A 115343-nucleotide genomic window follows, 5' to 3' on the forward strand; every position below is an offset into this window, starting at 1 on the left:
GACGCCACCGTGGTAGAGTCCTGCGTGGCCCTGCCCAAATCGGTGGTCTGCGAGTATGGGTAAGCGTTCGACGTGGTGTATCCGTCGACAATCCACTTCACGCGGCCATTGACGACAGCGGGGTACACACGACCATCGAGCGTGAGATACGGAGCCACCTTGGCCACGCGCTCCCTCGGACTGCGGTCGTAGAGGATCTGCGAATCCGACGTGACACGGTCGGAGAAGAAGATCTGGTCACTACCGAAACGCAACGCGTACAGCAGGCGTGTGAATGCGTTGCCGATCTTCGGCCCGCCATTGCCGTCGAACGTATTGGAGGCCCCTGTGGACCCCTTGGGATAGTCGAACTCCCAAGACTTCGTTCCCTTGGGCGAACCCACGATCGAATAGTCTGGCGAATTGGGCGAGAAGTAGATACGCGGCTCATAATGCTGGCTCTGCGTCAGCTTGCCTTGGGTCGGGATGCCGGATTCGAAGAACTGCGGGTAGCCGTCCGAGGTCACCTTGTTGCCATAGGCGGCAACCACACCGTATCCATGGGTGAACACCGTGTGGTCATTGACCCAATTGCGGTTGTCATTGCCGTTGAGGTCGAGCTCACGGGCAGCAATCACCGTGTCCTGGCTCTTGCCGTCAATATCGTACTTATCGACCGCAAGGGTGTCGGCAAATGTGTAATACTGCTTGGACTGCTGCATCTGCTTGAACGTGGGAGAGACGACCTGTGGGTCAAGCAGACGGATCTGGGCCGTGGTCTCGGGATCCGAGGCGAGGGCCCCGGACTCCCCATGCGTCTTGGCGTTGTATTCCTCGGTCTTCACGTTCTTCAGCCCGTACGCCTCACGGGTGGCCTCGATATTGCGGGAGATATAGGCAGACTCCATCTCCTGCTCGTTGGGGCTTACTTTGAACCGCTGAAGCAACATGGGCCACAGTGTGCCAAGCACCAGCGAAATAACCAGGACGGAGGCGATGGCGACCAGTGGCACCCGCCACGCCTTCAACGCCGCCTCGGCACGCACACCCATCGATGCCGGCCCGTCGAGCGAATGCGAACGCATGAGCCATACGCCCAGTAGGATGCCCAGTGCGGCAGTGAGGGCGGCCATGATGAACGTCACGGGAATCGAGGCATGGACGGTGGTGTAGTCCGCACCAGTGAATCTGGAGCCGTCAGCAGTGAGGTTGGAGAAAACGCCCACCACCTGACGCACAGACCACAGCAGCATGTTGAGCACCACCCAGACGGCAAGTTGGCGCCGAGCACGCTTGGTCAAAGAGACGATGCCATGCCCGTTCACCGGCATCGTGATGCGGATGCCACCCATGGCAAAGTGTGCAACAACCGAGAAGATAAGACCGAACAGCAACATGACAGTGAGCCCGGAAAGCACAAGTTGCAGACCAGGCAGAATGAACACATAGAAGCCGTTGTCAATGCCGAACTGTGGGTCCTTGATGCCGAATTTCTGCGCATGGAACATGAGCAGGATCTCCGACCAATTCGAATTGAATTGGGCACCGAAAATGATGCCAACGACCAGAGAGACAACGACGGCCACCTTGCGAGCCGACTTCGAACTGAATGATTTGCCGACTTCAACCACATCACCGTGAATACGAATGGTCGAGCCATCTGGGCTGTCTGGACGAGCGCGGATGGCAAGCCAAGCCGATAAGTAGCTCACTGCCACCAGGAGTATGGCATACGCCACCCAAAGCCCAACCTTGGTCCAAAGCTGGGTCCATACCACGCTTTGGAATCCAAGCTGGCCAAACCACATGAGGTCCGTGACAAAATGATCGAGACCAAACAGCAGCGCCAGCACAATAAGAATGACCACGATGACGCCGAGGACAACCTTCGAAGTGGCAGATGAGCCTGATGAACCACGCTCGCGACGTCTCGTGATTCGGGGATCTCGCGATCCGAGGAATTCGCGGGAACCGAAACGGCCGGAATTGCCCCCGTGGGCGTTCGACTCGTCCCCATCGACCTGAACATTGAGTATCGTAGGGTCGTCGTCTTCACCACGTTCGCCCTTTGGCCCCGATGGCTCATAGGGGAAATTTCCACCGAACATGTCACCGAATAAGTCACCGAATACGTCGCCAAATCCGTCGAAAAAAGCCATATATAAATTGTATCCAAAGGTATCGCCGATATGTGGATTTCAGCTCCACAAATAAGTCCGCAGGCACTGTGGTAGACACTCTATAGAGCACTGTCTTTTATCAATCTATATCAAATCCAAGTACAAATGACGCAAAGCTGCTCACCGCGGTGATACAGTTGCGTCACCCGATGGTGCAAGACCAAAGGCAAATCAGAAAGAGGCAAAGGGGTGGAACTTCATGGAAGCCACGACAGAGCAACGGACTCGAGCTGACATATCGGAACAAACCGAAGAAGTCGATAACCGCAAATCAATCAGCAAACTTAACGGGAAAAACAGAATTGTCATTGCGTTCACGTTTTTCTCCATGTTTTTCGGAGCAGGCAATCTCATATTCTCCCCTCTCATGGGCGCTCAGGCACAACGCGCCGTTGTCCCCGCCACTGTTGGTTTCATTATCTCTGCCGTAGGCCTGCCAATCATCGGCGTATTGGCCGTGGCCTCCGCAGGGGGATTCGAACATCTGGCCTCACGTGTCTCGCCGAAATTCGCGGCAGTTCTCGCTTTCGCCATCATCATGACCATCGGCCCATGTTTCGCCATCCCCCGCACAGCCACCACTTCCTTTGAAATGGCGATTACACCGTTTGTCGGTTCAAACAACCATCTTGCGCAGCTGCTCTATACGTTGGTCTTTTTCGCCCTCGCGTTCGTTCTTTCTCAGCATCCTGAACGCCTCTCAAAATCCTTGGTCCGTATCATAGGACCAACTCTTCTGGTACTCATCGCCGTCATGTTCGTGGCTTGTCTGTTCACTGCCCATCCGAGATTCGGCAAACCGTTCGGAGAATACGCCAACAATCCTCTTATGTACGGACTGGTCAATGGCTACCAGACGATGGATCTGCTGGCCGGGCTGTACTTTGGCATTGTCATCTCTGCGAACGTGCGTCAAATGGGTGTGGATGACGAACGCCAGAACCGCTTGGAAACCGGTCTTGCCGGAGCGTGGACAGGTTTGCTTCTCATTCTCATCTACGCAGCCCTTTCGTTCGTCGGCGCTGTCAGCGGATCAATGAAATCCGCCAACCGACCCACCGACACCGGCGCGGTGGTGATGACCAATCTCACCACCGCAGCCTTCGGCTCCCTAGGGACGGCATTCGTGGGACTAATCTTCATACTCGCCTGCTTCAACGTATGCACCGGACTCATCTCGACCTGTTCGACGTACTTCATCGAGCACTTCCCCACTGTATTGGGACATACGTTGAGTTACCGCGTCTGGAGTGGCATTTTTGCCGTGTTCAGTTTTGTCGTGGCCAACGCAGGGCTAAGTGCCATCATCACCGTTTCATTGCCCGTTCTAAGCGCCCTGTATCCAATCTCGATCGTGCTCGTCGTGCTGAGCCTGTTGGACAAACCGTTCTCAAGCCATTTTCCATACGTATATATCTGGACCGTGACGTTGACGAGCATTTACAGCATCTTCGACTGCATTGTGGCCCTGCTCGCCGTTTTCGGCATCCAACTGAAATCCATAACTGCGATGCTTTCATCGCTTCCACTTTACTCGCTGCAACTCACTTGGATCATTCCTGCAGCCATTGGACTGGCCATCGGCATCATTCACAGTCTACTGAGTTCCAGTGTCAACAACAAAGCAAAGTGAGAGCAACATATTCACAGCGGTGGTGTGGGGTTAATCGAAGGATCAATCCCACACCGTTTTCTCCATTTAAACGGCATCGTCATCAACCGCACCGATGCGTTATGACGCATGCAATTGCCTACGAGACGCTCAATCTCCTACGCCTTGGTGACGTGCCCACCAAACTGGGCGCGCATCATGGTGACCACCCTCATGGCATCATCATCGCCTCCACGCGAAGCCTGGCGAGCAAACAACGCAGAACTGGTGACGGGTGTGGGCACGCCCAACTCCGACGCCGCTTCCACCATCCACTTGGCCTCACCTGACTCATCAGCCACAGGCGGGACCTGTTGTAGGTCGGGATCGTTCTGCATGCCCTTAACGAGCAAATCCAGAAGCCACGAAGCCACCACGCTCCCCGAACGCCACGAAGCCATGACCTTGGCAGTGTCGGTGATGTACTCGCTGTGCTCCATCGTTGCAAAGCCCTCACCGAACGCCTGCATCATGCCGTATTCGATGCCATTGTGCACCATCTTGGCGAAGTGACCGCCACCCACGGGGCCGGCATGGACCAGACCGTCCTCACCTTCTGGCTTCAAGGCCTCAAGCACAGGCAATATGCGTTCGTAATCCTCGTCGGAGCCACCTGCCATCAATGCATAGCCACGCTCGGCACCCCATACGCCTCCCGAAACACCGCAGTCCATGAAATGGATGCCATTGCCCTTGAGCTGCTCCTCATGCCTGGTGTCATCTGTGAACCTTGAATTGCCGCCGTCGACAATCATGTCACCGGAATCCATAAGGCCTGCAAGTTGAGTTATTGTCTCATCCGTGGCCTTGCCCGCAGGCACCATGACCCACACCACGCGCGGAGATTGAAGCCGGCCGACCAATTCCGCAAGATTTGAGACGTCACGCCCAGAATTCGGATCGAGGTCATAGCCAACCATCTGATGCCCCGCAGCACGAATACGTTTGGCCATATTGCCACCCATTCGTCCAAGTCCAACCATTCCTAACTGCATATCTCCTCCTTGAAGATCGACAGTACTGACTTTTCGATATAATCATACCATATTTTTTAATAAGATAATGATTTATTTTAATAAGAGTCTCTATAAAAATAAAACATGCTTTTCTGCCCAAAATTGAGGCTGTATTAGAATTTCCTGATACCCTAGGGCTTATGAACACGTCACCGTCAACAGACTCCGGCAAATCATCAAGCATCGTCTCCATGCAACAGCCCGTTGCGGAGAAACTCGCCATCGACATCATCGAAGACCGCTGGAAGCCGGGAACAAGCACCACGCTCAATATGATCCAACACCGATTCTCCATCTCGCGGACCGTAGCCCGCGAGGTTTCGCACACATTGGAGTCAGCGCATGCGGTCATCGTAAAGAAACGGGTCGGCCTCGTGGCACAACCCCTCAACACGTGGCAGGCGCTTGACAATAAGGTGATCGGCTGGAAGCTGCATTCCAACGCACGCAAGGAACAGCTGGCGTCCTTGACCGAGCTCAGGCTCGCCATCGAGCCCACATCCGCAGCGGACACGGCTCGCAACGCAACGATGGAGACCCGTGCGTTGATGCCCGTTTTGGCAATGGAAATGAGGAAAAACGGTGAATCAGGTAACCTTGAGGAATTCCACAAACTCGACAGTCGTTTCCACACCTTGGTGCTCACCGAAAGTGGCAACGATCTGTTTGCAGCCCTCGCCCCCCAGATCAGCACGGTTCTGGCAGGACGAGTGGAGATGGGCCTGTATCCGGCAAAACCGCGTCCAGAGGCGCTGGACGCACACGAGGAGGTGGCACAGGCCATTTGGAAATCCGATCCAGACAAAGCCAAGGATGCAATGACCAGAATCGTTGACGAAGTACGGACAGCAACCGATCTTTGGTGACAGCTCATGAAACGGTGTACGACACAATACACGAATACGGGTGGATGCAGAACCTCTGCGGCCACCCGTATTGAATTTCATCAATCAAAATCAGGCGAAACGTCAGACGAACAACGAGACACCCAGCACCGAAAGCAGACCCACAACCGATATGACCGAAGTGGCAACGGTCCAGGATTCCAATGTCTCCTTGATCGACAACCCGAAGTATTCCTTGATCATCCAGAAACCGGCATCGTTCAAATGATCGGCGAAGACGGAGCCCGCACCTACGGCCAGCACCATCAGCGCCGGGTTCACACCGGGCATGCTCAGCATGGGTACGACCAACCCTGCGCCTGCCAGCGCGGAGACCGTTGACGAGCCTACGCACACACGTAGAATAGCGGTGATGAGCCAGGCCGCGATGAGCGGTGACATATGCATGCCCGTGAACAGCGCAGAAACGTATTTGGAAACACCGCCGTCTACAAGCACCTGTTTGAAGGCGCCGCCACCACCGAGGATCAGCATCATCATACCGACCTGCTTGATGGCGTTCTCCATGGACGTGCCGACGTCACTCATCTTCCTGGACTGTTTCAGGTCCATGGACCAAATGGCGAAGAGCACGGAAAGCAGCATGGCGATGTCGGCATTGCCGACGAACTGAATTACCACATTGACCGGATTGGTCTTCGACATGAAGAAGTTGCAGATGGTGGCGATGCCGATGAGGATGACCGGCATGAGGGCAGTGACGATGGAGATGCCGAAACCAGGAGTCTCCTCAAGCTTGAACTCCTTGTACTCACCCAGAACCGACGAATCGACATCCTGATGGTACAGATTTGGACGTACCTTGTGCAACAGACGGTTGAACAGAGGTCCGGAAATAATCACCGTCGGAATGGCTGCGATGATTCCGTAAAGCATGACCTGCCCCATATTGGCATTAAACATAGCCGTAATGGCGGTAGGCGCCGGGTGCGGGGGCAGAAAAGCATGCGCTACGTTGAGGGTGACGGCAGCTGAAATACCCAATTCCATCAACGGCATATCCAGTTCCTTGGCAATGGCATAGATAATGGGTAGGAGCACCACAAGGCCAACCTCGAAGAACAATGCGATACCGATGATGAAGGATGCCAGAACCACGGCAATCTGAATGTGCTTGCGGCCGAACTTATTGATCAACGTCATCGCAATACGATAGCCACCGCCGGAGTCCGAGACGAGTTTTCCAAGCATCGAACCGAAACCGAAGATAATGGCTACATCACCCAGCTGGCTACCAATGCCGTTTTGAATCGTCATGGGAATCTTGCCGATAGGAATCTTCAATGCCAAGGCAGCAAGGACCGAGACCACGACCAAGGAAACGAACGTATTGAGTTTACACTTGGCTATAAGGAAAATGAGCACTGCAACAGCGCAGGCCACGACAATTAATGGCATTATTACCTCTATTCTACATTAAATAGTTTTATTTCTTCTTGTGGCCCCGACGATGGCGACCACGGCACATCCACGCCCCTGTGTAAGGCCACGGAACCGCAAACTACCTCAACAGGTACCCTCCATCGACTGGGAGCATGACACCGGTCACATAGTCCGAAGCCGAAGAGCAGAGGAAGACCATGGCCCCCATCAGTTGGTTTGGTTCTCCCCAGCTTCCCGAAGGAATATGATCTCGTATCTCAACGCTACGAACCGGATCTTCCTGGAGGGCCTTGGTCATTGGCGTATTGATGTAGCCTGGTGCCAAGCCATTCACCTGAATGTTGTAAGGAGCCAAAGCATCCGCATACGCCTTGGTCAGACCAACGACAGCATGCTTGCTAGCCGCGTAAGGGTAGATACGCTTGCCTGCACGATAGGACTGCATGGAACCAATGTTGACGATCTTGCCACTCTTTTGCTCCATCATGACCTTGGCCACTTCATGGGAAAGATAATACAGGGCATTGAGGTTGAGCTCGATGACCGTCTTCCAGTCTTCGTCCGGAAAGTCGGCTAAGTCGTGCCTACGCTGGATACCGGCATTGTTGATTAGCACGTCGATGCGTCCGAACTCGGCCATGGCCCGTTGGACGATCGACTTCGCGGCGCCCTCCTCAGTGATGTCCTGCTTGATGAACATCACCTTGCACCCGTTTGATTCGGCAATCTGACGCGTCTCGTCCCACCCGTTCTCTGTGGCGCTGACGACGCATACATCGGCACCGACCTTACTGACAGCCTGAGTGTAGTATTTACCCAGCCCACTTGCACCGCCGGTGATGAGGACAACCTTCCCTGTCAGTTCAAAGCTATGAATCGAAAATTCAGACATCAGGCCACCGCTCCAGTTCTCTTGCAATACTCATTGATGGCCTTGATCACGGATGCCTCTACTTCCTCCGGAGTGCCATCGACAGAGATCTCCACGCCGTTCTCATCGCTTTGCAGTGCCTCAAGATCGGCGAATTGACTGGGCAACAACGAGGGCGGCATATAGTGTCCTTTGCGCTTGCTCAGCCTTGAGCCAATAAGCTCCTGGGAGCCAACGAGATGAACAAACAACACATCGACACCCTTGCACAGCACATCTCGATACACGCGTTTCAGCGCTGAACAAGACACGACCGTGGACTTACCTTCAGCCGCATGATCAACCATCCAAGTGTTGATCGCAGCAAGCCACGGCCAACGATCCTCATCGGTGAGAGGGATGCCATGACTCATTTTCTCAACATTGGCCTTTGAATGGAAGTCGTCGCCTTCAGCCATCTCGAAGCCAAGCTTATCTCGTACAGCTTGGGACACTGTGGTTTTCCCGCAGCCGGCGACGCCCATCACCACTACATGCACACTCATATGAACTCCTTGCAACATTGCATTGCTATATCGACAAGAAAACTATATATAGATAATCACTTATTGTCAAAAAGAACGACGATTCAGACTAATATAATTACTTTGTACAATAAAAGATACTACCTATAATCTTCAACCACATTCCGAATTAGCATCTTTGAATTCATCATATACGACTTTCGCCCTGCACCTACCAAAGCTACGAATATTAATGCAAAAAGCAGCTGACAAGGGGCAAGCCACATCTTCAGATGAGAAAGCAACGCTCCCGCTGAACGACATTTGCCATACAGCGGGAGCGCGAACCGATCGAACCGGAATCAATCAGCGGTTGACGATTCGGAGCCAGAGTCCTGTCCGGCCGTCTCTTCCTCCTTCGGCAATGCACAGGTGGCGCGGCCGATGGCCTTAAGGCCGTGATAGACCACGAGCACCACGACGGTGCCGATGGCGATGCCGTTGAACTTGACCCCGCCGATGGCGAAGCCGAAGTCGGCGATGCCGATGATCATGGTGACGGCGGCGGTCATGTTGTTGAGCGGGTTGCCGAAGTCGACGTGGTTGTCGACCCAGATGCGCACGCCCACCATGCCGATCATGCCGTAGAGCAGCGTGGTGACGCCGCCGAGCACTCCCGCAGGAATGGTGTTGATGACAGCACCGAACTTCGGGCAGAGGCTCAGAATCAGCGCGAAGCCAGCGGCGCACCAATAGGCCGCCGTGGAATAGACTCGGGTGGCGCTCATCACACCGATATTCTCACCGTAGGTAGTAGTGCCCGAGCCGCCGCCAAAACCGGCTATGGTGGTGCCGAGGCCATCGGCAAAGAGAGCGGTTCCGATGTGGTCGTCATAGTTGCGGCCGGTCATCTGGGCCACGGACTTCACATGCCCGACGTTCTCGGCGATGAGCACCATGACCACGGGGATGAACATGGGCAGCACGGACCAGTCGGCCACCGGGGTGTGGAAGTGCGGAACGCCGACCCAAGCCGCCTTGCCCACGGCGGCGAAGTCCACCTGGCCGCGAATGCATGCATAGGCGTAACCGATGAGCACGCCGATCAGGATGTTCAGCCTGCCAAGCAGACCCTTGAACAGCACCGCCACCAGCAGCACCGCCACCAAGGTCACAGCAGCGGTATCTGGCGCCTTCTGGAAGTTGTTCCACACCGAAGGTGCCAGATTGAAGCCGATGATGGCCACGATGGCACCGTTGACCACCGGTGGCATGATGATGTCGATCCACTTGGCTCCGGCGAAATGAACCAGAATGCCGACCAAAGCCAACAGCATGCCTGTGCACATGATGCCGAAGCTGGCTGCCGCCAGCCCCTTGCCGGCGCTGGCCACGGCCATGATCGGGGCTATAAAACCAAATGAGCTACCCAAGTAACTGGGTAGCTCATTTTTATTGATCAACAGGAACAACGCTGTCGACATCGCCGTGAAGAACAACGTGGTCGAAGGGTCGAAATGCGTCAGTATCGGAACCAGGAACGTGGCGCCGAACATGGCGATGACGTGCTGGGCACCGATGCCTGCTGTTCGCCCCCAACTCATGCGCTCGTCGGGGTCCACAACCTCCCCCGGGTTCAACGTCTTGCCGTCGCCGTGCAGTTTCCAGGTGAACATGTTGCTCATCGTCGCTCCTCGTTCCTCACCGTTATATCGTCGTATTACCTTCGTGAACCGGCCTGTGCATACAACCAAGTTCGATTCACGCCGTCCGATAGTCTAATGGAACAGGCGACAATCGGCGTGTCGCGTTTCACAATACGAAAAGAACGGAGCGCCTTCCAAGCATATTCGATGCGCAACAGGCCCTTATGTGCAACTGGGAACAATCTCCTTGACGCTCCGGCACGAAGAGTTGACCTTTACACGCAACCGTAGGGCTCAAGCGCGCCAATCGTTATATCAGGTTCTGCACAAACAGGACCACCGCAAGAACAATGGCAAAAAGACCGACGACCCACTTGATGACTTCCGCCGGAATGACCCTGACGACAATCGGACCGCAATACCCACCGACAAGCAGACCAATGCACATTGGTATCAACACCTTCCAGGCGATGGAAAGCGTGAAGATGAATATGACCGCGGAAACAACGTTGTTGACAAGTGAAGCGAAGTTCCGTATGGCATTGTAGACCGGATAGCCATCATCGACCACTCTGGAGAGCACCGCTATCATGAGCAGACCACTGCCTGCACCGAAATAACCGCAATAGCACCCAACCGCAAGAAGCGCCAGGACGAAACCCGTCAGAACGGCCTTGCTCCGTGTGGCGCTGTCCACGCCAGACCTCCTTGGCATCACCATAAGAACACCGGCGAGGAGAATGGTGAATGGCACGATCGCTTTGAAACTAGCCACTGAACTTCGAATGAGTAATATGTCACCGACAATGCCTCCAGCCACAACGAAAGCAGTAATCGGCAGCGTCTGACGCCAATGCCCCTTGAGCTCGCGCCTAGAGGAGATTACGGCGGAGGTTCCGCTGAAAAGGATGCCGATGGTGGTGGTGGCGTTGGCAATGATTGGACTGACACCTATGGAAAGCAGCACTGGGTACAACGCGAGCGTGGCCATGCCCACGATGCCGTTAAGCGTCCCCGCCACGACGCTCATCAGCAATAGATATGCAAAAACACCTACACTCATCCTCGATGTCTGCTCTTCCCTAGGAGATCCACACCTTTGCAGAGACCAACGAGAAAATCTTTTTGCTTTTCTGCCCTGCTCAACATCGCTGCCTTCATTGTTGTTCGATTCCCTCGCCCATCATCGAATAACCTGTTATCAAATAATTCATCTGCTGAATTTAGAATACAGCAGATGTTTCTAGATTGCAAGTAGAATTATAGTGATAAGGGAGGCGCAGTGAAGACAACGTCAATCGATCTTGTGGGCAAGACCATTCACGATATTCAAGGTTACATCGAGCTCAACGGCCTCAAGGAAGGTGCCAAACTGCCCACCGAGCAGCAATGGCTCAATCTCTTGCACGTGGGCCGATCAACATTGCGCGAAGCCATGAAAGTCCTGACCTATTCAGGAGAAATCAGGGTGCGCCAAGGTTCCGGCAGCTACGTTGCCACAGGTCTCTCCGCCAATCACGATAATGAGAAGCAGCTGTTCGCCCTTGAAAAAATGCTGGAGAGCGAAGCTATTGTGGAAATCGGGAACCGAAGCGTGGCAGACGAGGAATGGGGAGCGCTTGGTACGCTCCTTGCCAAGCGAAACAGGCTGCTTGAGGCGGGGAAAATGTTGGAGTATGTGAACGCCGACATCGCCTTTCATACCCAAATCGTCCGTATGTCGGGCAACGACCATTTGATGCAATGGTTTCAGGAGATCGGCGGAGCTTGGCAGCAGCATCTCAATGTGCTTATTTCCAGCCAAAAGCGATACCGCGGCAATACCGAAAACCACAACAAACTATACGAAACCCTGATGAATGGCGAAACCGCAATGGCACTGGAACTCATCAGGAAAGTCGGGCGTTAAATCCGGACGAGATTGGACTACGAATGGGCCGGATGCCCATCAATGGCAGCCGGCCCATTATAATCGCATTCATCGCAGTTGCCTAGACACTGAAACGACCCATCAGGCAACCGATATGGTGCGTATATGCATCAGCCTTCGATGGCGATGTGATGACCACTCTCGACCTTGGGCTTCGGCTCCTTCTTCGCAATCTCGAGGTTCAAGGTGCCATCCTTGTAGCTGGCATGGATGTCCTCATCCCTCACTTCGTCGCCAACATAGAAGTCACGGGAGGCCGAGCCAACATAACGCTCACGGCGCAGCCACTTGCCGTCCTTACCCTTCTTGTCGTTCTTCTCGTCCTTGTGGGCAGAGACGGTGAGATAGCCGTCGTGAAGGTCCACCTTAATGTCGTCCTTGTTGAACCCGGGCATATCGATCGCCACATCGTAGCTCTTGTCATTCTCACGGACATCGGTCCTCATGAGACTCGGAGATGCCACGCGATCGACCGCACGCGACGGTGAATCACTCCAGCTGGTGAAGAACGGATCGTCGAACATATCATGAAATGCATCGTTCATCAAAGCAGGAAACATAGCCATAATCAATCACTCCCTCAAACCATGAGGCAGCGGCTGCGAATCTTAACTCTGCAACCGTTTCGGAACTCCTTTGGAGCTCCTGTTCTTGTTGTGTCACTATGACCAACCGACATTCCGCATGTGGATTCCAGAATTTTACCTTGGGTGAAAAACTTGAGTCTATGCGACTCAAGTTTTAGAAAAACTCAATGCATCAGTATGTTTTTCAAGCCATAATTTAACGCCCATTGCTCAACCGACACATCGCTTCACCGGTGTTCAGACACACAATCTCGGCTATGCCGACCAAAAAATTATAAGTAGGGAGATTCCCGCAGTACAAAGCAAAATAGCGAAATCCAAATACGTTGGGAATCCGCCATTCTCTTTTTTGTGCAACACACTATATCAACGAAATCTCCCTACCGAAATGGAATCGTCCTATTTTTAGGCAATGTCAGTGCGAAACCCCACCATACGGATATTTACGGTCGTGTTCGGCACGGAATTCACGCACACGATTGATCTTGTTCTGCCTGTCGAACTCAATAATCGAGACGCCGTCGAACTCATAGGGTGTGCTACCCTGCATAGCTCCCTGGGCTTGCCCAAGCTCTTTGTCTACCACACCGCCATCTTCACCTGAGGCTTGATCTGATAGCCGAGAAACATCATGCGCACAGAACGTCCACGTAACCGTAATCTCCGGCTGGCCTTGGTTGCCGCGCCCATGTAGGAAATCATGAATGCGCCAGCTGGTGACCACTTGCCTTATCATCGAGTCATCGATCCACCGATGAATCTGCACACGCCCTTGATAAATAGCACCCGTACATTCCTCGTACCGGCACTCCGGCGCCATGACCGTATCGAGCTTGTCAAAATCACGAGCCGTCCACATCTTGAAATAATCGGAGATGGCACGTTCACGCCTTCGTGCTCTCTGCCTTGAAAATGAAATCGCCACCATAGCTATAGTATAGCGGACGTTGAGCAACGTTTGTTACAAAGTGTGGTGAATTTGGTATCAGCAGTCTCACTTCCCCAACCTCGCAGGCCTACAGACCACTGCACTCCATTGACATCAACGATTGAGATAGTCTTGCAAGACAACGGCGTTGTTATGGATTTCGTCTTTTGCGGCATAAACCAATGTCACTGTGGTATGTGTCCGGCAGATCTCGCGCAATTGAGCGATACCTTCAGCGTCGTCGCCAAGCTCATCCTCATAACGCTGTTGGAACTCTGCAAACCGATCAGGATCATGCCCGAACCAGCGACGCAGTTGAGTGCTTGGAGCAATGTCCTTAAGCCATACATCGATGTGGGCCTTATCCTTGGAAACGCCCCGTGGCCAAAGCCTATCGATTAAAACACGGCAGCCATCCGATTCTTCAGGAGCGCCATAGGCTCGTTTCAGTTTGATAGTCGCACCAGTCATCTTTGCAGTAGTCATATCACCATTGTGAACCATTCCAACACTGAACGCAAGAATCGCCGGCAACTAAAAACGGCCTTAGAAAGAGCCGACTCGTGCCCACAACCAGTGGCAACACAACCTGCAGGTCAATCAGGAGATTGACAATCAATTGTCTAACAGAAAATCAAGCACATTCATGCCGGCATCAGTTTCAGCTCGATACAACTCCGTGTAACCGCAGTTGGTGCAGCTGATGGTGATGAACCGCTTGTTCTGCACATCGAAAATCTTGGCGAAGTTGCCACCAGTGGCTTGGAACTGATCGGATACATATGTGCTGCATCCGCATTTATCGCAACGGTACTGCCTTTGCCCCATAAAAATTACCTCTCGATTTCAGCGCCAATTATTTCCGCTTCGTTGTCGTCGGAACTTTAAACCTACCTCAACTTCAAGAGAAGAAGCGAATCCAACCGTCGCATCGTATCTCAATACGATGGCCGATAATACCGGAAGCGATTTGGGCACGCCAAGAAACAGGCCTGCTAGATTATGCGCTGCTCATCTCCCTGAACCTCAAGCGCCTGTCCGTCACGCAGAAGAAACAGCGGATATTGCTCTCCATAGCGTTCGACCGTCTGCGAAATAATCTGAATCGGATATGGCGGCAACGTACCCTGGGAATGAGGAACGATGACCTTATCGACGAGCCCTAAAGCGGTGTAATCATGAAGGGCGGAAGCAAGGTCTGGGGAATCCATCACGCTTGTTGGCTCAATGCTCGGACCGGCAATAATGGAACCGGCGGAAGAGCCCGCATATGGCAGGCCCTTACGCACAACGTCTGCAAGCACCTTGTCTGCACCAGTGGATTTCAAGGCATACAGGAGCGCAAACGTCTCACCACTGGCCACATATACGCCATCGGCGCCTTCCAAAGCCGCGCGGACGTCATCAATCGGTGTCTGCCCAACCATGATATTGACCAAGTCACACCCGTATTGCGCGACCTGATCCTTCTCCCACTGATCGAACCGCATGCCTTGCTCGTCGTCCAAAAGCGGCCCTTTGGCATCGTCGATGTAGACAATGTTGCCAGAGAGGAATCCTTTGAGTTTGGGATGGAGCATCGAAGTCAACATCAAGTGCATCATAGCGGGCCTTTCCATAAGCTTTTCTTTGCGATGATTGTAGCACCTATTGAAGTTGCCATAGCATTGGGCGAGAAATCTTATCTTGATAGCCCTACTTGTTTGCCGGGCATGGACACTCATACGCATCCAAAACGACGACAGGACCTGGAACTGAAAACTCCGGCAATACCATCAACGTGCGATGACAGTTGCCGGAGTTCAACAGCAGATTCGTTACAACGTGGCAAACTTACGAAGTGTGCGAATCATCTGGCAGGTGAAGCTGTATTCATTGTCATACCAAGCCACGGTCTTGACCAACTGCCTATCTCCCATCCCGGTCACTTCGGTTTGCGTCGGATCGAAAATCGAACCTGATTGTGACCCGATGATGTCAGTGGAAACGATCTGACGGTCATCATACGTAAAGCTCTCGTTGTTCACCGTATGGGAACGCATCGCCTCGTTGATCCGATCGGCGGTAACGTCAGCGGTCTTGAGCAGGCTGACAAGCTCAGTGAGGGAACCGTCGACTATGGGGACTCGCTGGGCATGGCCGCTCACCTTTCCATCCAATTCGGGGATCACCAGGCCGATGGCGTTGGCCGCACCAGTTTTGTGTGGAATGATGTTGGTGGCGGCAGTGCGGGAAGCTCTCAAGTCACCCTTACGCGTTGGACCATCGAGGATTATCTGTGAAGAGGTATAGGCATGGATGGCGGTCATAGTGCCAGCTTCAATGCCGAAGTCCTTATTGAGGTAATAGGCCATGGGAGCCAAGCAGTTAGTGGTGCAGGAGCCCACAGAGATGATCTTGTCTTCAGGAGTCAACGTGTTGTCGTTGATGCCGTAGACGATTGTCTTAATCCGGCCAGCCGGCACCGAGATAAGCACCTTCTTGGCCTCAGCGTCGATGTGCGCCTGGGACTTGGCTTCAGAAGTGTAGAAGCCAGTGCATTCCAGAACGCACTCCACCCCGTTCTCCTTGGCCCATGGAATGTCCTGCGCCTTGGGCTCGGCATAGACTCGATATTCCTTACCATTGACCACAATGCTGTCATCAGTGGCGCTGACATCACCGGAGAATGTGCCATGTGTGGAATCGAATTTGAGAAGCTGCGCCAACAAGGCCGGACTTGTAAGGTCATTGATGGCCACCACTTCAATGTCGTTCTGCTCTCCAAGCTCCAGGATTCTACGAAATGATAGACGGCCTATGCGGCCAAATCCATTGATACCGATTTTTACTGTCATAATTGTTCCTTTCACGGAACACTGTATGAAAGTGAAATCGTCTTGGGAATTACCAAACCATGATATAGTTATCTGAATATCAGATAACACATCGTTACAGTCGGATAGAGAGCATCCATGGATACACATAACTTCGAAGTATTCGAATCCATCTATGAATCAAAATCTATAAACAAGGCTGCACGCAAACTACAACTGGCACAATCGAATGTAACGGCACGCCTCAAGCACATCGAATCGGACTATGGCGTGCAACTTTTCGAACGCTCAACCAGCGGCGTCACTCCAACAGATGCCGGCCAGCGTTTCCACGAATACGCAACACAAATCATGACTCTGGATCAGGAGCTGCGAAGAAATCTACCACACAGAAAACACTCTGCAGAAATGAGCGAAGTGCTTTTCGATTTCCTTGTCGTCCACAACAAGGCACCAGACCTAGAACAATACAGCTTCGACATTGCCCCTTCGACGTCCATCGATCGAATCGCCTATATGAACCACGACCTCGTTGCCGCATACCACACCCCAAATAACATTCCAAGCGGGCAGGTGAGCATCGGAACCATCCCCTCACACATCTACAGCACCGCGGATTCCACGAGTAACGCCGTCTATGTCAACGGTGACCCCAACTGTGCATTTCGCGCCATGACGCTCGACTCCATTACAGACAACGTGGAAACGCATAACATCAATTCCTTGAGCGGCATCGTCTCACTCATCAAAACACGTGGAGGCATGGCGCTGCTGCCGGACTATCTTGCCGAAGAATCAGGACTCGTACGGACAAACGACCATGAGTACAACATCCAGTATCAAATATGGCAGCGCAACAGAAATTTATGAGTTTTGCAACTCACGAGACTCGGTAGATGGATATCACGTCTCATCGCTAAGCCATTTAATCTGATTTGGCATTTGACACTTGGAACTCGGCATTCGGCATAGCACAAACATTCGCAACATCGCAAAAAGCCGTTTGGGAAAATGTCTCACGACTTGCGTTTCATGCCGCAAATCCGAGCAGCTCAGTCACTGCAGAGCTTCGGTAATTGGGGTTTGTCCATCGTAGAAGCAGACGGTTTGACGCTTAGAGACTCCATTGGAAATCACATAAGCAGCCACAGCGGCGACGTTCCCGCGCGAAGTGACTCGTTGCTGGGGCGTAACGGTTTTAGGTGTCAATTTTTGCCCGGAGCCGACAAGCACAATGCGGTCGGTCTCCGGTTCCAGCGTCAGCGAACCCGGGCCAAGGATGGTGTAGTTGAGATTGGACGCACGCAAATGCGCATCGGCATCGTGTTTTGCCTTTGCATAGGGAACAAACGACTCAGGCCAACCAGCGGTTTTGGGATCGTCGCTAGCGGTGTCATAGGAGACCATAACGAACCGTTTCACCACAGCCTTCCCAGCGGCATCCATCGCAGTGACCGCTGCGACATAATCCACAGCATGCGTACGAGCTGGGTCGCCCCCACCGGCGCCTGCAGAAAAGACAATCGCAACAGCCTCTTTGAAGAGTCGCTCGAAATCGGACTCGCCGGCCTGCTCCATGTCGAAGAGCACCGGGTTGGCGCCTACTGCCTTCACATCGTAGGATTCGTCGGCCTTGCGAATGACAGAATCAACGGTGAACCCTGCGGCAATGAGCTTAGGTGCCAACAACAACGCCACCTTGCCATGGCCGCCGAGAATCACCACGCGTCCACGGGGCACCGGGCTCTCAGCCAATTGACACGCACGAGCATCTTCATTGTTTACCGCTTTGGCCATCATGGCCTCCTTTGCATCCTAGTCACATTTCCTTGAATCCAGCCTAAAGGTATTCTCGCGACGGTGCAGAGGATTACGCAAGGAGGAATAAAATGCAGGGCGCGCCGATGCAAAAACTCCGACACATAATGCCATAAAACGGCACTCAATGTCGGAGTTTAGCCCATCGAAATCAAACGTCCGACACAAAGTGCCATAAAACGGCATTATGTGTCGGACTTTGAGATGACGAGTCATGTGTACTCACACGTTGAACTTGAAGTCCACGATGTCGCCGTCCTGCATGACGTAGTCGCGGCCCTCCTGGCGGAGCTTGCCCTCCTCCTTGATGTCGACCATGGAGCCTTTGGCGGCAACGAAGTCGTCATAGGAGACGATATCGGCCTTGATGAAGCCACGCTCGAAATCGGAATGAATCACACCTGCAGCCTGCGGGGCGGTCCAACCCTTGTGGATCTGCCAGGCGCGCACTTCCTTGACACCTGCGGTGAGGAAAGTCTGCAGACCGAGCACGTCGAAGCCGACGCGGGCCAGCTGGTCCAGCCCGGACTCCTTCAGGCCGGCATCCTCAAGCATCTCTCGGGCATCGGCCTCGTCAAGCTCGGTCAGATCGGATTCGAACTGCGCGTTGAGGAAGATAGATTGGGCCGGAGCGACTGACGCGGCCAGCTGCTTTTTCATGTCCTCGTTGGCCAGTTCCTTGTCGTCCACATTAAATACATAGATGAACGGCTTGGCGGTCATCAAATGCAGGTCGTAGATATCTTCCTTCTTGATCTTGCCGGCTGAGGCGGCGTGGTCGATGGTTTCGCCTTCGCCAAGAATCTTCTGCGCGAGCTTGACGGCATCCACATATTCCTGGCTCACCTTCTTGCCGCGTAGGTCCTTTTCGAGGCGCGGCAGTGCGTTCTCGATGGTCTGCAGATCGGCGAGCATGAGCTCGGTGTTGATGGTGTCGATGTCGTCGGCAGGGTCCACCTTGCCGTTGACGTGCACGATGTCGTCGTCCTCGAAGGCGCGCACCACCTCGCAGATGGCGTCGGCCTCGCGGATGTTGGCCAGGAACTTGTTGCCCAGGCCCTCGCCCTCGGAGGCGCCCTTGACGATGCCTGCGATGTCGACGAACGTCACCGTTGCCGGCACGATCTTCTCGGTGTGCACAAGGTCCGCAAGCACGGGCAGCCGCTTGTCCGGCAACGGGACGATGCCCTCATTGGGCTCAATGGTGGCGAAGGGATAGTTCTCCGCAAGCACGTTGTTGCGGGTCAAAGCATTGAACATGGTGGACTTGCCCACGTTGGGCAGCCCGACGATTCCGATAGTTAAAGACATACTCCAAGTCTAGTTGCACCTCAAAACCACGGCACGACCGGATGGGAACCGATGACACGCAGCCACAGTGCCGAAGAGATACATATATCTATGAAAAACATCGATAAGTGCAGTGGCAGACTCCCCCACACAGACAGGACTGAGACAATCTGCGAGTGTGGGTGAAGTGCAGCATGATGACGATTCAGATATTCGGTGATCGCCTTGTAAATCAGCGCAGAGACATTCGCGTGCTCTTCCTTAGTTGGCCGCTATGCCCCACATATAATGGTGCACGTCATCAGTGGCGCACTCGTTGCGGCAATTGCTCGTCAGCACGAAGTCGGCCCACATCGGTCTGAAGAGGGTCGACTGACTTAACGAGGGAATCAGCCATGTGAAGCACTCGTGCAATCGAGAGCAACGAATCGGTACGCACCGCCTTGCCGTGCTCCATGTTGGAGACCGTGATCTGACTCACCCGCGCGCACAACGCCACATCCTTGACAGTCAGACCCATCAACTTACGCTGCCGTGTGAGGTACTGCCCCACCAGCCGCAAATCGCGTTTGACCGGAACCGATACGTATTTCATAGTGCCCACGCTTCCTATTCACAGCTCACAAATACATAAGCACTAGTATATCATAGATTAAATGAGATAAGATATATTTAACTTGGTTTAAATTAATAGCTGATTCGGATCAAACAAGCGGAGAACATACATTGGTTAAATCAGATAGCAGGCCGGAATTCTCGTCGATCACCAGCTTTGAGGAATTCCAGCGCTGGTACTGGTACTGGGCCGAGCTCGTAGAAATCTGCAGAACGCTCGGCCTGCCCCATACCGGCAACAAAGTCGAACTCGACGCTGAATTGCAACGATATTTCTCCCAAGAAAACGGCACTTCCCCATCGGCATCTGTTCGTCACGTGTCTTTGCCCAAGCCGAAACGGCATTCTCAGAAAAACAATCGTCCACGAGAGCTTATATACGGAAAATCGGAGAGCGCCAAGCCACCGTTGCAGACTCCTCTGCTGGAATGCGGATTCGCCTTCAACAAACGGTGGCGTACCTTCTTCGCAAATCTCACCAGCACAACACCCGAGCAGTTCCATTTCACCGCCGACATGGCAGCCACCTGGAAGGCAGTCAAGCGCAACCACGATATCACTGTGACACTTGCGGATATGCTCGCTATCCACGAAGGCACACTTACTTACGTCCGCTACGACGCATCGGCCTGCCAATGGAACCAATTCCTCAAGGATTTCTGCGCCGACCCGAGCACAGCACGCTTCGGCAACAAATTCCAGACAGCGGCAATGCTATGGCGAATCGTACGGAATTCCGACAGCCTAAAAAGCTACACATCCGATTTGCTGAAAGCACATGCAGATATACTATCCACAATGTAAATTGGAATTAATATTTGATAGCAAAAAGTGAGGCAAATATGGATGCTACAGCGTTGATGGACAACCTGGTTCCCGTGAGCACATTCAGCCACGGCGGTGCCAGCAAGGCCTTTGCCAAAGTGGGCACCGGCAAACCGGTCATCGTACTGAAGAACAACAAGCCCAGTGCCGTCATCATCACACCAGACGACTACAGCCTACTCACGGAGGCTATGGAGGATTGGGAACTATACCAGGAAGCCATGCAAAGAATCAAGGACGACGATGGCACGCTGTACACATTGGACGAAGCTCTTGAAAAGGACTATAAGCCAGTGGAAGATGGGTATGAACCGGAGTTTGAGTAATGCCGAATGAACACTGGAACATCATGCTGACAACAGCTGCCCAGAAAGACATGGACAAACTTCGCGAACCATGCAAAACCCATGTTGTAAGAGCCTTAAAAAAAGTGAGCATAAATCCCCTTCCTGCGTCTGAAGGCGGATATGGGAAATCCTTAGGCAACAAAGACGGATATGACCTTGCCGAACTACTGAAAATTAAACTCCGAGGAGATGACGTGCGCATTGTATACCGTTTGAAACGCGAAGGACACATCATGAAAATCATCGTTATCGGCATTCGCAACGACAACGCCGTGCACCGGGAGGCGTTCAGAAGACTGCACAAGTAAGTTGCACCCCGTAAATTCTATTCATCATGATTTTGAACCAAAGTACAATAGTGTTCACACGCTTCTATCGCTCGTCTATTTTGTTCAATGTCAACTAATGTCAATAATTGCTTTTTCTTGCCAAATATTGCTTTTTCTTGTAAAATCAAGATAGCTGAATAAAGGAGCAATGATGGCAACCACTACGACATCACGCGTGCAGATACGTATGGATAGCAATCTCAAGGACAAGGCTGAGGCATTGTTCAACAGCATGGGTCTCGACCTCTCTTCAGCCATGAACATGTTCGCGGCTCAGGCCGTGCGCGAACAGCGCATTCCATTCCAGCCCTCCGCTCTCACCCCGTTCGAACGCTCGGTTCTCAGCGCCAGCGAGGAACCCACCAGTGAAAGCATGACGCTCGAGCAGATGGAACAGCACATTGACAATCTATAAGCTGAAAGCCAGCCGTCACTTTGACAGGGATGTCAAAGCACTCAAACGTAAACATCGGGATATGGACAAGCTGAAGTCAGTCCTCGCCCTGCTTGCCCATGGAAAGACCGAGCTTCTAGCGCAGCAGTATCGAGACCACAAACTGACCGGAGCATTGCGCGACTTTCGTGAGCTTCACATCGAAGCCGATTGGTTGCTGGTACACAGCAAAGACTGTGATACTATCACCATCACACTGACGCGAACCGGTAGCCACGACGATCTGTTGTGAACAACGAAGTTTCCTTCTTTTCCGGTTTGTTCCATCCCATGAACTACCACTGACTGATATCGAATTTATCCATCCCGGCCTTGTACCAGAGCACAGCGATGTTCACGCGTTCGCGCGCGCCGAGCTTGGCCAGCACACGGCTGACCGTCTTCTTGACCGAGCCTGGCTGAATGACCAATCGTTCGGCTATCTCGGCATTGTTGAGGCCAACACTGACCAATGAGGCGACCTCAAGCTCCCGCTTGCCAAGCGTGGTGAACTTTTGCCTCAGTTCAGCAGCCTCACCGTCGGTCGCAACCGACGCACCGCCCGGCAAACCCCGACGTATCACCTCGGCTGTGATGCGAGGGGTCAGAATCGCATCCCCGTCGTACACGGCATGGATGGCGCGGTGCAGGTCCGCCGTGTGTACGTCCTTGAGCAGGAAACCCGACGCGCCCGCTCCCAAAGCGCCAAACGCATAATCGTCCTCATCATAGGTGGTGAGAATGAGCACACGCACGTCGGGATATTGTCGTTTGATAGCGTTGGTGGCATCGATGCCATCCATGACCGGCATGCGCACATCCATGAGCACCACATCGGGCAACGCCTCACCCTTGGGGGCAAAACCCGCCAAAGCATCGAGCGCTTCCTGCCCATTGCCGGCCTGGGCGATCACCTGTAACCCCTTGTCTTTGGCGACCATGAGCGCGAAACCCATTCTGGCAGGTCGTTGGTCATCCACTATCATGACACGAATCATGCGGCGCTCCCCTCTCGACCTACAGAACCAACTCCGACTGTGTCTATCAGCGAGGGTATATCGGCACGCACCTGCCACCCGCTCTCGTATGGACCGGCGCTGAATCCGCCACCATAGGATCGGACTTTTGCCTTCAACCTGTTCAAGCCCGTCCCATCATTATGAACCCGCGCATTATGAACCTGCACATCCGCGACATCAGTGCAGCTGCTACCAGCCCGACACTCGTCAGCAGACTCATTGCTCGCACTCATTCCTTGCGTCACACCGTCCACCTGTTCGCCGTCGTCTCGAACGGCGACCACGACGCCACCGTCTGCATCATGGTCCCAGGAAACCACAATGCGGCTGACGTGCACGCCGTGACGCATGACGTTCGTGACGGCCTCCCTGGTGACGGTGAACGCCAAGTCCGCCTGCACAGAGTCGTCCGGCCTGCGACCAGTCTCCGTCAAAGCCGCCGCGATGCCGGCCTGACGGGCATGGTACAGCACCGGCTGAATATCGTCCCAGCGATGCAGCCGAACAGGAACCTCAGCTTCGGCAGGGGCACCCTCAAGCGAATCATCAAGCGTAGTCCTCTCGTCACCGCCAGGCTGCAGCGCCTTCACAGCCGTTCGAGTATCCTTCAGCCCCTCACGCGCCAAATCATTGATACTGGCGAGCGCCTCATCAATCTCCGGTTTGCCCGTGGATCCACTCAACCCCTCGGACAGGGCGATGATGGCAGTCAAGTCGTGACCCACACTGTCATGAAGCTCTGCTGCAATTCGGGATTGGTGGGCTGCCTGGTCACGCTCTTGCGCCAAGCGCTGGCTCCGTCTGCGTTCGTTTACAAGCGCCTGTTCGGACAGGTGCCGTTCTCGTTGCACCCTGGATACCAGTCCCAAACCTACGCATAAGGCAAAGTACGTGGTTGCAGAGTAAAACAAACCGGTGAAGCTGGTATCCTGACGCCACAGAGTCGCCAGAATTATGGTCACCAACCCCAAAAGAGCGGTTGGAGTCAGGCAGGCGATGAGGTTCCCGAGTTTCCTGGTCTCGACCGTGCAGGTGTAGAGAGCGACATACCACACTAAGGCTAGATCGGTATATGCGGAACCGTAGATTGCTGCTGTCAGAAGCATGAGGATGGTGATGGCCAGCAGAGTCGCTGTCGGTCGTCGACGGCGGAAGCTGAGCAGAATGAGGGACAGGATGATGATGGCAATATACAGAGGCAGGCCCCATGCTGTGGTGTCCAGAACCTGACGCAAGGTTCGGTTGGCACTGTCGGGAGCGAAGACCAGCCGCGTGAGCATCATTGTTTCGTACAGGGCACATACGAAGACCATGACGTAAGCTGTGCCTGGCCGGTTCCAGTATTCGAACCAATCGGTCAGTTTCCTGCTCGGCTTCATCGCTCCGCTCCCTTCCGCAATACCATTTTTCATTATGCCGTCACCTGGTGAGAAGGAAGAAGTCGGCGCCGAACGGGTGTTCTTGCTCATGAACTTCTCACTCCTCTTTTGAGGTCAGCGTAAGGCTGCCGGTGAAGTTGTCACCGCTGGCGTAGATGTAGAAGCTGCTGCCGTCCAGGGTGTAGGTCTGGTCGAACGTGCCCTGGTTGATGGGTATGGGACGTTTCATGTCCGAGCCGTCAGTCACCAGGATCGTCCCGGTGCCTTGCGTACCGGATACTTGGCCGGTGACGTGTATGGTCGCGTGTTTGCCGGTTCCCCCGAAGAGGGTCTCCATGCCGGTGAATCCATGATAGGAGGCCGTGTACCTGCCTGTGTAGGAATCAGTGGCATCCGATCGGGTTCCCACCAAATCGTCCTGCCTGCTGACCCCCAGGCCGGTTGAGCATCCGGAGAGAGCGGATAGTGCCAGCAACGCCGTGATGAGTATGACGAGACGGCGGATGGCATGGAGTGCTGGGCGACCCGCCCTGTCGGTGGTGATGGTCATGGTATATGTCCTTTCTTGCAATGGGTTGGCTCTGCAGGTCAAACGGCTTTCCTGGTCAGCCGGCGGAAGGCAAGCGCCCCGATAAGAACCCAGAGGGCGGCCACCAAGGTCGATGCAATGATGGATGAGACCGAGGCAATGTTGCCCAGGTCCCTGGCTGCCGATGCAGTCGTGATCAGGGCCAGCGGGTAGGGCATGGCCAAGGTGGGGGCTACGAGCGTGAGGGCGCAGCCGGCCAAGGTGAGCAGGAGCATGATGGACATGGTGGATGCGAACGACCCGGTCCTGGCGGCGATGGCCTGCGTCAGGGTCATGATGGCCCAGACTGCCATGATCATGGGGATGGCCCCCAGGAGGTAGGGACCGATCTGGGACAAGCCGAAGCCCGCGTTCATACCCATGGCGATGAACTCCAGCTCGAAGACGGCGACAGTCATGAATGACGCAAATAATCCGTGGAGCATCTTACCCGCTATGGCCGTGCCGGCTGTCCCTGATGCGTTCAATCGCTGCCAGTTGCGCCCCTTGTGTTCGTTGGCTTCGATTTGGGCGGCAAAAGCGGCGACCAGAGTCGGCATGAAGACCATGCTGCTCAGGAGGATGGCCTGCCCCCAGACGGCAGTCCAAGTCACCCCTTGGGCTTGGAACTCCCGACGGTAGCTGACGTATTGGTCCCAACCGAGGAACATGCCCATGGCATCGAACAGCACGGTGGCAAGCCAGTACCACAGGTTGCCGGCCTTGCGCATCTCCCAACGGAAGGCCGCCACGACGGAGGGGCGTTCGCGGATTTTGCCCGTTCGACTGTTAATTGCGATGGTGTCGATTGTGTGCTTGCTCATCGGCGTGACTCCTTTACTATGATGACGAATGCCGAAACGCCGGTCCAGACGATGCAGGCGACCAGGCTGACCAGCACCAAGGCCCAGGGGTTGGCGACGAGTGTCATTCTGGCGTAGCCGTCCGGCGTGGCCGTGGCCAGGAAAGGACTGGCGGCCGAGCTAATGCCGGCCGGGAACAGCCAGCCCAGCCGCGCCACGTTCATCGGCCCCAGGCCCGAGCCGACTAGACCGGCGATCACGCCTACACCCAAGCCGACAGCTTGCTTGCCGATGGTCATGGAAAGCATCAGCTGGACGGCTGTTACGGCCATGCATGACAGAAAAACGATGACGACCGGCGCAAGCATCAGAGAAGGCAGGTCACCAGAGGATTCGAAGCCCATCACCGAGGCCGCCAGAGGCGTCCATATCAGGGGAATCACAAACACCAGGGATAGGGTCGCTCCCGCCACCGCCAGTTTGGCGAGGAACCTGCCGACCTCCCCCTGCCCCAAGGACCGCCATTTGAGATCCATGCGTTCGCCGGTCTCCATGACGGCCAGCCGGCTGGTGAGCAGGGCGGCGAGGATCGGGGCCAGCAGGCTGACGATATCGTAGGGTTCACCTTGCGCCAAGGCCACGGTGCGTGTCGCCGGCTTGTCATCGGCCCGGTCCATGAGGGCGAATCCCGACCACAGGGAGACCAGGGCGATCATGCCCATGGCCATCCACCAGAAGGATGAGCCCTTCAGCTTGCGCACCTCCATGGAGATGAGCGTCAACGGGCTGCTAGAGCGCATGGCTCCGGCGGCCTCATATTTCCTGGAATCCACGGATTTCAGGGTGTTTGCAGTGATGGTACTCATTGCGAAGCCCCCTGCCTCAGTCCGTTCTGCGACGCATGGGCCTGGGGACTTTCCACGAGTTCCAGGAACGCCTCCTCCAGGCTCTTGCGTTCCGAGGCCACACGATAGACCTGCAATCCCTGGGAGACCAGCCGGGTGACTAGATTCCCGACTTTCCGGTCATCGAATTCCGGAATTCGCAAGGTCCCGCTTTCCTCAATATACTTATAGTCGATGCCGTCGCGCTCAAGCGTGGCTGCCGCCAGCCGAGGGTCGGAAACGCGCAGGTCGATGTGCCCCTCCTCACGCAGATCCTCTAGGGAGCCCTGATAGAGCAGACGACCCGCGGCGATGACGCCGACCACCGGCGCCATTTTCTCGATCTCGGAGAGGATATGGCTGCTGATGATGACCGTGACGCCTTCACTGGCTGCAAGGTCGATGATCATCTGACGCACCTCGACCACCGCCTCGGCGTCCAGACCGTTCGTCGGCTCGTCCAGAAGCAGTAGTTCCGGACGGGAGATCAGCGCCATCGCGATGCCAAGCCGCTGCTTCATCCCCAAGGAATAGTCCTTGGCCTTGCGATCGGCGAACGCCGCCAAGCCGACCTTAGCCAGCACGTCCGTTGCGGCCGAACGCTGCAACCCCAGATAGTCCGCCACCATGCGGCAGTTGTCGAGCCCGGAAAGCCCAGGATAAAAGCTCGGGCCCTCGATCATGGAACCGACCCTCCCCGGCTGAAGCCGGTGCTTACCGCCGATGTGCTCACCGAGCATCCACATATTGCCGGCTGTAGGCGCAGTCAGGCCAAGCAACAGCTTCATGGTGGTTGATTTTCCGGCACCATTGGGGCCAAGCAGCCCGTAGACCCCGCCCATCGGCACTTGAAGGTTCAGACCATCCACGGCTCTGAATCCCTTATAGTCCTTGACCAGCCCCTGTGTAGCCACCGCGAGTGCAGGTCGTGCCTGTTGATATCCGTTCATCGATTCACCTTCCGGTTTGTATGTCTTGACTTCCATACAAGCCGAATGGTGACGCCCACGCCACCGCGATGCCGGAACTGTCCCCCACAGTGGACACCCGAGCCAGGCAGGGGCTCAAATTACACCACTACCGAAGGGTTCGAAGCATCACATCACCTCTCAGGCGGCATCAGGTTTCTGATTGGAATCCACTTCCCCTTTAATCTCGGCCTCAATCTTCTGCCTGAGCTCGATCTCACGCTTCGTGGGCTTGGCCAGCTTCACGTTTTGCGGCTGCTGAGGCAGCGTCTGGCCGGCTGGGATGTCGACGGCTATGACCGGCATCGGCATCTTGGAGGTGTCGATGAGCGGGTTCTCCTCCTGGGTTTGCACCAGCTTTGCCGCCTCCGCGTCACTCTCCACCGTGGGCATCGAACCCGGCATCGGTGCCCTGGCGCTCTCGCGCATGCAGATGGCCGCGATGAGGCTGAACACCGCGAAGAACATGATGTAGAAGCCGGGCATGTCATGGTTGCCGGTGATGGAAATCAGCGCCTGCGCCACCAATGGTGTGGTGCCGCCGAACAGCGAGACCGCGAAGTTGTAGGAAAGGCCCATGCCTGAGAACCGCGACTCCGTGGGAAACAGCGCCGGCAGAGTGCTGGCGGAGACCCCTGCATAGCAGGCAATGGGAATGGCAATCATGACCAACGCACCCTGGATCCCCCAGAACGTACCCCTATGCAGCAGTTGGAACGCCGGATAGACGAGGAGGAGCGTCAGGATCGAGGAGGCGAAGTAGATGGGCTTGCGGCCGATGATGTCGGAGAGATGACCCACGAGCGGCAGGCACAACGACATGACGATGAGGACCGGAACCGTGGCCGCGGCAGCCATCGTCGTGCTAGTGCCGACCTCCTCCTCAAGATAGGTGGGCATGTAGCTGGTAAGGATATAGCCGGCGGTGTTTGTGGCCGCCACGATGGCGATGGCGATGAGCAACCGGCGCCAGTGATACTTGATGACATAGGGCATGGTTCCGGGCGTATCCCACTTCGAGGGTTTCGCCGTTTGCACCGATGCCGGCGTGGGCATAGTGGAGGCCGAAGCCACACCACCCTGCACCGAGACACCGGCCTGTTCACGTGCCTCACGCGCCTCGGCTATCTTCGCTCCGACCGCCTGTGCCACCTCCGAACGTTTCTGATGCTCGGCGAACTGCGGGGTCTCGGGGATGCGCGTACGCAGCGCGATGGCGACGATGCCCAACGGAATGGTGATGAGGTAGGGCACTCGCCAGCCGAAGTCGACCATGGAGTTCGGACCGGCGAAGTGATTCGTGACAACGGTGGTGATGGCGACCGTGGCGGCGCCGAACGCAGACCCCAAATAGGAACCCAGGTCGAGCCAGGAGCTATAGAAGCCGCGCTTGCGATCGGGCGAGAACTCGGCGATGTAAGTGGTGGCGCCAGCGTACTCACCGCCCGTGGAGAAGCCCTGCACCATCTTGAGCAGGTAGAGAGGAAGAATGGCCCAGACCCCGATCTGCGAGGCTGTGGGCAAAAGGCCGATGAGACCGGTGGAGACGGCCATCATGCCCATGGTCACGAACAGCACCTTCTGCCGGCCGTATTTGTCTCCCAGCGGCCCCAGCACGATGCCGCCGATGGGCCGCACTAAAAAGCTAATCGCGAAGCCAAGCAGCATGACGAGCAACCCCAGGCTCTGCGGCATATCGCCCGTGAACACCTTCGACATGGTCACCGCCAAGTAGCCATAGACGCCGAAATCATACCACTCCATGAAATTACCCACAACTGTGCCGGCGATGGCAGTCTTGAGCGTGGCCGGTTTGACTACGGTTACATCCTTGCGGCGCAGATGATTACGGCGGATAAGCACCCGCCGAGTCTTGGGTGCCTTCCTGGCATCGATGTTCGTGGAGACCGCTCTCGGCGAGCGCCTTCTCAAACGACCAATTGCCCTCTTTCGCTCATGCTGCCCGGCATCACCACCTAGTGGATGCCCCGCATGAGATTGAACGGCCGCAACCTCCCCTGTTCGTTCGGATTCTTCACGGATGCTGCCTACAGTGGAATCCGCCTCTTGTGGAATCAAATGATGACGTCGAAAATCAGTCACCGTGCCTCCGTTCCTGTATGGGCTTGCAACAACCCCATGGCAACTCGGGTAGGGAACGCTTTATCCGCGATCTCCTAGTGCCGAAGCGTTCGTTCTGCTCCGGCCAAACGAGAAACATCGTCAATATATGCGCGCATCCTGTATCTGCAATCAACACAGCTCACGTTGTGACGACATACCAAAGACGGTTTCAAACCGCCAATGCATAACCTCTGTACCATAGCCCAAAAGTACCAAAACCTCTGTGCGATAAATAATCATTATAACACTGAAGACTTCGACGTTCCTGATTGCTACGCGACAACATCGCCGCATGCTTACGGAAGTGGCGCCTCCAACCACTTCCCTACAAGCTAATCGGTCTCGGCCTCGCTCTCCACGACAGGCCTCGCCCCGGGCATCGGCTTCTTCGCGGTCTCCTTCATGACGACTGCCGCCACCAATCCCAACACCGAGAAGAGCATGATGTAGAAACCGGGCATGTCATGGTTGCCGGTGGCGTTGATGAGAGCCTGTGAGATCAACGGCGCGGTGCCCCCGAACAGCGAGACCGCCAGGTTATAGGAAAGCGCCATACCCGAAAAGCGGGACGCCGTGGGAAACAGTGCTGGCAACGTGCTTGCCGAGACCCCTAGGTAGCAGGCGATTGGGATGGCTATCATCACCAACGCACCTTGTATGGCCCAGAATGTGCCGACATGCAGCAACTGGAACGCTGGATACACCAGAATGAGCATCAGTGCGGCACCGGCGAAATATAGCGGCCTGCGCCCTACGATGTCGGAGATCTTGCCGATGAGCGGCAGGCACAGCGACATGATGATGAGCACCGGAACGGTGGCCACCGCCGCCATCGTCGTGCTGATGCCCACCTCCTCCTCAAGATAGGTCGGCATGTAGCTGGTGAGCAGATAGCCTGCGGTATTCGTGGCTGCTACGAGGCAGATGGCGATGATGAGGCTGCGCCATTGGTGCTTGACGACGTAACGCATGGTGCCAGGAGTGTCCCACTTCGAAGGTTCGGTGCCAGACACGTCAGAAACATCGCCAAGTCCATTCCTCCCCTCTGCCGCAATCTGATCCTGTGCTTGGGCACAGTCCGCGTCATCGCGCTGCTGGTAGTCGGTGAACTGCGGGGTTTCGGGGATGCGCGTGCGTAATGCGATGGCGAGAATGCCGAGCGGCACGGTGAGCAGGTAGGGCACACGCCAAGCACCATTGAGCATTGCAGCAACTCCGAAATGGTTCGCCACCACAGTGGTGAGCGCCACGGTGACGGCCCCGAACGCAAACCCCAGGTAGGAGCCCACATCGAGCCATGCGCTGTAGTAGCCGCGCTTCCTATCGGAAGAAAATTCAGCGATGTACGTGGTGGCACCGGCATATTCGCCGCCTGCCGAGAAGCCCTGCACCATCTTGAGCAGGTAGAGCGGCACGATGGCCCAGGCACCGATCTGTGAGGCGGTGGGAAGCAGACCGATGAGACCGGTGGAGACGGCCATCATGCCCATAGTGAAGAACAGCACCTTGCGCCGGCCGATCCTGTCGCCGATGGGCCCGAGCACGATGCCGCCGAACGGGCGCACGAGGAAGCTGACGGCGAAACCGAGCAGCATAACGATCAGGCCGAGGCTCCGGGGCATATTCCCCGTGAACACCTTCGACATCGTCACCGTGAGATATCCATAGACGCCGAAATCGTACCATTCCATGAAATTACCCACCACCGTGCCGGCGATGGCCGTCTTGAGCGCCTTCGGCTTCACCACAGTGATGTCTTGTGGTCTCAAGCGCCGTTGAAGCGTGGAAGACGTACGCGCGTCTTGCTGATTTCCGTCGTTCATATGCCCTACCTTACGATTATTTCGCCTGCGACCATTACCGCTCAAAGTCTGCTGAATTCGCCCAATGATAGCCACTCCACTATATTTTCCGAATCCGCACTCAATATGTCATATAGCCCCAGTTGAACTCGCGACAACCAAAGCAATACAGTAAGTATTCAATCCCATTGCAGTAAAAAGCCAAAGGCAATCAGATACGGATATCATCTATGAACAAAATCTCAATGATTGTCTAGAAATATTCGTAGACTGGCCAACGTTATCATTCAGAAGAGGTTGCCGAATTCATCAGTACGCAGGCCGAGGCGCACAGGCACCGATGACACCTTGCGGAAAGGGGATGCGGCCGAAACGCTTGCAGACCTGCAGACCGCGAACGTTGGGACCGGGCCCAATAGACTCGGGACTGTCGCGGTGGAGAAGCTTCACTGCGGAGCGCTATTGATGGATCAGCCCTCAAACTCCTCCATGGTGGCAGGCTTTGAGAGATTCGGCCCTCTAGCCACACCATGACGGCGTGTGGCTCATCATCGCGACTTCTTCCTCAGCCGAGGAGACGGACGCACATGCAGGCAGATACTGCACAACCAAGCACTTGCACAAGCACCACGCACCCGGGGGACGACGCAAACGCCACAACGCAGGAACCACACGATGCGCATGCGCAACAGGAGAAAAGCCGGAAGCCAGGCCCAGCCTCGCGACAAGGCTCTGCCCCACGTCAGGGCGGTGTGCAACGGAGACTCAAGACCCGCCACATCTCCATGATTGCACTCGGAGGTTGCATCGGCACGGGTCTGTTCATGACCTCCGGCTCCACCATCTCCAACGCGGGTCCGGGAGGGGCGCTGGTGGCCTACCTCGCCATGGGCGCCATGGTCTACTTCCTCATGACCAGCCTCGGCGAGCTGGCCACCAATCAGCCGGTCTCCGGTTCCTTCGCCACCTACAACGCCAAATACGTGGATCCGGCTCTCGGCTTCGCCATGGGCTGGGCCTACTGGTTCAACTACGCCATCACCGTTGCCGTCGACATCTCCACCGCCTCGCTGCTCGTCAAGTTCTGGCTGCCCAACTCCCCCGCTTGGATCTGGAGCGCCATCGTACTGGCAGTGATCTTCATCATCAATGCGGTGAGCGTCTCGACGTTCGGGGAGACGGAGTATTGGCTCTCCATGGTGAAGGTGATCACCGTCGTGGTGTTCCTGGTGCTGGGATTCGCCATGATTTGCGGCATCATGTTCCATCCTGCGGCGGGGCTGAAGAACTTCACGCTTAAGGGTGCGCCGTTCGTAGGCGGCCTCCCCGCTGTTCTTAATGTGTTCCTCATCGCCGGCTTCTCCTTCCAAGGCACCGAGATGATCGGCGTGACCGCAGGCGAGTCGGACGACCCGGAGCACGCGGTGCCCAAGGCCATCAACAGCGTGTTCTGGCGCATCCTCATCTTCTACATCCTCGCCATCTTCGTCATCGCCGCGCTCATCCCCTACACCAGCCCGAATCTGCTTGCCTCAGCGGGCGGCGATGTGGCGATGAGCCCCTTCACTCTGGTCTTCAAACGGGCTGGGCTGGCCTTCGCCGCAAGCCTCATGAACGCCATCGTGCTCACAGCAGTGATCAGCGCTGCGAATTCAGGCATGTACGTCTCCACACGAATGCTCTACTCGCTGGCCGACGAAGGACAAGCACCAAAGATGTTCGCCAAGACCACGAAGCGCGGCATCCCACTAGCCTCGCTCATAGCCACCACCATCGTCGCCCTGGCGGCCTTTGCCACCTCAATCTTCGGCCAGCAGTTCTACATGTGGCTTGTCTCCGCCTCGGGGCTCCTGGGATTCATCGCATGGATTGGCATCGCACTCTCGCACTTCCGTTTTCGCAGAGCGTTCATCAGGCAGGGCCACCAGCTCTCTGAACTCAAATACCACGCCAAGCTCTTCCCCCTAGGCCCAATCATCGCCCTGGTGCTGTGCATCGTCGTAATCGGTGGGCAGAACATCGGTGCCTTCGCAGCCTTGGATTGGAAGCAGATCGGCATCACCTACATCGGTATCCCGCTCGTGCTGGTGCTCTACATCGGCTACAAAATCAAGTACCACACGCACATCATCCCCCTCGAAGAAGTGGATGTGAGCCCCATACGGGAGTAATCACCTAGATATTTTTCCTATTTCATCAGCGTTTTCGTTCAGAGGGGACTTTTCTGAATTTTTGAGAATGCCGAGAAATCAGATTGTTGGCATTCCGCCATTCTTAATCCTTATCTTCCGCTAGGTTGTAGGAAAAGTCCCCTCTGAACGAACATGAGAGTAAATCCGCTCCTAATTGAGCTGGTTCGCAGCATTGATTAATGCCAAGACCCTTAGAACATGACCTTTTCGTTGGCTTCGCCTCGCACGATGATGGCCTCACGATCGGTGAGCGGCATAAGCTCCAAGGCATTGCCCACCTTGCTGACGATGGCGCTGGCAGCACGCCCTAAAAACGCAGACCCCACATGCGGAACGACCCGGAAATCAACCAGTGCAAGGCCGCGGGTGCTCAGCAGCCCCAGGCCTCTGGAAGGGTCGTCCATACGACGTATATAGCTGATGTCAGGACCGGCGACCACGGCGCCTGCGGAAACGCCGATGTACGGCTTGCCCGCGAACACCTCGTCAGCCAGCACCTGCGCAGCCCCACTGTGGCGCAGTTCTCTCAATAAGTAGAACGTATTGCCACCACCCACATACACCACATCGGCGGCATGGATAACAGTCCGAATCTCAGCGACACCAGCCTTCGCCACATCGAGCACATGCACTCGAAATCCAGCTCGCTTCAGCTGTCGCACGGCCATCGGTCGCCACGCCTTGATGTGTAAACGGTCGCCGAGGTCGGCGGTGGGAATATACGCCAGACGCAGACCGGAAGCGGAATCATCGGCAACGGCACTTTCAACACCCAGCCGCTCGAATGCCTGAATCGCCGTATTGAGCCGTGAGGCCAAGACCAATCTGAGCATCCCATCACCTCTCGCGCAGAACAACCAGGCAATCGCCGCGCAATCCAACACCGTCCGCAGACACGTTCGACAGGCACGTTGCCCAGCATAAAAAATCAGCCGTTTTCGATGGCATCCACGCCGCGGATCACCGCACCACGGAAACCGGCCTTCTCCAGCTCGGTGACGCCTTTGATGGTGGTACCCCCAGGCGAGCAGACCGCATCCTTCATGGCTCCGGGGTTCACCCCAGTCTTCAGATACAGCGCGCCCACACCCTCGACCATCTTCGCCGCCAGCCGGTAGGCAGAGCCACGCTGAAGGCCGTATTTCACACCGGCATCGGCGAGCGCCTCGATGTACATGGCAGTGAAGGCGGGAGCGCAACCAGCCACGGACGAACCGATGTCCATCAGTTCAGAATCGACCCGCTCGATCAAAGCGATGGGACTGAACAGAGCCTCAAAGACCTCGGCTTGCGCTTCGGTGAGCGTGTTGGCGTTCTCAGTGACGAAGACACCCTGCCCCACTTCGACCGGCGTGTTGGGGATGACGCACTGCACATGGGCATCTTTGCCGAGCATGCCCTCGTAATAGTCAAGATTACGGCCAGCGGCCACAGAAACAACAAATTTTGCATCGGTCCTGAGACCTTCGACCACATCGGCGAGCGCTGTCTCAATCTGATTTGGCTTGACCGCCACGACCACCACGTCGGCGGCGGCCACGGTCTCCTTGGCATCGTGCGTGGCACGGGCGCCGATGGCCTCAGCCGACTGCTGCACCTTGTCGAAGTGAACGGCGTTGGCGACAATCTGGCTGCCGCGCAGCACTCCCGCGTTCACCAGTCCCTTGGCGATGCTCTGTGCCATGTTGCCGAAGCCTACGAAGCCAACAGTGAGTCCGCTCAGATCCTTGCCCATTGGATGCCCTTTCCTAAATCGCTGATTTTTCATACACATCGAGTCTAACTGAATTTCACAGCCTTGGCGAACTAGAACAACGTTCCAAGGACACTAACAGCGATATCGCTCCTGATTGTTATCGGCTGAGATGAACTTTCTCCGAATGTTCAAACAAAGCGTCCCATGACCGCGGTGGGGCGGAATAAGCTTTTCCGGGACACTCAAGGCCGTTGAAGCCACGCCTACGCCCGAAAAAGTTTATTCCGCCCCACCACTCGTTACGTTGTAACCTTACGTTTTGTATTCAACAGCCATGCAGCATGCAGCGAATCTAGAACAGCTGCTCCAGGTCACCGCGGTTCAGGGCTTCGTTGTACAAGTGCGCGAAGACCGTGCCGCCGTTGTGCAGTCCATCGTGCTCGAACTCGTTGGTGACCCAAGCATGCGAGTTTCCCACGCGCGAAAGCGTGTCGAGCTGGAGGTCGGAAGGCACATACATGTCGTCGAAATACACCGCGGCCTGGAGCGGAACCTCATTGCGCTCCAGCTGATCGGCATCGTAGACCTTGCCGAAGTGAGTGTCCCGCATGAGCAGCTCAACCGCTCCTTTGAACGGCTTCAACGCCTTCTCCTGCTCGAACATCCATGGGAATGCGGCCTCGCCGGTGAAGAGCAGCGGGCGGTGACCCGTCTCGAACTGCGGCAGACGGTCGCGCACCTGTTGGGCAGCCCAACCAGTGGGTGCGTCTAACTCGCCATTGGCGTAGATGGCCTCCTGCAATGGCCAGTAGAACGGCGTCGAGGCGGTGGCATTCATCACCGAGGTCAGGAATTCATCGGAAAGCGGCGAATCGACATTGGCCGAACCGTTGACGGCTGCGAACGCCGAATCCATGATCCAATGTAGCCGCTCGAAGCTTGGCTTCATGCCGAAATCAGAGCCCAGACTCTGTAACCGCTCCACGCCCAGCGGGTCGCCATTGGGCAACGTGATGGGATGCCCGTCCGTTTGTGCTCCGGCAATCTTGTCGGCCACCATCGCCACGCGCTCCACGTCCTGGGGGTAGCGCTCGTAGTACTGCATCGTCTTACGTTCCATGCGTGGAAAGGTGTGCTCGTAGACTTCAACGGCATTGGCAGGTACGTGAGGAATGCCGCCGGCGGTGAAGCTTGCAGCCACGCCCTCGGGAAAGGCAGAGAGGTATGCGAGCGTGAGGAACCCACCGTAACTCTGGCCGAGTGTGACCCACTTGCGGCCACCGAACTCGGTGAGCCGCAGATGCTCGAAATCGCGGATGATGGAACCGGCGAGAAAATGCTTAAAATACTGCTCCTGCGCCTGCGCCGAGGGGATGCGTGCGAAGATGTTCGAGTCGATACGCGATGAACGACCCGTGCCACGCTGGTCTGGAAGCACCACACGGAAATGTTTGATGGCCTCGGCTATCCAACCGTCGCTGGACGGGCTGATCGGCCTAGGGCCGGCACCCCCTGGCCCGCCCTGCAGAAACACCAGCAGAGGCAGGTCGTCATGCGCATGCTCGGGAGCGGTGACCACGCGGTAGAAGAGGCTCAACGTCTCGCCGTCATCGTCATCAACCCCCCTGCCAGGTGTCTTGCCGCTCCAATCGAGTGGCACTTTGATGGAATGGTCCTCCACATGCAGACCGGGTACATAGTATTCACACAGCAACGTCACGAAATCACTCCTCCTGATTACGCCTCTCGGCGCCTTCCCATCGCTTAACACTGTACATCACCAGGCATGAGCGCACCACCGATGATGCATATAACAAGTACATCAGTCTATGCAAGGCCCCAGCACCCTTGCAAGGTTCATATTGCAGGGTCCATCCAACTATCATGATGGTGCGGCATCCCAAGTTGAGTATCCCATTGTAGGAGTCCACCGTCTCATATCCCACGGAATCGCAACCGCCCGAACCCAACCGAAACTGCTTTGGAGTGGAAAATCATACGTGTGACGGATGGCATTGCCATGCCTGTTGCGTTAGCCTTGCAGTATGAAGAGAACGCAGCGCATGGTAATATGGGCCAGCAGGCACCGGGTGTTCAACGATTGCCTGCTCGCCGTCGCATTCGAGCTGCTCTCGTTAGTCATGACCGTGCCCTACCCGCAGCCCGGCATCCTCTTCACCATCCGCAGCACTCCGGCCATCATCGCCTGGACCACCGCTATAGCCGTCCCTGCAATATTCCGGCGAACACACCCCGAACCCAGCGCCCTGGCCTTCGCGGCAGTGGCGGCACTGCAGCTCATCGTTGGCCCAAGCCTACTGCCGGTCGATGCGCTGGCCGCAGTGATGATCTACTCCGTCATTGTGTACGGACGCCCCGAACGTTCCAGACTGTACATTCTGCTGGCCTCATTGGTGGCTGTCTGCGTGCCCGCCACCGCGGCATGGTCCGGAGACATGGGTCCGTTGCCTATCACCGGTCGGCAGCAATACCACTGGCCACCCAATGCCTCGTGCCAAACGGCATACACTACAGGAATAAGCCCAGACTGCGGCCGCGACCTACTCCGCAATTGTGGTCAATACGCAGCGGTGACAGCCGTCGTCATCATAGCGGCTTGCGTGATCGGCTTCTGGCAGCGCGCCAGACGCAGGACCATACGTATACTGCGGGAGCGAAACGAGGCGATTGCGAACCGTCAACAGGATGAACGGCGCATCGCTCGCCTGGCCGAACGGGCACGGATCGCCCGTGACATGCACGACGTGGTGGCCCACACACTCTCCACCGTCATCGCCCAGGCGGACGGGGGCAGATACGCCGCCACGCACAATCTCGATCTGGCGGAGCACACCATGCAGACCATTCGCACTGAATCCGCAAGGGCTCTGAACAATATGCAAGGTCTGCTGGGTGCATTCGGGTCGGCCAGCCATCATGACTACGCCGACATCGCCGAATTGATTGACGAAGCGCGCGGCAACGGCATCGACATCACGCGCACGCAGACCGGCACACCGGAGTCAGACCGCCTGGCCTTCCAAACCGCGGCCACGGCCTTCCGCATCGTTGAAGAAGCGCTAACCAACGTGCGCAAGTACGCCGGCACGGGCGTGCACGTGACCATCGGCGAACGCTGGAATGCCGACACACTCCAATTGACAGTTCACGACGACGGTCGAGGTGCGGCCGCCGCTTTGGACGGACACAGGAGCGGTTACGGGCTGATGGGCATGCGCGAACGCGTCGAAAACTTGGGTGGCACCTTGCAGACCGGGCCGGGCATCAGCGGTGGATTCACAGTGGATGCCACCATCCCCTACCAACCTGCAGCCGCCAACCATGCCGTCAATATGACCGGCACCACTGATGCGGCTGGCACCGTCACAGACCACACTGTCGAGGCAGATCACACTGTAGAGACGCGACGAATTACGGTCGCAGCGGAAACAACCGAGGCAGAAAGAGACACCTCGGATGCACAGCGTGCGCGAATGATCATGACAGGAAACCGCACCAACTTTGTGGAGAAAGCGGCACAGTGGGCCGAACGTCATTATTTTGCTGTGGACGCGTGCACTGCGGCAATCGTCCTTGCCGCAATGACCATCTGGAATGACTTGGACATCACCGTCAGCATCAGCTATGAAACAGGGGATATCATCGGCCCGCCGAGCACACGGCTCAACGTATTCCTCGCAGCCGCCTTGTTGTGCATCGCGTTGTCCTTCCGGCGACGGTTGCCACGCTTGGGCGCAACGATGGCTGTGGTATTGGCCGCCATGGATATTGTGTTTGCGCCGACGATTCCAGCATCGGATCTGCTTGCCTTGGTGCTCCTGTACTCCGTCTGCCTGTATTCCGACCGCACGGCCCGAATATCAGCCGGTTTGGCGGCCCTGGCCGACTGTATGCTGTTTGCGGGAAAAGCGCTGTTGAGAACCAGCGGCTACGCTTCGCTGTTCGACAAAATCATAGGTATCAGACGGTGGCACTCGGTCTGGCGTCCTTCAGACGCCAGGGAGGAATTCATCGCCACACTCATCATCTCGTATGGCATCTGCCTGGCCATCATGGCCTTGGCAATGTGGCAACGGCTCAGCAACTCGAATGCCATGGTGCTCAGATTGCACGCGGAGGCGCTCACCGCCGAACAGGAGCGAAACAAGGTGTTGGCCGCCAACGAGGAGCGTAGGCTCATCAGCTCGCAAATGCAGCAGGATGTGGCTGATGCGCTCGGATCGGTGGGCGCCCAGGCTGATGCCGGGCTTGAGTTGCTCAGCGACATCGGGAAAATCGACGATGCCGATGCACAGCTCATCGCCCAGGCATTTACGTCCATCGCAGCCCAGGGACGCAACGCGTTGAAGCACATGCGCGGTCTCCTTGACGTTCTGCGGCAAACCGAGGAAAGCCCAGCCGATGCACACAACGAACCAAGGCTCCATCCCGTCGAATCCTGAATCCTGGCACAGGGCGAGACGAACCCAGGCAAACGAATGCAGGAGTACAACACCTTGAGTAATGGAATGGCAACAATGGCTGGACTCGATTCCCTGTAGCCACAACTACTGAGCCAACTTCAGAGCAGCCCTCCTCAATGAAAGCCATGGTTGTTCCCTCAAGAATGTTACAGTGATGATATGAGCGAAACACAAGCGATACGAGTTCTTATTGCCGATGACCAAGAGCTGGTACGAGCGGGGTTTGCCATGGTAATCGACTCGCAGAACGACATGCAGGTGGTGGGTCAGGCAGAAAACGGAGACAAGGCAGTACAGCTCAGCGAGGAGCTGAAGCCCGACGTGATGCTGATGGATGTGCGCATGCCCGGCATGGACGGTATTGAAGCCACGCGGCGCATCACAGCCATGCAGGGCGATGATGCAAACACGAATGCGAATCACGGCGCGGTGGTGGATGGCGTTGGCGCTCCCGATGCGGACAAACCTGGGCACGCACACGACACCAAGGTGATCATCCTCACCACCTTTGATCTCGATGAATACGTGATGAGCGCCATCAACGCGGGGGCCTCGGGATTCCTGCTCAAAGACACCGAGCCGGAGACGCTGCTCGCTTCCATCCGAACCGTGTTCCAAGGCAATGCCATCATCGCTCCGAGCGCAACGAAACGGCTCATCCAGAAGATGAGCGAACAGGGGCGCGCAGGCGTTGCCGGTGGCAGCACCACGGTCTCAGATTCTGTACCTTCGCATGGTGACTCGTCGCAAAACGATACTGTTGCCATTGGCGTCAATGACAACGCCGATAGCACACCGCAAGGAACCAACAGCCGACCTGAACCTTATATAGACCCCGAACTCAATGACCTGACCGAGCGCGAGCGCCAGGTACTCATCGAGGTGGCGCACGGGCTGTCAAACCAGGAGATCTGCGAAAAACTGTTCATCAGCATGCCCACGGTGAAGACCCACGTGGCGCATGTGCTGGCCAAAATCCATGCCCGCAATCGCGTGCAGGCGGTCGTGTTCGCCTACGACAATCATCTTGTGTAGACGCATTCCCTTTCAGGCAAGTTCCGAGTTATGCACAGGCACCCCTTGTTCCGGACACTCAAGGCCGTTCGGCCAAGCCTACGCCGGAACAAGGGGTGCCTGTGCATAACTCTTCATGTCAAAGGGGCTCATCGTGCTAGCGCAGGGGCGAGCAGACTCTTGGTACGGATTACATGCGTAACCCATAACCAACCCATCATGCCGCAGCAGCGATTCATCTAACCCTTGGCAATGGAGTCGATGGATGCAAGCTCTTCAGCTGTAAAATCAGTGTTATCCATGGCCTTAAGGTCGTCGAGGATCTGCTCGGGGCGGGAGGCACCGACCAGCACGCTCGTCACGGCATCGTCATGCAGCAGCCAAGCCAGCGACATCTGCGCCAAGCTCTGACCACGATTCTGAGCGATCTCATTGAGTTTGACAGCCTTACTGTGATTTTGCTTGACTTCCGAAGCATCCATCTCGCCATGGGCCGCACGCGAATCAGATGGGACTCCGTGCAAATAGCGATCGGTCAGAATCCCCTGCTCCAGCGGTGAGAAGGTGATGAGCCCCTTGCCCAAACGTTTCGCGGTGTCCTTGAGTCCATTGTTCTCCACGGTACGGTCGAGGATGTTGTAACGGTTCTGGTTGATGATGAACGGAATGTGCAGCTCGTCGAGAATGGCGGACGCTTTTTCAAGCGTGGGCCCGTCATAGTTGGAGAGGCCTGCGTAAAGGGCCTTGCCGCTGCGCACCGCACGAGCCAAGGCACCCATGGTCTCCTCAAGCGGCGTCTGCGAATCCATGCGATGGTGATAGAAAATGTCGACATGGTCAAGGCCGAGACGCTTGAGACTTTGGTCAAGGCTGTTCAGTAAGTACTTGCGGCTGCCCCAGTTGCCATAGGGGCCTTCCCACATCTCATAGCCGGCCTTGGTGCTGATGACGAGCTCGTCCAGATGCCCAACGAAATCCTTACGCAGGATGCGGCCGGCATTCACCTCGGCGCTGCCCGGCTCCGGACCATAATTATTGGCGATGTCGAAGTGGGTGATGCCGTGGTCGAACGCAGTGAACATCATATGGCGCATGGTGTCAAAATTACCGGTGTCACCAAAGTTATGCCATAGCCCCAGCGAAACTGCCGGAAGCTTGAGCCCACTTCGACCGCAACGGTTATAGGTCATGGTGTCGTATCTGTTTGCCGCAGGTACATAAGTCTTCGCGTAATCAAACATCATTGTCTCCTTTTGAGTCGCTGTAACGTATCGCATCAATACTAACGGCATTACCACCACAATTGCCGCCAACCAAGCCAAGAGTCACGAGTAGAGAGGAAAGCCTATCGAAACTGCGTCATTTAGCCAAATTCGCAGCACCTTCTCCGAGCCTATCAACAGAGCTCTGCGCCGCTCGGAAACGCACCTTCCTCGCACATAGCCGATTATCTCAAGTAGGCATTGAGCTGGCGTAGGCGTGGCGCAAGCGGCTCTAGTTCACCAAAAGAACCCTATATCCATATGTAGGGTGGCGCGCTGGCATAAGACTTGGCTGAGCGGCCCGGAGCGTCCAGCGCAACATCACTATGTGGATAACCGCGGCAGTACCTTGAAGGGACTACGCCTCCGCAAGCGCCTCCACAGGCGGTGTCTTCACTGCTCTGCGCGCCGGCAACACACTGGCCAACAGTGCAGCAAGGATAGCGATGACCAGCATGATACCATTGGTCTTCCAGTCGAATGGATAGGCAACATCCCCATAGACGCTGAACACCATGTAGCTGCCGAGCCAACCGAACCCCGTACCCAAGATGACGCCGAGCACACCATTGACCACGGAGATGAGCAACGCCTCGATTGCCAACGAACGCTTGAGCTGACTACGAGTCATGCCGATGGCCCGCAATGTGGCGGATTCACGCGTGCGCTCGATGACCGAAAGGCTCAACGTATTAGCCACACCGATAAGGGCGATGAATACGGCAACAGCAAGCAACCCGATGAGCAGCAACATAATCTGATCGATCATCTGATTCCACTGATACCGGTCGGCCGCCGGCCCGTTAATTTGGACATCATCACCTTGGGGCATTGCTTTCTGCAGTGCCTTGAACACGTTCATGTCAGAGGAATTCTTGAGCTTGCCGATGAGCAGATGTTCGTCGGCGTGCAGATCCCCATTGCGGAAGTGGTCCATACTCACGAAGCCAATGGCACCGTAATAGTTGCCCACCTGCCGGAAATCAGCCTGAACCGTATGCAGCGTGAGGGTCTTGCTCGCCGCCCCATCACCTTTGCCAGCAGCCGTTCCCTCCAACTTGATGTCTGAACCGACCTTGAACTTGCCGTTGGCAGTGTCGTTGGATGTCTTCGGCAGCAGCACTGTGTCTTTATCAAGACTCACTTGCCCAATGTCGGCACGAAGCACGGATTTGAGGTCCGAGACGGACTCCACACCGACCAATACAATCTGGAAACCACTGTTCCCATAGGAATTCTTGATGGACTCAGTACTCATGTACGCGGCGGGCATGTACAGCGTCTTGGAAACGCCTTTGACATCTGAAAGCTTGGCGGCTGCAGCCTTGGTGAGTCCCTGGCCTTGGGCCGACATATCGACACTGTAATGAGAGTCAAGCGTGTTGGCAATGGTCTGCTTGCCGCTCGCAGCACCAGTGGCGATAGTTGAGACCAAGGTGACTCCGATGAGCAAAGCGACGCCAGTGGCCGCCACACGTCGTGGATTCTTCTGGATGTTGGCATTCGTGATATTCGCACTGGGTCCGATATTCGCAACGATTGCCCCGATGCCGCGCATTACCACCGGCAACCAGAACGTGGCCGTGATGGCAAGACCGAGAAAAATCAAAATGCATCCCCCGATGGCCCCGAGCAACGCGACCATGTAGGTACCTTGATTACTGGTTGCGATATTGCCGGTGCCATTGATGATGGAAGGCATCAGGCGCGCTCCCGAAATGCACAGCACCAAACCGACCAGCACCATGAGAACGCCAAACACCTTACGCACGCGTCCGGCGGAACGGGATTCTGCGGTCTCAAATGGGCGCAACGCCTCAAGAGGAGTGACACTGGTGGCGCTACGGGCGGATGAGATGGAGGCCAACACTGTGACGATAACACCGAAGACCAATGGCACCCAGACCACAGGCGCAGTGACGATGACGCGCATGCTTGCACCGTCGGAATTCATCACACCCGTATGGCACAGAATCTCCATGACGGCGACACCCACGCCAATGCCAAGCACCGACGCGATAGCGCCCAGGATTCCCGCTTCCATGAGTACCGAACGATAGAGCTGGCCTTTTTTGGCACCGATGGCCCGTAGCAGGGCAAGGGTTCGACGCCTCTGAGCCACCATAACCTGGAATGTGTTTGCAATCACCAACGCGGCCACGAACATGGCAAGGATACCGAAGACCAGCAGAAATGTCGTGACGATGCTGGTGCCGGAACCGCTCAAGCCACGAATAGCCTTGTCGGCCACATCCTGACGCGTCGAAATGGTATATCCCTTGGGAAGCAGCTTCTTGACCGTGGCCACGGCGCTGCCGGTCTTGGCTTGGTCAATATCCAACAAGAGGCCACCGGAAAACGGCACCTGATTGAGGCTTGCCACCGCCTCACTGTCGACGAACACGTCCTTCGAAACCAGCGAGGCCCCAGCAAACACGTTTGAGGTGTCTTTCGTCAGCCCCACCACCTTGAGAGTATCAGTGCTAGATTGGGCTGCAGATCGCTGACTGCCTTCTTCGCTTGAGGCGTTCGTCGCGTCGCCAGACCCGTCGGAACCAAACAACACCTGCACTGTTGAGCCAACACCGACATGAAGGGTTTGCGCCACACTCTCCTGCAAGGCTATTTCGTCATCACCCTGCGGTTGGGTACCGCTGACCAGATGAACAGCCAGAACCAACCTGTCGGAGGAACTGAGCATGGCGTAGATACCAGCTCTGTTGCTGCCTTTCGAAACCGTAAGGCGGGTCTGCACCTCGGGCATCACCGCTTTGATGCCATCGACCTTCTGCATGGCATCGATATTGAAGTCACCTACGGTAAGCTTGTTCCCAGTCGAGGTATCGCTGTCATCTTGGCTTGTCGCCGTAGAATTCGATTCGCTGTTGCCTTGAGACGCGCCATCATTGGCATCATTGGAGGATTGATCTGCATCCTCGGATTCCTTTGCACTCGACCCACCATCCGTACCTTCCGCACCCAGAGGATACACCACATGCGTCGATTGGGCGTATTGTACGGTCAGCTGGTTTGCCAACGAATCCTGTAGGGAGTTGCCAAACAGGAACGTGGCTGCAATAAACGCAGTGCCTATCAGTATTGCGATACCGGCAGGAACAAGCATCTTCCCGCTTTTTTTCATCAGTTTCAAAGTTATTGACCACATATCGTTTTCTCATTTCGTCAACGCCACTACTTCGCATGGTAGATGCCTATAGCAGTGGTGACACAAAGACTGAATGGGTGGAGGTGAATTATTCGTTCAGCTTGGGGTATTGCGTCGATGCCGCATGGCGTCCCGCACGCCGGCGCTGTGGCACCGAGTCCTCCAGAGATTGTTCGATCCCGCCATTGGATGTACTGGCACTGCGTGTGGCCTGTTCTCTTTCTTCCATCAAGAGATTGCTCATCTGTTCGGCACCAGGATGATTGACATCGGCCACGATGCTGCCGTCTGCAAAAACTATGGCACGGTCCGCGTAGGAGGCAGCCACCGCGTCATGGGTCACCATGACGATGGTCTGTTCTAGCTCCCTGACTGACTGTTTAAGAAAGCTCAGTACCTCTGCACTGGAAACCGAATCAAGGTTTCCGGTGGGCTCATCGGCAAAGACGACCTGTGGCTGGGTGATGAGCGCGCGGGCGATGGCCACACGTTGCTGTTGACCGCCGGAAAGCTCAGCAGGTCTGTGCTTGAGGCGATTGTCTAATCCCAACGTATGCACCAGCATGGCATACCATTGTCTGTCGGGTTTTTTGCCGGCAAGGGTGAGTGGCATGAGAATATTCTGCTCGGCTGTGAACATCGGCAACAAATTGAAACTCTGGAAAATAAAACCAATCTTGGTACGCCTCAGTTCAGTGAGCTCGTTGTCGCTCAACTTAGTGATATCCCTGCCTCCCAAGAGGACCCGCCCGCTGGTGACCGAATCAAGGCCGGCGAGCGTATGCATCAACGTAGACTTTCCAGAGCCCGATGGCCCCATAATCGCGGTGAACTTACCTTGTTCGAAACCGATGGAGACTGTTTTCAGTGCATGGACCAGATTCTCTCCACGCCCGTAATCCTTGACCAAATCGATGGCCTGAACGGCGAATCGTGGCTGTGAACCCTGTGTCTTTGACTGCTGCTCAGTGGAAGAGGCAACCAACATATCGTTACGCTGAGTCATGGCCTACTCCTGTATATTGAATTCCTATTTTCATCTCATTCAATACTAACAAAAACGATGGCTGTCCGTATCGTGCCAAGGAACGAATTTACCGAGCCTTCCTTGGCCTCGGGTCTCATCCCTAGGGATGAGACCCGAGGCGCCGGCCCACGCGAACAAATATAGCAGGCATGTTCGTCCATACAATACATATGACCTTGCAAAACATATAACCGCGCTATTCTACAGAACCCGCAATATGTGGCGCGACGACAGTCACTGCACATTCCAGCTTGTGCTTTCACGCACAACAAGGCTTGGAGCCAGAATGCGTCGATTGCCCGCCACATGTTCGTCGTTCAAATCCTTGAGCAACAGGCGGGCGACCTTTTTCCCATATTCTGCCGGGTCTCGGTGTACGGCCGTAATCGAAGGGTAAACGGCCTGGCAAACGAAGCTATCCTCGAAGCTTACGATGGCGGGCAAGTGATTGAATGGCACGCCTTGACGAGACGAAGATGGCCGAGTCTCCGATTCGTTGTTCTCAACCGACCCGCCTTCAGACCCATCCGAACCTTCAATCCCCAGTATAGCGGCGTGATCCTGATACATAAGACCCTCCAAAGCCCTCTGACTGGCTGCGGCCATGGTCTCGTTCTCGTAGATAAATGCAGTCGGAGGCTGCTCACCTTGCATCAGCCCACACGTTTTCTCGGCGGCAACCTGCGCATCGAATTGCGTATAGACCACTGTGGCAGCCTCAAGATGATCTCGCTTGGAAAGGTTGGTGAACGAGGCGATACGGGCCTTGCTGTAGTCCAGGCTCTTATCACCGGCAAAATAGGCGATACGGCTGTGTCCGGCCTGGACCAGATGCTTGATGACCTTGGCCATGGTGCCGGAATCATCGATGGAGAGTGAAGGAATAAGGTTGCCGGGGTCAGGACCACCGGCAAGCACCGTACGTATGCCAATGTCGTGCAGCAGTTTAGGACGTGGGTCATTCGACCGCAAATCCACCAGCACCACTCCATCAACACGTTTACGCTGACCCCAATCCTTATATGTCTCCATTTCCTCTTGCAATGAACCAGTGGGTTTGAACAACAAGCCATAGCCCTTGCGGCTCAACGAATCATGCAGGCCCGACATGAAGTGCAGCATGAATGATTCGGACTGCAGATTGCTGTGTGAACGCGAAGGCGCGAAACCAACCGTCATTGTCTTCGAGGAACTCAATGCCTGGGCTGCATAGACCGGACTCCAACCGAGCCGTTCCACAGCCTCCTTAACCCGTTTCTTGGTCTCCTTGGATACGCCTGGCCGGTCATTGACCGCAAACGACACCGCGGTCTGGGAGATTCCCAAATCGTCAGCTACATCCTTGAGACTGATGCGTCCGTGACGGGTATTCGCCGCTCCTTCTGTCATCCCCACTCATCCCTTTCGGCCCGGAAACGCACTGAACCATGCACATCGCACAACATTCACCGTTCGATGCCGAATTGCATGCAATCCGCAGCATTCGCAGATTCGACACAGTCTCTTCGACATTTGCACTAAACCGATTTATACCATACGTCAGCTACCAGCTCAAGGCGAATCCCGATATATACGATGATGGTGGCAGGCAATCAATGCTGCCTGCCACCATCATCAATCCGCTTCAACAATCAACCAATCATGTCTGCGACGGTCATCGGACGAATGCTACCCGGCATGATTTGCCGTGTGAATGCGCAAGGTGGCCAATTCGAAGGGTTCCAGTTCAATGGGCGCCCCCTGAGCCTTCTGCGACCCCGGTTCGACGGCACAGGCCAAATCGTCGTCTAGCTTAGACTCCTCAAGCAGATTGACTTCCTCGACCTGGCAACCTTCAAGCTCATTGCACACATGCAACTCACCCTTGGCACGACCACCTGCAGGCTCATAAAGACGCAGAACAACGTCCCCGGAACCATCATCGGCCATCTTGACCCAATCGAGGACGATGCTGCCCTCACTGGCCTTGATTTGAGCCAACGGTTCCACGGCGGGCAGAGAAGGAAGCACAGGCGCGTTCATCCGCGAAGCCTCGGCAAGCACCGAATCCAGATCAGCCCCGGCCATGACGGACCAAGAGTAGCTGTGCCCACCCTGATCGGTGTGTGGATCGGGGTACAACGGCGCGGAGAGCAACGAGAGACGGAGCATGGTGCCCACCTGAGCACCCTGGGCCGCCCCTGTATCGATGGGGCTCACATCTGAACCGTACGTCGACCCATTCACGACAGCCACGCTGTAATCAGGGCCATTCAGACGCACGAAACGACGTGTGCAACTTTCGAACTTGGCTTCGTCGGCGGGCGTGTTCTTACGAATCGGACGCTCCACCAGGCCATACTGGCATTCGTACTGGGCGTTTGTCGGTGTCAAGGCAAGCGGCAGATCCACCTTGAGGAACTGCTCCTTGGTATGCCAATCGACATGGACGTCGAAATCGAGTGTACGACTGCCGGAGCGTAGGGAGATGCGGGTTTGGATGCCGACATTCGGCGCTTTGGTCTCCACGTTCACCACGGCCGACCCGTCGGACCTGCCGGCGGAATCGAGGACACGGGAATCCTTGATGACGTTGGCGGTGAGGAACGCGTCGCGCTGGATGTCCCAGGCATCCCACTGATACGGCTGATCGGTGAGCAGCTCGTAACGGCCGAGAACTGTGCCCTTTGGCACCAGCTCACGATTCGCCCTGATGTCCAGAATAGAGGTGACGGAGCCATCTGCGGTCACCGTGGCACGAATGACGCCGTTGTCGAGCACCGTGCCGTCGCCTTCGTGGCTGATCTTGACAGCCTGATTGTCTCCAAGCTCAATGGCACTCTGCGCATCCGCATCGCTGACCGGGTTGGAGGCCTCCACAGCAGCAGGAACGTGCGCAGCCTGGCGCACAGTCCAGGCCTTGTCAGGATCGTCGGTAACAGAAACGATGCGAGCATTGACCACCTTGGCCGTGTTCGGCTCCGCCACCAGGATGGCGTCTCCCGCCTCTTGAGCGATCTGCGCCAAACGGGCGATGTCGCGCGCATACTCCCCACGTGCCTGACGGCACACCCACGCAATGGCTGAGCCAGGGAGAATGTCGTGGAACTGGTTGAGCATCAGCGTCTTCCAGATGCGGTTGAGCTCGTCGGTAGGGTACCGATAGTTCGGGTTACGAACCACAGCCGAGGCGCACATATACTCGGTGACGCGCAGCATGTTCTCCTCACGGCGGCAGCCACGCTTCATCTCCTGCTGGGCGGTGAGCGTTCCGCGGTGCAACTCCAGATAGAGCTCGCCCTGATAAGTCGGGGTCTCACCCTCACCGTGGTCAACGATGTCCTCGTGCACCTTGTCAAACAGCTCGTCAGGAGTACCGAAGTCGACACGCGGCACGCCGTCCAGGTCCTTCATGCGGTGGATGGCGCTCACCATCTCGCGCGTGGGGCCGCCGCCACCGTCACCGAAACCGTAGAGCATGATGGCGTTGCGCGAAAGGTCCTTATCGAGATAGTTCTTCTGCGAATACGTCAGGTCATGGGCGCTCATGCCCACATCGTATGAATCAGAGGGCGGGAAGTGGGTGAGGATGCCCGTGCCGTCAATGCCCTTCCAAATGAAGGAATGATGCGGGAACTTGGTGGTGTCGTTCCAGGAGATCTTCTGGGTCAAGAACCAGTCGAAACCGGCACGACGGGCAATCTGCGGCCAGGCACCGGTGTAGCCGAAGCTGTCAGGCAGCCACACACCATGCGGCTGGACGCCGAATTTCTCCTTGAAGTAACGCTGGCCGAAGCTGATCTGACGGATGAGGGATTCACCATCCGGCAGCATGCCGTCAGACTCGACCCACATACCACCGACCGGGATGAAGCGGCCTTCCTTGACACGCTGCTGCACGCGCTTGAAGAGGTCGGGGTGCTCCTGCTCGAGCCACTCATACTGCTGGGCCGAGCTCATGGCGTAGATGTAATCAGGATCCTCGTCCATCAGCGCCAGGGCATTGGCCACAGTTCGGGCAACCTTGCGGTGGGTCTCGCGCACCGGCCAGAGCCACGCGGAGTCGATGTGGGCATGGCCGACGGCCACATGGTTGACGACGCTGGACTCTGCCGGCTCCGCGAGCACACCGGCAAGCAGGCGGCGAGCCTTACCAAGCGTGCTTAGATTTCGCTCGTCGTAAGCATTAAGACTGCGCTGAAGCGCCTTGGCAAGCTGCCAATATCTCGGGGAATCCGTGGACTGCTCGCGCATGACCTGACGCACGATCTCAAGATCCTCGTAATAGCCGTATGCTTCTTCGTTGAGCGTGCAGACATCCAGCTGGCTCAATGTGTAGGGGTCGTCCGGCTTGCCAGTAGCGCATTCACCACGATCCGTGGGAGCGTAGTGGGTGGGGCCCTCCACAAATGGGTTGGATGCGGCTTCCATGTAAAGTGTGAAACCGCCGTCCACGTCGATGTCGCAATGGCGAGTGCCGTCGGCATCGATCAGTGGAATCCAAGGGTTCTTGGGATGAGCGGACTTGATGGCTGTGCCGTCGGCGCGATAGAACATACCCTCGGCCTGGAAGCCGGGGCCTGCAATCGTACGCCAACCAAGATTGACCATGAGCTCGACCTTCTTGCCCTTGGCCGCTTCGAGGTCCACCTTGCCGCTGACCTCGAACCATGTGGTTCCCCAGAGCGTGCCCCATACGCCAGGCACTTGGAATGGTTTGAAATCGACCTCGCCGGCGCGGACCTTCTTCAGGAACTCGCCTGACGGCTCCGGCTCACCCGGGTTGTCGAACGCACGCAGCGTGCAGTGATCCATCACAGGATGGATATGCGGCAGAAGCCTCTGCTCCATCACCCTGTCACATCGGCTTAATTGTTGGTCCGGTACAAGAAACATCTATCGGTTCTCCTCAATCATTGTTTGTTGTTGCGGCATCGTTGCAGCACCAGTAAAGCTGGCACTAAAACGCTTTAGTCCAATTATTGCAAAGCCCTATTTAAAGTCAAACTCGACACGCAAGATTATACACAACTTTGCCAGCCTATCCCATCTTGCATCGTTTTAACGACAGTATCTCGTTCAGATGCTTCAGCACCCACATATGACAGTGGGTGCAAACTTTTAGAGCTAGTACCCACTGTCAGATAATCTGCGCGGAATGAGGCGGCAAGACCACTAATACCCAATCGTCACGCACACCCGCATTCAGTACATCACCGCTCTGCGACGCGCCACCTCACACAGCACGCCACCCGCGAGACATATGGTTGCAATAAACATCGTAGAAGCTACAGCACTCCCCGTCTGAGCAAGCGAATCATCCTTCTTCCCTGTTGTTCCGTCAGGCGCTTGCACAGTTGGTTTCACAGGAATAGTTGCAGAATCAAAGAGATGCAAGGCATCGGCAAGTGCGGCATTGGCAGAAGCAACCTGATCGGCGGTATAGTTTTTGCCACCGATCAGTGCCGCAGCCTCCTCACGCACCTGCTTCAGCCTTGATATCCGCTCTGATGCATTTGAACGAGCAATGGCAGTAGAGCCGATAAGCTCATCCGCCCGATCGATGTTCTGCTCCAGCTTGGAAACATCAATCTGCGAAAGTTGTTCCTCAAGCGTGGGATCATAGGTGGCATCGTACGCTTCCGGATAATCCGATCCAAGCACGGCCTTGTTAACTTCATATAGATTCCCGCCCGCATCAATCGCAGCCGTTACAGCCTGAACATCAGGTTTCGTGTACTTCATACGTGCCACGAAATGATGTGCGTATGCCTTTGCCGCATCAAGTTGCATACCATTCGCCTGTGCAATGGCGGTCTTCGTCCATAATAGGTTGGATGGCTTGATATGGTTCAAATCATCCGAACCATATGTACGACCGTCGCGATCAAACGCATAGAGGAACATGCCACCCAAGTTATGTTGGGAAACATAGTTCGCAACCTTATAGATATTGCTTTCTTCGTACGGCTCAGTGGCGTCAAGCCAATGATTATTGGTATCCTGTTCCTCGGGAAAGGTCAGACCGGGCACAAATTTATCAGCTGCAAGCGAGCCATTATAATCGCTTACGGCCTGTGCAGTTCGATCCGAGCCGCTTCCATACTGTTGATAGGCCATGAAGTCGAAGCAATCGGATACATCTTTGAACGGGTCAAGATCACTTCCATTAGTGTCGTACAGGAATATGGATCCTTTATTGCCGGACTTTGGCCCGATGATCCTTGACATCGCCTTGATGACGCCATCGCTGAGCTTGACTTCTTCTGCGGAAGGATTCTGCTCCATGTCGATATCCAGCCCGTCAAGCCCGACATCAGTAGCAAGCGTTTTCACCAAATTCTGGGCATAATCCGTATATTCCTGCTCGGTAGGTTCATCTCCGGCGTGTGGAACAGCCGTTATGGTGCTGTACCCCACACCCCGGACCAGGCGTATACCTCGCTTATGCAGAGCCGGAGCATATGTACTTTTCAGCGTATCATAGAAAGGCTTCGCCTGAGCTTCTTGACCGGATGGAACATAGCTGAACACATTTACGACATCAACGCCATACGGTATATCAAGCATGGTAAGCCAGTTATCGTCCGGCAATGAAGTATTGACACCCTTCATCGTCTTATCTCTCCAAGCTCTGTAATAGACCATAAAATGACGAGATGATGTTTGTTGGCCGCTTTGATCAGCGTCATTAGCGTAGGCCGTGCGCGTATGAACGGACAGCCCGGTAATCGTTAATGCGCAAGCCACTAGTAATGCCAACACAATAGATATCAGTCTATAGCCATATTTACTTCGTTTCACCGTATCTCCTTTGAACCGTGAACTTTTTGATTGCATAACAAAATATCAGTTATACATAAAGAGCGACTATAGCCGACCGAACCTGTGTGCTCTATACCGAAATAGGAACTACACAAATATCGTTGACTATAAATTTCTCAGAATGTATAGTCTCATTGCGTTCCTGAACATGGGGAACAAATGACTCGACAACCATTGTGTGCTTCTGATTACGATAGAATCATCAGAAGCACACAATATACGTAATCGATTCCTAACTGTATTTATAGTAACAATAAATACTTACTATTCCTTGATGCCTCCCTGCTCAAGTCCTTGGAAGAAGTACTTCTGGAAGCAGGCAAAGAACACGAGGATAGGCACCAAGGAGACCAGCGCGCCTGCGGCGATCAGCCTAGGATCCGAGACGAACATACCCTTAAGCCTGTTCATGCCGAGCGTCAAAGTGTAGTTCTTCTCATCAGAAATGACTATCAATGGCCAAAGGAAGTCGTTCCAGGCACCGACGAATGCGAATATGCCTACAACCGTCATCGTTCCACGCACCTCAGGAAGACACACATGGAAGAATTGCTGCCAAACATTGGCGCCATCCACCTGTGCCGCTTCCTCAAGCTCATTGGGTATGGCCTTGAATGCATTGGTCATCAGCAATATATTGATGGCACCGACCATACCTGGAAGAGCAACCGCAAGGAGCGTATTTTGCAGATTGACGCTTCTAATGATAAGAAACTGGGAAATCATCACACCTTCCACGGGGATGACCATGGTGCCCATGAACATCATAAGCATCGCATTACGCCCCCGCCATTTCAGCCGACCAAGCGCATAACCAGCCATTGTCGAGAACGCTACATTGCCAGCAATAGCAATGATAGCCACGATAATGGTGTTGAGCATATAGTGGAACACTGGGACCTGGCGAAAGACCTGCTTGTAATTCTCAAGTGTCGGTGTCTTAGGAATGACATACGGAGGCACAGCATAGACGTTGTCCCCCTGTCCCTTCAACGAAAGAGAAAGCTCCCACACAAACGGACCAACCAACAGAATGAACATAAGAATCAGTACGACATACTGAACAACCTTGCCCACAGTAATCTTCTTGTGCTCTGCCATCAGTCTTCACCCCTTTTCTGGATGATTTGCTGAATGACAAGCATTGCACCCACGACGACCAACACCACCAATGAGACCGCGCTGGCGTATCCTGTACGCGCTTGAATTCCTGTACCCTGTTGCTGAATGAGCATGGACATAGTGATGTCCTCACCACCCGGACCAGCCGTACCATTCGTCAGCACGTAGATTTCATTGAACACACGGAATGCAGCAATCGTGGAAAGCATCATGATGAGAACAATCGTGGAACGCACTCCTGGCATTGTGATTGAAACGAACTGTCGCACAGGCCCAGCACCATCCAATGACGCAGCCTCATACAACGAATCGTCGATGTTCGCCAATGCAGTTAAATAAATCACCATATAATAACCCAATCCCAACCATATGGTGACAAACATAGCACTGAACAAAATCAACCATCGGTCTGTAAGAAATGGAATAGGTGTTTTTATCCAATGCAGAGATTCCAAAACGGAATTAATCAATCCTTTGGAGTCCAGCAAATTCGTCCAAATCATACCTACTACGACAGCAGACATCACCACGGGGGTATAGAAAGAAGTCCTAAAAAATCCCATGATCTTGGAATTTCCGCGCACAAGGTTCGCAAGAATCAGCGGAAGGAGCACCATAAACGGCACAACGCATACCACATAAAGCGTCGAGTTCAGCATTGCCGTCCAGAAGTACTCATCATGAAACAGTTCTTGGAAGTTTTGCCATCCTATGAATTTGCCGGGTACGAGCAGCGTCGAATCCGTGAAAGCAAGTCTGAATGTATTTAATGCTGCGACAACAACGAACACGAATACAATAAGAAATGCCGGGAAGACAAATAGGTACGGAGCAAGCACTGTTCCTATGGAACGCTGCGGCCTGCGACGCTTGCCCTTCTCAAGTTTATTCGACGGACTGACTCGTCCAGAAGCCTTAGCCCCTGGACGAGCGCCGACTGAAACATCCGTATCAGCCATATTCTCCTACTTCAATTTACTGTTTGCAAAGTCAACAGTCTTATCGAGAGCCTGCTTTGCGGTCTGCTTGCCTTGCATCGCAAGAGCCACCTGCTGCTGTAGATACTGCCCACCATTGGCATCTGTAAACTGCGGAGGACGACTTGCATAACCATTCTTCACAGCCTTGAGCGTAACCGCCAAAGCCTTGCCCTGCAGATCACTCGTGTCGATCTTCTTGTAATAGGCATCATCGAGACCACCGGCGCTGGAGGGAAACGTGTTTGACTTCTTGGCGAATTCAAGCTGATTCTTCGAGTTCGTGACGTATTGAGCAAACTCCAACGCTTCCTTCTTGTGCTTGGTTTGAGCACTAAGCGAAAGCATCTCATATGCAACAGTAGCCGACTTGCCTTCGTCGCTGATCTTTGGACCAACAGCAAGATGCTTGTACAAATCCGGAGAGTTCTGCTTGAAGTCAGCAGCGGAATAGGCACTGCCACCCATTGCAATGATGGAACCGCGCTGGAAGAACTCACCCTGCTGAGACCACTGAGCATTTAACGCCTCCGGAGGAATGCCCTTCTCCTTATAGAGGTCAATGAACCGCTGTAGATGCTTGACAGCCTTGGGGCTATTGAACACATACTTGGTCTGCGCCTTGTCCATAATCGGTATTCCGGCCGAAGCATAATCGCCTACATCACTGGCAGTAGTGGTAGCCATGTACGCACCACAGCCACTCTTGACCATAGTGTCCGCTTGGTCGAAATAATCGTCATACGTCACAGGAAGCTTATTCGGATCAAGACCACACTTACTCATCAACTCAGTGTTGTAATACATTGGGCCATCATTGACATACCATGGGAAACCATAGGAGGCGGTTTTCATGCCCTTGCCGCTGAAAGTCACGGCCTTCCAAGCATTCGGATAATAGTTCTTCGAAGCATTGGGCGCTTCTTGATCGATGTTCAGCAATGCACCAGCCTTTGCAAGGCCATACATCAGAGAACCGCCAGCGTCGAACACATCCGGCAAGGAGTTCGCTGCGGCATCCGCCGAAAGCTTCTCCTCGTAATTATCGGATGGCTGATCAATCCACTTAATCGTAATTCCCTTATGGGTCTTCTCATAGTTGGAAATCAGCTTATTAAAGTACGGAGTATATTTGTCATTTTTCAAATTCCAGGTTTGGAATTTGATTTCAACGTTACCATTAGCGTTATCGGCATTTTTACTACCGCAAGCACCAACAGTCAGCAGCATAGCCGCTGCGCCAGCTGCTGCAATCACTTTCTTCATTGAAAACATTATCTCACCTTTCTTTTTCAGAATATTTTGTAACTCCAGCGTTCCGCCATTGTCATTATGGCGTTTCAGTTCACCCCCTGAAATCAAGTTACTAAAACGCTTTAGTAACATTATCGTTGTTCATTTCAAAAATGTCAATTTGAAATCGAGCGTGTTTCAAATCATTTATCAAAACTTCCCAGGACTACACGCAATAAAGCTCAACTTCAATGTAGAAGTCCTGCTTTTTATGTATTACACGCTCTCCTCGCCTCCAAGGCAAATCGCAATCAGTCTAAAAAGTACATCGATTTTAAGGTTTCGTAAAAAGTCACCCTTTTTGGAGCAATGACGGTGATATTCTCAATAAGACCATCACCGTCATGCCGAAATGAGCCGTAGCAAGCTACTTTGAGAATCTCAACGTACAAAGTTGGAAAGGCTTGAGCGAGATTTGGGCACCTTCCGCAGCAAGGCTTTCTTTGGTCTGCAACGCCATGGGCTCATCGTCATAATATTCAACCTGCTCGAGTGTATTGGTCTCACGTACATGCCACCCAGCCAAATCGGAACACGTTCGCAACGTTGCATGCGCCATGCCTCCGGCCGCTTCATAGATTCTCGCCACAACATCGCCGGAACCGTCATCAGCGAGCTTTATCCAATCAATAATCGGCAGACCTTCGCAATCATCAAGCTGAAGGAGAGCCTGACTTTCAGGCAAGCCCTCAACCACAGGAGCATTCAAACGACCTGCCGCCCCAATCGTCGAAGACAAACCGGCGCCACAGACCAACGCCCAGTCGAACTCATGCCTGCCTATATCTGTACGTGGATCAGGAGCATTCGGCGAGGAAAGGAGGCTAAGACGCAGCATTGTGCCACTCCGAACTCCTTGAGCATCGCGAAGCGGAGCAACATCAGAGCCGTATGTGGAACCATTGACCACACCTACACCGCAAGATGCATCGGAAATCTGCACGAACCTATGCGTACAACTCTCGAACATGGCCTCCTCGCGCTCAGTGCTTTTCACTACCGGCCGCTCAACAAGGCCATATTGACTCTCATATTTCACAGTGTCGGCAATCACACCAACGGGGACATCCACCTTCAGCAGCTTCTCGCGAGCATGCCAGTCAACGCAGATGTGGAAGTCCAACTGGCATTGCGACGGACGGAGCGTTATCGACGTGGCAATGATCGATTCCTCGTACCGGTTGTTCACGCAAACTTTTACCGATCCATCATCACCTCGAACGATATCGGTAATGTGGCCTTCCTCCAATGCGGATGCCTCAAGGAACGCATCCCGATCAATGTCCCACGCGTCGTACATATCGGGCTCATCCTTGAGAATCTCGTATCGACCAAGCGCGGTGCCCTCGGGGACCATTTCACGCCGGCGCCCCAAATCAACGATGGAACGAACCGTGCCATCAGCAGCGATATGCACTCTCAGCTTGTCATTATCGAGCGTTACGGACCCATCGGCATGCTTGACAAGTCCCACTGGTGAGACATCAACCAAAACCGGCTGTGGCTTCCAAGAATTTCCGTCGACCGCATATTGCGAAATGAACGCTTCCGGCAACCGCTCGGCATCTTCAGACACCTGCGCAATCGCACCAATCGCATCGTCGATTAGGACCGGCAGCCGCCGGCAATCTCGCGCATATTCCTCTCTGGCAACACGGCAAGCCCATTCAATCGCCGAGCCAGGAAGAATATCATGAAACTGATTGAGCAGCAGAGTCTGCCAAATCCTGTCGATTTCCTTATACGGGTAATGATATTCGGAGTTCTTCACAGTGGCTTCAGCGCCAAGGTATTCCAAAGTCCTCAGTAGGGATTCCTCCTTGCGGCATCCACGCTTCATCTCCTGCTGAGAGGTAAGCGTCTTACGATGCTTTTCAAGGTAGAGCTCGCCCTTCCATATAGGCATCTCGTCGCCGGCCTCGGTCTGCATCTCACTATGGGCGGTGGCAAAGAACTCATCGGGAGTGCCGTACGAGACCTTCGGCAACCCCTCAAAAACACGGACCCGCTTTTGGCGCAGGGTCATCTCACGGGTCGGGCCACCGCCGCCATCGCCATAGCCAAAGAGCAGAATGCCACGGTCGGAAAGATCCTTGTCCTTGAAATTGCGTTGAATGTAAGCCATATCCTTGACGGACACATCAGAATCATACTTGTCGGCCGGCGGAAAATGGGTAAATATCTGCGAGCCATCGATGCCTTCCCACATGAAGGAATGATGCGGCAGACGCGTGGTGTCGTTCCAGCTCAGCTTCTGAGTCAGGAACCATGAATAGCCCGATCGCTTGGCAATCTGCGGCCAAGAACCGGTATAGCCAAAACTGTCAGGCAACCACACGCCGTGCGGTCTCACCCCAAGTTTCTCCTTGAAATACCGATTGCCAAACGAAATCTGACGTATCAGCGATTCACCCGAAGGCATCATACCATCGGATTCAACCCACATTCCGCCGACCGGTATGAACCGACCTTCCTTGACACGTTGCTGCACTCTGACGAACAGATCCGGATGATACTGCTCCAACCACGCATATTGTTGCGCGGAGCTCATCACGTAGACGAAGTCAGGATCCTCGTCCATCAACGCCAACACATTCGATACAGTGCGAGCCACCTTGCGCTTCGTCTCACGAACCGGCCACAGCCAAGCCGAATCGATATGGGCATGGCCCATGGAGGTGAGCTTCATGGCCGATGCATTCGCCGGCTGGGAAAGCACGCCCGAAAGAGCCTTACGAGCCGATTGCAACGTTTCAGGATGCTTTTCATCCCACGCATTCAGCGAACGCTGCATCGCCTTCGCCAACTTCCAGTAGCGTGGGTCACCGGAATCAAACTGTTCGACGGCTCCGCAAACCACATCCAAGTCCATGAGGTAGCCCAGCATCTCACGATTGAGAGCGGTCACGTCCACCGACTCGAACTCATAGCGTTCATCGGCCTTACCTGTCGGCCTGGTGCCCAACTCGGTCTTGCTGAAACCCGGTACATTAGGGTTGTAGGCGCCCTCGAGAAACAGCGTGAACGTACCATCCTCGTTGACCACGGAATCAGCCTTACCTTCACCGTCAACCAAAGGAATCCAATAATTCTGAGGATGCACGGCCTTGATCACGGATCCGTCGGCACGATAGGCCATAGCCTCGATGTGGCCTCCCACAGGCCAATCCAACCATCCCAGATGCGCCAGAAGCTCGATGGGGCGATTATGAGACATGGGGGAAGGAACTCGGCCTTCCACCTTCATCCAAGTGGTACCCCAGGAGGTGCCCCAAGGCTCCCCCACCTGCAGAGGCTCAAAGCGAATCTCTCCATTTCGTACCTTTTGCAGGAACTCGTCAGACGGCTCAGGCTCACCGGGATTCTTTATAGCAGAGACCCTGCAAGTCGAAAGCACCTCATGGACGTGCGGCTTCACACGCTCACGCATGACACGATGGCAACGATCGATTTCCTGCTGTACTTTAAGCAGCATTTCACCCTCCTCAATGAGTGAGTCTTTAACGATAAGGCAATGCCTAAATCCTGAATTGACTCTAAACGCTAAGCCTGCTTGTCTTCCAGCGATGGATCGGAAACCGCACTATACCCAATTCCCGCCTTCATCTCAACTGGAATGCAACGTTCGACACCACGCGCTGCAAGCATTTGTGGGTCTGCTGCCTGAGTCGAGGAAACAATTGCCGGACGTACCCCCATCATGCTCAATTCCATCCACTTGGTGAACACCGACCCACCAGGCGCGCAGGCTGCCTTCAGCATCGGCTTACCTTGTGCATCGGTTTCAACGACCACCGCCGTGGAGCGTTCTTCAGGTTCCGGCGCGCCCGCAAGCTCCTTGACCAGCCTTGAATACTCCCTGCCAATGGGCTTAACCTTCCCGTTCTCATCGAACAGGCCAAGTTGATGTTCAAATGGAGGGAAATCACCCATAGTGTGATCCACATCGTGCGAGCACCACCAAGTCACCGCCATGGCGTTGGTACAGTCGGCAGCGTGCTCCACGGAACGTCTGCAGAACTCCGGGGCATCGGCTTCGTCGATGACGTTGCCGGGAGCACCGATCTCCTGGAGCCAGACTGGACGCTTGGGGTCTGTGGCGAACGCCTTGGAAAGCTCCATCAGGTATTCCGCATGCCTGGTGCCCTCATTGGACAGCGCCCCGTACCGTTGCGCTGTCCCGTTGAACACCCAGGAATGGACGATGGAGGCATCGCCAATGAGAGAAGCAGCGGTTGGACGGAATGAATGCCCCTCCTCATACCAGACTGCATCATTTTCACCATGGACAACAATCTGGCCTCGTTGACCAGCCCGATCATGGATTGGATCGATCAAGGCATGAAGCCAACCATCCACCTGCTCAGCCGTGGCAGGCATGCTCATCGGATGGGAGGAGTCCTCAAACTGGTTGCATTCGTTTCCAATCGTCAGCCCTTTGAAACGCGGCACATCAGCGAGCACATCATAGACGGCCTTAACCAGTTTTGCCTCGGCAGCCACAGCATCCGCATCCGTGAACATATTGGTCTTGTGCCACGTGATGAGCCAGGAAGGTAGGAAGTCGAAGCTCGACATATGCCCTTGAAGCACATCGGAATACACGTCAAGCCCTCGATCGCTGGCCAACTGTGCCATATGGTGCAAATCGTCCAGGCCAGCCCGATTAATCCATGTGCGGTTCGGTTGGAGAATCGGCCACAACGGGAAAATCCGCACATGGTCAAGTCCCAGAGAGGCAATGGCATCAAAATCCCTTGCCACGCTGTCCCAATCCTGATGCAGCCATGAATGAAACCAGCCGTGCGAAGGGGTGTAGTTTACTCCGAACTTCATTGTGTTCGCCTTCCCAATCGAATTTCCCATTCAGTCAATCGAACGATCCCGGTTTCCCGAGGCAGGCCGCACCCCATAACGAATGACGCGATCCACTCAAATGACTACTAAAACGCTTTAGTTCTATAATGCATAAGGCATCTTAAAATGTCAAATTTTCGACCGCGCACGCGTGTCAACAACAATTATTCGCCTCACCAAACCGATGCCGCTCAAAACATCATTGCTCCGTGAGGGGCGCCAATATCGAAGCAATCAAAACGTGGCTGTATACCAAAACACAATACCCGTCGGTATTCGTCGCCCAGACTCATCTCAACGTATGCATGCCGGACGGCAGCGGTGACCAGGTAGGCCTGACCTCATCCCACGAGCACGGGCACAGGCTTAAACTTTGGTCTGAACGTGAAATTGGACTCTATAACACAATGCGGTAAAGGCGCTATCAACCTTTTCGTTTTAATGCTACGGTTGGTGCCAGCACCGCCAGTTCTTAAAGCAGCATAAGCCGCCATCTGGCGATGCAGATCGAAGGTCAATCATGACAAGCAATTCCGTGCTGTTCAAGCGCAATCCAAACTATATCCCACGCGTGGCCGCAGTCCACGACATGTGTGGCTATGGCAAATGTTCTCTGACCGCAGCCATCCCGATTCTTTCAGCCGCAGGATGCGACGTGTGCCCGGTGCCCACAGCATTGTTCTCAGCACATACGAAATTCCCCGTATATACGTTCCATGACACCACGGACATCCTGAATGACTATCTCGACGCATGGCGCAAGGTGAACGTCGATTTGGATGGCGTCTATTCCGGTTTTCTGGGCTCCGCGCAGCAGGTGGACCTTATCAAGCGTCTCTACCGCGAGTACCCCAAGGCGTTGCGCCTGGTGGATCCAGTGATGGGTGACGGCGGTAAGATGTATCCCACATATACGCAAGAAATGTGCGACGCCACAGGCACGTTGGCTGACGGTGCGGACGTGCTTATGCCCAACCTCACCGAAGCGAGCCTGCTGACGGGCCGCACCTACCCCGGGCAGAATCTCACCGAAGAACAGGTGGACGATTGGTTGAATGCGTTGCTTGACTTGGGCGCCAAGAACGTCGTTCTTAAAGGCATCGATCGCGAGGACGGCAAGTTGCGCAACTTCGTGGGGCATCGCGAGAACGGGGAGCTATTCAGGAACGAATCAGCACACACCAAACTACCATACATGATTCATGGCACCGGAGATGCATTCGCTTCGGCGGTGTGTGGCGCCGTGATGGCAGGCAAGCCACTTGAGGATGCCGTGTCGGTGGCCGGAGAGTTCGTCCGCCACGCGATGGAGCATACACGAAATCAACCAGACTTCGAGAATCGCGGCGTAAGCTTCGAGCTTGACTTGGGCGAGCTCACCGGTTTGGTGAAGTAGAGCATCCGCCAGAAATGTCAATGGGGCTTCAGACAGTGCCACAAGGCTGTCGGAAGCCCCTTTGTTTATACCAGAACCTATCCGCATCCAGTAACAATGAAATACGGATATCATACAATTTTGCATAAATCTTCGGTGATATATAAAGATATGCATATCGACACGCCGACCGAGACAAAAACGACCACCTTTTAACCACATGAGCCCAATTCGCTGCTTATGCTCAAGCCATCTGTGCTTTGCTTGAACCTATGAACACAACCATCATAGAAACACAAACCAAGCCGGTGTGCAGACACACACCCATACGCACCAAGCCCTCTTCCTCGTCACGTGACGCATTCAGCTCTTCACCTAGCCACACATCGAACATCAATGTTTACGGGGCGCCTGACGACACCGATGTCTCAACAACCAGGAAGCCCAACGCAGCGCCCGATCCACCACTCGAATCCCTTCATGACCTTGAATCCGCATTATGCAATGGCAGATTAGGCCCCAAACAGCTAGGTGCATGCGGCGAGCGCTATGCGGCAACGTGGCTGGAGGAACGCGGTTGGCAGGTGCTTGAACGTAACTGGGCCTGCCGATATGGGGAACTCGACATCATCATGCGCGAGCGCGACGGCACGTTGGTGTTTGTGGAGGTCAAGACCCGAAGGACGTTGAGATATGGCACACCACAGGAAGCCGTCACCCGCAACAAGCAACTCAACCTTCACACAGCGGCTCTTCTCTGGCTTTCCGGTCCGGGCAAACGCATCGACCGAAGCGGAATCCGCTTCGATGTCATGTCACTGTGGATTCACGAAGGGCATGTGCTCACCCATTGGATACCGGGAGCGTTCTGATGGTCATCGGCAACTCCATGTCCGTGGGCTTGGTTGGGCTCAAGGCATTCGTCATTCAAATGCAGACGTTCATCTCGCCAGGTCTTCCCTATTTCTCGATTATCGGCCTGCCCGATGCCTCTCTCAATGAAGCCCGAGAACGCGTCAAATCCGCCTGTCAGGCCAGTGGCTTCAAGTGGCCTGAAACACGTGTGACCGTCAATCTTTCCCCAGCCTCCATGCCCAAACGCGGCTCCTCGCACGATGTGGCGATAGCCGCAAGCGTGCTCAGCGCCGCCGGCGCGATTCCGCACGATTCTTTGGCGCAGACGATTGCACTAGGAGAACTCAATCTCGATGGATCGGTGCTGCCCATCAAGGGACTGCTGCCCATCATGCTATACGCCAAAGAGCACGGCATCAAACGGATTATCGTTCCAAAAGACAATGAAAACGAAGCCGATCTTGTGGAAGGCATCGAGGCAATACCCATAAGACATTTAGGCGAGCTGATTGAATTGATGGGCGGAAAAGCCTCATACAGCCTCAGTGACGAGCAGCTTGCAGCATTCGAAACGAAAGACCGCCCGACAGTCGCTGCATCAGACGTGGGAGATATGGCGGACGTGGTGGGTCAGGAACACACAAAGTGGGCACTGGAAGTAGCCGCGGCGGGAGGGCACCATCTCCTGATGGTAGGACCGCCGGGAAGCGGCAAAACGATGCTGGCTTCACGGCTGCCATCGATCATGGCGCCACTTGACGAGAAAGAACAGCTGGAAGTGGCATCGATACGGTCCCTATGCGGTGAGCTTTCCAGCTATGGCATCAGCGACATTCCACCATTTGAGGCTCCGCATCATACGGCATCGACAGCAGCACTCGTTGGCGGCGGCTCCGGCACAGCCAAGCCTGGAGCAATCACCCGGGCGCATTGTGGGGTGCTGTTCATGGACGAGGCCCCAGAATTCTCACCCCGTGCGCTGCAAACGCTGAGGGAACCGCTTGAGTCTGGTTATGTCGCTCTTTCCAGGTCGCACGGCACTACCTACTACCCGGCGAAATTCCAGTTGGTCATGGCAGCCAATCCTTGCCCGTGCGGTTTTGGATACGGAACAGGCGAACGATGCACTTGCAGGGAGAAGGAACGACTGCGTTACTTTTCCCGTCTCTCTGGGCCAATTCTCGACCGTATCGACATTCAGGTCGAGGTTCCTCCGGTGGAACACATCATCGACACAGGCGGTCGTCGAACATCAAGCGCCACCATGCGCGCCGCCGTGACCCAAGCCCGTCAGACAGCCCAGGCGCGCTTTGCCAAACAGCACTGGGTCTGTAATGCGCAAGCATCTGGAACATGGTTGAGAACGAATACGTCAAAGGCGGCGCTCGCCATCATTGACCGTGCGCTGACGTCCAACCGTCTAAGTCTGCGCGGAGCTGACCGTGCCATGCGACTGGCATGGACTCTGGCCGATCTTGGCGGCAAAACATCACCTGGGCGTGAAGAAATCCTCCAGAGCATTACATTACGAACAAAGGAACACTGAAATGAACACCGAAGCCACGAATCCCGCATTGGACGAGGAAACCTTGGCCCGGGCCATACTGACGTTCTGCATCGACGGTGCAGATGCATTGATGTATGCCACCATCAAAGGTTGTGACTCAGCGGTGAAAACGCTCCAACTCATAGATTCCGCTCGAAGCGTTCGGGGTCATCACACTGATCTGAAGGCACTGGACTGGGCGTTCGCAACCGGCACGGCCCGTTGGGGGCGCAGAGTCAATGCCCAAGGCATGGATGCGTTCCACCGATCATTGGAACGCTGGCAGGCAAGACTCGATCAGCTGCCCAGCCATGACAGACAGACACTCACGGAATGGATCACAGACAACGGAACCCAATGGATCATCAGTCCTGGCAGCCCATGCTGGCCTGAACAACTGAGCGATCTTTCCACACACAATGATTGGGCATCGCCACTATGCCTTTGGGGTTATGGAGACGCATCATCATTGGTCAGTTGCGACAAACCCATGGCTGTCGTAGGCTCACGCGGAGTAGATGAATATGGCCGGTACGTAGCTCGCTCAGTGGGCGAAAAAGCCGCCGAAAACGGCCATTTGGTGGTTTCCGGAGGCGCATATGGTGCAGATGCGGCAGCCCATTGGGGCGCACTGGAAAGTATGTCCCGATTGGGCCGGGAGAACTCCGGGCGCACTGTGGCGGTGTTTGCCGGCGGGCTGAACCATATCGGCCCGGAGCGCAACCGCGAACTGTTCGAACGAATCGCGGAAAACGGCGGTGCCCTCATCAGTGAATTATGTCCAAACACCGTTCCCGAAGCCCGCCGGTTTTTGCTGCGCAATCGCATCATCGCGGCTCTTGCCTCAACAGTGGTGGTGGCTCAGGCGCGTAATCGTTCCGGAGCCCTGAACACAGCAAATTGGGCAGCAGAACTCGGACGCGAGGTGTATGCCGCCCCAGGCGACATCAACATACCCCATAACACCGGCTGCAACCACCTCATCAGTGAGAATCGTGCGATGCTGCTGACTTCGGTGAGCGCAACCGAAGAAATCTGCCACACGGCCCATGTTCCATTCCATCCATTACCCGACGCACAAATCAAAAAAACGTCAGGCGGTGCCATCCCTCACCTCTCGTCGAACCACGTAGACAACCGTCACAACGCGCCTGAACCTATGAATGATGCACCCAGACTCACGAACACGGACGCGATTAGAGATTCCAAAGCCCAATCAGCCTCGGACGAACGGCAATCGGCTGTTCTTTCGGCAATACGAGCATGCACAATGCATAAGATCTTCGCCAGCCAAGACAACATTCTTCGCGCACTCAACAGTGAAAAACCGAACAGTAGAAATCACAGCCCCAAAAGAGCAGACGAATCGACAGCCCCACCATGGACAATACGTTCGCTCAATGAGGAGCTAGGGGAAATGGAGCTCTTTGGACAGATACACGAGAAGAACGGATGCTTCACCATCCCCGCTACTCCAGCCACTGACAGCTAGCCAAATCAACGACAAGACCAGCCTGACCAGCATTAGTGTCGGGGCTAACAGGCATTATGAATTTCACCCCTTCATTTTCAAGCAATTCGCGTTGTTCGTCTGGACCCCCGAACGCAAAACCAGGCGCCAAGGAGCCATCGCGAAACACCACCCGATGGCAGGGTATGACCCCGGGCTCAGGGTTGGAATGCAGGGCAAAACCAACAAAGCGTGCATTTCTCGGTGCTCCCACCAACGCGGCGACCTGCCCATACGTAGCCACCTTGCCCCGAGGGATTCGTTTCACGACTTCATACACTTTGTTATTGAATGCACCTGTCATGCCTCAATTATTGCCCTAGCACCCAACGACGCTTGATTGTGTTAGGGCTTGTGCAAGAATCAAGGTATGAGTCAAGACATAGTGAGCAATGACTACGATGCCGTGATCGTCGGAGCAGGTGCAGCAGGATTATCGGCAGCATTGGCGATACTACGATCGGATGAAATCACCACGATGCGTTCGCACGGGGTTCAGCCCAAGGTACTCGTAATCTCCAAACTTCAGGCACTTCGATCTCACACAGGGTCGGCCGAGGGCGGCATCGCTGCAAGCTTGGGCAATCTGGAGCACGACGACTGGCATTGGCACTACTACGACACCGTCAAAGGCGGCGACTGGCTGGTGGATCAGGATGCCGCACAGATACTGGCCAAGGAAGCACCAAAGACCGTCATTGGTCTGGAACAAGACGGCGTGGCATTCTCACGAACCCAAGATGGGCACATCGCCCAACGACGATTCGGCGGTCACACGGCTGATTTTGGCAAACAACCCGTGCACCGGGCGGCATATGCTGCAGATCGCATCGGCCATCAAATCCTCTATGCACTTTGGCAGCAGTGCACGGCCCTTGGCGTGGAATTCGCAGAGGAATGGTACGTGACGGATTTAGTACTCGGGTCTGGCTCTTCACTCGCAGCTGCGGCAACCACAGACGCGGAACAACGGCAGCTGGCACAGAAGATTCAATCCTCACAATCAACTGCAGTCCAAGGAATTGTGGCTCTTGATACCAAAATGGGCGAAATCCATGCCATCACCGCGAGAAATGTGCTTCTAGCTACAGGAGGAGCCGGAAGACTGTTCCACACCACTTCCAACTCCTGGGATCTGACAGGCGACGGCATGGCATTGGCGCTTAGGGCCGGACTGCAGCTCGAAGATATCGAATTCATGCAATTTCATCCCACCGGCCTGGCCCATACCGGCATTCTGCTTTCCGAAGCCTCCCGGGGCGAGGGAGGAATCCTGCGCAATGCCGATGGCGAGGCTTTTATGGCACGTTACGCTCCAGAACACAAAGACCTGGCCGCTCGGGATGTGGTAAGCCGCTCCATCGTGGCTGAAATCACTGCCGGGCGGGGCGTGCCTGACCCCAAGGACCCAAATGGTCCCAAGGACTGCGTATGGCTTGATATGACCAGAATCAGTCCCGAACGCATGAAAATGGCTCTTCCACAGGTGCTCGAGACGGTGCAACGCTACGCCGGCCTTGACCCCGCTCGGGATTGGGTGCCCGTAAAACCCACAGCACACTACACCATGGGAGGCATTCCCATCACCACCGAAGGCCATGTATATCAATGGCAAAACGATGCACGAATTGAGATCCCTGGCCTGTATGCGGCCGGCGAATGCTCCTGTGTCGGCGTCCACGGTGCGAATCGACTCGGCGGCAATTCCCTTCTCGATGCCTGTCTTTTCGGTTCACGAGCCGGTCAGTCCATCGCAGAGTCCATCGCCAAGTCTGTCACGGCAGCGAAGACGACAAGGGATTCACAATCAGATCCGATCACAGGAAGTTTATCTGGCACACCCATCACCGACGATGAGCATGGGAAATTGGCACAATCCGCCTGCAGAAAGACGGCAATACATCGCCAAGAGGATATGGAGAAACTGCTTGAACCAACTCCTCCATCGGACGCAAACCAAGCCCCAGGCAAGACCAACAGCATCTCAACAAACGACACCGAAGAGACCGGCACTCCTGCGACAACCAATGACAATCCTTACGCCGTGCTGGCCAGCCTCGGCCGCATCATGGAACGTGCGCTGGCTGTGCGTTGCAGCAAGACAACAATTGAATCGGCGCTCAAACAAGTGACTGAAACCTTAGTTCCGCGCACTGAGGCACTGAAGACTCATTCGGCTTCCCCATCGTTCAATCAGGAACTCACCGCGATCTGGGAAGTGGGCAATCTCATAGAACTTGCACAGACGATGCTTCATACGTCCCTTGCACGCCACGAATCGAGAGGATCGTTCCACAACGATGATTTTCCGCAACGCGATGATGCCAACTTCCTGAAACATTCAATCGTCTCCGCAGACGGAGCAGTGCTTTGGCAGCCGGTTCACATTGTCGACATGCCGCCGGAGTCAAGGGCCTACTAGGAAAACCGCATGAAACACACAACAAATACCGCCATATCGTTTCCGCGTGAATCCGGAACGCCGCTTGCGTCAGCCTTATTCTGCACACTCGACGACGATACACCAACCACAGCCAAAACCATATTGCTTTCAGGGAGAGAACGTTGACATCAACCAAGGAATCAAGACCTACACCATTGACCATTACGATTCGAATCCATAGATTCACTCCGCAACCTGACGGCCGTTCAACTTCGGGTGCCTCAATAAGAAAGCATTCGAGCAACCCGTTTGCCTCACATCGTGCCAACCCCTTTGCCTCTTCCCACCCTTCAGCTATCCGACGCATCAGAGGCAATCATTGGAATCAGGATTACACGTTGGCTGTGCAAGGCAACGAAACGCTTCTGGATTGCCTGCTGGAAATCAAACGGACATTTGACCCCACTCTGGCATTCCGATACTCTTGCGGTCACGGTGTCTGCGGGTCCGACGCCGTGACCATCAACGGCTCCGCGGCGTTGCTCTGCACCACTACGGTGGCGCAGTGCGTTGGGAAACAGGTTGGGCACGGCACTGGCCGACAGGGAGACCACAGCTTCCGCCATACAGCCCCCGCAGGAAACATCTCGACGGGTAACAGTCAGACGGCAACGCTGCCCAATGGCAATGTCGTTGATAACCATAGCCGAAACGCCGATGCAGAAATCGGCAATGGCGCCGACGCAAACAGCAACGGCATTCCCACAAATAACGTCATGGCAGCCGAACACGCCTCCAATACCATAGAAATCACACCGCTGTCGGGATTCACCGTATTGCGTGACCTTATCGTGGACACCGATACAATGATGAGCCAGATTCGATCATTGGAGCCATACCTCAAGGCCAACCATGCCCTAAAGACCACCGCCGAAGGCAACATCGACATGTTCGAATACCTGCAAAGCCCCGAAGAGCTTGAGCGGTACGAACAGCTGTCCAACTGCATCTCCTGTGGCATCTGCGAAAGCAGCTGCCCTGTTTACTCCGGGGGTGAGGCATTCATAGGGCCGGCTGCCTTAATCGCCGCCTCGCGGTTCATCAATGACTCTCGCGACAGCGCCACGGATGCACGGTTGCAAGCCATCCAAACCGAGGATGGCATCGGAGCATGCCAATCAGTGAAAGCCTGTAGCCGTCCATGCCCCCGCGGAATCGATGTGGGTGAAGAGATGTGGAAACTCGTTACGAGGGTCAATGGCCAGTAATCCATGGGCTTCCTACAGTTCTGAAGCACCACAGTACAAACAATTCACCTAGGGATGGTACTACAGTATGTATCATGAGTGAAATCAAGAGCGCCGTTACCGGCAACATGTGGGAATTTACAGAACGTCACGCCGCCCAAGTCGAACCGGAAGCGCAACGTCAGGCTAGAGTTCAGGCCGAACGTTCGAATTGGCCACTCAGCCCGGCTTCACAGAATCAGCTACTGACGTTCATCACCAAATTCACACACGCCACGAGTGTGATCAGCGTGGGCACGGGATCGGTGTTGGAAGCCCTATCTTTGGCTGCGGGCCTAGAGGACGACGGGCAAATAACCGCTGTCGATTCCTCCGCCCGAGGCATATCAGCCATCCGCGCGCAGATTGCACAAGTCAATGCGGCCAACGGCGCCGATGAGGAAGACGACCATGCCGACAGGCACCCATGCCATGTCACATTACGCGCCGTCAACGCCAGCCCTTCGGTTTTTCTTCCACGCCTCAACCCATCAAGCTATGATCTGATTGTGGTCTCCGGCGACAAGGCCAACTATCAGCCGACGTTCGAGCAGGCCTCTTACCTATTGAAAGAGCACGGTATCATCATGTTCACCGACATGATGGGAACGCAGGGCAACACTGCAGACACTGGCAAAGCCGAGGTAATGCAGACCCTGCTCGAAAACGTTGAAAACAGTGAGGATTTCATCTCCGTGCTTACCCCCACTGGATCGGGTCTCTTGACTGTTACCCGAGCATAACATCTTCTGCGACGTGGTGGTATGTCAATGCCAACGGCGCCTCCATTGGTCGTTAACCGCCACCAGCATGATGTGAAAACAAACGAACTGTAAATGGCATACCTATGCTCAATAGCACAGTTTATTCACATGCCTATTTGATAATTTATTAACGGTAACGGTGCACTGCCACGCAGGGCTCACTATCATAAAATCCATACTTGAAGCAAATAATAGGAAATTCAGTTTATACCAGCATCGCAATGCAACTAAACCAAGTATAACATATATCGAGAGTGCGCCAGGCAGGATTCGAACCTGTAACCTGCTGATCCGTAGTCAGCTGCTCTAATCCATTGGGCTACTGGCGCGTATCATCAAGAACTCATCTTGACAACTCATCTAATATAGCGCCAGCAACCATTTTATGCAAGAGCCGCGTGTCGCAACTTGGCACATGGTTCGAACCTATGCGATCTTCCTCTGCTGGCTCGAAAGCCCATTCATAGCCCCACGCCTACGTTCGCTGATGGTCAGCCCCGATACGTCACCGTCATCAGCATCATCGGTACCATCCACAACCACCTGCTCCACATCGTCCATTTCCGGCAGGCGAAACATGACATCCTCCAATGCTTTCTCTATGATGGCGCGCAACCCTCTGGCCCCGGTGCCCTCACTCATGGAGGTATGCGCGATGGACGCAATCGCCGCATCGGTGAAGACAAGTCCTACCCCGTCCTCCTTGAAGAGCTTGACATACTGCTTGGTCAGGGCATTGGCGGGTTTCACCAGAATATCGCACAGATTCTCTTCGGTCAGTTCATCCAACACACTCACCACAGGGAGTCTGCCGATGAACTCGGGGAGCAAGCCGAACTCAGCCAAATCATCGGCACAGACCCGGTTGAGCAGCTCATGCTGATTCTGCACTCCGTTGCCCCGGCCATCACGCCAAGAGGCGGTAAAACCGCTCTCATGGGCACCCAGACGATTCTTGATAATGCCGTCCAACCCTATGAAAGCCCCTCCACAGATGAAAAGGATGCCACGGGTGTCCATATTGACGCTCTCCACCTCACGGTGCTTACGGGAGCCTTCCAACGGCACAGAAGCGATAGTGCCCTCCAATATCTTCAGCAACGCCTGCTGCACACCCTCGCCACTCACGTCACGGGTGATGGACGTGTTCTCGCCGCTCTTGCGAGCTATTTTGTCGATCTCATCAATGTAGACGATGCCATGCTCGGCACGAGCCACATCGCCATCAGCAGCCTGAAGCAGCCGTTGCAGCACCGTCTCCACATCATCACCCACATACCCCGCTTCCGTGAGCGTGGTGGCATCGGTGATGACGAACGGAACCTTCATGACCTCAGCCAGCGTCTGCGCCAGATACGTCTTGCCCACACCCGTGGGTCCAAGCAGCAAAATATTGGATTTGGCCACCTTAACCCCGCGCATCGAAGACGACGGCATATCTGGATGAGAGGCTTCCCTCAACTCCATATTGACACGTTTGAAATGGTTGTATACGGCCACCGAAAGCGTACGCTTGGCATCGTTCTGGCCCACCACATACTCATCGAGGTGAGCACAGATCTTCGATGGCTTGGGCAAGTCAAGTTTGTTCGCCACAGCGTCGCTTTTGCCGTCCTCTGAAATGATGTCCACGCACAGGGCGATGCACTCATCACAGATCGCAGCCCCCTGACTCGTCACCAACTTGTGCACCTGACGTTCGGATTTGCCACAGAACGTGCAATGCGGCACCCCCTCGTTGTAGCTCACCACACGTCCCATACCTGTGCTCCTTAATAGTTCACCGTATTACATAGGATACCCCAGCGGCCTGGCAACAAGTGCACGGACCAAGAATGGCCGACCCTGCCACCCTAAGTCCGTAAGAAAACGCCCGCCAAGGTAAGTACCCCGGCGAGCAGAATATCCCGGCACCCAAGCATCCGGACCTAAACTACTTTCGGTGGACCAATACCTCGTCGACCATACCGTAGTCCTTGGCTTCCTGGGCCGTGAGGAACGTATCCACCTCGATGTCGTTTGAGATACGCTCCTTGGGCTGGCCGGTGTGCTTGGCGAGTGTGTCCTCGAGCCATTCACGCATGCGCAGCATCTCCTTGGCCTGAATCTCGATCTCGTTGGCCTTGCCGCCACCCTGCTCGATGGCAGGCTGGTGGATGAGCACGCGGGCGTTGGGCAGCATGAGCCGCTTGCCCTTGGTGCCAGCGGCCAACAACACCGCCGCAGCCGAGGCGGCCTGGCCGAGGCACACGGTCTGCACATCGGGCTGGATGTACTGCATGGTGTCATAGATGGCCGTCATGGCGGTCATGGAGCCACCGGGCGAATTAATGTACATCATGACGTCACGGTTCGGATCCTGGCTCTCCAGCACGAGCAGTTGGGCCATGATGTCGTCCGCAGACGTGTCATCCACCTGCACACCCATGAAGATGATGCGATCCTCGAATAGGCGGGAGTACGCATCCTGCGTTTTCATGCCGTACGGGGTTCTTTCAGAGAACTGTGGCATGACGTAACGGTTTTGCGGGAGGAACCCAGCCACACCACGTGGTCCAGCAAGGCGATCCGCACGCGCTACAAACTTTGCCTCTTCGCTGGCCATGCTCACTCCCCCTTCTTAGTGACATCGTCCGTGGCACTCATAGTGCCCGGTGTGGTCACAATCTTGTCTATGAACCCGTAGTCCAATGCCTGCTGTGCCGTATACCAGTGATCGTACGCGTTGTCCTTGTAGATTTCGTCAAGTGTATGGCCGGTCTGATCCGCGGTGAGCTGAGAAAGCGTCCTCTTCATATCCATGATGAGTTCAGCGTTGATACGTACATCGGTGACAGTGCCGCCGATGCCGCCCGAAGGCTGATGCATAAGGATGCGAGCGTGACTCGTGGCAAACCGTTTGCCTTTGGTTCCACTGGAAAGCAGGAACTGACCCATGGATGCAGCCATGCCCACAGCCACCGTGGCCACATCAGGTTCAATGAGCTGCATGGTGTCATAGATGGCCATGCCAGCAGTGATCGAGCCGCCGGGCGAATTGATGTACAGCCAAATATCTTTCTTCGGATCCTCGGCCGCCAGCATCAGCATCTGTGCGCAGATGACATTGGCATTGGCATCCTTGACTTCATCACCGAGCCAAATGATGCGGTCCTTGAGCAGCCTATTGAAAATCGGGTCGGTGATGGATGGGGCGCTGCTCTCCTCATCATCCATCGCCGGAGTCGCCGTCAACGGCGTCGATGTCAGCAATCCTGCCACCATATCTCCTTGGTTCTAATGATATTATACGTATGAAATATTACCTTGCCCTGTACGACACCGAGCCTATTTGAGCTGAGGACGTGAAGGAAAGACACGGTTAAGGCACATTGAAACCACCATCCCGGTGGAGGAAGCGACGACAATGGGCACCGCATAGCTCATCGGCACATCCGTAAGCTCCATGACAAGGGCCATCGCCATGAGCGGAGCCTGTTGGGAGACTGAGAGCAGGCTGGCGGACCCGACCAACGCGCAAGCAGTGACGCTCAGCCCTTCAAGGTTTGGAAACAACATGAGCACCGAGACGCCGAGCACGGCTCCCATCGAGGCGCCCACAGCTATACCGGGTTGCAGCACGCCTCCCGAGGCACCGGAATAAATGGTAAGCGTAGTGAGCAGAATCTTGGCCAGCATGATGGCAAACAGCTCTAAGAGCACACTGCCGCTCGCCAAAGCCATTCCAGCGCCATTACCCGTACCAGCACTCAGCATCCCCGGAGCGATATGTACAGCATCGATAATTCGCTCGCCAGACGCTGAAGGCGAGAACGCGAACTGAGCTGCTGAACGCCCATTACCCATCACCTGGGGCAGCCAAATGGCCACAACACCCGTAGCGAGCGCAGCCAATGGCATAGCCCAGATCAAGTGCGCACCCTGAGCCCGGTTGCTGCCGGCCCAGCTCGAAAGCCCACGGAATCCCATACCAATCACACCGGCGAACAAACCACACAGCAGAGCAAATATGGTGAGCTGAACAGTTGGCGCGGCAACACCGCGAGGAGCCAAAAAACGCATGTCATAGAACACGTCGCGACCTTTGATGAGCGAACCGACGTAAGCCGCTATGCCCGACATGCCTAGGGCCATTGCCACCGTGCGGGCGCTCACATCGGCCAGCAATATCTCAACCACAAAGAGTGTACCGGCAAGCGGCGCATTGTAAACCCCGGCAAGCCCTGCCGCAGCGGCACAGGCCACTATCACCGTGCGCTCCCGCTTGCTGATATGCAGCGCATCGCAGAAACGCTGGCCGAGCATGGCGGCGAACTCTCTGGGCGCCACCTCCCGACCAATGGACGACCCGGAGCCCACAATGAAGATTTGCAGAAGTACATGCACTGTGGTCTGCCAGACAGGCATTTCCTCACCGGCAACAGCCTTTGCAACAGAAGGCACTTTTCTAGTACGTGTGCGAAGTAGCCACCAGATAATGCCGGCAACAAACGAGGCTGCCACCACCGAGGCAATCCTTCGCCAAGGAGACACAACGTAGGGGCCGGACATGGACGAACTCTCCATATACCCCATCATGAGCCATTGCACGCCCTTGAGCATCACCGAAAGAAGGCCCGAAGCCACGCCGATGACGGCACCTAAAACAAGCGCGAGCCCCATAGCACAGGCAATGCTGCCGCCATGACCACGATGCCAGATGCCTGTGGGGCCACCATCGTGCACAGCCTGTGTGCCACGGAAACTCTCATGCCCAGCCTGTGCGCCGTGATTATCGTCATCTCCAACCGCCTGCATATTCGCTCGACTCATATCGCTCTTCCGACGTGTGTCGTCTCTCTCACCTTGCAAACTCATAGTCCAAATCGTACGCTCTTTGGCGCTAACGCACATGAACGGGTACAATTCAGTCACCATTCACGCCTAAACCAACTGAATCGTACCCACTTATATCTCAGAACACCTGATACCGGTACATTCCAGTCGTTTGGTACCGAAATCACGACATATAAAAAGGACCCAAGTGCTCGTCTCAGGCCCTTTTGCATTTACACGTCAACTACCGATGTGTACAGCTCACTTCGATTCGCTGGAATCAGAGGCATCCGAGGAATCAGACGAAATCTGATCGGCCACAGCGGCCGCGGCGGAGGCGGCCTCAACGCTTTCCTCCTCTTCCTGGGCAGCCTGCGGCTGCTCGTCTTCCTCAAGGAAGGCACTCAAATCGAGGTCCTTGCCGTCGCTGGTGAATTTGACCGCACGCATGCCTGCGAGCAAGCCCTTGGAACGACCCACTTCCTGGACGGCGCTGCCAAGCTGACCATTGTTGACAATGGCGTTGATGAAGGCATTGGGATCCATGCCATACTGTTGGGCGATCGACATGAGGAAGTTCGTCACATCCATCTGGGAAACCTTGACATCCATTTGCTCAGCAAGCGTGTCGAGCACAATCTGATCGCGAAGCTCCTTATCGACGGTCTCCTCGGCTTCCTTCTTCTGGTCCTTTGTGGCCTTGGACGAATCTGCGGTGACCTGCTTCAACTGATCTTCGAGCATCTGCTTTCTGATGTCCTTGGGCAGAGGGATGTCGAGACCGTCTTCGAGGCGTGCAATGAAGGCGTCACGGGCGTTATTGGCCTGACGGCCTTCGCTGTCACGCTCGCTCTGCTTGCGCACGTCGGCCTTTAGCTCTTCGAGAGTGTCGAACTCCGAAGCCTCCTGGGCGAAATCGTCATCAAGATCCGGCAGCTCTTCCTGCTTTACGGAATTGACCTTTACCTTGACCTGCGCCTTTTCACCTTGGTGGTCACCACTTTCCAGCGTGCCTTCAAAGGTGGTCTCCTCGCCGGCCGAAAGGCCGTCCAATGCCTCGTCAATGCCGTCGAGTAGCGTGCCGCTACCCAACTCGTAGCTCACACCTTCCTGTGAATCCACTGACTCACCGTCAATCTGGGCCTCAAGGTCGATGTTGGCGTAATCACCCTTGCCTGCTGGGCGATCCACACCGACCAATGTACCGAAACGCTGGCGAAGATTGTCAAGACGCTTGTTCACATCGTCCTCAGTGACCTCGGCCTTTTCCACATCGATAACCATGTCGTCGAGCTTCGGGAGCTCAATGTCAGGGCGGTGCTCCACAGTCGCCGTGAACTTGAGTTTGGTATCGTCTTTCGCAGAGGAAGGCAAATCGCTGACATCCAGCTTTGGCTGAGCCATGGCACGAATCTTCTTCTCTTCCAAGGCCTTGTTGTAGAACTCAGGTACACCGTCATTTGCGGCCTCACCGGCAACAGCTTGGTAACCGACACGCTGGTCGATGATCTTGCCGGGCACATGCCCCTTGCGGAAGCCCGGAACATTGATCTGTTTGCCTATTTCCTTGCGAGCCTTGTCCATATATGGCTCGAATTCTTCGGGGTCTACTGTGACGGTGAGCTTCACCTTGGTGGGCTCGAGATTTCTCACGCTGATTTTCACGCTGGTCTCCTGTTGTAACGACTACTTATGCCTTAAGGCAACCCTTCTATGATAGCTCGACTCACGGACGCTGCAGTAAGGTCAATCTGCCATTGTCTGGCACCCTGATCACGGAAGAATCGTGCCACATCCTCCTGACCGAAATTCTCGGCATCGTCCCGCCAGCAAAGATTGCGCAGTATCTGCGGCTTAATCACCATGGCATCAGGGGTTTTCGTGCTACTTGCCACCCGTCCCACTGCTTTGCGTGCAGCACGAAGACGGGCTAAGCGGTCAGGATGGTGCTTGGCCCAGAACGACAGGGACTTGGGAGCCTTGCCGTGAGGTGAATCCTTGCCAGGTACCTGCCTGGGCCATTGGCTTCGTGGAAGCGCCAGCGCATCCTCGATGACCCTTCTCCAGACCGATGGCTTCACCTTGCGCTGAATGGGGGCATATCGCTCATACATCTTACCCTGCTCACCTCCAACATTCTTGCGGACTCGCTGATTGAGCGAACGGATTGCGCGGAACTGCGCGGCATTGTGAGGTTTCTTCAAAGCCGCTTCAATAATGGCCGCATCCGAGAGCAACATTGTGGGTTCAATGTCAAACCTACGGGCCAACTCATCACGTTTCTCCCACAACGCCTTTGCCACTGCCTGGCCGCGCCTATCCTGACCAAGTGCGCTGAAATGCGAAATGTTCATCCAGGGATCCGGGCTCGGGTGTTTTGGCGTCAACCCCTTGTGCAGCGTGTATTCGAACTCCTGACGAGCCCATTCGGCTTTTCCCGCAGATTCGAGCTCAGCACCCATAGCCTTCTCCAGCTCTATAAGCAACTCCACATCAAGGGCCGCGTAGTTGCGCCAATCACGTGGCAGCGGCCGATACGACCAATCTGCGGCGGAATGCTCTTTGGCCAGAGTCAGTCCAAGATAGCGTTCGGTGACCGCCGCAAGACCGAACTTACGGACTCCAAGCAGCTTCGCCGCGATTTCGGTGTCGAACAACGCCGCAGGACGAAGCCCAATATCCCTGAAGCCGGGCAAATCCTGCAATGCGTCATGCAAGATCCAAGTAACATCGCCGACGGCATCGTTGAACAGGTCCCAATCAGCCCCGGCCTGCGTCAGGGCCACCGGATCGAGCAAAATAATGCCTGCGCCTTCACGTTTGAACTGAATCAGCCAATCCTTATGGGAGTATCTGTAGGAATATGCACGTTCCGCGTCGGCCGCCAAAGGTCCATTAGCGTCCGACAGGCGCATACAGGCATCACGAAAACCCTGCAACGTGGATACCACGTCGGGCACTCCCCCACGCGGTTCCGCCAGTAGTCTAGGTTCAGCGTCCAACCTTATTCTCCCGTACGATCTCATGGCTGAGGTTGTACGCTGGCATGCCTCAGCTCAGATTACACATCCAACAGCGCCCCACATTACCGCCGCCTGAGTACACCATGCAAGGTCACGCACATCCCACCCCGCAGCTATGAACGGGAAAACTGCCGCAACTGCGGGAAGGGCACCACTATTCACGCCATTACGGACGCAAAACGGCTGTAACTGCGGGAAAGAGTCGCCACACAACGAAACTCCCGCAGTTGCGGACACGTTCCGTCCATACTCGCGGGAGTAAAAGAACTATCATGCGTAGAAACGCACCTGCCTAATAGACCACGAAACCGTGATTGCGGAACTGCTGTTTGACGCGCTCCTTGAGCTCCTTGCTAGGGACTTCACGGCTTTCGAGCGGGTAAGGTATGTTCAGCTCATGCCACTTTGGACGGCCAAGCTGATGGAAGCCCAGCACGTCGATATGTTCGACGGCATCGCCGAACTCCTCACAGATCCTGGCTACGTTCTCGACGTTCTCCACACTGTCGGTCAACCCGGGAACCAGGACAAAACGAACCCATATCTTCTTGCCGAGCGTGGAATAGCGCTTTCCAAAATCAATCGTTGGCTGAAGCGCCGATCCAGTGACCTTGTGATATGTCTCTTCATCGCCTGACTTGACGTCAAGAAGGCACATATCCGCGTCCTCGAGCATCTCATCGGTCCAGCTGGCACCCAGGAAACCGGAGGTATCGAGACATGTGCCCACCCCCTCCTGCTTGACTGCGTGGAAGACACGTGAAACGAACTTCGCCTGCATCATCGATTCTCCACCGGAGACCGTAAGTCCGCCACCTGTGGATTGGAAAATATCTTTGTACCGGACGATGTGGTCAATCATGTCCTCCACAAAGACAGGCTTGCCATCACGCATCTTCCAGGTATCGGGGTTTTGGCAGAACTGGCAACGCAACGGGCAACCACACATGAACACAGTCATACGTGTGCCTGGGCCGTCCACGGAGGTGTTGATATCCCAGGAATGCACGAAACCGATGTCTCCAGTGCGCATGGCTGCCACGCGGTCACGTCTGTCAAGACCTATTGGGGATTTGAAACCTGAAAGGCCGCCCATCAATGCTCGTTTAGCATAGACCTTCGAGGTCTTAAGCATATGAGGGGTCGTTGTATGGAAGCTGCCATCGTCATTGGCCATTTTATTTACAACCGTCGAAGTCTTATTGGGGCTCTCGTTCACCGCAATGTTCTCAGTTGCCGTCGCCACACGCGTAGTAGCAGTCATTGCCGCACTCCTTTATGTCAACTTACATTCCTCATTTTAGCGGACTGAATGCCTCCACGACACAGCAATCAACGCTGCGCAGACCGAATGTGGCATCTTTCACATTTAAGCATAGTCTGTGATTATGGCTAGTTCTGCATCGGTTGAACCCTGTGTCCCAGCTACATCAACAGTTAGGGGCGGCTCCCGAAGGAGTCACCCCTAACTTTCAGCCCTTGTACCTCTTACAGCGGTTTTGCCACTCAGTCAGTGACAGCACCCTGGTGGAAGGTACGGGAAATCACGTCGAGCTGCTGCTCACGAGTGAGCTTGACAAAGTTCACGGCGTATCCCGAAACGCGAACGGTGAGGTGCGGGTACTTTTCGGGGTGAGCCACGGCGTCCTCAAGCTGTTCCTTGCGCAGCACGTTGATGTTGGCGTGATACAGACCATGGCCATTGCCCGAATCAAGGATGCCCACCAGGTTGGTGATGCGCTCATCCTCGTCGCGGCCCAAGCCGTCAGGGGTGATGGTGTTGGTCAGCGAAATGCCGTCCAGCGCGTCGTCGTAGTCGATCTTGCCGACCGAGAACATCGAAGGCAGCATGCCGTGGGTATCCATGCCGTTCTCCGGGTTTGCACCAGGAGCATACGGGGTGCCCTTCTTGTGCCCAGATGGGAACGAACCGGTCGCCTTGCCATACACCACGTTGGAGGTGATGGTGAGGATGGACTGAGTAGGAACGGCGTTACGGTACACCGGCAGCTTACGAAGCTGTCCCATAACGGTTCCGGCAACCCACTTGGCCAGGTCATCGGCGCGATCGTCATCGTTGCCGTAGATCGGGAACTCACCCTCTGTACGATAGCCGACAATCATGTCGTCATCCATGCCCTCGACGTACTCATCCTCATGGCCGGGCATATCCTTGGCATCCTTGTTGTAGATAGGATAGACCTTCGCATACTTCAACGCGGAAAGCGAATCGGCTGCGATGGACAGACCAGACATGCCACAGGCCATCGTACGATAGATTTCCTTATCGTGAAGCGCCATCTCAATGGCCTCATACGCATACTTATCATGCATGTAATGGATGATGTTGAGGGCCTCCATGTAGGTCTCGGAGAGCCACTGCAAAGCCTTCTCATAATTGACCTTGACCTTCTCATAGTCAAGTGTGCCATCGGCTTCAGGACGAATCGGGTCAATGACGCCCTTATCGATGACCTGCATACCGGTCATCTCGTCGCGGCCACCGTTGATGGCGTAAAGCAGAGCCTTGGCGGAGTTCACACGAGCGCCGAAGAACTGCATCTGCTTGCCAACACGCATCGGGGATACGCAGCATGCAATGGCCGCATCGTCGCCCCACTTGCCACGGATGTCGGGATCGGACTCGTACTGGATGGCGGAGGTGTCGATGGAGATATGGGCGCAGAAGCGCTTGTAGCCCTCTGGCAACTTCGGGCTCCAGAAGATGGTGATGTTCGGCTCAGGACCAGGCCCCAAGTGATCAAGCGTCAGCGTGGCCAGCAAACGGAAGGAAGTCTTGGTGACCATGTGGCGGCCATCATCGCCCATGCCGGCATCGGACCAAGTGGCCCAATACGGATCGCCCGAGAAGATCTGGTCATAGGCCTTGGTGCGCAGGAAACGAACGATACGCAGCTTCATGACGATCTGGTCGATGATCTCCTGGGCGTGCAGCTCGTCGAGTGTGCCGTTCTTCAGATCGCGCTCGAAGTAGGCATCGAAGAAGGCGGAGACACGGCCGAAGCTCATGGCGGCGCCGTCCTGGCTCTTCACGGATGCGAGGTAGCCCATGTAGGTCCACTGCACGGCTTCCTGGGCGGTCTGAGCCGGACGGGAAAGGTCGAGGCCGTAGGTCTTGCCCAAGCTGATGAGCTCCTTCAAAGCCTTGATCTGGTCGGCGTGCTCCTCGCGGAAGCGAATCCAGTGCTCGACCTCGGTCTCGGTGAAGTCGTTGCGATACGGAATGGAATCCTTGTCGATCTTCTTCTGCTCGATCAGATAGTTCACGCCATAGAGCGCCACACGGCGATAGTCGCCGATGATGCGGCCTCGGCCGTAGGCATCGGGCAGACCAGTGAGAATCTTGTTATGGCGGGCAAGCTTGATTTGCTTGGTGTAGACGCCGAACACACCGTCGTTGTGGGTCTTGCGGTACTTGGTGAAGATCGTCTTAATCTGTGGATCGGGCTCCTTGCCCGCCTCCTGGATGGCCTGCTCGACCATACGCCAGCCACCATTCGGCATCATGGCACGCTTGCAAGGCTCATCGGTCTGAATACCGACGATCACGTTATCATGATCCTTGTCCATGATGTAGCCGGCCTTGAAGTTGTCGATACCAGCCGGGGTGTGGGTATCCACGTCGTACACGCGCTGCTTGCGCTCCACTGCGAGTTGGTGGGTGTCCAGGTAGTTCCACATTTCCTTGGTCTTGTCTGTCGCCTTGGCGAGGAAGGACTCATCCCCATCGTAAGGCGTATAGTTCTTCTGAATGAAGTCACGGACATCGATGCCCTTTTGCCAGTCGCCACCGACGAAGCCTTTCCAAGCCTTCTCGTTGAGTTCCTCAGCGGTTGGGACTTTTTCATCAACTGCGGTCATGTATCACTCCTTGATAACCTTTGTACTTCTTGTACTAACCACTTGAACGAGACGCACATCATCGCGCATCGTCTGGTTCAATTATAATAGATTTATATTTTCACCACGGAATAAAAGTAGTGAGTTACCTCACAAAGTGCATTTACGACATCCGCGCTCTTCATCAACACAGACATATGCTTTTATAACATCTGAATAACTCTAAATCGCTCACAAACCGCCAAGGTGTCATCATCGACGGCGAAATCAGGATTTCCGATTTCCCGAAGAAACTCGTCGCTGTACCAAAACTCCTCATGAGCCTTACGCCACTGGGACACAGTCGTATAGCCCTCCCCTTCACTGACCGCATGGTCAAGCGTGATATCCGCAAGACGCACCACCTGCATACCCTCAAGACGGGTGACGCAGACCTCGTGATTCTGCGAGTCAAGGACCACCGAGAGCTTACCCACCTGAGGAAGCGAATCGTGGTCGTGCTCATATTCTGCCAACAAGGACGTGGTGGCCGTCTTCTCACCGCTCAGAATCGCGGCGACCAATCGGTCGCGCAATGGACCGGGAAAGGCATATTCATCTCGTTCCAATCCGGTCAAATCGATATCCGCATCCATATTCGTTACCTCGTTGTTGTTTCGCAGCCTGAACCACCAAAGCAAGCTGGATGACGATATGCATAATGCGCACACAATATTGCATGATTATGTAGGTCCTAGGCTGAATGCAATAGGTGAGGCCACCCGGCCTACTCACGAAAAGCACTAGTGACCGGCAGACGTCTGTCGCGCCCGAACGCGAGCGCCGTGACCTTTGGCCCCAGTGGGTATTGACGGCGCTTCCACTCGGCTCGATCCACCAAGCGCATGACGGTGTCGACCGTGGTCTCATCGAAACCGTCTGCGAGCAAATCGGCGCGGCCGTGTGCCTTTTCAATATAGGCAGCCAGCACCTTGTCAAGCATGGCGTATTCCGGCAGGGAATCAGAATCCTTCTGGCCGGGGCGCAGCTCGGCGCTCGGCGCCTTCTCGATGCTGCTCACCGGTATCATTACGCCGCCCGGCTGCGGCATGCCACGACCGCCGCCTTCATTGCCCACGATGTGGAGCCCACCGACGCCCATGCCACTGGAAGCAGCGCTATTGCGCCAACGAGCCAGTTCCCAGACACGTGTCTTGAGCAGGTCCTTGATAGGTGCGTAGCCGCCCACCGCGTCGCCATAGATGGTTGAATAGCCACAAGCCAACTCAGATTTGTTTCCAGTGGCCAAGGCAAGAAGCCCTTTGGAATTGGAGTAGGCCATGACGATGACCCCACGGATGCGCGCCTGCAGGTTTTCAGCAGCCACTCCCTCAAGATTGAGCTGACCCTGGAACGCCTTGAACAAAGGCTCGATAGGCTGCACGTCGTAGTGAGCACCAATGCGATGCGCCAGATCGGAGGCATCGTCCTTGGAGCCATCGGAGGAATACATACTCGGCATGGAGATGCCCCACACGTTCTGCCCGCCGCAGGCATCCGCAGCCATGGCGGCCACCAACGCCGAGTCGATGCCGCCGGAGAGTCCGAGCGTGACGCCGTCGAAATGATTCTTGGCCATGTAGTCCTTGAGTCCCAGCACGCAAGCGGTGTAGACCTCCTCATCAGGGCCAGGCCAAGCAGCCAACGTACCCACCTGCTGCTTGGCCGCATCTGTGTCAAAATCGAAGTAGCTCAAGTCCTCCATGAACATGGGCGAACGCTCCAATGTCGTTCCGTCCGCATCAAGCACAAAGCTGCCGCCATCGAAGACGAGATCGTCCTGACCACCCACCTGATTGACATAGATCACAGGAGCATTAACCTCGCTCGCACGCTGGGCCGCAAGGTCATAGCGGGTGTGGGTCTTGCCTTCCTCATAGGGTGATCCGTTGATGGTGAGCAACACGTCGATGCCGCGCTGGGCCAATGCCTCCACAGGGCCACCATCCTGCCAGATATCCTCGCAGATGGCCACGCCTATGTGAACTCCGCCAGCATTGAAAATCATGGCGGCATCCCCTGCCTGGAAGATGCGGAATTCGTCGAAAACGCCATAGTTGGGCAGAAAATGTTTGTCGTACGCCGCATATTGCTCTCCATCATGGAGTACTACCAAACGGTTGGTCGGATTGCCTTCAATAGGATTGTTGTGTTCAGGGCCAGCCTTGGTCCACGTTTCATCGGCATAGCTGTCACGTGTCTCAAGATTTTCGTCGCCTTCGCCGCCACGCTCATCGTCAGCATCGTCGGCATCGTCATCGACGCTGCCATCCGGCCGTACCGTTCCCACGGTCCCGACCACCACGTACAGATCACCCAGCCCCTCACGCTCTAGCGTTCGAGCCAGTCTACCGACCTCGTCCGAGGCAGCCTTGCGAAATGTGGCACGCAAGGCCAGATCTTCGATGGGGTACCCGGTGAGCGTCATCTCAGGGCAGACCACCACACCCGCACCGTGGGCCGCAGCCATCCGGCAGTATTGCAAGATGAGCGAAGCGTTGGCCTGCAAACCCCCGACACAGGTATCGATTTGTGCCAATGCAAAACGAAGTTGAGTCATGGTCCAATACTATTTCAACCGTGCAACTTCTCCGACAGCTGCAAGAGGGGCCTCTCTCAAGTCCGTCCAAGCGCGAACGATGATTGTTACTGACAGCCTTTGCGAATTATTCTATTGCCGACGCCTAAGCACATGTTTGGCAAAACCGTTTGCTATAGCCTGCACAACCTGTACCAAGACAATCATAATGATCACAGCCATCCATGTGACCGCGGGATCGTACTTCTGATAACCGTACGATATGGCAAAATTACCCAATCCACCCCCGCCGATATACCCAGCCATGGCGGACATGTCAAGGATGGATATGAACAAAAACGCATACGCCAGAATGAGCGGCCCTAATGCCTCAGGAATGAGCACCGTGTGGATGATGGTCAACCGTGAGGCACCCATGGCGCGCGCTGCCTCTATGACCCCGGAATCCACGGTGACAAGATTCTGCTCCACCAGGCGGGAAGTGGCGAATGTGGCCATCATGGCCATCGGAAAGATTGCGGCTGAAGTGCCGATGGAAGTACCGACAACCTTGATTGTGAGCGGCTGCATGGCAGCAAGAAAGATGATGAATGGAATGGGTCGTACGATGTTGACTATAATGTCAAGCACCCTGTATACAACGGGGTTTTCGAACAAATTCCCCGGACGCGTGCCATACAGCACAACTCCGAGAATAAGCCCAAGAAATCCTCCGATGACCAAAGTGACGAGTACCATCTCAAGCGTTTGCCCCACCGATTGAATAAGCAAAGGCTTGATGACATCCCAGCTTTGATTCATGGCCACAACGCTTGCGCGCCCATACCCGACTGTCATATCAGGCACCGCATCAGCCAATAGTTGCGTATGATCAATCATTGTTTGTTCCCCAGACTCGAATTTGACGCAAAGTGCAAAGGCTCTGACACTGCACGGCCGTAGTCCATAGGATCTGCAGCTGTGCCAAAATCATAGACATCGCTGTGGGCGCTCAACGCCCGTAAGAACTCATCACCATTTGAATCACTGGCGATTTCATAGGTCATGGCACCAATCGCATATCCACCCACAGCATCAATCCCCCCATGCAGCAAGCTTGTAGACACACCATACCTGGCAATCAAATCAGAAATATCCTGCCCAGAAGCCGCCACTTGTCTACCGTCGACTCGTTGAACCGCCCTCTGACGGACCACGACGGTGACAATACGCCCCTTCCACTGGCGATGCAGGGCCTCCATTTGCCCGGCATCCGGCACACCTGATACGGCGGTTGCTATGAATCGTTTCGTGACTTCCTGCTCAGGAGCTGCGAAGACGTCATAAACATTGCCCTGCTCAACAACCCGACCTGCACTCATGACGGCAACGCGGCTGGCTATCTGCTGGACGACACTCATCTGATGAGTGATGGCCACTACAGTGATGCCCAACTGATTGTTCGCCTGTTTGAGTAAGTCCAAAACCTCTGCAGTGGTTTCCGGATCAAGGGCACTTGTAGCCTCGTCCGCCAACAGAATCTTCGGATTCGTGGCGAGTGCACGGGCAATGCCAACTCGCTGTTTCTGCCCGCCCGAAAGCTGAGAAGGATAGCGATCGGCGTAATCGGAAAGGCCGACAAAACGAAGCAATTGTTCGACCCGACGCCGCTGATAGTCCTCACGCCAGTGGTCCAGCCGCAGCGGGTAGGCGATGTTTCCAGCCACCGTTGTGTTGGAAAACAGGTTGAACTGCTGGAAGATCATGCCAATTTTCTGACGCAACGGGCGCAATCTCGACTCTTTCATACCGTTCAGCTCTTGACCCAACACCGTTACCGATCCTGTGGTCGGACGCTCCAAGGCATTGATCATGCGCACGAGGGTGGATTTGCCTGCGCCCGAATAACCGATGATGCCGAATATCTCACCCTGATCAATCTGGAGCGATACGTCGTCAACGGCACGCACTGTCTTCCGGGAGGATTTCCCATTCCCGTCGTATTCCTTGACCACATGGTCAAATACTATTGCCTGATTCACCATGGAAGGCCCCGCCTTTCTCAACTCATCTCGTCTCAGTGCATATGCACGTTGCACTCCGGCTGGTGAGCCATTGTTATATTGCTCACCATTGGTTCCAGTCACTGCCCAGCGGCTCTCGCCTCCGCCTCAATGTCGCGCAGATAACCTTGCAACTGGCCAGCTGTGTAGTTGGCATCCAAGACCGCTGTGCCTTTTGAGCGTTTCACGATTCCATCCATAACGGTCTTTCGATGGAAGATGTCCACCAGTTTCAAATAGGTGGGGTTGTGTATATCCGCTGCCCGGACCACAAAGACGTTGATATACGGCCGCGACTGTTTTGCACTTGAGGAGTCGGTGGCAAGGGCGTCTGTGGGTTTGAGGTTCGCATCGGCAACGAAATCGTTGTTGATTACGCCGGCGTAGACCTTTGGGTCATTGAGAAAACTGGGAACCTGAGCCCCTTTGACCGGCATGACACTGACTTTCGAGGCAGCCGTGTCAATATCGGCCGGCGTGCTAAACGGAGTCCAGGGATGCTTGAGAACAATAAGATGCGACGCTGTAAGCACGCTCAAGGCCCTGGCCTGATTGCTTTCGTCATCAGGGATGGGAACTTGCGACCCCTGTGGAACATCGGCAAGCTTTTTGACCTTTGTGGAATACATGCCCAACGGATAGGTTGCGGTGGCTCCGATGGGTTGAAGGTTCTTATGGTTTTTGACATTATAATCAGCCAGATACAGAAGATGCTGGTATTCATTCATGTCGAGATTACCGGAATCAACGGCAGGGTTGTTCGATGTGTAATCCTGAAAATCGACCAAGTCGATATAGATGCCTTCTTTTTGTGCCTCCTGCTTGAAGAGGACAAACTCCGGGCTAGTGACTCCAACCACACCAATCTTCACCGGATTGGATTTCGAACCTTTCGCGGCTTTTCCTTGAAGAGCTCCAACAAGCCGGGGACCTGCAACGATGCATAACACCACGAGCACCACCAAAAGCGACGAGACGAGAACGTTGCGCTTGGTGTGGTAGACCCTCACCGGTTCTTCAAACCTCAGGGAGTGCGAATAATCCTCGTGATCGTCATCCGATTCCGCCATGACCCCTCCCAACGCCTTCGAGCACTTTTCATAACTCATGCCTCACCACTGATTGACAACACATTTTTATTGAACGCCTGATTCACCATACAGACCCTTAATCCAACGGTTGTAGCTGTCACAGTACAAACAAACATCACCCGACACAGCAGGGCAAGAAGAAATGGCTATCGGAATTCGTTATAACACGTGCATCAACGGCCCGACAGAGGCCGAGACAATTTCGCTGTGTAAACAACGCACCAACCGTCGTATGAATATGAGATACTGAACCTATGACTACAGCTATCATGCATACATCCGAGGGTGACATAACCCTGAACCTCTTTGACGACAAAGCTCCTCAAACGGTGAAGAACTTCATAGACCTGGCCACCGGTCAGCAGGAATGGACCGACCCCGCCACCGGCGAGAAGAGCAACAAGCCGTTCTACGATGGACTCACCTTCCACCGTATCATCAAGGACTTCATGATCCAAGGCGGTTGCCCGCTGGGCACCGGCACCGGCGGCCCTGGTTACGAATTCGACGACGAGATCGACCCGACCCTGAAGTTTGACCAGTCCTACAAGCTCGCCATGGCCAACGCCGGCTCCCGCCCTGGGCGCGACGGCAAGATGCACGGGACCAATGGCTCACAGTTCTTCATAACCACCGTACCTACCCCTTGGCTTGACGGTCATCACACGATCTTCGGTGAGGTGGCTGACGACGAATCCAAGAAGGTCGTCGACAAGCTCGAGGCGCTACCCACCGACCGCAGCGACCGACCCTTGGAGCCCGCCGTCATCGTTTCGGTCGAGGTCAAGTAACAAGTAAAAGGATAATAGATTCCCAACCATTCTCGGTATGCATGGCCATTGATTGGCAATGTTCACCGGGAATTTTTATATTGCGAGCAAAGATAAAGTCCAATGGCACTATCTGCCGCACGATAGCATTATTGCGGTGGATAGTGCCGCTTTATGTCACTATTTACCGCAATAAAACGGATCCACCACAGAACATGCCACAAAACGGCACAATCTACCACACAATGGTATAGCGCCGACAAATAGTGACATAAAGCGGCACAGTCTACCGCACAACAACAGCGTGACAACAAATAATGACACGTCGGATAAAGTTTGAGCAGCACAAACCGTCAACCTCACGAAAAAGCTACTTCGCCTTGCTGCGCATCTTACGCATGCGCGGCTCGGCGGAGTCCTTGGCGCCGGTGATGCGGTAGACGTCGAATACACCATCGACCTTGCGCACCGTGGAAAGCAGCGTGGCCATGTGCTGGGGATCGGCCATCTCGAAGGAGAACTGACTGATGGCCACACGGTCGGACCCTGTGGAAACGCTGGCGCTGATGATGTTGACGCCACTGTCCGAAAGCGCCTGGGTAATGTCAGTGAGCAGGTGCGGCCGATCAAGGGCCTCAACCTGGATCTTGACCATAAACAGCCCCTTGGCGCTTGTCCAGCTGACATCGATGATGCGCTCGGCGTGGTGCTTCTTCAAATCAAGTAGATTCTGGCAGTCGGCACGATGGACTGAAACGCCTTCGTTACGGGTGATGAAGCCCACGATCTTGTCTCCGGGAACCGGCGTGCAGCAACCCGCCAGCTTGACCCAAACATCGCCCACGCCCTTGACCGCGACACCGAGCGACCCACTCTTCTTGGAAGTACGCCTGCCCTCAGAGGGAAGTTGCAGTTCGGCCTGCTCGACATTGTCTTCGACCTCTTCGCTACCGGCATCGTGAACCAGATGCGTGATGGCGTTTTGAGTGGAGACCTGCCCCTCGCCGATGGCGGCGAAAACGGCATCGGCGTTGTCGTAGTTGAGCTCGTCCGCCAGCCCGACCAACGCCTCAGGAGTAAGCAACGTGCTGACCGGCAGATTGCGCTTGCGCATCGCACGAGTAAGCTCATCACGCCCCTCATCGATGGCCTCGCTGCGGCGTTCCTTGCTGAACCACTGACGAATCTTATTACGCGCCTTTGGACTCTTGACAAAGCTCAGCCAGTCGCGGGAAGGACCCGCCGTTCCCGATTTGGACGTGAGAATCTCAACCGTGTCACCGCTTTCCAGCACGGTGTCGAGCGGCACCAGTCTGCCATTGACACGGGCCCCCATGGTGCGGTGCCCTACTTCGGTATGAACGGCATATGCAAAATCAACCGGCGTGGCCTTCGCTGGCAACGACACGATCTTGCCCTTCGGAGTGAAGACATAGACTTCCGCACTACCAAGGTCTTCCTTGAGCGAGCCCAGGAATTCATCGGAATCGGGCGTCTCGCTGGTCCAATCGGCCAGCTGCTGAATCCATTTGAGATTGTCGGCATCATTGATGTCCTGGGAGTCGGCCCCCTCTGCCTCGCGCTTGCGATCCTCCTTATCCGGAGCACTGAGTTTTCGGCCGCTTTGGCCGTTTTCCTTGTATTTCCAATGGGCGGCAATGCCGAATTCGCTCCTCCGGTGCATGTCCCAGGTGCGGATCTGTATCTCCACAGGCTTGCCGCCAGGCCCCACCACCGTGGTGTGAAGGCTCTGGTACATGTTCATCTTGGGCGTGGCAATATAATCCTTGAAACGCCCCGGCACCGGGCTCCAACGGGCATGCACGGCACCGAGGGCCGCATAGCAGTCCTGAATGGTGTCGACGATGATACGCACGCCCACAAGGTCGTAGATGTTGGCAAAATCGTGGCCGCGCACGATCATCTTCTGGTAGATCGAAAAGTAATCCTTCGGCCTGCCGGTGACGGTGGCCTTGACATGCTGCTTCTTGAGGTCGGCTTTGATCTCCTCCAGAATCTGCTTCAGATACACGTCGCGCTGGCCGGCCCTACGGCTGACAAGCACCACGATTTCATTGTAGATCTTCGGATAGAGCACCTTGAAGCTCAACTCTTCAAGCTCGGTCTTGATGGCGTTGATGCCAAGTCGATTCGCCAACGGTGCGTAGACGTCGAGCGTCTCACGGGCCTTGCGCTGTGCATTGGAAGGCTTGACATAACGCCAGGTGCGGGCATTGTGCACACGGTCGGCAAGCTTGACGACAAGCACGCGCACATCGCGGCTCATGGCCACCACCATCTTGCGTATGGTCTCGGCCTGTGCGGAATCACCGTATTCCATATTCGTCAGCTTGGTGACACCATCCACCAAGCCGGCCACCGTGTCTCCGAACTCCTCACGGCATTGGTCAAGCGTGTAGTCCGTGTCTTCCACCGTATCGTGAAGCAAACCTGCCGCCACAACGGCGGGGCCCATGCCCAAATCCGCTAAGATCTGTGCCACGGCAAGAGGATGGATGATGTAGGGTTCGCCGGAACGACGGCGCTGAGCACGATGCTGCCATACAGCGCGGCGATAGGCCCGTTCCAATATATCCAAGTCGGCATCGGGATGATGTTGACGGCACAAGACGACAATCGGTTGCAAGGGGTCAAGAGGATCGGGGCTAATCTCGCAACCAAGCATCCTGGCAGAACTGCTTTCGTTTTCTTGATCAGCCATACTCTACTCCCCTCTTTTACTTACTATACGGACTCATCATAGCGACAAAAACGACACTCCGATGACGGGCATTTCAATTGGACGCAAGCCCAGTAGAACCGAACCCTCGCTCAGAGCGATCGGAACCGGGCAATTTCTGTGCCGGCACAAATCGCGCCTCGACATACCGTTGGATAATCAGCTGCGCAATGCGGTCCCCTGGATGAAAAACGGCAGTATGCTCAGAATCGAGATTGATAAGCGGCACCTTGATCTCACCGCGATACCCCGCATCGATGGTACCGGGCGCATTGAGCACGGTCACCCCCTGTTTGACGGCAAGTCCCGAGCGCGGATGCACCAAGCCGACATAACCGGCAGGAAGCGCAATGGAAACACCAGTAGGAACCAAGGCCCGCTCGAAAGGCTTCAACGTGACCATTTGGGTGGTGCAAAGATCGGCACCCGCATCTCCGGCATGAGCGTAGCGCAAAGACACGGGCACCTCGCCGACCGCTTTCAGCAGCACCTCAACCTGTTCAGGTTCGTTGTAGGCCTCGTCAAACGCCATCAGGCGGCACACTCCTTGCAGACCGGCTGGCCGGCCTCATCGGTGTAGGCCAGCTGGCTGCGATGCTTCACCAGGAAGCACTGCGAACAGATGAACTCGTCACCCTGCATGGGAATGACCGTGACCGACGAATCCTCGTTGCTCAAATCAGCACCCGGCAACTCATAATCCTCGGCAATGGCGTTCTCATCGTCGTCAATGTCGGAATTGGCGTTTTGCGAACTTTTGCCAAGTTCCTGCAAGGATTCCTCATCCTCGTCCTTATTACGTGGTGAATCATAATCCTGAGCCATGGTTCGCTCCTTTCGTCAACTTACGTGAAATATCCATATAGAATAAATCACTTTTACGCGCTACAGAATACACGATTTATGGGGAAGGTAAAATACGACACGTGGGGCATTATAGGACTAGCATAAAAATAGATGTTCGAAGCATAAGGGAAAGTGGTGACGGATGCCGGCCAAATCAGGTGCGCAAGCGAGGTTCGATCATGTTGACGACAATGGTGACCTCGTGTTTCATTCCGGTGTTTCGGTATTTCATGTTCAGGTCAATGAACAACTCGAACTGGCCATATTGGAGGCCAAGCAGGTGCGGCAGGAAAACGCCGAGACGGCACCAACGCATGAATCGCAAACCCTTCCAATCTCAAGCATTCAAGCCCTCATACGAGCCGGCGAAGAACCAGACAAGGTGGCCGAGCAATATGGTTTGAGTGCAGCTCTGGTGCGTAGATTCACCTCCTCGGTGCAAACCGAAAAACAGGATGCCATAGAACAATTCCTTGCCGTGAACGCGCCCAAGGGTAGCCACATGCACACAGTCGGAGATCTGATCAACCTGACGTTGACAGCCGCAAAAATCAATCCCCGGTCGGTCAGGTGGAACGCGACACGCCAGGGAAGAAAACCTTGGAGAGTTTGCGCACAGTTTAAAACACCACACAACCGTGTGAACGCAGTTTGGACTTGGAGCATGCAGGACAATGGGGTGGAATGCCTGAACGCCGCTGCAAAGGCGTTGCTTGGTGAAACCGTTGAGGCCCCTCGTACGATCGCCGCCAAGCAACAGACCACGGGTGACGCCTCCGGCCGTGCCACTGCCCGTCAGCACAATGTTTACGACCCACTACCCCCCTATCAGCAATCCAATCAGAGTGGTGAATCACCAAGGCAAAAGCCAGCAGCACTGCCTGCTCAAACAGCACCATCCCAGGCTGCGCAGATGGGTCGGCTTGAATCGGCGGAGGCAATGGATAGCTCTGAGCCTGGCAATCCTCAACAACCGGACTCCTACGTTCCATCCCAGCGATTTGAGCAAGCCTCAGCACAAGCAGAAACCGCATACGCGCCAATTCAACAAGATGCCGCTGATGCCGTCGACAACGCGGCACAAAGACGATATGCAGTTGGTGCATCGAGCAACGGAACCGTACCAGGCAATTCAACACAGCCGAATGGAGCGCAGGGCGACTTTTGGCCGCCGGAAAGCATCAACGACAATACGGTGATCAGAACTCCAAAGAGCCAAAGCTCGGCAGAATTGACAAATCAGGAACCCACAACGGCCAGCCAGGATCCCGATAGTGCGCAGACACAAGTATTCTCACCTTTGCAACAGAACGGTCAACATGACCGGAATGGACAACATGGACTGAAACCGGGAAGTACCCGAAACGGGAAGGCCCAACCGAACGGCAAACGTAAATCCGGACGAAGCGCCATGCCCAGCTGGGACGAAATTATCTTCGGAGACTGAGACGATTGGCTTCGATCCACTCAATCGATCAGATCAATGAGGCAGGGGATGTCGGCTTCCATATGCGTCAAGCTGCCATGGACACCAAGCAGGCTCATTGCACCTTCGTTCTGCGTGCGCGAGTCCACAATGGTGTTCTCACCAGTGGCATGCACGATCACGTCGCCAAGCACCGGCAGAACGCGCTCATCCACAGGACCATACATGTCAAGAGAGACAGCCTGGGACTTGGTGCGCACCACTGCCTTCCCCTCCAATGCATCGGCCCAACGGCTCGCCACATCCTGCGGATCGACTCCATCCTCGACGTAGAGCATTGGGGCCCTAGGTTCACCGCCCACCAAGGCCACGCCTCGCGTCAACTCCGGCCGATCGGCGATGTCGAACCGCTTTGCAGGATCGGCGCGCACCATACCATGGTCGGCGACGACCACAATCAACGTGCCTTTGGGCACACTGCGGGCCAGCAGCCCAAGTTGGGCGTCTACATTCTCCAAGGCGGCCACCCAGGCTTCCTCTCCCCACCCCTCGTGGTGGCCTATCTTATCGACATCGCGCAGATAGAAGTACGTAAGACCCGGCTCACGGGCTGATTTGACGACGTTCATCAGACGGGCATGCGGGGTGGCACCGCTGACATAGACGCTCCCGCGTAGTGCCGCACGGGTGAGGGCGGAATCGGCAAACTGCCGCAACCCCACGCTGGTGGCACGCACACCTAAATCCGTAAGCTTTTCAAAAACAGTGGGCTCTCGCTGTAGGTCTACGGGATCGCGAGCACCTTGGAAACTGATGAGTTGCGCAATCTCGCCGGTGATCGGATTCCTCTGGGTGAAGCCGGTCATGGATGTGAGCCCCGGCGCCGTGCCGGTGCCGAAGACACCCATGGCTGCGGGAGTGGTGCTCGGCACGCTCGTGGCGAGCGGACGCTGGTTCTCACTGCGGTTCATAAGCGAGCGCAGATATGGCGTGTGTCCGATGCGCATGTTGAGATTCCAGTAGCCCAAGCCGTCGACGAGTACCACCACGGCGGAGCTGACCTTCGGAAGGCCGATTGCCTTGCGGCAAGCCTCGGGGTCGGCGTGGACACGCGTCTTGACGGGACAGCCGATGGCAGCGCTCAATGCCGGAAGCAAAGCGGAAAGGTGAAGCGCCCCACCACGCTGACCATCAGAGGGTACATCGTCACCGAAACCCGCTAACGGAGCATGTTCAAGCAATTGCGTCATACCAGGAATCTCCACACTCATAGCACCATTAAACCACCGCCGCATACCCAAACACCACTGTCCGAAATGCACCCGATTCCAGCCAATAACCGATAAGCGTGTACAATCCAGACGAAATATGACTTATTTACGACCGAAACGTACCCGCTTTCATCAAACAAGGAACCAATTGCGTACAATTCGGACATACCACGCGGCGCCACGTCCAAGACGCGCCCGAATGTCCGGAATGCACCCACTCCGGGACGATAGGTTGGTGAGTGGGTACAAAACGGCATAGGACGAGCCAATCGGTCCTCACGATGACGAGGTTCTTGGCTAATATAGAGCCATTGTCACGATTTAGGGAGTCTTATCTATGGCATCACGCCGAAAAACAACCAAACCGGGGTATGACCCACGCACGGTAAAGGAAAACATCGTCGAAACACCGTTGGACAAGGAGATGAGCACATCGTTCCTTGAATACGCCTACTCCGTGATCTACGCTCGTGCACTGCCCGATGCCAGGGACGGCCTCAAGCCCGTGCAGAGACGCATCATCTACCAGATGGGTCAGATGAACCTCACACCCGACAAGGCCTACATGAAGTCCGCACGCGCCGTAGGCGAGGTGATGGGCAAGCTACACCCGCACGGCGACTCCTCCATCTACGAGGCCATGGTGCGCCTGGCCCAGCCATTCGCCATGAGGCTCCCGCTGGTGGACGGCCACGGCAACTTCGGCTCGTTGGACGACGGGCCGGCGGCCTCGCGATACACCGAGGCAAGGCTTGCTCCCGCAGCCCTTGGCATGAACGCGAATATCGACGAGGACACCGTTGACTTCTCCCCCAACTACGACAACAAACTCAAGGAACCCGACGTACTGCCCGCGGCCATTCCGAACCTCCTGGTGAATGGCGCCTCGGGCATCGCGGTGGGCATGGCCACCAATATGGCCACCCACAACCTCGGCGAAGTGGTGAACGCCGCCAAATACCTGATGAAACACCCTGATGCCAGTTTGGATGACCTCATGCGCTTCGTACCTGGGCCGGACTGGCCGGGCGGCGGCATCATCATCGGGCGCGAGGGCATCCGCCAGGCCTACGAGACCGGACGAGGAACGCTGACCACCCGCTCCGCCACGCACGTGGAGAATGTGACAGCCCGCAAGAAAGCCATTGTCGTGACTGAACTGCCGTTTATGGTGGGGCCGGAAAAAGTGCTGGAACGTATTTCAACCGGTGCAAAAAACCACAAAATCGAAGGCGTTTCAGGCGCCATCGACCTGACGGATCGGCACAACGGCACACGTATCGTCATCGAGCTCAAGACCGGCTTCGACCCGGCCTCCGTGCTCGCCCAGCTCTTCGCCAACACACCGCTGGAAGACAACTTCGCTATGAACAACGTGGCGCTCGTACACGGCAGACCACACACCATGGGTTTGAAGGAGATGCTCGAAGTGTGGGTCGAGCATCGACGCGTGGTGGTGCGCCGTCGTAGCGAATACCGCCTGAGGAAGGCGCAGGAACGGCTGCACTTGGTGGAAGGCATGCTGCTGGCCATGGTCGACATCGATGAGGTGATCCAGGTGATCCGCTCGTCCGAAGACGCAGATGCCGCCAAGCACAAGCTCATGGTGGTCTTCGACCTCGACGAGATCCAGGCACAGTACATCCTCGACCTCCGGCTTCGCAGACTCACCAAGATGAGTCGCATTGAGCTGGAAGGCGAACGAGACGATCTGCGCAAGCGAATCGACGAACTGAACGAGATTCTGGCATCACCCGAACGCCTCGACAAGGTGATTGTGGGCGAGATGGACGAAGCCGTGACCCAATGGGGCGACCCAAGGCGCACTGTGCTGCTCGACCGAGATGAGGACGGAACACTCAAGCCTGTGACAGCAGAAGGCGGCACTGCCGACAACGAGGAAGCCACGTCAGGCGTGAGCTCATCCGCACTCAAGGCAATTCACACGGCCAATGTGGTCTCCTCCGCCGCAGCGACTGTGGCCGCAGCCAATGCCGCACGCAAGGCCGGTAAGGAAGACGCGGCAACTGAGGCGTTACAGCTGGATGACGCCCCCTGCGCCGTGGCGCTAAGCACCTCCGGGCTGGTGGCAAGGCTCCCGGAAGCGGCCGTTGATCTGTGGAACAGCAGGATGGCATCCGACAAACGCAAACCGAACGATCAGATTGTCTCGATCTTTGCCACATCCATGAGAGCGAAGTACGGGCTGATCACCTCACAGGGACGACTGGTATTGGCCCATGTGGCTGATCTGCCCGCCCTCGAGGTCACAGAAAGTCCAGACGTCACCGGAGGCGTAGCGGCTTCGGAGTTGCTCAACGGCACGCAGAGCACAGACCCGCTCATCGGTGAAACCGTGGTGGCTGCCATCGCCATGGCCGAAGGCAGGAACACTACCGACGAAAACGGTAACACTGCGAACGGCAATAGTGAGAACAACACCGCCGCCACAGCTACCACACCACTGGCCATCGGCACCGCGCAAGGCACGGTGAAGCGCTGGAACCGAGAGAGCCCGAGCACCATGGACTCCTGGCAGGTCATCGACTTGAAAGAGGGCGACAGCGTGGTTGGGGCCGCCCCCGCAGCAGACGGAGACCGCATCGTCTTCATCTCTTCCGATTCCTCGTTGCTCACCTTCGATGCGGCTGGTGTACGGCCTCAGGGGCGCATGTCTGCGGGTGTCAAGGGCATCAGATTGGCTGCAGGCTGTCACGTAGCCGCCTTTGGCGTGGTAAGCGCAGGGAAGGTGGCATGGGACTACGAAGAAGGCGAAAACGGGCTGTATTCGGCCTCTGGAGCCGTGGTGCTCACCATAGCCGGCGACTCTGCGGCGTTGCCAGGCACCGAGACGGGGGCCGCAAAGGTGACACCGTTGGAGATGTACCCCACCAAGGGGCGTGGCACCGGCGGCGTGCGCAGCCAACGCTTCCTTAAGGGCCAGGACACACTTACGTTGGCCTGCGTAGGCACATATCCCTTGCATGCCAGCACTTCTGCCGGCTCGCCTGTGGAGCTGCCCAAGCCCGACGTGCGTAGAGATGCCTCGGGAGTAGAACTGAGTGCACCTATCGAATACGTGGCGTAAGACAGTTGAATTCACAAGGTCACCTGTCGGTATATTAAATGCCACGCTTTAAGCTACGCCTCAGGCAATGGCAATTCATTCCATTGCCTGACAGTAATTGACAGCATGCCATACTGCTCACACGATAAATAACAGAAAATGACACTATCAATCAGAATCCACAACAATTCCAATCGCTAGTGCCAGCTCATGATGCCAGGCGCACCTACATGAGATCCGAACGCTTACTTCTTCTTGGTCGTCTTTTCCTTTTCCTTCGCCTTGGCCCGCTCGGCCGCCACACGAGCCAACGTCTTGCTGGCCGGCTCCTTAGGGAACTTGGTGTGATGGTTCTCGTCGCCAGGCTCTGCAGGGGCGAACCCGAGGTTCACGTCGAGTAGACGCTGGGCCTCGTCCTCATCGATCTTCTCCGAAAGGGCGATTTCGGAGGTGAGGATGCCGCGAGAACGGGTCAGCATCCGCTTCTCGCCCGCAGACAGACCATGCTCATCGACATTGCGCTGGGAAAGATCACGAACCACCTTGGCAATCTTGTTGACGTCCCCTGTGGAAATCTTCTCGACGTTGAGCTTATAGCGACGCGACCAATTCATCTTCTCCTCGTCCACGACCGGCGTGCGCAGGATCTCAAAGACCTTGGCCACCTGCTTGCCGTCGACGATGCTGCGAATACCGACCTTCTTGACGTTGTCCATCGGGACTTCGATGTTGAGGCCGTCCGAGGAAAGCACAGACAACTGCAGATACTGGCGAGTCACTCCCTTTATAGTGTGCTCCGTAAAAGCCGTTACCTTTGCAGCGCCGTGACGTGGATACACGACCACATCACCAATCTGATACTCCATGCACCCTCCGTAGAGCTTCTATACAAACCATATGAGTATGCCATAAGGCAACGACTTGGCAAGGCAAGGAAGTGGTGGGTCTATCCTAGAAAGCAAAGCCAACGGTCATGCTAGTGAGATTGGTTTTGGAAAGGCAGAACATCCATGCAGAACGGCTCGGACCAACATGCAAATCCTGTGACCATCCTCGTCGTCGAAGACGAACCTGATCTGGCCACCGCCATAGCACAACGGATCGCCGCAAAAGGATGGAAGGCCCGTGTGGCCTCGGACGGTGCAAGTGCGGTCCGTGCTGCGCGATCCATCAAGCCGGATCTCGTAATCATGGACATTATGCTGCCGGTGATGGATGGCATCACTGCCACCAGGCGAATCATCGAGGAACGGCCAGTGCCGGTGCTAATGCTCACCGCCCGCGATAGTGAGGCGGATAAGATCAACGGCCTCAACGCAGGAGCCGATGACTATATGACCAAACCCTTCTCTCCTCGCGAGCTGATAGCACGCTGCGAAGCCTTGCTACGCAGAGTGAGACGGGCCAGCATCATCGCGCAGAACAATGCCCATGAGCAAGTGCTGGACTTCGGGTCTCTCGTCATCAACCCGAGTGAAAGAACGGTGATGCTCAACGGAAAACCAGTGCACCTGACCCCCACGGAATTTGATTTACTGGTCACATTGGCGCGTAAGCCACGCATCGTCTTCAAACGCAATGAGTTGCTTAAAATTATCTGGAATTGGTATGACTCATCCAACACGCGCACCGTGGACTCCCACGTGAAGGCGCTCCGCCACAAAATCGGCACCGACCGTATCCGCACCGCACACGGTGTGGGTTATGCGTTCATTCCGCCCGAGGGCAGCGAGGAAAACACGACTTGGACTCTCAACGACATCGATTACGAAAATATCGGGACATCGCAAAATGCTGCAGCAGGCGGTTTGGATGATTCAGGCACTGGCACGGCAACGCCAAGGATGATTCCCAGTTATGACACTCCCGGGTTCTAGGTGCGGCCTATGCACAAACCCGACATGCACGATATACGAACCATCAAGGAAGGTTCCGAAAAGCTTCTGGAGAACAGCCGACCTGTGCGGCTGTTCTCTTCCCTGAAGGTTGAGCTGAGCGCCATCATCGTCTCGTCCACGGGCATCGCGTTCGTCATGGCCTGGTTTCTACTCAAGGTGGGGCTCAGCGGGTGGATCGCCATGCCGGTGACCATGATTGTGGCACTGGGCATCACATACGTTTTTTCCCGAGGTCTCATCGCACCGCTGAAGCAGATGAGGGATGCCGCAGAATCAATGGCAAACGGCGATTACGACGTTCGCGTCAAGGCCGACGACAGACGCACCGACGAAGTGGGGCAGCTGGCGCGCTCGTTCAATGTGATGGCAGGGGAACTCCAGCACGCGGATAAGATGCGCCGTGACATGGTGGCCAACGTCAGCCACGAGCTGCGCACTCCGGTTTCGGCCCTCCAGGCCATGCTGGAGAATCTCGCAGACGGTGTGGTGGAACCCACGCCGGCGAATATGGAGCGGATCCTCGAACAAACACACCGACTCTCAGACCTCATCGCCTTTCTACTCGACCTCTCACGCATGGAGGCAGGAGCCGCGAGTCTTAGCATCGAACAGTTCAACTTCGCCGATTTTTTGGACGAAACACTGGAACCGCTCGAAATAGCAGATGCCGGGCACAACCACAATGTTCAGATCCACGCCTCCAAATCAATCACGCTTGAGGGAGACCGTGACCGGCTGAGCCAACTGTTTACCAACGTTCTCTCCAATGCCTTCAAACATTCCGCCGACCACACCAACATCCTCGTCCAGGCGCACGAAGACCGCATCCACAGCACGGTGGTGACCAACGTCATCAATTTCGGCACGCAGATACCCAAATCTGAGCGCGCCAATATTTTTCGTCGCTTTGTCAAAGGTAACAACGGCGAGGGAGGAGTCGGCACCGAATCCGGAGGCACCGGCATCGGGCTCTCCATAGCCCGATGGGCCGCAGGGTTGCACGGAGGCACTGTGCGGGTGGTGGATGACAGCCGCGGTGCTGATTTTGAGATTGTATTGCCCAAACGCCACAGCGATGCCAAGGGCGAGCACACCAGCGGTACGGCGGCACTCTGAATCCGCACAATATGGCATTGTTTAGCGCATATTGATGAATTTGCGGCGGATAATGCCATTCAACGGCACTATTTACCGTACCGCATCAAAACACTTACAAACAGTGACGTTTTATGGCACTATTTGCCGGCGTATCAGCCTGGTGCGGTAAATAATGACGTTCTATGGCACTATCTGCCGGACTTCCATGCTTTGTCATCAGATTCTGACATTTCATGGCACTATTTGCCGCGATAAGGTTGAACGATGACAATCTATGCCACAATGTGACAGCCTTTACCACAAACAATCACAGCAGCTACAGATAATGCCGCTGCATGGCATATCCAGCAACTAGTGCACGGACAGCATGTGTCCAGCGGCAGAGCCATACTGGTTATTCGAACATTTGTTCGAATATTTTGGAGGTGAACATGCGTAATACCCCAGTTTCGCAGACGGCCCATGGCACCGCCGTTAGGCACCGGTCCGGGTTGACATCCACCCATATCGGGCGCCGCACGGACCCGTCATGCCTCGTCTCGTCAGTTTATCGATCCACGCTCTGCCCAACCCCCGTACCCATTGCACTGGAATCAGTGCACGCAGGCTTCCCATCGGTTGCCCAAGACTACTTCGCCGGGGATTTCAGTTTTGACGAGCATGTCATCCAACACCCTGACACCACGTTCATCGTCACCGTGGCTGGCGACTCCATGCAAGGTGCCGGAATCTGGGATGGCGACCTGCTGGTGGTGGACCGTTCGCTTGAGCCATGCGACGGCGACGTGGTAGTCGCCATTCTCGACGACGAGCTGACGGTCAAACGCCTGGTGATGCACGGGACCAGGCCCGTGCTTCATGCGGAGAATCCGCGCTATCCGGACTTTAGCTCCAGCGACGCGGGACAGCTGGAAATCTGGGGAGTCGTGGTGGGCAACTTCCACATGCAACGTGGACGGCATACCAAAAGCACCCTCCGCCGCCAATCCACGGCAAGTTACGCACCCAGCACACCAAGTGATTCAATTAAGCCACACCAATCAGATTGGTCCGCGCAGCATCCCACAACGATATCCTCAAAACAAGCTCATATAACCACCAAGACAAACCGAAAAGGCACTGTGCATCCATGACCAAGTCCAATCCTGAATGCCGATATGTGTTGGCGGACGCCAATTCATTCTTCGCCTCCTGCGAACGTGTTTTCGATCCGCACTTGGCGCACAAGCCTGTCATCGTGCTCTCCAACAACGACGGCTGTGTGGTGGCCAGAAGCGCGGAGGCAAAACGACTTGGCATCAAGGAGGGCACGCCATGGTATCAGATTCGTGAGGCGGCAGAACAGAGCGGCGTGGTGGCACGCAGCTCCAACTATGAGCTTTACGCCAGCCTTTCGGCACGCATGATGTCCGTGATGCGTCGTTTTATGCCCGGCCAAGAGGTGTATTCCATCGACGAATGCTTCCTCAACCCCACAACCACAACCGAGCAAGCATTAGCCGATGCTGCATCCATGCGCGAAGCCGTGCTGAAGGGGGTGGGCATACCGGTGAGCGTGGGCATCGCACCCACGAAAACACTGGCCAAAGTAGCGAACCACTGGGCCAAAGACCATCCCTCATCGCATGGCGTGACGCTGTGGAGCGCCATTGAAGCGCAGTATGGCGACGCCGCACTGGCGAGCATACCGGTGGAAAAGGTGTGGGGCGTAGGCCGCAGAATGACGCGGAAACTGCAGGCCATGGGCATTGTCACTGCGCTCGACCTCAAAAACAGTGACCATGTCGAGATACGTCACCAGTTCTCCATTATCTTGGAGCGCATCGTGCTGGAATTGAACGGCGTGCCCTGTATGGGGGCGGAAAGCGACGCAAGCGACGGCGCGCGCAAAAACGAGATTCTATGCTCGAGAATGTTCTCCAAGCCAATTCAGGGGTTCGACGACATGCGCCAAGCACTCAGCGTATACGCTCAGAAGGCATGCAGACGCCTCCGGCGGCAGAACAGCCTGTGCACATACGTCTCGGCGTTCTGTGCCAGCAGTCCATTCAACGGACACCAGGACTACGTGTCCTTGCACGGCACTACAGCTCTTAGCGACCCCAGCGACGACCCTCTGACGATCAGCAAGGCGGCGTGCGAGGCTCTCGAACACCGATTCGATCCACACGCAAGCTATATCCGCGCAGGAGTCATGCTGTTGGGGCTAAGCGATGCCAGCAAGTACACCACACTGAACGGTCTGCAACCGAAACAAGACACACACGCACTGGGTTCCGTACTCGACGAGGCCAACAGAAAGTTCGGTTCGTTCCGAGTGGGCATCGGCTACGGTGGAATACGCGGGAAAGGCAGACAAGGAGACGACACCGGAGCACAGTGGAGCATGAGACGCAACATGCTCTCCCCGCGCTGCACCACACGTTGGGACGAGATGGCCACAGTCCACGCTCACTGACTCACAACGCTGGCAGTGAGTCAACGACATAGGCAAGCCGGCAAGGACAGACTCGCGTGACAGTAGATGCGCCTATCGGCCTGCCGCACTGCCGGCGAGTGCCAGACACGCCACCACATGCGCTCCACCCAGTTCCAGCACCCTGGCACACTGGCGCATGGTGGCACCGGTAGTGACGATATCGTCCACCACAATGACATCACGCCCAGCACACGGTTTCTTCGGTACCAACGACACATGGCCTTCAATCCTGCGGGAACGACCGGCGGCACCTTGCGTCTCCACGGACTTGCCCTGCACATGGTGCACACGCAGACTGCACGAAACCTGCGCATCAACGCCTTCGGCACACAACAGCGAAGCCATGCGCCGAGCAACCGGCAGCATATGATTGCGCCCGCGCCGACGCATCGAGCGAGACGATGAGGGGGCTGGCACAATCAGCAATGGAAGTTCCAAATCAGTCGGATCATGTTCGGGAGCAACTGCCGGCAAGGAGCCAGTGTTGTGCCTGAGCATTACGGTAGCACCGATCTCAGGCATCACCTTCAAGGCAAGATGAGCCAGAAAATCACCGAAACAGTCATCACATTCCTCATCCCCATGGTCCTTCCACCCCAAGATTGCGGTGCGGGCCTTGCCCTCATACCGGGCACACCAGAAACACCACCACTTGCCGCCGGTATCCAACACCGTTGTGTGCAATTCTTCGAATAGACGCGAACACGATGGGCAGATCACCTCGTCAGGCATATCACAACCGGCACAACCTCTGGGAGCCAAAACATCGACCAGATCTCGTATGAATTGCCCCAATACCGCGAATGCTGCATTGTCCATGCCTCAACACGATATCGAAAGCCATCACACATTCCAAGCCACACACGTCATTGTGGCAAAACGCCCGACCCGCCGGTGTTCAACTCCTCTCCAAAGCCTCGATGATGCGGATGCAGACCCTGAGCGTGTCCTCTGGACCGGCCACACGCACCGGGCGCGTGCCGATGACGGCCGCCGCATAATCATTGCCATCCGGATCCATGCGGTCGCCCACAAACACCACCTGCCCCACCTCAATGCCGAGCATGGTGCACAGATGACGCACGGCATAGGCCTTATCGACACCCTTCGCTGAAACATCCACGCTCGTGGAGCCGCCAGAGCGCACCACCAGACCCGGTAGGTCAGCCGCCACCACTGCGGCGAGGCGGTTCTTTTTGGCATTGTCCGGATCCCAGCGTTCCTTGGCCTCAACAGGCGCGCTCTGGCCTAAAGCCGAAAAGGTAATCTGGCTGCCTCGATCCTCGATGCGATCGCCCCAAACATGAGGCTCCCACAACCCCAACTCTTTGGCGTGGCGTTCAAACGAGCGCACCGCAGCGGCACGATCGGACGCATCCAGATCCATTTTGTAGACACAACGCCAGGCACCGTTCCGCCATCGGTAATATCTTGTGCCACTTGTGGGCATGACATGCACATGGCTGCAATCTGCGGAATCTCCCAGCACATCAAGCACCTGACTGCGCACCAATTCAAACCTTCCACCTGTGACGATGGCTATATCGATAAGCTCGCTCAAGTGTGTGAGCAAAGCTGCCATATCGGCATGCATCGGCTTCTTCGAGCGTGCAAGCGTGTTGTCAAGGTCAAAGGCCACCACCTTCACGCCATGCATGAATTCGGTCATGTCGCCTTCCTGCCACAATTCGATCCGTGCGTCCCCTGCCATTCATAACCCCGTGTTTCGTAAAGCATCCCGACGGATAAATCATAATCCATAGGTTGCCCGTGCCCCGACCTACAGTTGGGTGCATGTTGCAACCTCCTTGGCAAAATCATGTGTACCGCAATGCGCATGGACGCGGAATACGCACGCCCCAGTTCGGCATCCGCTTACCGCGTTACCGCACTCATGCAGGTTTTTTCGACGACATCACGGCCACGCAGATCAAACGTCTGTCCCTAGCATGGCCCGAGCTTGTGAACCCTGTGCAGTTTGCCGTTGAAGATGTCCCTCCCTCCGACCCAGTAATCTGGGAAGGCCGAAGCGCCATGACATCGCGTACATTCTCACCAAGCCATGCCATGCCGGCTCGCATTGTGCTGTACCGCATGCCGCTGGAAATGCGCCATCCCGATCGCAAAGAACTCCAATGGGCGGTCCATGACGAGTTGGTGCTGCGCATCGCGCAGCTCTATGGCAAACACCCCTCAGACATTGACCCTGAATGGGAAGAAGACGATTAACGTCTCATCGTATGTCTTCAATGCGCAATCAGCCGATTGCGCTGAGAAAAGATGCCGATATTCGACGGTTCCAATGCATTGGGGCTGACATAGGCCACCGCTGCGATATTGGCGTCGGAGACGTCTTTCTGCCCAAGCCGCATGCCCCAAACCACATCGTCATTCGCCTCAAGACGGAATGACACCGATGACGAACCGACATCCTGGGCGGATACTGACTGCGACCCATGGGCGTCTATATTGATCGTTTTGGAGCCAGAAGACTTACCCGTGGCATCATATCCAAACACGGTGACCGCTTGAGCTCTGCCGGCGGCATTGGCAAACACAAGTGTTCCCAACGTGCCATTGGGCATAGTGAGAGCGGACTGCCCCGAACCCTTTGAGGCAGGAATGAACGCAAAATCATTACCGGCACTACCAGAATTCTTCACCTGCGCCTGCACCCAAATCGGCGCATCGGCACGAACCTTGAGACCCATGACCTGGTCCGGAGCGGTGCCCAGATCAGCCACACCGACCATTCCCGACTGAAGCTGCACATCCTTCGCCAGCTCATCACCGTGCTGGGACACCCATGAAACCTCGGCATGAGCGCCCTTGCCTGAATACATAGATATACTGGCATCGTCTCCTTCCAACACACCAGCCATCATCTGCGTTTTATCTGGACCCTGCAAGGGAAGGGCATAGTCGGAACCTTCGGACGACAATCCATTGAGCACGACGCTTCGCACAAACGCTGCAACGGGGGTCTCTTTACTGCTGACCTTCACAAACAGCCCGCCTTGGCCTTGTGCCCCAGCCGACAAGTCGACATTCGCCTCACGATGAGCCTCCACATTGACTGTGCTGCCGGTGCTCAAGCTCACAGGATGGCCTGACTGCGTGCCCCATACCTGAATATGCAGCGAAGTTGACTTATCTGTTGGATTCGCCACAACAAGCTGATGCGTTGTTCCCGAATTCGTGGCAGGCAACAGGAAATTGTGCTCAAGCTCGGGAGTGATGCAGGAAGCCGAAGAGAGCCCCTTGAGGTCGCCGGATGTGGCCCACGACGCGATGGCTCCTGCAGAGCCGTTGCCTTCTTTGGAATCCAGCAGTTTTGAAATCAACAGACTTGATGTCTTGGCCGACGTATTCGAAAGGGTCTTGGCCGAAGACCCTTCATAGGAATCACTGCTGTTGAGAGTCTTGACCCCATCCACGGAAACATCCTCACCGCCCAACGGCTCCACCTGAGACTGGTAGATGGATCCGAACGAAGCATATGCGGCCGAAGACATGATGTTGCCTTCCGAAACCTGAAACTCGGCATCCCCATATTTTCCCGAATCAGCCAACGCCATTTGCGAAGGGCAATACATCAACAACTGCGATTGGCGAACCTCATAGCGGCTCTTGGAAGCTCCATGAGCCTGATCCGAGGGAACCATCCCTGCAGGAAACAGCGACAGGACTGCCACAATCGTCACAGCGGCCAGCGACGTAATCAGCGCCAGCGATACACGCAGATGACGATGCGGCCCAGAAACACGCCCCTTTTCTTTCCTCGACTCCGACTCGCTCATGCTTCCTCCCCGTCATGGCGACCGACTCTCGGTAAGGCCACCAAGCAATACAAGAACAATGCCGCGGCAAAACTCCAGCCCCAGGCATATCGCCAAGGTGTTCTCTCCGCCCTTACTCGTCCCTCTGACGAGATGCCACGATGCGTCATGGCGACATCAGTGAGCTGAAAGTACGTGCCGCCATCCGCCTTCACGAGACTTTGCACTCCCTCGCTTGCATTGACATTGCCGATCAATGTCTGAGAGGCGGCCTTAATCGAGGAACTCGTGTCGTTGACTACGTAGATACCCCCGAAACCAAGGTTTGCTATAGCAGAGATGGCGTCATCATCAGATCTCGTCAACAACCCGGCGCAGGCCTTCGCCAGTACGGCATCCGTGTCGTTGTGCAAACCCATCAATTGCTGTGTCCTCCAACCCGGCGACACATCCATCAAGTCTCCCCTTCTTGTACGCATGACCGTATAATCGACTGAATTACCCGATTGCGCCCTCAACGCCAGAATCCTATGGTCTCTGTCTTGTTGCAGGTAGTCCACTGCGACCATGGGCAAGCCACCGGCCGTGGCCCGGACCTCGTTGGCATGCGTATAGACCCCGGCACCAGCCCACAACGCAGCCGCCGCAAGCGACACGACGACAAGCACCGACCTTGCGGCCTTGGCGGCAACACGGTGACTAGGGCTCTTAGGCTCCATGGATTGGGCGTTTTGATTGGACAGTTGAATCTCCACACCTGCCTCGAGTGAAACGCGACGCTGCGCCGCGCCTCCTGCCATGATGCAGATGCAGCCCATCCATGCCATCATGGCCAGCGCAACACCGGGCAATGCCGACCCAGCAGCCAATCCGGCAGATGCCGGAGCAACAGCCACTCGCACAGCAACCAAAGCAAGGGTGACGCCACAAATGGCCACAATCCACATCATCCTTGAGGCACGCAATGCAAACGGCAGAGCCAGACATACGATGGCAAAGACCATGATCACCAACGCAAGAAGAGTCATGACCGCAATCTGCGGATGATTGGACCACAAATGAGGCAAAACCACCGCCTGGTCTTCCAGACCAAAAGCATGCAACAGCACTTCGACGAAATTGAGCGAACGAGGCTCAACGGATGGAGAAGAACCACCGACAACAACGTCGGCAAACAACTGCCTCCACAGCCCCAAGTGCGCGTAGTGGGCGGCGTGGACCAACGTGGGAGCCACAGCCAACGCGGCAGGAATAGGGATGAGCAACAACATGGCCCGATGAGAGCGCACCGTGCATATGAAGACGGCGAACACTATGACGAACGGTAGCAACAGCTGGGGTTCGGCGCAAACCACAGGAATAAAGCACAACGCCGCGCACGCCGCCATCTGCGTCGAAGGACGAGCGTGGACGGGACTTTCGGTACGGTACATGCCCACTGCACGGAAGACGAATGCAAAAGCGGCCGGCATGAACATCATCACCACCAACATAGGCAGATTGGCCGTACTATACAACCCCATGGCACCAGACAGCGCAGCCCAAAGCAGCCCTAAAGCCACACGCACGGAGTTCGAGCGTGTGAAAATACCTGCGAACAACCAGAATGCGAGCGCCGCAACCGGAGCCGAGATGAAGTATATCAATGACAGGGCAGCAGTGGTATGGCCCAATGTCAGCACTGAAGCCATAAGCCATGTCAAAAGCCAGGGCGCGGGAGGCGAGGACGCTCCAACGCCGACCCCATACGCCCACGGCGTGGTGGCTGCGTTGAACAAATCGGAAAACCGGGCGGCACTAGGAACAAGGGACGAGGAATAAACAGAGGCACCAGAGAGTGCAGACTTGAATACATCCCACTGCATAATGACGACGGCAACGAACGCGACCATGGCCATCAGGCACGCACCGCTGCGCCTGACTATGGCGCGACGGCGCAAATGCATCCTGTCAAGCACACTCAATAGCACAACATGCTGCTGATGCTCGAACATATTACGACGGGTGCTCCACTGTCTCATTTGATGTCGATCGGCTCGCAGAGCCGGAAGCCCGGAGAGAGGCACGACCTTGGCTTTGCTCACCGCACCGCGGACCCGAACGCAACGAGGCAACACCGAAACAAGGTACCAGGGAGAGCACAGCACGCACCATGCCATGTATGGACGTTTGGAGAACAGTTCCCTTCCGGCAAGAACAACCGACAAGACAAGATGAAGAATCCACATCAGAGGCCACAATGCACGGCTTACGTCCGTGTACGCATACCTCACCTGGGATTTGACACGGTCCATGGATGTGTCCAGTGGGGCATCTTCATCCACGGGTTCACCCGTTTTGGAGCGCACTCCCTCGAATCGGGCACGCCGATGCGCAATCCGAGCCCGGGGAACCACAATGACGCGACCGCCTGAAAGACACACTCTGCGCGAAAAATCCCCGGCCTCGCCCATCGACCCGAACCATGGGTTGATTCCGTCCATCTGCTCCAGCGTCGAGAGAGGAACCAAAGCCCCCGCCAACGAGACGGCGAACACATCATTGCGCACATCGTACTGCTCTTGGTCGCTCTCACCATCGACCACGAGGCTCTGCAGGCCTTGCCTTCCCTCGTAATAGCCAACATTGTGCAGATTATCGCCGGACCAATCCAATTGCTTGGCCCCCAGCAGCGAAGCCGTGGGCGTATTGCGCTTGGCTTCAATCAGCGATGCAAGGCAGCTGTTGTCAGCGGGTCTGGAGTCATCGTGCAGCAGCCACAGATTTTGGATATTCTGGCTAAGACGGGCATATTGCAAGGCTTTGTTCACTGCATCCGCAAAGGACTTTGCACCAGCGGCCCGAACGATCTGCACATCAATATATGACGCTGGCTGGCGTTCGCCCAACGGAGAGCTGCTGACTTGAACACTGAACTGAGAATATACGGGGTGGTTGGTGGTTCCAGTGCAATCGGCCACCACTATGGCGCTTGGAAGCACATCCTGATCGAGCAGGGAACGCATGGTAAATGGGAAAAACCTATCATCATCCTCCACGGCGATGATGGCAGCCACTTCGGCATCGACCGCTTCACGAGCACGCCGGGATCGACTCTGTATCAGATCGAATACAACTTGCCTGATGTCGGGCTTCAAGGTGGAACTCATGCTTCCAGTGTACGCTGAGCCCCTACGCCGGCATACTCACCTGGCTCAATTCAATGCATGAAGGGTTCTTTCCAGTCTGACAACCCGCAGCAGAGCGAATGGAAATCCTCGCCAACACTGTACAGATGGATGAGGCTATGGTCTTGTCGTAAACCCTGCCTATCGGGAGGTTCTCAGCAGTCCGTTTTACAATGGTGACGAAATACACAGAATCGATTTGTTCGGCATCGCCTAAGGCCAGGTGCCAAGTGAGCGACAGGAAGGCACGGACTTGACATCCCACAGCAAGAAAGGCAACAAACTACCCAATGTCAACGGCTTCAATCAGGAGAAGCCTCGGCACAGCATGGGCTTCCGCGCCCAGCATCGGGTGGCCAAAGCCATATCATGTGTTCTTGTTGCAGCAGTTGTCTTCATTGCCACCGCAATTGGCATAAGCGCTTACATGCTGGCCCATGCACCTCATCTCATACAAGTCATTCCGCAGAAGACACAAAAGAAAATAGAGCTCATCGACCCCAACGCCGGCAAGCCGATCACCTTCCTCGTGCTCGGACAGGACACACGCGACGGAGCCAATGGGGCAATGAGCGGCGGCACTGAAGAAGATGCCGGAGAACACAATGCCGACACCACGATGGTATTTCAAATCAGTGCGGATCGAAGCTACATCAACGTCGTTTCGATCCCCCGCGACTCACTCGTCGACGCACCAAGCTGCAATACAAGCAAAGGCACCATACCTGCTCGCTACAATGTGATGTTCAACTCCATCTTCGCCGATGGCTGGCGGTCCGGTGGCAATCTGGCTTCGGCTGCCAGCTGCACGGTGAATGCCGTGAATTCGTTGACAGGACTCGACATCCAGCAGTTCATCGTGGTGGACTTCAGCGGGCTGAAGAGCATGATCGATTCCATCGGAGGCGTGGACGTGTGCATCCCCGTGGACACCAAGGATGAATACACGGACCTGGACCTCAAGCACGGCATGAACCATCTGGACGGCTTCACGGCGACGACGTATGCCCGAATGCGTCACGGAACAGGAACTGATGGATCAGACATCATGCGTACGACTCGCCAACAATATCTTGTCAAACAACTCATCGGTGATGCACTGAGCAAAAATCTGGTGACGAACAGCGTCCAACTGTACCGTCTGGCACATTCAGCACTCAAGTCCCTGGACATTTCAAACGAGCTGGCGAAGACGAGCGTCTTGGCGGGGTTGGCCATGAGCCTGAAGAACATCCAGCAGGACCATATCTATACGAGGACCATCCCAGTCACCGCCGCCCCTACTGACCCGAACAATCGGGTCATCTGGGCTCCGGAGGCCAGCGACGTGTGGGCCAAACTCCGTAATTTCCAACCTCTGACCGAAGAACAAACCACCGGAACCGACCAATCGAATCAAACCGGAGGCGGCTCAACGAATCAGGACCAAAGTCAAAATGATTCCAGCAATCAGAATCAATCGACCACTACGACCGAATCGGCACCCGACCCCACCACAGGCCTGATTACCCGTGCTGACGGAACATTGATCGACCCTGCGACCGGAGGAATCGTAGATCCGGAAAACGGGTCGATACGCGATCCGAACACCGGCCAATACACCGGAATTGCCACCAAGTACCTCAATAACACAATCTGCAAGGTTCCTGCCCAACAGTGACGGCCTGTACCGGCACTGCCACGAGCGATATGATTTTTCAACGATTCCGAAAGAATAAGGGAAACAGATGAACAAAGCAGAAAACGAGGCGGGCTCACCAGACACACCGCCAAGTTTTGCGCCTTCTCGACATTCGGCCCCACACACGATTCATGGCACTGAGGAAAGGCACGTCCCCATCAACGTTCAGGATGCTCCTCATGGCAGTAGGGCATCGGCGAGCAGAAGAACCCGATCCAACGCTCATACAGTGGCTGCCGCCCAGAGCGTTCCCCCTGCATTTTCACCATCTGCCAAACGTTCAGACAGCGGTACCCGCAAATCCAAAACCGTTGTGAACGGCGGTTCATCGCACACCGTCCAATCAAGCACAGGCACAAGTCGCACAAACGCCATGCAGGCGCAATCGGCACCCGGCGCGCCCGTCATTCAGCCTCGCCGTTCTAGAGGCTCTTCAGCGGTTCTGACACCCCGGACCGTCAATGCGGGGCAACAACATCGGCCTCAACGCGTGTCAGCCAATGGCACCCAGCCATCCGGCCATAACCCCGGAATCATGCCGATGCCTGGACAACCTGCGGTACGCCACCGACACCGGGGCATCAAGGCCATGTTCACATTCATTCTGATTCTTTTGCTCGCAGTGGCTCTGGTGTGCTTTGGCACATGGAATTGGGTCGATGGCAAGCTCCACAAGTCCGACTGGGACACAGGGGCGCCTAACACTGAAGGCACATCGTGGCTCGTGCTGGGTTCCGATGAACGCGATTCCTCCGGCCTGGGGGGCAGCGCCGAAGACACCCCCGGCTTTAGGACCGACACCATTTTAGTGCTGACGAAACCTCTGCACGGCACCTCCTCCTTAATCTCGGTTCCACGTGATTCTCTAGTCAAAGAGGACGGAGACGACATGAAAATCAATGGTGTGGCCCAACTGAACGGCACGAAGGCTCTCATTCGTCAAGTCGAAACAATCACAGGGAAGAACATCGACCATGTGGCACAAATCAAATTTGAGGGACTACAGCATGTGGTCGACGCCTTGGGTGGCATCAACCTCTGCTACGACAGCACGGTCAATGACGAATATTCCGGTTTGAATTGGCAGGCAGGCTGCCACACCGTTGACGGAACCACCGCCTTGGCCTTCTCACGCATGCGCTATTCAGACCCCACCGGAGATTTCGGAAGGGCTAAACGTCAGCGATCAGTCATCAGCGCCATCATGAAGAAGGCATTGTCGAAAGAGACCATCAGCAAGCCGTCGACTGTCAAGGCATTCGCTTCCAGTGCCCTTGACGCCGTGGAAGTGGACAAGCACACCAACCCACTGACATTAATCAATATGGCGCTTGCATTCAAAGACGCCACTGGCACAAAGGGCATCAGCGGAAGCCTGTATTGGACGGACCCCGATTATTACGTAGACGGAGTGGGCTCAAGCGTGCTGCTCGACAAAGACAAGAATCTCGAGCTGTTTGACTCCCTCGCTTCTGGATCTCACTCACCCGGTACCGTTGGTTCATTGGCCGAAACCATCAACCAATAATCGCCACAGGCATCAATCTATGCTTTTGTTTTGCACAAAGGTTTGATTCAAGGCAAATTCAGGATTCAAGGTTAAGGGAATCAGCACTTGAAACAAACAAATTCATGTTTTTTAGCTAAAACCCTTGAAAATTCACATCATTCGTGATTATCTTAGATACAGTACTGATGATGGCGTAGGGCACTCTGGCATATAGCAATATCTGTCACTTTGGCTTTGCAATACAATGTTAGATATCTTGGACACGATATCAGAAAGAGGACAATCAATATGAATAAAGCTTTTGATTGGCGTGCAAAAGCTGCATGCAGGGATAAGGATCCTGAGCTATTCTTCCCCGTGGGTAACACGGGGGCGGCCTATCAGCAAATCGAAGAGGCCAAGGCCATTTGCAGGAAGTGCTCGGTGATTGATGCCTGCCTGAAATGCGCCATCGAAACAAACCAGGATTATGGTGTCTGGGGCGGTATGAGCGAGGATGAGCGCCGTGCTTTGAAGCGCAGAGCCATGAGAGCTCGTAGGAGCCAGAACATGCAGATGGTGGTGTGAGCCAAAAGATCTCACTTCATCATCACTGATGTCGGTGGCAGCTGTCTTACGATGGCTGCCACCGACATTTTTGTTGTTTCGTTTTGTTGCCTCTGCGATAGATAGTGCAGAACAATCAGCCTTGACCAGAATGTACTCACTCAAGGAGTCATCAAGGTCAAAGTGGGTACGATTTAGACGCAAGTCGCCCTTCCAGCGACCGAAACGTACACATCATGGGACTGGCTATGCCCAAGCGGGTACAATTCGGACGATTCTGCCGCAAACTCACACATATACACAACAATCCGGAACCGCAATCATTCTCAGATTGCAATCTGTTAGGATTAGAATCAGACAGCTAGACAACCCAACTGCCACAAGAAAAACGGCATGAAAAAGGCCTCCAAGGAAACCCTTGAAAGCCCTATCCGTGGAGCTAG

General features: G+C 55.4%; 90 protein-coding genes, 2 tRNA genes, 1 pseudogene and 1 riboswitch (2 of these 94 cut by a window edge). Of the genes and pseudogenes, 30 read left to right on the plus strand and 63 right to left on the minus strand.

The features are described from left to right. Window positions 1-2138, minus strand: the 5' portion of a protein-coding gene (locus ACSYSS_RS05060) for a UPF0182 family membrane protein (protein ID WP_491702979.1). 1138 nt of this gene lie to the left of the window's left edge; 2138 of the gene's 3276 nt are visible here — the first part of the coding sequence; it begins with the start codon at window positions 2136-2138; the stop codon falls past the left edge of the window. Between the two features lie 295 nt (window positions 2139-2433). On the opposite strand from ACSYSS_RS05060, the gene brnQ reads away from it, so the two are divergent. Then, on the plus strand, window positions 2434-3792 hold the full coding sequence (gene brnQ, locus ACSYSS_RS05065; protein WP_491704231.1) for a branched-chain amino acid transport system II carrier protein: 1359 nt from the start codon (window positions 2434-2436) through the stop codon (window positions 3790-3792). A gap of 137 nt (window positions 3793-3929) precedes the next feature. On the opposite strand, the gene gnd is transcribed toward brnQ, so the two are convergent. Continuing rightward, complete coding sequence (gene gnd / locus ACSYSS_RS05070) at window positions 3930-4805, minus strand: phosphogluconate dehydrogenase (NAD(+)-dependent, decarboxylating) (RefSeq protein ID WP_491702980.1); 876 nt, start codon at window positions 4803-4805, stop codon at window positions 3930-3932. Between the two features lie 161 nt (window positions 4806-4966). On the opposite strand from gnd, the gene ACSYSS_RS05075 reads away from it, so the two are divergent. Beyond that, window positions 4967-5692, plus strand: a complete 726-nt coding sequence (locus ACSYSS_RS05075) for a FadR/GntR family transcriptional regulator (protein WP_491702981.1) — start codon at window positions 4967-4969, stop codon at window positions 5690-5692. 102 nt (window positions 5693-5794) lie between these two features. Here ACSYSS_RS05075 and ACSYSS_RS05080 read toward each other — a convergent pair whose 3' ends face one another. From ACSYSS_RS05080 to ACSYSS_RS05100, 5 genes are all read right to left on the minus strand, one after another. Continuing rightward, complete coding sequence (locus ACSYSS_RS05080) at window positions 5795-7129, minus strand: gluconate:H+ symporter (RefSeq protein ID WP_491702982.1); 1335 nt, start codon at window positions 7127-7129, stop codon at window positions 5795-5797. A 103-nt stretch (window positions 7130-7232) separates the two neighbouring features. Continuing rightward, window positions 7233-8006: an SDR family oxidoreductase gene (locus ACSYSS_RS05085; RefSeq protein ID WP_491702983.1), complete on the minus strand. Its 774-nt coding sequence runs from the start codon at window positions 8004-8006 to the stop codon at window positions 7233-7235. Continuing rightward, a complete protein-coding gene (locus ACSYSS_RS05090; protein ID WP_491702984.1) occupies window positions 8006-8530 on the minus strand; it encodes a gluconokinase in 525 nt (174 codons plus the stop codon). The genes ACSYSS_RS05085 and ACSYSS_RS05090 overlap by 1 nt, the downstream gene beginning before the upstream one ends. A gap of 320 nt (window positions 8531-8850) precedes the next feature. Then, entirely contained in the window at window positions 8851-10173 is a 1323-nt protein-coding gene (locus ACSYSS_RS05095; protein WP_491702985.1) for a uracil-xanthine permease family protein, read from the minus strand. 271 nt (window positions 10174-10444) lie between these two features. Next, entirely contained in the window at window positions 10445-11197 is a 753-nt protein-coding gene (locus ACSYSS_RS05100) for a sulfite exporter TauE/SafE family protein (protein WP_491702986.1), read from the minus strand. 219 nt (window positions 11198-11416) lie between these two features. On the opposite strand from ACSYSS_RS05100, the gene ACSYSS_RS05105 reads away from it, so the two are divergent. Beyond that, entirely contained in the window at window positions 11417-12043 is a 627-nt protein-coding gene (locus ACSYSS_RS05105; RefSeq protein WP_491702987.1) for a FadR/GntR family transcriptional regulator, read from the plus strand. Between the two features lie 131 nt (window positions 12044-12174). Here the strand turns inward: ACSYSS_RS05105 and ACSYSS_RS05110 are convergent, their stop codons facing one another. The 6 genes from ACSYSS_RS05110 to gap all read right to left on the minus strand — a co-directional run bounded on the left by ACSYSS_RS05110 (window position 12175) and on the right by gap (window position 16416). Beyond that, a complete protein-coding gene (locus ACSYSS_RS05110) occupies window positions 12175-12630 on the minus strand; it encodes an Hsp20/alpha crystallin family protein (protein WP_491702988.1) in 456 nt (151 codons plus the stop codon). A gap of 436 nt (window positions 12631-13066) precedes the next feature. Then, window positions 13067-13579: a nuclear transport factor 2 family protein gene (locus ACSYSS_RS05115; protein WP_491702989.1), complete on the minus strand. Its 513-nt coding sequence runs from the start codon at window positions 13577-13579 to the stop codon at window positions 13067-13069. Between the two features lie 114 nt (window positions 13580-13693). Further along, entirely contained in the window at window positions 13694-14050 is a 357-nt protein-coding gene (locus tag ACSYSS_RS05120) for a DUF488 domain-containing protein (protein ID WP_491704232.1), read from the minus strand. Between the two features lie 144 nt (window positions 14051-14194). Continuing rightward, window positions 14195-14407, minus strand: a complete 213-nt coding sequence (locus ACSYSS_RS05125) for a zinc ribbon domain-containing protein (protein ID WP_491702990.1) — start codon at window positions 14405-14407, stop codon at window positions 14195-14197. 167 nt (window positions 14408-14574) lie between these two features. Then, window positions 14575-15171 (minus strand): Type 1 glutamine amidotransferase-like domain-containing protein, encoded by a 597-nt coding sequence (locus ACSYSS_RS05130; protein ID WP_491702991.1) that lies wholly within the window; start codon window positions 15169-15171, stop codon window positions 14575-14577. Window positions 15172-15396: 225 nt separating this feature from the next. Then, window positions 15397-16416, minus strand: a complete 1020-nt coding sequence (gene gap, locus ACSYSS_RS05135; RefSeq protein ID WP_491702992.1) for a type I glyceraldehyde-3-phosphate dehydrogenase — start codon at window positions 16414-16416, stop codon at window positions 15397-15399. 117 nt (window positions 16417-16533) lie between these two features. On the opposite strand from gap, the gene ACSYSS_RS05140 reads away from it, so the two are divergent. Continuing rightward, the gene (locus ACSYSS_RS05140) at window positions 16534-17265 is read left to right on the plus strand and encodes a LysR family transcriptional regulator (protein WP_491702993.1); all 732 of its coding nucleotides are present in this window, start codon (window positions 16534-16536) and stop codon (window positions 17263-17265) included. Between the two features lie 186 nt (window positions 17266-17451). Here the strand turns inward: ACSYSS_RS05140 and ACSYSS_RS05145 are convergent, their stop codons facing one another. From ACSYSS_RS05145 to ACSYSS_RS05155, 3 genes are all read right to left on the minus strand, one after another. Next, window positions 17452-18195 carry an SDR family oxidoreductase gene (locus tag ACSYSS_RS05145; RefSeq protein ID WP_491702994.1) on the minus strand — a complete coding sequence of 248 codons (744 nt, stop codon included), beginning with the start codon at window positions 18193-18195 and terminating at the stop codon, window positions 17452-17454. A gap of 240 nt (window positions 18196-18435) precedes the next feature. Then, window positions 18436-19524: a redox-regulated ATPase YchF gene (ychF, locus tag ACSYSS_RS05150; RefSeq protein WP_491702995.1), complete on the minus strand. Its 1089-nt coding sequence runs from the start codon at window positions 19522-19524 to the stop codon at window positions 18436-18438. Window positions 19525-19804: 280 nt separating this feature from the next. Continuing rightward, window positions 19805-20098, minus strand: a complete 294-nt coding sequence (locus tag ACSYSS_RS05155) for a helix-turn-helix domain-containing protein (RefSeq protein WP_491702996.1) — start codon at window positions 20096-20098, stop codon at window positions 19805-19807. 131 nt (window positions 20099-20229) lie between these two features. Here ACSYSS_RS05155 and ACSYSS_RS05160 point away from each other — a divergent pair, with 131 nt between their 5' ends. The 5 genes from ACSYSS_RS05160 (at window position 20230) to ACSYSS_RS05180 (ending at window position 22305) form a co-directional block, all read left to right on the plus strand. Continuing rightward, window positions 20230-20922 (plus strand): SAP domain-containing protein, encoded by a 693-nt coding sequence (locus ACSYSS_RS05160; RefSeq protein WP_491702997.1) that lies wholly within the window; start codon window positions 20230-20232, stop codon window positions 20920-20922. A gap of 38 nt (window positions 20923-20960) precedes the next feature. After that, window positions 20961-21269 carry a type II toxin-antitoxin system prevent-host-death family antitoxin gene (locus ACSYSS_RS05165; RefSeq protein ID WP_491702998.1) on the plus strand — a complete coding sequence of 103 codons (309 nt, stop codon included), beginning with the start codon at window positions 20961-20963 and terminating at the stop codon, window positions 21267-21269. Beyond that, complete coding sequence (locus ACSYSS_RS05170) at window positions 21269-21598, plus strand: type II toxin-antitoxin system RelE family toxin (protein WP_491702999.1); 330 nt, start codon at window positions 21269-21271, stop codon at window positions 21596-21598. Before ACSYSS_RS05165 ends, ACSYSS_RS05170 begins: the two co-directional genes overlap by 1 nt. Before the next feature lie 169 nt (window positions 21599-21767). Next, window positions 21768-22034: a type II toxin-antitoxin system RelB/DinJ family antitoxin gene (locus ACSYSS_RS05175; protein WP_491703000.1), complete on the plus strand. Its 267-nt coding sequence runs from the start codon at window positions 21768-21770 to the stop codon at window positions 22032-22034. Then, entirely contained in the window at window positions 22021-22305 is a 285-nt protein-coding gene (locus tag ACSYSS_RS05180) for a type II toxin-antitoxin system RelE/ParE family toxin (RefSeq protein WP_491703001.1), read from the plus strand. The genes ACSYSS_RS05175 and ACSYSS_RS05180 overlap by 14 nt, the downstream gene beginning before the upstream one ends. Before the next feature lie 43 nt (window positions 22306-22348). Here the strand turns inward: ACSYSS_RS05180 and ACSYSS_RS05185 are convergent, their stop codons facing one another. The 8 genes from ACSYSS_RS05185 to ACSYSS_RS05220 form a co-directional block, all read right to left on the minus strand. Next, window positions 22349-23050 (minus strand): response regulator, encoded by a 702-nt coding sequence (locus tag ACSYSS_RS05185; protein WP_491703002.1) that lies wholly within the window; start codon window positions 23048-23050, stop codon window positions 22349-22351. Continuing rightward, entirely contained in the window at window positions 23047-24540 is a 1494-nt protein-coding gene (locus ACSYSS_RS05190) for a sensor histidine kinase (RefSeq protein ID WP_491703003.1), read from the minus strand. Before ACSYSS_RS05190 ends, ACSYSS_RS05185 begins: the two co-directional genes overlap by 4 nt. A gap of 7 nt (window positions 24541-24547) precedes the next feature. Continuing rightward, entirely contained in the window at window positions 24548-25000 is a 453-nt protein-coding gene (locus tag ACSYSS_RS05195) for a hypothetical protein (RefSeq protein WP_491703004.1), read from the minus strand. 38 nt (window positions 25001-25038) lie between these two features. Then, the gene (locus ACSYSS_RS05200; protein ID WP_491703005.1) at window positions 25039-25842 is read right to left on the minus strand and encodes an ABC transporter permease; all 804 of its coding nucleotides are present in this window, start codon (window positions 25840-25842) and stop codon (window positions 25039-25041) included. Next, window positions 25839-26687 (minus strand): ABC transporter permease, encoded by an 849-nt coding sequence (locus ACSYSS_RS05205; RefSeq protein WP_491703006.1) that lies wholly within the window; start codon window positions 26685-26687, stop codon window positions 25839-25841. The genes ACSYSS_RS05200 and ACSYSS_RS05205 overlap by 4 nt, the downstream gene beginning before the upstream one ends. After that, complete coding sequence (locus tag ACSYSS_RS05210; protein ID WP_491703007.1) at window positions 26684-27691, minus strand: ABC transporter ATP-binding protein; 1008 nt, start codon at window positions 27689-27691, stop codon at window positions 26684-26686. Before ACSYSS_RS05210 ends, ACSYSS_RS05205 begins: the two co-directional genes overlap by 4 nt. Window positions 27692-27814: 123 nt before the next feature. Further along, entirely contained in the window at window positions 27815-29776 is a 1962-nt protein-coding gene (locus ACSYSS_RS05215) for an MFS transporter (RefSeq protein WP_491703008.1), read from the minus strand. Window positions 29777-30129: 353 nt separating this feature from the next. Further along, the gene (locus tag ACSYSS_RS05220; protein ID WP_491703009.1) at window positions 30130-31620 is read right to left on the minus strand and encodes an MFS transporter; all 1491 of its coding nucleotides are present in this window, start codon (window positions 31618-31620) and stop codon (window positions 30130-30132) included. Between the two features lie 262 nt (window positions 31621-31882). After that, window positions 31883-32069: riboswitch (Lysine riboswitch) on the plus strand. Between the two features lie 117 nt (window positions 32070-32186). Between ACSYSS_RS05220 and ACSYSS_RS05225 the strand changes: the two genes are divergently transcribed. Further along, window positions 32187-33770 carry an amino acid permease gene (locus tag ACSYSS_RS05225; RefSeq protein WP_491703010.1) on the plus strand — a complete coding sequence of 528 codons (1584 nt, stop codon included), beginning with the start codon at window positions 32187-32189 and terminating at the stop codon, window positions 33768-33770. 212 nt (window positions 33771-33982) lie between these two features. On the opposite strand, the gene ACSYSS_RS05230 is transcribed toward ACSYSS_RS05225, so the two are convergent. The 3 genes from ACSYSS_RS05230 to ACSYSS_RS05240 all read right to left on the minus strand — a co-directional run bounded on the left by ACSYSS_RS05230 (window position 33983) and on the right by ACSYSS_RS05240 (window position 37207). Further along, entirely contained in the window at window positions 33983-34624 is a 642-nt protein-coding gene (locus ACSYSS_RS05230) for a Type 1 glutamine amidotransferase-like domain-containing protein (RefSeq protein WP_491703011.1), read from the minus strand. A gap of 95 nt (window positions 34625-34719) precedes the next feature. After that, a complete protein-coding gene (proC, locus tag ACSYSS_RS05235; RefSeq protein WP_491704233.1) occupies window positions 34720-35514 on the minus strand; it encodes a pyrroline-5-carboxylate reductase in 795 nt (264 codons plus the stop codon). 325 nt (window positions 35515-35839) lie between these two features. After that, on the minus strand, window positions 35840-37207 hold the full coding sequence (locus tag ACSYSS_RS05240) for an alpha/beta fold hydrolase (RefSeq protein ID WP_491703012.1): 1368 nt from the start codon (window positions 37205-37207) through the stop codon (window positions 35840-35842). A gap of 325 nt (window positions 37208-37532) precedes the next feature. Between ACSYSS_RS05240 and ACSYSS_RS05245 the strand changes: the two genes are divergently transcribed. Further along, complete coding sequence (locus tag ACSYSS_RS05245; protein WP_491703013.1) at window positions 37533-39950, plus strand: sensor histidine kinase; 2418 nt, start codon at window positions 37533-37535, stop codon at window positions 39948-39950. Between the two features lie 180 nt (window positions 39951-40130). Continuing rightward, entirely contained in the window at window positions 40131-41006 is an 876-nt protein-coding gene (locus ACSYSS_RS05250) for a response regulator transcription factor (protein ID WP_491703014.1), read from the plus strand. A 218-nt stretch (window positions 41007-41224) separates the two neighbouring features. Here the strand turns inward: ACSYSS_RS05250 and ACSYSS_RS05255 are convergent, their stop codons facing one another. The 11 genes from ACSYSS_RS05255 to ACSYSS_RS05305 form a co-directional block, all read right to left on the minus strand. Next, window positions 41225-42226 (minus strand): aldo/keto reductase, encoded by a 1002-nt coding sequence (locus ACSYSS_RS05255; RefSeq protein ID WP_491704234.1) that lies wholly within the window; start codon window positions 42224-42226, stop codon window positions 41225-41227. A gap of 379 nt (window positions 42227-42605) precedes the next feature. Further along, complete coding sequence (locus tag ACSYSS_RS05260) at window positions 42606-45413, minus strand: ABC transporter permease (protein ID WP_491703015.1); 2808 nt, start codon at window positions 45411-45413, stop codon at window positions 42606-42608. Between the two features lie 88 nt (window positions 45414-45501). Continuing rightward, window positions 45502-46401, minus strand: coding sequence for an ABC transporter ATP-binding protein (locus ACSYSS_RS05265; protein WP_491704235.1), 900 nt, complete (start codon window positions 46399-46401; stop codon window positions 45502-45504). A 273-nt stretch (window positions 46402-46674) separates the two neighbouring features. Beyond that, window positions 46675-47829: a LacI family DNA-binding transcriptional regulator gene (locus ACSYSS_RS05270; protein WP_491703016.1), complete on the minus strand. Its 1155-nt coding sequence runs from the start codon at window positions 47827-47829 to the stop codon at window positions 46675-46677. Window positions 47830-48108: 279 nt separating this feature from the next. Further along, the gene (locus ACSYSS_RS05275; protein ID WP_491703017.1) at window positions 48109-51315 is read right to left on the minus strand and encodes an alpha-mannosidase; all 3207 of its coding nucleotides are present in this window, start codon (window positions 51313-51315) and stop codon (window positions 48109-48111) included. Window positions 51316-51624: 309 nt separating this feature from the next. Further along, entirely contained in the window at window positions 51625-53034 is a 1410-nt protein-coding gene (locus tag ACSYSS_RS05280) for an EndoS/ChiA family endoglycosidase (RefSeq protein ID WP_491703018.1), read from the minus strand. Window positions 53035-53508: 474 nt separating this feature from the next. Further along, window positions 53509-54345: a carbohydrate ABC transporter permease gene (locus ACSYSS_RS05285; RefSeq protein ID WP_491703019.1), complete on the minus strand. Its 837-nt coding sequence runs from the start codon at window positions 54343-54345 to the stop codon at window positions 53509-53511. Next, entirely contained in the window at window positions 54345-55325 is a 981-nt protein-coding gene (locus tag ACSYSS_RS05290) for a carbohydrate ABC transporter permease (protein WP_491703020.1), read from the minus strand. The genes ACSYSS_RS05285 and ACSYSS_RS05290 overlap by 1 nt, the downstream gene beginning before the upstream one ends. 6 nt (window positions 55326-55331) lie before the next feature. Continuing rightward, window positions 55332-56618, minus strand: coding sequence for an ABC transporter substrate-binding protein (locus tag ACSYSS_RS05295; RefSeq protein WP_491704236.1), 1287 nt, complete (start codon window positions 56616-56618; stop codon window positions 55332-55334). A 385-nt stretch (window positions 56619-57003) separates the two neighbouring features. Beyond that, window positions 57004-60111 (minus strand): alpha-mannosidase, encoded by a 3108-nt coding sequence (locus tag ACSYSS_RS05300; RefSeq protein ID WP_491703021.1) that lies wholly within the window; start codon window positions 60109-60111, stop codon window positions 57004-57006. A gap of 68 nt (window positions 60112-60179) precedes the next feature. Beyond that, complete coding sequence (locus tag ACSYSS_RS05305) at window positions 60180-61472, minus strand: glycoside hydrolase 5 family protein (RefSeq protein ID WP_491703022.1); 1293 nt, start codon at window positions 61470-61472, stop codon at window positions 60180-60182. A gap of 541 nt (window positions 61473-62013) precedes the next feature. Here ACSYSS_RS05305 and ACSYSS_RS05310 point away from each other — a divergent pair. The 4 genes from ACSYSS_RS05310 to ACSYSS_RS05325 all read left to right on the plus strand — a co-directional run bounded on the left by ACSYSS_RS05310 (window position 62014) and on the right by ACSYSS_RS05325 (window position 66761). Then, window positions 62014-62889, plus strand: coding sequence for a pyridoxamine kinase (locus ACSYSS_RS05310; RefSeq protein ID WP_491703023.1), 876 nt, complete (start codon window positions 62014-62016; stop codon window positions 62887-62889). Window positions 62890-63260: 371 nt separating this feature from the next. Further along, a complete protein-coding gene (locus tag ACSYSS_RS05315) occupies window positions 63261-63740 on the plus strand; it encodes a YraN family protein (RefSeq protein WP_491704237.1) in 480 nt (159 codons plus the stop codon). After that, entirely contained in the window at window positions 63740-65269 is a 1530-nt protein-coding gene (locus tag ACSYSS_RS05320) for a YifB family Mg chelatase-like AAA ATPase (RefSeq protein ID WP_491703024.1), read from the plus strand. Before ACSYSS_RS05315 ends, ACSYSS_RS05320 begins: the two co-directional genes overlap by 1 nt. Window position 65270: 1 nt before the next feature. After that, window positions 65271-66761: a DNA-processing protein DprA gene (locus ACSYSS_RS05325; protein WP_491703025.1), complete on the plus strand. Its 1491-nt coding sequence runs from the start codon at window positions 65271-65273 to the stop codon at window positions 66759-66761. On the opposite strand, the gene ACSYSS_RS05330 is transcribed toward ACSYSS_RS05325, so the two are convergent. Then, complete coding sequence (locus ACSYSS_RS05330) at window positions 66739-67083, minus strand: MGMT family protein (protein WP_491703026.1); 345 nt, start codon at window positions 67081-67083, stop codon at window positions 66739-66741. The two genes, ACSYSS_RS05325 and ACSYSS_RS05330, sit on opposite strands and share 23 nt — an antisense overlap. Before the next feature lie 66 nt (window positions 67084-67149). Here ACSYSS_RS05330 and ACSYSS_RS05335 point away from each other — a divergent pair, with 66 nt between their 5' ends. From ACSYSS_RS05335 to ACSYSS_RS05345, 3 genes are all read left to right on the plus strand, one after another. After that, window positions 67150-69201: an FAD-binding protein gene (locus ACSYSS_RS05335; protein WP_491703027.1), complete on the plus strand. Its 2052-nt coding sequence runs from the start codon at window positions 67150-67152 to the stop codon at window positions 69199-69201. Window positions 69202-69527: 326 nt separating this feature from the next. Then, complete coding sequence (locus ACSYSS_RS05340; RefSeq protein ID WP_491704238.1) at window positions 69528-70430, plus strand: succinate dehydrogenase/fumarate reductase iron-sulfur subunit; 903 nt, start codon at window positions 69528-69530, stop codon at window positions 70428-70430. A 74-nt stretch (window positions 70431-70504) separates the two neighbouring features. Next, on the plus strand, window positions 70505-71191 hold the full coding sequence (locus ACSYSS_RS05345; protein ID WP_491703028.1) for an O-methyltransferase: 687 nt from the start codon (window positions 70505-70507) through the stop codon (window positions 71189-71191). 276 nt (window positions 71192-71467) lie between these two features. On the opposite strand, the gene ACSYSS_RS05350 is transcribed toward ACSYSS_RS05345, so the two are convergent. From ACSYSS_RS05350 to ACSYSS_RS05415, 14 genes are all read right to left on the minus strand, one after another. Next, window positions 71468-71541: transfer RNA gene (locus ACSYSS_RS05350), tRNA-Arg, on the minus strand. A 97-nt stretch (window positions 71542-71638) separates the two neighbouring features. Continuing rightward, complete coding sequence (clpX, locus tag ACSYSS_RS05355; RefSeq protein WP_491703029.1) at window positions 71639-72973, minus strand: ATP-dependent Clp protease ATP-binding subunit ClpX; 1335 nt, start codon at window positions 72971-72973, stop codon at window positions 71639-71641. Between the two features lie 172 nt (window positions 72974-73145). Then, the gene (locus tag ACSYSS_RS05360) at window positions 73146-73817 is read right to left on the minus strand and encodes an ATP-dependent Clp protease proteolytic subunit (RefSeq protein WP_491703030.1); all 672 of its coding nucleotides are present in this window, start codon (window positions 73815-73817) and stop codon (window positions 73146-73148) included. A 2-nt stretch (window positions 73818-73819) separates the two neighbouring features. Continuing rightward, window positions 73820-74428 (minus strand): ATP-dependent Clp protease proteolytic subunit, encoded by a 609-nt coding sequence (locus ACSYSS_RS05365; protein ID WP_491704239.1) that lies wholly within the window; start codon window positions 74426-74428, stop codon window positions 73820-73822. 111 nt (window positions 74429-74539) lie between these two features. Continuing rightward, window positions 74540-76069: a chloride channel protein gene (locus ACSYSS_RS05370; RefSeq protein WP_491703031.1), complete on the minus strand. Its 1530-nt coding sequence runs from the start codon at window positions 76067-76069 to the stop codon at window positions 74540-74542. Window positions 76070-76288: 219 nt separating this feature from the next. Then, window positions 76289-77692 (minus strand): trigger factor, encoded by a 1404-nt coding sequence (tig, locus tag ACSYSS_RS05375; RefSeq protein ID WP_491703032.1) that lies wholly within the window; start codon window positions 77690-77692, stop codon window positions 76289-76291. Window positions 77693-77724: 32 nt separating this feature from the next. Then, on the minus strand, window positions 77725-79053 hold the full coding sequence (locus ACSYSS_RS05380; RefSeq protein ID WP_491703033.1) for an HRDC domain-containing protein: 1329 nt from the start codon (window positions 79051-79053) through the stop codon (window positions 77725-77727). A gap of 289 nt (window positions 79054-79342) precedes the next feature. After that, complete coding sequence (gene pflA, locus ACSYSS_RS05385) at window positions 79343-80227, minus strand: pyruvate formate-lyase-activating protein (protein ID WP_491704240.1); 885 nt, start codon at window positions 80225-80227, stop codon at window positions 79343-79345. Between the two features lie 329 nt (window positions 80228-80556). Further along, entirely contained in the window at window positions 80557-82932 is a 2376-nt protein-coding gene (pflB, locus tag ACSYSS_RS05390; RefSeq protein WP_491703034.1) for a formate C-acetyltransferase, read from the minus strand. Between the two features lie 182 nt (window positions 82933-83114). Beyond that, window positions 83115-83546 (minus strand): ASCH domain-containing protein, encoded by a 432-nt coding sequence (locus tag ACSYSS_RS05395; protein ID WP_491703035.1) that lies wholly within the window; start codon window positions 83544-83546, stop codon window positions 83115-83117. Between the two features lie 131 nt (window positions 83547-83677). Beyond that, the gene (locus ACSYSS_RS05400; RefSeq protein WP_491703036.1) at window positions 83678-85510 is read right to left on the minus strand and encodes an NAD+ synthase; all 1833 of its coding nucleotides are present in this window, start codon (window positions 85508-85510) and stop codon (window positions 83678-83680) included. 111 nt (window positions 85511-85621) lie between these two features. Then, window positions 85622-86290, minus strand: a complete 669-nt coding sequence (locus tag ACSYSS_RS05405; RefSeq protein ID WP_491704241.1) for a methionine ABC transporter permease — start codon at window positions 86288-86290, stop codon at window positions 85622-85624. Window positions 86291-86364: 74 nt separating this feature from the next. Then, a complete protein-coding gene (locus ACSYSS_RS05410; RefSeq protein WP_491703037.1) occupies window positions 86365-87513 on the minus strand; it encodes a methionine ABC transporter ATP-binding protein in 1149 nt (382 codons plus the stop codon). Between the two features lie 98 nt (window positions 87514-87611). Beyond that, window positions 87612-88601: a MetQ/NlpA family ABC transporter substrate-binding protein gene (locus ACSYSS_RS05415; protein WP_491704242.1), complete on the minus strand. Its 990-nt coding sequence runs from the start codon at window positions 88599-88601 to the stop codon at window positions 87612-87614. A gap of 275 nt (window positions 88602-88876) precedes the next feature. On the opposite strand from ACSYSS_RS05415, the gene ACSYSS_RS05420 reads away from it, so the two are divergent. Beyond that, a complete protein-coding gene (locus ACSYSS_RS05420) occupies window positions 88877-89413 on the plus strand; it encodes a peptidylprolyl isomerase (protein ID WP_491703038.1) in 537 nt (178 codons plus the stop codon). A 349-nt stretch (window positions 89414-89762) separates the two neighbouring features. On the opposite strand, the gene ACSYSS_RS05425 is transcribed toward ACSYSS_RS05420, so the two are convergent. From ACSYSS_RS05425 to ACSYSS_RS05435, 3 genes are all read right to left on the minus strand, one after another. Then, window positions 89763-92114 (minus strand): RelA/SpoT family protein, encoded by a 2352-nt coding sequence (locus ACSYSS_RS05425; RefSeq protein ID WP_491703039.1) that lies wholly within the window; start codon window positions 92112-92114, stop codon window positions 89763-89765. A 73-nt stretch (window positions 92115-92187) separates the two neighbouring features. Next, window positions 92188-92664, minus strand: a complete 477-nt coding sequence (gene dut / locus ACSYSS_RS05430; protein WP_491703040.1) for a dUTP diphosphatase — start codon at window positions 92662-92664, stop codon at window positions 92188-92190. Then, on the minus strand, window positions 92664-92957 hold the full coding sequence (locus ACSYSS_RS05435) for a DUF4193 domain-containing protein (protein ID WP_491703041.1): 294 nt from the start codon (window positions 92955-92957) through the stop codon (window positions 92664-92666). Before ACSYSS_RS05435 ends, dut begins: the two co-directional genes overlap by 1 nt. A gap of 163 nt (window positions 92958-93120) precedes the next feature. Here ACSYSS_RS05435 and sepH point away from each other — a divergent pair, with 163 nt between their 5' ends. Then, the gene (gene sepH, locus ACSYSS_RS05440; protein WP_491703042.1) at window positions 93121-94425 is read left to right on the plus strand and encodes a septation protein SepH; all 1305 of its coding nucleotides are present in this window, start codon (window positions 93121-93123) and stop codon (window positions 94423-94425) included. A 20-nt stretch (window positions 94426-94445) separates the two neighbouring features. Here the strand turns inward: sepH and ACSYSS_RS05445 are convergent, their stop codons facing one another. Further along, window positions 94446-95675 (minus strand): alkaline phosphatase family protein, encoded by a 1230-nt coding sequence (locus ACSYSS_RS05445; protein ID WP_491703043.1) that lies wholly within the window; start codon window positions 95673-95675, stop codon window positions 94446-94448. Window positions 95676-96012: 337 nt separating this feature from the next. Here ACSYSS_RS05445 and ACSYSS_RS05450 point away from each other — a divergent pair, with 337 nt between their 5' ends. Beyond that, window positions 96013-98763, plus strand: a complete 2751-nt coding sequence (locus tag ACSYSS_RS05450; protein WP_491703044.1) for a DNA gyrase/topoisomerase IV subunit A — start codon at window positions 96013-96015, stop codon at window positions 98761-98763. Between the two features lie 224 nt (window positions 98764-98987). Here the strand turns inward: ACSYSS_RS05450 and ACSYSS_RS05455 are convergent, their stop codons facing one another. Beyond that, the gene (locus tag ACSYSS_RS05455; RefSeq protein WP_491703045.1) at window positions 98988-99608 is read right to left on the minus strand and encodes a CarD family transcriptional regulator; all 621 of its coding nucleotides are present in this window, start codon (window positions 99606-99608) and stop codon (window positions 98988-98990) included. A 144-nt stretch (window positions 99609-99752) separates the two neighbouring features. Between ACSYSS_RS05455 and ACSYSS_RS05460 the strand changes: the two are divergent. The 4 genes and pseudogenes from ACSYSS_RS05460 to ACSYSS_RS05475 all read left to right on the plus strand — a co-directional run. Next, a pseudogene (locus ACSYSS_RS05460) lies at window positions 99753-100463 on the plus strand (response regulator transcription factor); the annotation flags it as partial. A 180-nt stretch (window positions 100464-100643) separates the two neighbouring features. Further along, on the plus strand, window positions 100644-101756 hold the full coding sequence (locus tag ACSYSS_RS05465; protein WP_491703046.1) for a sensor histidine kinase: 1113 nt from the start codon (window positions 100644-100646) through the stop codon (window positions 101754-101756). Between the two features lie 413 nt (window positions 101757-102169). After that, window positions 102170-102871, plus strand: a complete 702-nt coding sequence (locus tag ACSYSS_RS05470; protein WP_491703047.1) for a LexA family protein — start codon at window positions 102170-102172, stop codon at window positions 102869-102871. Further along, window positions 102868-104196: a Y-family DNA polymerase gene (locus ACSYSS_RS05475; protein WP_491703048.1), complete on the plus strand. Its 1329-nt coding sequence runs from the start codon at window positions 102868-102870 to the stop codon at window positions 104194-104196. Before ACSYSS_RS05470 ends, ACSYSS_RS05475 begins: the two co-directional genes overlap by 4 nt. Window positions 104197-104268: 72 nt before the next feature. On the opposite strand, the gene ACSYSS_RS05480 is transcribed toward ACSYSS_RS05475, so the two are convergent. Further along, the gene (locus tag ACSYSS_RS05480; protein ID WP_491703049.1) at window positions 104269-105036 is read right to left on the minus strand and encodes a ComF family protein; all 768 of its coding nucleotides are present in this window, start codon (window positions 105034-105036) and stop codon (window positions 104269-104271) included. A 79-nt stretch (window positions 105037-105115) separates the two neighbouring features. After that, window positions 105116-105928: an HAD-IIB family hydrolase gene (locus ACSYSS_RS05485; protein WP_491703050.1), complete on the minus strand. Its 813-nt coding sequence runs from the start codon at window positions 105926-105928 to the stop codon at window positions 105116-105118. Between the two features lie 83 nt (window positions 105929-106011). Between ACSYSS_RS05485 and ACSYSS_RS05490 the strand changes: the two genes are divergently transcribed. Then, entirely contained in the window at window positions 106012-106446 is a 435-nt protein-coding gene (locus ACSYSS_RS05490; protein WP_491703051.1) for a metallopeptidase family protein, read from the plus strand. Window positions 106447-106463: 17 nt separating this feature from the next. Here ACSYSS_RS05490 and ACSYSS_RS05495 read toward each other — a convergent pair whose 3' ends face one another. Together ACSYSS_RS05495 and ACSYSS_RS05500 are read right to left on the minus strand one after the other, a co-directional pair. After that, on the minus strand, window positions 106464-108017 hold the full coding sequence (locus ACSYSS_RS05495; protein ID WP_491703052.1) for a DUF5719 family protein: 1554 nt from the start codon (window positions 108015-108017) through the stop codon (window positions 106464-106466). Continuing rightward, window positions 108014-111145, minus strand: coding sequence for a glycosyltransferase family 2 protein (locus ACSYSS_RS05500; protein ID WP_491703053.1), 3132 nt, complete (start codon window positions 111143-111145; stop codon window positions 108014-108016). The genes ACSYSS_RS05495 and ACSYSS_RS05500 overlap by 4 nt, the downstream gene beginning before the upstream one ends. Window positions 111146-111416: 271 nt before the next feature. Here ACSYSS_RS05500 and ACSYSS_RS05505 point away from each other — a divergent pair, with 271 nt between their 5' ends. From ACSYSS_RS05505 to ACSYSS_RS05515, 3 genes are all read left to right on the plus strand, one after another. After that, complete coding sequence (locus ACSYSS_RS05505; RefSeq protein ID WP_491704243.1) at window positions 111417-112823, plus strand: LCP family protein; 1407 nt, start codon at window positions 111417-111419, stop codon at window positions 112821-112823. Window positions 112824-112890: 67 nt separating this feature from the next. After that, window positions 112891-114372 carry an LCP family protein gene (locus ACSYSS_RS05510; protein WP_491703054.1) on the plus strand — a complete coding sequence of 494 codons (1482 nt, stop codon included), beginning with the start codon at window positions 112891-112893 and terminating at the stop codon, window positions 114370-114372. A gap of 270 nt (window positions 114373-114642) precedes the next feature. Beyond that, window positions 114643-114921 carry a WhiB family transcriptional regulator gene (locus tag ACSYSS_RS05515; protein WP_491703055.1) on the plus strand — a complete coding sequence of 93 codons (279 nt, stop codon included), beginning with the start codon at window positions 114643-114645 and terminating at the stop codon, window positions 114919-114921. Between the two features lie 413 nt (window positions 114922-115334). Here ACSYSS_RS05515 and ACSYSS_RS05520 read toward each other — a convergent pair. Then, a tRNA-Ala gene (locus ACSYSS_RS05520) sits at window positions 115335-115343 on the minus strand (it continues 64 nt past the right edge of the window).

Source organism: Bifidobacterium sp. ESL1118, from assembly GCF_058505595.1.

Bases quoted from the DNA above. Each gene is read 5' to 3' on its own strand.
- gnd (WP_491702980.1), bottom strand. From the start codon at position 4,805: ATGCAGTTAGGAATGGTTGGACTTGGACGAATGGGTGGCAATATGGCC.
- ACSYSS_RS05075 (WP_491702981.1), top strand. From the start codon at position 4,967: ATGAACACGTCACCGTCAACAGACTCCGGCAAATCATCAAGCATCGTC.
- ACSYSS_RS05080 (WP_491702982.1), bottom strand. From the start codon at position 7,129: ATGCCATTAATTGTCGTGGCCTGCGCTGTTGCAGTGCTCATTTTCCTT.
- ACSYSS_RS05085 (WP_491702983.1), bottom strand. From the start codon at position 8,006: ATGTCTGAATTTTCGATTCATAGCTTTGAACTGACAGGGAAGGTTGTC.
- ACSYSS_RS05090 (WP_491702984.1), bottom strand. From the start codon at position 8,530: ATGAGTGTGCATGTAGTGGTGATGGGCGTCGCCGGCTGCGGGAAAACC.
- ACSYSS_RS05095 (WP_491702985.1), bottom strand. From the start codon at position 10,173: ATGAGCAACATGTTCACCTGGAAACTGCACGGCGACGGCAAGACGTTG.
- ACSYSS_RS05100 (WP_491702986.1), bottom strand. From the start codon at position 11,197: ATGAGTGTAGGTGTTTTTGCATATCTATTGCTGATGAGCGTCGTGGCG.
- ACSYSS_RS05110 (WP_491702988.1), bottom strand. From the start codon at position 12,630: ATGGCTATGTTTCCTGCTTTGATGAACGATGCATTTCATGATATGTTC.
- ACSYSS_RS05115 (WP_491702989.1), bottom strand. From the start codon at position 13,579: ATGGTGGCGATTTCATTTTCAAGGCAGAGAGCACGAAGGCGTGAACGT.
- ACSYSS_RS05120 (WP_491704232.1), bottom strand. From the start codon at position 14,050: ATGACTGGTGCGACTATCAAACTGAAACGAGCCTATGGCGCTCCTGAA.
- ACSYSS_RS05125 (WP_491702990.1), bottom strand. From the start codon at position 14,407: ATGGGGCAAAGGCAGTACCGTTGCGATAAATGCGGATGCAGCACATAT.
- ACSYSS_RS05130 (WP_491702991.1), bottom strand. From the start codon at position 15,171: ATGTTGACTTCGATGCTCCATCCCAAACTCAAAGGATTCCTCTCTGGC.
- gap (WP_491702992.1), bottom strand. From the start codon at position 16,416: ATGACAGTAAAAATCGGTATCAATGGATTTGGCCGCATAGGCCGTCTA.
- ACSYSS_RS05140 (WP_491702993.1), top strand. From the start codon at position 16,534: ATGGATACACATAACTTCGAAGTATTCGAATCCATCTATGAATCAAAA.
- ACSYSS_RS05145 (WP_491702994.1), bottom strand. From the start codon at position 18,195: ATGATGGCCAAAGCGGTAAACAATGAAGATGCTCGTGCGTGTCAATTG.
- ychF (WP_491702995.1), bottom strand. From the start codon at position 19,524: ATGTCTTTAACTATCGGAATCGTCGGGCTGCCCAACGTGGGCAAGTCC.
- ACSYSS_RS05155 (WP_491702996.1), bottom strand. From the start codon at position 20,098: ATGAAATACGTATCGGTTCCGGTCAAACGCGATTTGCGGCTGGTGGGG.
- ACSYSS_RS05165 (WP_491702998.1), top strand. From the start codon at position 20,961: ATGGATGCTACAGCGTTGATGGACAACCTGGTTCCCGTGAGCACATTC.
- ACSYSS_RS05170 (WP_491702999.1), top strand. From the start codon at position 21,269: ATGCCGAATGAACACTGGAACATCATGCTGACAACAGCTGCCCAGAAA.
- ACSYSS_RS05175 (WP_491703000.1), top strand. From the start codon at position 21,768: ATGATGGCAACCACTACGACATCACGCGTGCAGATACGTATGGATAGC.
- ACSYSS_RS05185 (WP_491703002.1), bottom strand. From the start codon at position 23,050: ATGATTCGTGTCATGATAGTGGATGACCAACGACCTGCCAGAATGGGT.
- ACSYSS_RS05190 (WP_491703003.1), bottom strand. From the start codon at position 24,540: ATGAGCAAGAACACCCGTTCGGCGCCGACTTCTTCCTTCTCACCAGGT.
- ACSYSS_RS05195 (WP_491703004.1), bottom strand. From the start codon at position 25,000: ATGACCATCACCACCGACAGGGCGGGTCGCCCAGCACTCCATGCCATC.
- ACSYSS_RS05200 (WP_491703005.1), bottom strand. From the start codon at position 25,842: ATGAGCAAGCACACAATCGACACCATCGCAATTAACAGTCGAACGGGC.
- ACSYSS_RS05205 (WP_491703006.1), bottom strand. From the start codon at position 26,687: ATGAGTACCATCACTGCAAACACCCTGAAATCCGTGGATTCCAGGAAA.
- ACSYSS_RS05210 (WP_491703007.1), bottom strand. From the start codon at position 27,691: ATGGAAGTCAAGACATACAAACCGGAAGGTGAATCGATGAACGGATAT.
- ACSYSS_RS05220 (WP_491703009.1), bottom strand. From the start codon at position 31,620: ATGAACGACGGAAATCAGCAAGACGCGCGTACGTCTTCCACGCTTCAA.
- ACSYSS_RS05225 (WP_491703010.1), top strand. From the start codon at position 32,187: ATGCAGGCAGATACTGCACAACCAAGCACTTGCACAAGCACCACGCAC.
- ACSYSS_RS05230 (WP_491703011.1), bottom strand. From the start codon at position 34,624: ATGCTCAGATTGGTCTTGGCCTCACGGCTCAATACGGCGATTCAGGCA.
- ACSYSS_RS05245 (WP_491703013.1), top strand. From the start codon at position 37,533: ATGAAGAGAACGCAGCGCATGGTAATATGGGCCAGCAGGCACCGGGTG.
- ACSYSS_RS05250 (WP_491703014.1), top strand. From the start codon at position 40,131: ATGAGCGAAACACAAGCGATACGAGTTCTTATTGCCGATGACCAAGAG.
- ACSYSS_RS05255 (WP_491704234.1), bottom strand. From the start codon at position 42,226: ATGTTTGATTACGCGAAGACTTATGTACCTGCGGCAAACAGATACGAC.
- ACSYSS_RS05260 (WP_491703015.1), bottom strand. From the start codon at position 45,413: ATGTGGTCAATAACTTTGAAACTGATGAAAAAAAGCGGGAAGATGCTT.
- ACSYSS_RS05265 (WP_491704235.1), bottom strand. From the start codon at position 46,401: ATGTTGGTTGCCTCTTCCACTGAGCAGCAGTCAAAGACACAGGGTTCA.
- ACSYSS_RS05270 (WP_491703016.1), bottom strand. From the start codon at position 47,829: ATGACAGAAGGAGCGGCGAATACCCGTCACGGACGCATCAGTCTCAAG.
- ACSYSS_RS05275 (WP_491703017.1), bottom strand. From the start codon at position 51,315: ATGTTTCTTGTACCGGACCAACAATTAAGCCGATGTGACAGGGTGATG.
- ACSYSS_RS05280 (WP_491703018.1), bottom strand. From the start codon at position 53,034: ATGAAGGGTGTCAATACTTCATTGCCGGACGATAACTGGCTTACCATG.
- ACSYSS_RS05285 (WP_491703019.1), bottom strand. From the start codon at position 54,345: ATGGCAGAGCACAAGAAGATTACTGTGGGCAAGGTTGTTCAGTATGTC.
- ACSYSS_RS05290 (WP_491703020.1), bottom strand. From the start codon at position 55,325: ATGGCTGATACGGATGTTTCAGTCGGCGCTCGTCCAGGGGCTAAGGCT.
- ACSYSS_RS05295 (WP_491704236.1), bottom strand. From the start codon at position 56,618: ATGTTTTCAATGAAGAAAGTGATTGCAGCAGCTGGCGCAGCGGCTATG.
- ACSYSS_RS05300 (WP_491703021.1), bottom strand. From the start codon at position 60,111: ATGCTGCTTAAAGTACAGCAGGAAATCGATCGTTGCCATCGTGTCATG.
- ACSYSS_RS05305 (WP_491703022.1), bottom strand. From the start codon at position 61,472: ATGAAGTTCGGAGTAAACTACACCCCTTCGCACGGCTGGTTTCATTCA.
- ACSYSS_RS05310 (WP_491703023.1), top strand. From the start codon at position 62,014: ATGACAAGCAATTCCGTGCTGTTCAAGCGCAATCCAAACTATATCCCA.
- ACSYSS_RS05320 (WP_491703024.1), top strand. From the start codon at position 63,740: ATGGTCATCGGCAACTCCATGTCCGTGGGCTTGGTTGGGCTCAAGGCA.
- ACSYSS_RS05325 (WP_491703025.1), top strand. From the start codon at position 65,271: ATGAACACCGAAGCCACGAATCCCGCATTGGACGAGGAAACCTTGGCC.
- ACSYSS_RS05330 (WP_491703026.1), bottom strand. From the start codon at position 67,083: ATGACAGGTGCATTCAATAACAAAGTGTATGAAGTCGTGAAACGAATC.
- ACSYSS_RS05335 (WP_491703027.1), top strand. From the start codon at position 67,150: ATGAGTCAAGACATAGTGAGCAATGACTACGATGCCGTGATCGTCGGA.
- ACSYSS_RS05345 (WP_491703028.1), top strand. From the start codon at position 70,505: ATGAGTGAAATCAAGAGCGCCGTTACCGGCAACATGTGGGAATTTACA.
- clpX (WP_491703029.1), bottom strand. From the start codon at position 72,973: ATGGGACGTGTGGTGAGCTACAACGAGGGGGTGCCGCATTGCACGTTC.
- ACSYSS_RS05360 (WP_491703030.1), bottom strand. From the start codon at position 73,817: ATGGCCAGCGAAGAGGCAAAGTTTGTAGCGCGTGCGGATCGCCTTGCT.
- ACSYSS_RS05365 (WP_491704239.1), bottom strand. From the start codon at position 74,428: ATGGATGATGAGGAGAGCAGCGCCCCATCCATCACCGACCCGATTTTC.
- ACSYSS_RS05370 (WP_491703031.1), bottom strand. From the start codon at position 76,069: ATGAGTTTGCAAGGTGAGAGAGACGACACACGTCGGAAGAGCGATATG.
- ACSYSS_RS05380 (WP_491703033.1), bottom strand. From the start codon at position 79,053: ATGAGATCGTACGGGAGAATAAGGTTGGACGCTGAACCTAGACTACTG.
- pflA (WP_491704240.1), bottom strand. From the start codon at position 80,227: ATGGCCAATGACGATGGCAGCTTCCATACAACGACCCCTCATATGCTT.
- pflB (WP_491703034.1), bottom strand. From the start codon at position 82,932: ATGACCGCAGTTGATGAAAAAGTCCCAACCGCTGAGGAACTCAACGAG.
- ACSYSS_RS05395 (WP_491703035.1), bottom strand. From the start codon at position 83,546: ATGGATGCGGATATCGATTTGACCGGATTGGAACGAGATGAATATGCC.
- ACSYSS_RS05400 (WP_491703036.1), bottom strand. From the start codon at position 85,510: ATGACTCAACTTCGTTTTGCATTGGCACAAATCGATACCTGTGTCGGG.
- ACSYSS_RS05405 (WP_491704241.1), bottom strand. From the start codon at position 86,290: ATGAATCAAAGCTGGGATGTCATCAAGCCTTTGCTTATTCAATCGGTG.
- ACSYSS_RS05410 (WP_491703037.1), bottom strand. From the start codon at position 87,513: ATGGTGAATCAGGCAATAGTATTTGACCATGTGGTCAAGGAATACGAC.
- ACSYSS_RS05415 (WP_491704242.1), bottom strand. From the start codon at position 88,601: ATGGCGGAATCGGATGACGATCACGAGGATTATTCGCACTCCCTGAGG.
- ACSYSS_RS05420 (WP_491703038.1), top strand. From the start codon at position 88,877: ATGACTACAGCTATCATGCATACATCCGAGGGTGACATAACCCTGAAC.
- ACSYSS_RS05425 (WP_491703039.1), bottom strand. From the start codon at position 92,114: ATGGCTGATCAAGAAAACGAAAGCAGTTCTGCCAGGATGCTTGGTTGC.
- dut (WP_491703040.1), bottom strand. From the start codon at position 92,664: ATGGCGTTTGACGAGGCCTACAACGAACCTGAACAGGTTGAGGTGCTG.
- ACSYSS_RS05435 (WP_491703041.1), bottom strand. From the start codon at position 92,957: ATGGCTCAGGATTATGATTCACCACGTAATAAGGACGAGGATGAGGAA.
- sepH (WP_491703042.1), top strand. From the start codon at position 93,121: ATGCCGGCCAAATCAGGTGCGCAAGCGAGGTTCGATCATGTTGACGAC.
- ACSYSS_RS05445 (WP_491703043.1), bottom strand. From the start codon at position 95,675: ATGAGTGTGGAGATTCCTGGTATGACGCAATTGCTTGAACATGCTCCG.
- ACSYSS_RS05450 (WP_491703044.1), top strand. From the start codon at position 96,013: ATGGCATCACGCCGAAAAACAACCAAACCGGGGTATGACCCACGCACG.
- ACSYSS_RS05455 (WP_491703045.1), bottom strand. From the start codon at position 99,608: ATGGAGTATCAGATTGGTGATGTGGTCGTGTATCCACGTCACGGCGCT.
- ACSYSS_RS05465 (WP_491703046.1), top strand. From the start codon at position 100,644: ATGCACGATATACGAACCATCAAGGAAGGTTCCGAAAAGCTTCTGGAG.
- ACSYSS_RS05470 (WP_491703047.1), top strand. From the start codon at position 102,170: ATGCGTAATACCCCAGTTTCGCAGACGGCCCATGGCACCGCCGTTAGG.
- ACSYSS_RS05475 (WP_491703048.1), top strand. From the start codon at position 102,868: ATGACCAAGTCCAATCCTGAATGCCGATATGTGTTGGCGGACGCCAAT.
- ACSYSS_RS05480 (WP_491703049.1), bottom strand. From the start codon at position 105,036: ATGGACAATGCAGCATTCGCGGTATTGGGGCAATTCATACGAGATCTG.
- ACSYSS_RS05485 (WP_491703050.1), bottom strand. From the start codon at position 105,928: ATGGCAGGGGACGCACGGATCGAATTGTGGCAGGAAGGCGACATGACC.
- ACSYSS_RS05490 (WP_491703051.1), top strand. From the start codon at position 106,012: ATGTTGCAACCTCCTTGGCAAAATCATGTGTACCGCAATGCGCATGGA.
- ACSYSS_RS05495 (WP_491703052.1), bottom strand. From the start codon at position 108,017: ATGAGCGAGTCGGAGTCGAGGAAAGAAAAGGGGCGTGTTTCTGGGCCG.
- ACSYSS_RS05500 (WP_491703053.1), bottom strand. From the start codon at position 111,145: ATGAGTTCCACCTTGAAGCCCGACATCAGGCAAGTTGTATTCGATCTG.
- ACSYSS_RS05510 (WP_491703054.1), top strand. From the start codon at position 112,891: ATGAACAAAGCAGAAAACGAGGCGGGCTCACCAGACACACCGCCAAGT.
- ACSYSS_RS05515 (WP_491703055.1), top strand. From the start codon at position 114,643: ATGAATAAAGCTTTTGATTGGCGTGCAAAAGCTGCATGCAGGGATAAG.